Here is a 112,046-nt window from a genome sequence, read left to right on the forward strand (position 1 = left end):
GCGGACATCGTGAAGGTCGCGATGCTGAACGTGGACCGGGCGCTGGGCGAGGCCGGTCTCGCCTCCCGCATGCTGCTCCAGGTCCACGACGAAATCGTCCTCGAAGTGGCCCCGGGCGAGCGGAAGAAGGTCGAGTCCCTGGTCCGCGAGCAGATGTCCGCGGCCGCCTCGCTGCGCGCCCCGCTCGACGTCTCCGTCGGCGTGGGCGCGGACTGGGAGTCGGCGGCCCACTGACGGCCCGGATCGCTCACGGTCCCGGCGCGCCGCCGGGACCGTGAGCGGGCGCGGCGGCGCTTGCGCCAAGGGGACCAGTCCGGGGGCGCTCCCGATCGGGCCGCTCCCGAGACTGGGGGCATGACCAGGAGCCGCCGTCCCCGTCCGCGCAGCAGCCGGCTCGTCCTCGGCGCGCTGGGTGTCCCCGGCCGCGACCGCCGTCCACCAGCGGCTCGCCGACGGCGCCGCGGCGCGCGGGTCCACGCCGGAGAGCTCGATCAGCGAGATCCCGGACGGGAGCGCTCCGGCTCACGACCCGCGGCCTCATGGGGCGCCGCCGGACGCGGGCGCGCTGCGCGCAGCCGCATCCCCGCCCCGTACAGCAGCAGGCCGACGGCGAGCCCCGCGCCGCCGCCGAAGCAGGCCGTCGGAATGATGTCCAGGGGCGTCTCGATCCGCCCCCAGTACGCGTACCAGCGCAGGCAGCGGTGCACGATCCCGGCCAGGACGCACGCGCCGACGAGCCCGCCGGCCAGCCATCGGCCCCGGCGGCTCAGGACCGGGACCTCGGCGGGCGGCGTCGCCCCGCCGGGGGCGGCCCGCAGCGCCCGTACCGTGAACCACACCAGCAGCAGGAGCGCCAGGGCCGATCCCCCGTACTGGAAGTACAGATAGACCGGGAAGCCGGCGATGATCTCGCCGAGGAACGGGAGCGCGCGGGTGCCCCAGCGGTCGAGATGGGTGAAGGAGTCCCACACCACGTGCGTCGAGGCGCCGAGCGCCGCCGACAGGCAGAACCAGGTGGCCAGCGGCAGGACCGGCCGGCCGCGCCAGGAGCCGCCCCGGACGAAGCCGTACACCCGGCTCTGCCGTCGGGCGGGCAGCAGGGCCACCAGCGGCTCACGCACCATCAGCCACACGGCCACCAGCGCGGCGGTGATCAGCAGATCGACCGTCAGGATGCCGACGGGGGAGTGCGTGACGCTCCCGAAGAGCATCGCTTCCGGTACCGCGGTCGCCGCGAAATAGGTCATGTCGGGCGCGAACGACCCCGCCACGAGCGCGGAGGCGATCAGCGGTCCGCGTCCGGTGCCGTCGCGGCGGATGCCCGGCAGCACCGCGGCGGCATGGCTGAGCGTGAACGGCATCGGAACTTCCCCCTCGTGTCCGCGCCGGCCCCGGACGTCTCCCACGGCGGCGGTCGGCGGTCACGCCCAGTATGCGGGAGCGATCTCAACCGGACCGTGGGCGACCAAGAGGTGACGAAAGCGTGAAACACGGTCAGGGCGCGGTGTCCCGGGGCCGGTCGGTGACATAGGGTCGCCTGAGGTCTCGCGCGGGGAGCGCGGGTGCAGTCGAGGGGGAGGGACCATACGTATGGCAGCGCAATTCGGCCGCCGTCTGCGCAGGGGAGCCACGAGCGGTGCCGTCGTAGCGGCGGCGGTGGCGGCACTGGCCGCCTCGCAGGCGCCCGGCGTCGTGCCGCCTCCCTCGGACAGCGCGGCCGGGGACCGGCCGGTCGGTGCCGGGGACGCGACGCCGACCCCGCCCGACGGTTCGGCCACCGGCGACTCGCCGTACTACACTGACCTGCCCCCGCTGAACACGCCGAACAAGCCCGGCACTTCCATAGACCTGCCGATCATCACCGGCCCCGCGGAGGCCGGCATACCCGCGTCCGTGCTCGCCGCCTACAAGCGGGCCGAGCAGTCGATCCGCTCCAGCGACCCCACGTGCAACCTTCCGTGGCAGCTGCTCGCCGGCATAGGCAAGGTCGAGTCCGGTCAGGCGCGTGGCGGCCGGGTCGACGCCAACGGCACCACCCTCTCGCCGATCCTCGGCCCGAAGCTCGACGGTGTCGGCTTCGCGAACATCTCGGACACCGACAACGGCGCCTTCGACGGCGACACGACGCACGACCGTGCCGTCGGCCCGATGCAGTTCATCCCCTCCACCTGGGCGACCTGGGGTCAGGACGCCAACGGCGACGGCCGCAAGGACCCCAACAACATCTACGACGCCGCCCAGGCGGCCGGTATGTACCTGTGCGCCAACAACCGCGACCTCGCGGTCAAGGCGGACCTGGACCGGGCGATCCTCAGCTACAACCGCTCGACCGAGTACCTGCGCACGGTGCTCTCCTGGTTCGAGTACTACAAGCGCGGCACCCACCAGGTCCCGGACGGCACGGGCGTGCTGCCCGTCGACCGCAGCGACACCCCGAGCACCGGCCCCTCGTCGAGGCCCACGCCGACGACGCCCGTCACTCCGTCGCCCAACCCGACCACGCCGAAGCCGAACCCGTCCAAGCCCGGTACCACTCCGCCGGTTACGCCGCCCGTCACCCCGCCGGCGGCCTCGAAGGTCGCCACGCTCAAGGACGCCGGCACCGGCACCCTGACGGCCACCGTCGGCAGCGTCTTCGCCGAGCGCCCGACGGTCGAGGCGCTGGACGCCGCGGGCAAGCCCGTCGCCGGAGTGGGTGTCCGCTTCGAGATCGTCGGCTCCACCGACGCCAACCTCGGTGGCGTGGCGAAGAGCGTCACCGTCCTCACCGGCCTCAACGGCCGGGCCGTCGCGCCGAACGTCCGGGCCGGCGAGCAGACGGGCACCTTCACGGTCCGGGCCACGGCCGTGGGCCGCAACACCGCGTCCGTCTCCTTCTCGGCGACCGTCACCGAGCGGCAGGCCGACAAGCTGGTCCGCGGCGACGCCACGGAGCTGACCGCCACCACGGGCGCCCGGTTCGCCGACCGCGTCCTGGTGAAGGCCACCCTCGACGGCGCCATCGCCTCCTCGGTGGGCCTGACCGCCACCATGATCAGCTCGGCGGAGGACCCGCAGCAGAACAGCAAGGGCCCGTACTTCAAGGACGCCGACGGCAACCCCGTCCGCGCCCTCACGGGCCTGAAGACGGACGCCTTCGGACTGCTCACCCTCCCCGACATCTTCGCGGACGACCAGGCCGGCACCTTCCTGCTCCGGCTCACGGCGCCCGGCGGCGGCTCCGTGACCGTCGAGCTCAAGGTCACCGCCCCGGCCCCGGAGCCCGAGCCGACGCCGACCCCGACCCCGTCCTCCTCGCCGACGACCTGAGTCACCGCCCGGCAGGCGCCCCCGACGGGCGCCTCGCCGCACGGCCGGTCGGTCCGCCGCCCTCCCGTCCACCCGGACGAGAGGGCGGCGCTCTGCGTTCTGAGTGCAACGTGTTCTCATCTCGGGCCCGCGTTGCTACGGTGCCCCAGCCCTGACGCCGCATCAGATCGAGCACCGGGAGGCCGACCATGCGCGCCCTCGTAGCCGCCGCCATCGGGCTGGTCCCAGTCCTCCTCGTGATCCTCCTTGTCTCCGCGGTCGACCTGCCGCCCGACGGGCCCACCTCGCCCAAGCCCCTCCTCACCGCCGACCCCGGCCCCAAAAAGTAGGAGGAGCTCCGTCCATGCGCCGCCGAGCCAGCCTCGTCCTGCTCGCCTTCGCGGTCTTCTTCGCCGCGATGGCCCCCACGCTTCGCTGGTACGTCTTCCCCCGCGTGGCGAAGATCCCGCCGAACCAGTACCAGGAGATCGTCCTGGAGGCGAAGCCCGCGACCCTCGTCGACTACTCGACCCTCACGGCCAAGAAGGTCGAGAAACTCACCATCATCCAGACCCTCAAGGGCAACGTGGAGGAATCGAAGCGGATCGAACGCTCCGCCGGCCGCGACGTCGTCGTCTGGGACGCCCTCACCTACATCACCGGCCCCGACGGCACGATGGTCTCCCAGATCCCCGAGCGCTACGTCTTCGACGCCCACACCCAGGACCCGGTCAACGCCACCGGCGCCACGGTCGACGGCGACGCCGTCCGGCGGGAGGGCATCGAGTTCAAGTGGCCCTTCCTCACCGAGAAGCGGGACTACCAGTACTTCGACGCCCGCTCCCGCACCACCTCCCCCATCCACTACAAGGGCACCCGCACCTTCCGCGGCATGGAGGTCTACTACTTCGAGCAGACCATCCCCTGGACCAAGGTCCCCATGCCGAAGACGATGCCCGTCAAGGGCATCACCCCCGAGATGATCAGCCAGTCGGGCATGTCCATCTGGTACACGACCAAGCGGATGTTCTGGGTCGACCCCGTCACCGGCGCCCCGGTCAACGGCGAGGAGATCCACGAGGAGGAGCTCCGCAACGACAAGACCGACTGGAAGGTCACCGCGTTCTCCGGCCACGTGAAGATGCGGGAGGACTACATCCGCGACACCGTCGAGCTGGTCGACTCCAACCGGACCGTCATCCTGCTCGTCACCTCCTATCTGCCCTGGACCTTCCTCACCCTCTCCCTCCTTCTGCTCGCCCTCTCCCTCTGGCTGGAGGCGCGCAGCCGGCGCCCCGCCCCGGACGGCCCCGCTACCGCTCCCTCCTGAGCCGCGCGCTGGTGTGCCGGGTCGGCTCCGCCCCGGCCGGGTCCTCCGGCCACGGATGCTTCGGATAGCGCCCGCGCAGCTCCGCCCGCACCGCCCGGTAGCCGTCGCGCCAGAACGAGGCCAGGTCGGCGGTGACGGCCGCCGGCCGTCCCGCGGGGGAGAGGAGATGGACCACGACCGGCGTCCCGGCCGCCACCCTCGGTGTCTCGGCGAGACCGAACATCTCCTGCAACTTCACCGCGAGGACCGGCTGTTCGCCGCCGTAGTCCACCCGTATCCGCGACCCGCTGGGCACCTCGATCCGCTCGGGCGCCAGCTCGTCGAGCCGCCCCGCCTCGCCCGTCGCCCACGGCAGCAGCCGCGTGAGCCCCTGCCCGGCGTCGATCCGGCCGAGGTCGGCCCGCCGCCGGGCCCGGGACAGCTCGGGCTCCAGCCACTCGTCCGCGCGGTCAAGGAGCGCCTCCTCCGAGACCTCCGGCCACGGATCACCCAGCACCCGGCGGAGAAAGCCGAGCCGCTGTCTCAGCTCCTGCGCCTCACGGCTCCACCGCAACAGCCCGAGCCCCTCCCGCCCCAGCCCGTCCAGGAGCGCCGCCCGCACGAGCACCGGGTCGGCCGTCTCCCTGAGCGGGCGAGCGGCCAGCTCGACGGCGCCCAGCCGGGACACCGACCGGGCGACCACGTCTCCGTCCTCCCAATGCACCTCCTCGCCGGAAGCGAGCAGATGCCCGGCGGCCGCCCGGGCCACGTCCTCGTCCACCACGGCCGCGAGCCGCACCCGGGCGCTGGCGCTCCGCGCGGTCCGGTCCGCCACGGCGACGGCCAGCCACGGCGCCCGCCCGAGCCCCGAGCCCTCGGCGAGCTCGGCACCCGTCCCCGACACCATCAGGAACCCGCTCCCCTCCCGCGCCCGCGCCACCCGCTCCGGAAACGCGTACGCCGTCACAAGCCCGGCCGCCACGTCCTCCCCGCCCCCGGCCAGAGCACCGCCCCCGGCCGGGCTTCCGGCACCCCGCTCGTCGGCACCCCCGCCCCCGGGGCCCTCCTCGCCCGCGGCCCGTTCGAGGCGCCGCGCCTCCGCCTTCCAGCGCGCCCCGTACCCGTCGGCGCCCCGCCGCGCGGCGCGCCAGGCGGCCGCCAGGTCGTCCCCGTACTCCCGGGGCGGCTCCTCGCTCAGCAGGGCGACCACCTCGGCCGCCCGTCGCGCCCCGACCTCGGGCGCGCCGTCCAGGAGAGCCCGGGCCAGCCGGGGGTGCACCCCGAGCCGGGACATCCGCACGCCCCGCTCCGTGGCCCGGCCGTCCTCGTCGACCGCGCCGATCGCCGTCAGGACGGAACGGGCCGCCGTCAGCGCCCCGGCCGGCGGTGCGTCCAGGAGGGCGAGGCCCTCCGCCGACGGGTCGCCCCAGCACGACGCCCGCAGGGCGAACGAGGCAAGGTCGGCGATCTGGATCTCGGGGGAGGGGAAGCGGGCCCGGCGCCCGTCGTCCGCCTCCGCCCAGCAGCGGTAGACGGCACCGAAGGCCTCCCGACCGGAGCGGCCCGAGCGCTGGGTCGCGCTCGCGATCGACACCGGCACCGTCGCCAGGGAGCCGAGGCCCCGGGCGTGGTCCGTCCGCGGCTCCCTGGCAAGCCCCGAGTCCACGACGATCCGCACCCCCGGGACCGTCAGGCTCGACTCCGCCACGGAGGTCGCGAGGATCACCCGGCGCCGCCCGCCGGGCTCCGCCCCCTTCAGGACCGCGTCCTGCACCGCCGCCGGGGCCCGCCCGTGCAGCTGGAGCACCTCGGCGTCCAGGTCGGCCAGCATCCCCGCCGTCCGCGCGATCTCACCCGTACCGGGCAGGAAGCAGAGGACGTCGCCCGTGTGCCACTCGCAGGCCAGCCGGACCGTCGCCGCGACATGGCGCAGGAGGGCGGGATCCACCCAGGTGCCGTGGGAGGGCCTGATCCCGGCCGGCGGGGCGGCGAAGTGCACGTGATACCCGTGCCCCTCGCCCTTCCCCCACACGATGGGCGCGGGACCGCTGTCGTCGAGGACCGTGAGGAGCCGCGCCCAGGCCTCGGCGTCGCTCGTCGCCGACGCGGCGATCAGCTTCAGCTCCGGCCGCAGCGTCGCCCGGACGTCCACCAGGAACGCCATCGCCGTGTCCGCGTCGAGATGACGCTCGTGGCACTCGTCGAGCAGCACCACGTCCACCCCCGCCAGCTCCGGATCACGTTGCAGGCGCTGGAGGAGGATGCCCGTCGTCACGACCTCGACGCGGGTCGCGGGACCGGCCCGGCGTTCGCCGCGCACCGAGAAGCCGACGGCCTCGCCGACCTCCTGGCCCAGCAGCCAGGCCATCCGCCGGGCGGCCGCCCGCACCGCCATCCGGCGCGGCTCGGCCACCAGCACCCGCCGCCGGGGTCCGTCCCCTATGAGTCCCGCGAGCGCGAGCGGCACCAGCGTGGTCTTGCCGGTGCCGGGAGGCGCGTACAGCACCGCCGTGCCGCGCTCCTCGAGCGCGGTCAGCAGCTCGGGGACGGCATCGCGGACGGGGAGACGGTCGAGTGCGTCGTTTCGGATCACGCACTCAGTTTCGTACGTCACCGCCGACGACGGGCCCGGCTGTCCACAGGCCCCGTCCGCTCATATGACTATTCGGGTCGCCGTGGTGGCTATCCGGGTCGCCGTGGCTGGTCGTCCGGGCTATCCGTCCCGCTCGCACACGAAGATCGCCGTGCCCGGGATCAGGTTCCCCCGCAGCGGGGACCAGCCGCCCCACTCCTGGCTGTTCCACGCCGGCCACTCCGGCTCGACGAGATCGATCAGCCGGAAGCCGCCGGCCACCACGTCCCGTACCCGGTCGCCGATCGTCCGGTGGTGCTCGACATAGACCGCGTGGCCCTCCTCGTCCTGCTCTACATAAGGAGTGCGGTCGAAATAGGAGGCGGCGATCGACAGGCCCTCGGGGCCTGGCTCGTCGGGGAAGGCCCAGCGGATCGGGTGCGTCACCGAGAACACCCACCGGCCGCCCGGCCGCAGCACCCGGCGCACCTCGCGGAACACCTTCACCGGGTCCGCCACGAACGGCACCGCGCCGTACGCCGAACACGCCAGGTCGAAGGAGTCGTCGCGGAACGGCAGCGCGCCCGCGTCCGCCTCGACCAGCGGCACGTCCCCGCCGATCCGCAGCGCGTGCTGGAGCTGGCGGTGCGAGAGGTCGAGGGCCACCGGTCGCGCGCCCCGGGCGGCCAGCCAGCGTGAACACTGCGCCGCCCCCGCCCCGATCTCCAGGACGTCGAGCCCCTTCAGCCCCTCCGCCGGCCCGAGCAGGCCCGCCTCGGCCTCGTCGAGCCCCTCCGGTCCCCAGACGAACCGGTCGTCCCCGAGGAAGGCCCCGTGCTCGCTCTGGTACTCGTCGGCGTTCCGGTCCCACCAGCCCCGGCTCGCCCGGCTGCTCTCGGAGTCCCCTGCCGCGCGGCGGGTCGCCTCCGCCTCGTCGGCCCCGTCCGCCCCGGTGGCCTCTTCGGCGCTGCCCACGGGGTCGACTTCGTGTCCGTACTCTTGGTTCATCTCGCCCGTCGTTGTAGTTTGCGCACAGCCCCGCCGTGCGGCCCCCTGGGCCACGATGGCCTGGGGAGAATCGAATTGTGCCGGGTATGCGGCGATCCGCCCCGCCTGCGCGCTTCGCGCATTGACCCGTCCCGGCTGCCCCCGTATGCTAAAGGTTGCGCTGCGGGCCTGCGCGCCTCAGACGGAGCAGGCCGCGCTCGCACGGTTGTATGTCCCCTCGGTTCGCGAGGCGCCTCCCTTCATCGGGAATGGTGCTTCATAGGCTGTCCGGCTTCTTCGGTGCGATACGGGCTCTCGGCGTAGCAGTACCTACGACTTTCTGTCCGTAACCGGAGCCCTTTCCCACATGACGAGCAGCACCGAGACCACCGCCACCACCCCGCAGGTTGCGGTCAACGACATCGGTAACGAGGAAGCCTTCCTCGCCGCGATCGACGAGACGATCAAGTACTTCAACGACGGCGACATCGTCGACGGCGTCATCGTGAAGGTCGACCGGGACGAGGTCCTGCTCGACATCGGTTACAAGACCGAAGGTGTCATCCCGAGCCGCGAGCTCTCGATCAAGCACGACGTCGACCCGAACGAGGTCGTCAAGGTCGGCGACGAGATCGAGGCCCTGGTTCTCCAGAAGGAGGACAAGGAAGGCCGCCTGATCCTCTCGAAGAAGCGTGCCCAGTACGAGCGCGCCTGGGGCACCATCGAGAAGATCAAGGAAGAGGACGGCATCGTCACCGGTACCGTCATCGAGGTCGTCAAGGGTGGTCTCATCCTCGACATCGGCCTCCGCGGCTTCCTCCCGGCCTCCCTGGTCGAGATGCGTCGCGTCCGCGACCTCCAGCCCTACGTGGGCAAGGAGCTCGAGGCGAAGATCATCGAGCTGGACAAGAACCGCAACAACGTGGTCCTGTCCCGCCGTGCCTGGCTGGAGCAGACCCAGTCCGAGGTTCGCCAGACCTTCCTCACGACCCTCCAGAAGGGTCAGGTCCGCTCCGGCGTCGTCTCCTCGATCGTCAACTTCGGTGCCTTCGTGGACCTGGGTGGCGTCGACGGTCTCGTGCACGTCTCCGAGCTGTCCTGGAAGCACATCGACCACCCGTCCGAGGTTGTCGAGGTCGGCCAGGAAGTCACCGTCGAGGTTCTCGACGTGGACATGGACCGCGAGCGTGTCTCCCTGTCGCTGAAGGCGACGCAGGAGGACCCGTGGCAGCAGTTCGCCCGCACGCACCAGATCGGTCAGGTCGTCCCGGGCAAGGTCACCAAGCTGGTTCCGTTCGGTGCGTTCGTCCGCGTGGACGAGGGCATCGAGGGTCTGGTCCACATCTCCGAGCTGGCCGAGCGCCACGTGGAGATCCCGGAGCAGGTCGTCCAGGTCAACGACGAGATCTTCGTCAAGGTCATCGACATCGACCTCGAGCGTCGCCGGATCTCGCTGTCCCTGAAGCAGGCCAACGAGTCCTTCGGTGCCGACCCGGCGTCGGTCGAGTTCGACCCGACCCTGTACGGCATGGCCGCGTCCTACGACGACCAGGGCAACTACATCTACCCCGAGGGCTTCGACCCCGAGACCAACGACTGGCTCGAGGGCTACGAGACCCAGCGCGAGGCCTGGGAGACCCAGTACGCCGAGGCGCAGCAGCGCTTCGAGCAGCACCAGGCTCAGGTCATCAAGTCCCGCGAGGCCGACGAGGCCGCCGCTGCCGAGGGTGGCGCCGCCGCTCCGGCCGGTGCCCCGGCGGGCGTCTCCGGTGGTTCGTACTCCTCGGAGTCGGACGACAACTCCGGCGCCCTGGCGTCGGACGAGGCCCTGGCTGCCCTGCGCGAGAAGCTGGCCGGCGGCCAGAGCTGAATCAGCTCCGGTACTGCTAGGCACTAGCTAGCCAACGACGAGGCCCGCTCCCCTTCGGGGGGAGCGGGCCTCCGTCGTTTCCGGGGCGCCCCCGTGATCGCGCCGGGGGCGCGTGCGCGTGCTCGCGCGCTGACACTCCGCTCACGAAAACCGGGACTCGGGGAATGCTCGTGGGCCGGGGAGCGTTCTTTCCTAGGAACGCGAGGAGGAGCGGTAATCGTGCTTGATCCCCAGGATTTGTACGAATGGGACCAGAAGGGCCTGGCCGTGGTGGACGTGGCCCTGGCGCAGGAGTCGGCCGGGTTGGTCATGCTCTACCACTTCGACGGCTACATCGACGCGGGAGAGGCCGGCGAGCAGATCGTCGACCGACTGCTCGACACGCTGCCCCACCAAGTGGTGGCCCGCTTCGACCACGACCGGCTCGTGGACTACCGAGCCCGTCGGCCGCTGCTCACCTTCCGGCGCGACCGCTGGACGGCGTACGAAACGCCCGCCATCGAGGTCCGCCTCGTCCAGGACGCCACCGGCGCGCCCTTCCTGCTGCTCTCCGGCCCCGAGCCGGACGTCGAGTGGGAGCGCTTCGCCGTCGCCGTCCGCCAGATCGTCGAACGGCTCGGCGTACGGCTCTCGGTCAACTTCCACGGCATCCCCATGGGCGTCCCGCACACCCGCCCCGTCGGCCTCACCCCGCACGGCAACCGCACGGACCTCATGCCCGGCCACAAGAGCCCCTTCGACGAGGCACAGGTGCCCGGCAGCGCCGAATCGCTCATCGAGTTCCGGCTCACCGAGTCCGGCCACGACACCCTCGGCGTCGCGGCGCACGTCCCGCACTACGTCGCCCGGTCCTCGTACCCCGACGCCGCGCTGACCGCGCTGGAAGCCATCACCGGCGCCACCGGTCTCGTCCTGCCCGGGGTCGCCCACACGCTGCGCACCGAGGCCCGGCGCACCCAGACCGAGATCGAGCGCCAGATCGGCGAGGGCGACGACGAGCTGACGGCCCTGGTCCAGGGCCTTGAGCACCAGTACGACGCGGTCGCCGGCGCCGAGACCCGGGGCAGCCTGGTCGCGGAGCCCGTCGATCTGCCGTCGGCGGACGAACTGGGCCGCGAGTTCGAGCGCTTCCTCGCCGAGCGGGAGGGCGACGCGTAGCGGCCGGAGCGGGGGTCATAGGCTGCCGCTCATGCTGAAGGTGGGCCTGACCGGCGGTATCGGCGCCGGCAAGAGTGCAGTGTCGCGGCTCCTCGTCTCGTACGGGGCCGTGCTGATCGACGCCGACAAGATCGCGCGCGAGGTCGTCGAGCCCGGGACCCCCGGGCTCGCGGCCGTCGTGGCGGCGTTCGGGCCGGAGATCCTGACCGAGCAGGGCACGCTCGACCGCCCGAAGCTCGGCTCCATCGTCTTCGCCGACACCGACCGCCTGGCCACCCTGAACGGGATCGTCCACCCCCTCGTCGGCGCCCGCTCGGCCGAGCTGGAGAGCGCGGCCGGGCCGGACGACGTCGTCGTCCACGACGTCCCCCTCCTCACCGAGAACGCCCTCGCGCCCCTCTACGACCTGGTCGTGGTCGTGGACGCGTCCGCCGAGACCCAGCTCGACCGGCTGGTACGGCTGCGGGGCATGGCCGAGCCCGAGGCGCGCGCCAGGATGGCCGCCCAGGCCACGCGCGAGCAGCGCCGGGCGATCGCCGACCTCCTCATCGACAACGACGGGCCGCTGGAGGCGCTGGAACCCCAGGTGCGCGCGGTCTGGGAGCAGCTGACCCGGCGGGCGGCCGAAGGGAAGGCGTAGCCCGGTTCAAAGCGGGGGCGTCCGCGCCGATCGGCCGCGCCTCCGGCTGGGTAGGGATCGCGCAGGCGTGGAATAGCCCCGCAGCACCCGATGTTGAACCGCCGGAGCAAAGGGAAGGATGCCACCGTGGCCGAGAGGAACCCCGAGACCCACGTCATCGACTTCCGCGCAGCCGAGCACCTGCTGGCCGCGCGGGACCCCCGCGGTGCCGTGAAACTGCTCGACTCGGTGATCGCCGCCCACCCCGAGAACACCGCGGCGCGGCTGCTGCGCGCCCGCGCCTTCTTCGCCGCCGCGCAACTGCGGCCCGCGGAGCTGGAGTTCGAGCTGGTCCTGGAGCGCGAGCCGGACAACGCGTTCGCGCACTTCGCCCTGGCCCGCACGTTCCAGCGCTCGGGTCGGCCCGATCAGGCCACCCGGCACTTCCGGCTCGCGGCCGCGCTCGACCCCAAGCCCGAGTACCTCCGGGCGGCCCGCTTCGACGCGGACAGCTGACGGCTCGGCGCTCTCAGGGGGATCGGCTCGGCGGCGAGGGTTCGTCGGCCGACTCTCAGCGGCGGCCCGTGCCGCCGTGGTCGGGTTCGTACGGGGGGATGTCGCGTCCGGGCTGCCAGTGCGGCCCCTGATGCAGGTGGTGCAGCACCATCGACATGTCGACAGCGGCCACCAGGAACAGCACGCCGCAGGCCGCCGCCCACCCCGGCCTGCCGATCAGGGCGAACACCGTCGTGCCGAAGGCGGCCCAGAGCAGACCCCACAGACTCAGCCAGAACCGCAACCGCAGCGCACTGCGTGCGGTCGCCGGCTCACTGCCCGTACGCATGGCGGTCGCATCTCCTACAGAGGGTCTACCCCCGGCGCGCGTGGGCGAACATCACTCGAACGAGGGGTGTGCGGCCTCCGGAGCGCCGGGAGGGAACGGCTCTCCGAGCCCTTTCGTTCTCCCGGGCATGAGCGTACGGATGCGTGAGGGACACCAAGGGACAGGGCCCGGAGCCATCACCCCGGACGGCTGCGCCGTCGACGTGTATCTGCGTCTGGGGGTCGGGATCGAGCCCGATGTGATCGAGTCGGCCGTGCCGCCGGGCGCCTCGCTGCTCGAACTGGGTTGTGGAGCGGGGCGGGTGACGGAGCCTCTGGTCGAGCGCGGCTTCGCCGTGACGGCGGTGGACGAGTCGGAGGAGATGCTCGAAGCGGTACGGGAGCGCGTGCCGGGCGCCGAGACGGTGTGCGGCCCGATCGAATCGCTGGACCTGGCACGGCGGTTCGACGTGGTGATGCTCGCCTCGTACCTGGTGCACACGGCCGAGCACAGCGAGCGCCAGGCGTTCCTCGAGACCTGCAGGGACCATGTGCGGGACGACGGCTGCGTTCTGATCCAGCGTGAGGGCGAGGACTGGCACCGGAACGTGCCGCGCGAACGCCAGGACCCGAGCGGTTGCACGGTACGGATCCTCTCCGCGGACCCGGTCGGCGACGGCGTCAACTCGGTCGTCGCCGAGTACGTCTTCCCGGACCTGCGCTGGACCCAGACCTTCCGTTCGCGCCCCCTGAGCAAGGCGGAATTCGAACGGTGTCTGGGCGAGGCCGGGCTCGCCGTGGACGCCTATCTGACGGACGACGGCACCTGGGTCAGAGCCCGCCCCACGCCCCGCTGAGCAGGCCCGCACGCAGGGGCGCGGCTAGTGGACGAAGCTGTAGCTGCGCCACGGGAGGCTGTCCGGCGCGATCCTGTTGCTCGTGTTGGTGGGGATGTAGATGTAGTCGCCCTGGCAGGTGCCGTTCCGGTACGCCTTGACGTCGATGAGCGTGCCGTTCTCGATCGCCGTCACGCCGGACGGCGCCAGGAGGCGGTGGCAGCCCTTCACCGACGGGCTCGTCACGGAGATCACGACCTCGCGCTCGGTCTCGTAGGTGACGGGGCCCACCGCGGTGCGGCCGAGGCCGGAACAGCCCGCGACGGCGAGCGTCAGGAGCGCGGTCCCGGCAGCGGTGCCGAGACGCCGGTGTACGGACATGGCGGGTCCTCGTCTGTCGGGCGAAGGCGGCAGAAGCCCTGTTCCCGTCACCCTGCCGCCTGCCGCCCGGGCTGTCATCCGGGGCTGGGCCGCCCGGGCGAAGCGGCGCGAGGGCCCGTTGTCAGACCCCACCCGTAAGGTCGGAGATCCAGTCGGAATCCGTCGAGGAACGGGAGGTGAGCGGGACCGTGGCCCAGCACAGCGCACAGACCTGCGCCGCCGTCTTCCTCCCGGCCGCGCTGCCCCGGGAGGGGCGGGTCGCCTTCTGGTCCCCGGACGGCGGTCCGCTGCCCGTCGTCGCGGGTGCGGAGCCGACCGAGCTCACCGTCGTACGGCGATACGGCGCCGGAGTCCGCAGCCGTACGGTCCCCGCCGTCACCCTCGGCGTCGCCGAGGCCCTCCCCGAGCTGGTCGCCGCCCGCCACTGGCCGGGCGCGCACCCCGCGGCGGCCTGCTGGGGCGCCGCCGCCCTGCACGCCCTGCACCTCGCCGCCAGGGGCAGGCTGCTGCCGGGGCTCACCGCCGACGACCTCGACGCCTGGCGGGCGGGGCCGCTGGACGCCGACGACATCGCGCATCTGAGGGCCGTCGCCGCCGCCATGCCCCACGAAGCCCACGCGGTGCCCGTGCCCGGCCGCACCCCGCTCCAGCTGCCCGAGCCGGAGGCGTTGGTGCGGGCCTTCCTCGACGCGGTCGCCGACACCCTGCCCCGTACGCCCGCCGCCGCCCACGCCGCCGGGGCGCCGTTCGCCGCGCGCGCCGCCCAGCACCTGCCCCGCGCGCGTGCCTGGGCGGCCGAGGCCGCCGCCGGCATGGACGCAGGGGTCCGGGTCTCGCTCCGGCTCGACCTCTCCGGGTACGAGCTCTTCGACGTCGCCGAGGACGGCGGTGACGAGCGGCAGGCCGCCGCGGCCCTGCTCCAGGTCCACAGCCTGGCCGACCCCACCCTCGTCATCGACGCCGCTGCCCTCTGGGCGGGCGACGGCGACGAGCTCTTCGGGCCCCGTGCCCGGATCGACGCCGTCCTCGCACTGCGCCGCGCGGCCCGCGTCTGGCCACCGCTCGGCCGGCTCCTGGAGCGCGACGTCCCCGATGTCCTCGCCGTCACCGAGGACGAGCTGTACGAGCTGCTCGGCCCCGCCGCCGCCCGCCTCGCCGACGCCGGGGTGGCCGTCCACTGGCCCCGCGAACTGGCCCGCTCGCTCAGCGCCTCCGCCGTCGTCCGCCCGCCCCTGGCCGCCCCGGGCTCCGCCACCGACGGCACGGCGTTCTTCGACAGCGAGGAACTGCTCCGCTTCAACTGGCAGTTGGCGCTCGACGGCGACCCGCTCACCGAGCGCGAGATGGACGCGCTCGCCGAGTCCCACCGGCCCATCGTGCGGCTGCGCGACCAGTGGGTGGTCGTCGACCCCGACCTGGTCCGCAAGGCCCGCAAGCGCGAACTCGGCCTGCTGGAGCCCGTCGACGCCCTCGCGGTCGCCCTCAGCGGCACCGCCGAGGTGGACGGCGAGACCGTCCGCGCCGTGCCCGTCGGCGCCCTCGCGACGCTCCGGGACCGGCTCGTCGCCGGACCCGAGGAGATCGAGGCGCCCGCCGGGCTCGACGCCACCCTGCGCGACTACCAACTGCGCGGCCTGGCCTGGCTCGATCTCATGACCTCGCTCGGACTCGGCGGCTGCCTCGCCGACGACATGGGGCTCGGCAAGACCGTCACCCTCATCGCCCTCCACCTGCGCCGGGCCCGCCGCGCCCCCACCCTCGTCGTCTGCCCCGCCTCCCTGCTGGGCAACTGGCAGCGGGAGATCGAGCGCTTCGCCCCCGGAGTCCCCGTGCGCCGCTTCCACGGCGCCGACCGCTCCCTCGACGGAGTCACCCCGGACTCCGGCCCTGCGGGCTTCGTCCTCACCACCTACGGCACGCTCCGCACCAGCGCCCCCCAGCTGGCCGAACAGGAGTGGGGGATGGTCGTCGCCGACGAGGCCCAGCACGTCAAGAACCCCTTCTCCGCCACGGCCAAGGCGCTGCGGACCATCCCCACGGCCGCCCGCGTCGCCCTCACCGGCACGCCCGTGGAGAACAACCTCTCCGAGCTGTGGGCCCTGCTCGACTGGACCACCCCCGGCCTCCTCGGCCCCCTCAAGGCCTTCCGCTCCCGCCACGCGCGCGCCGTCGAGAACAACGAGGAGATCGAGCACCAGGAGGCCGTCGACCGCCTCGCCCGCATGGTCAGGCCCTTCCTGCTGCGCCGCCGCAAGTCCGACCCCGGCATCGTCCCCGAGCTGCCGCCGAAGACCGAGTCCGACCACCCCGTGGCCCTCACCCGCGAGCAGGTCTCGCTCTACGAGGCGGTGGTCCGCGAGACCATGGCGCAGATCGAGGGCGCCGAGGGCATCGCCCGCCGCGGGCTCGTCATGAAGCTGCTCACCTCGCTCAAGCAGATCTGCAACCACCCCGCGCAGTACCTCAAGGAGCAGACGGCCAAGGGCGGCGGCACGGCCAGGCTCGCCGGCCGCTCCGGCAAACTCGCCCTGCTCGACGAGCTCCTGGACACGATCCTGGCCGAGGGCGGCTCCGTGCTCGTCTTCACCCAGTACGTCACCATGGCCCGGCTGCTCGCCGACCACCTGGCCGCCCGGGCGATCCCGGCCCAACTGCTCCACGGCGGAACGCCCGTGGCCGAGCGCGAGCGCATGGTCGACCGCTTCCAATCCGGTGACGTGCCCGTCTTCCTGCTGTCGCTGAAGGCGGCGGGCACCGGCCTCAACCTCACCCGGGCCGGGCACGTCGTCCACTTCGACCGCTGGTGGAACCCGGCCGTCGAGGAGCAGGCCACCGACCGCGCCTACCGGATCGGCCAGACCCAGCCGGTGCAGGTCCACCGCCTGATCGCCGAAGGCACGGTGGAGGACACCATCGCCGAGATGCTCCGCGCCAAGCGCGCCCTGGCCGACGCCGTCCTCGGCTCCGGAGAGGCCGCCCTGACCGAGCTGACCGACCGCGAGCTGGCCGACCTCGTGTCCCTGAGGAGGCCGTCATGAACCGCCGCTCCAGCTCCTCGCCGCGCGCCGGCGTCGCCCGCCGCCCCGGAACCGGAACCGGAACCGGGTCCGGGTCCGGGGCCGGAAGGTTCGGGGGCCCGCGCCACGACGACCTGCGCCGTACGTTCCCCGCCCTCGCGCCGCGCGAGGCACCCGACGGCCGGTTCGCCGCCACCTGGTGGGGCAACGCCTGGGTGGAGGCCCTGGAGGACACCGCCCTCGACCCGGCACGGCTGGCCCGGGGCAAGGCGTACGCGGGGCGCGGCCACGTCGACGCGATCACGGTCACCCCCGGCCGGGTCGTCGCGTACGTCCACGGCTCCCGCCCCCGCCCGTACCGCACCGAGATCCGGCTGCGGACCCTCGGCGACGACGGCTGGGAGCGGTTCCTGGACGAGGTCGCCGCCCGCCCCGACCACATCGCCGCCCTGCTCGACAAGGACGTCCCGCACGCCCTGGAGGCCGTCACCGGTCTGCTGCCCGCGCCCGGCGACCTCGTCCCCGACTGCTCCTGCCCGGACGACGGTTTCCCCTGCAAGCACGCCGCCGCCCTCTGCTACCAGTCGGCCCGGCTCCTCGACGAGGACCCCTTCGTCCTCTTCCTGATGCGGGGGCGCGGCGAGCAGGAGATCCTGGCCGCCCTCACCCACCGCAACGCGGCCCGCTCGGCCGCCGAGAAGAGCGCGACCGCGCCGCCCATGGCGACCGTCCCGGCCCGCACCGCCCTCGCCCCGCTGACGGGCCACGCCCTGCCCCCGCTGCCGCCGCCGCTCCCTCTGCCCGCCCAGCCGGGCCGCCCGCCCGTCTACCCGCCGGACCCGCACGCCCCCGACCCCCTCGCCCTCGACCTGCTCGCGACGGAGGCCGCCGCCCGCGCCCACGCCTTCCTCGCCACCGGCCACGACCCCGTCGCCGAACTCACCCCCTGGCAGGACGCCGTCCGGCTGGCCGCCGCCCACCCCGGCTCCGGGCTCACCGCCTCCACCCGCGCGCTCTACCGCGACCTGGCGCACGCCCTCGACCGCACCCCCACCGACCTGGCCCGCGCCGTCGCGGCCTGGCGGCAGGGCGGAATCGCCGGACTCAGCGTCCTCGAAGAGCCCTGGGACCCGCCCGCCGGCCCCTTCGACCGGGCCCGACCCGCCCTGCTCGCCGCCGACTTCCCGGCGTTCCGCCCCTGGCGCAACCACCTGTCGACCCGGTCGCTCCAACTCCGCTTCGGCCGCGACGGACTCTGGTACGGCTACGAGTCGGACGCCGACCGCGAGGACTGGTGGCCGCGCGGCACCCCCGACGCCGACCCGGTCGGAGCCCTCACCGACCTGCTGGGCCGCTGACCACGGTCGCACCCTCCGGGCTGCGTGCCGCTTGTCGTTCGAACGGCAGCGTTTACCCCGTCCGTTCGAGGTCATTCCCACTCGATGGAGTGAAACCCGCCAACGGCCTGATCCGGCCTCGCCAGGGTCGCGTTAATTGCGGTACGGGCGAATGCCCGTGAACACCTCCAGAAGGCAGGAAGCCATGAGGCAGATTCGCCGAAGTGGTCTGGCCACATTGATGGTCACGGGTGGCGCACTCGCGCTCTCGGCGGGAGCCGCGCACGCCGACTCCGGCGCACAGGGCGCCGCGGTCGGTTCGCCGGGCGTCGGCTCCGGCAACACGATCCAGCTGCCGGTGCACGTCCCGGTCAACGTCTGCGGGAACACCGTCAACGTCGTCGGACTGCTCAACCCGGCCGCGGGCAACCGCTGCGCCAACACGAGCCCGTCCGACGGGTACGGCTCGGACGCCGACGGCGGCGGCCGCCACCACAAGGACCAGCCCGGCACCCCGCGCAGCGGCGGCCACCCCGGAGGCGGCCACCCCGGAGGCGGTTCCCACCAGGGCGGCTCGTCCAACGGCGGTGGCGCCACCGCCGAGGGGATCGCGGCGGGCTCGCCCGGCGTGCTCTCCGGCAACGGCATCCAGCTGCCGATCGACCTCCCCGTCAACGTGAGCGGCAACTCCGTCAACGTTGTCGGCATCGGCAACCCGGCCATCGGCAACACCGCCGTCAACGGCCCCGGCGAGCCCGAGGCGCCCGTCGAGGAGCCGAAGCCGCCGGTGGACGAGCCGAAGCCGCTGCCTTCCCCGGTCGACGACGAGGCCGAGGTCCCGGCCCCCGCGCCCGGCCCGCAGGGCGACTCCGTCGAGCTCGCCAGCACCGGCTCGGACCTGGTCGGCTACGCCGCCCCGGCCGCCGCGGCGATGCTGCTCGGCGGCGCGCTCCTCTACCGCCGCTCGCGCGCCCAGGTCTGAGACCTCCCGCGCGGTACCTCCCGGCTCACACGGGTCGCCAGGCCCGGAGCACCGCCTCGATGGTGGGTGCGACGTTCGTCCGGGCCTGGTGACGGGGAACCCCGCGCATGAGCAGCGTGTCGTACTCGGTGTCGACATGCCGTACGGCGGCCCGCACCGCGGCCGTGACCGCACCCCGGTCGAGCGCCCGCCCCGCCGCCGTACGCCCCACCCGGCCACTGCCCTTGCGGGAGGCGTGAGCCGCGATCTCCGCCGCCCGGTCCAGCGGACAGCGCGGGAAGAGCCGCAGGATCTCCGCCTCGAGGGCGGCCGTGACCTCCGCGTCCCGCTCCGCACGGCGGGCCGCGTCCCGTGCCCGCCGCCGCGACCGCGCCTCCGTGTCCGCGAGACAGGACGCCTCGGCCCGGGCGAGCGCCGCCTCCTCGACGAGGAGGCCCTGACGTTCGTACCGGGTACGGCGCCGGTTGTGCCGTACGACGACCGCCCACAGCGCGCTGCCCTCCCGGGCCCGCCGGGTGAGGGCGGTGTTCCCGCGCCGCAGGAACACCAGATGGCCCAGGTCGGCGCAGTCCAGGCAGACCGGAGCGTTGAACTCCACGATCATCCGCTGCAGCGGCCCCTGCGCGCACTCCGAGCAGCGGCGGCGTTTGAGCGGTTCGACGACGACGGGTGCGACCAGGTCCACGGCGGCCTCCTCGGTCTCGGTCTCGGCTTCAGCCTCAGCGAACTCCGGGCGCGGCCGCCGCGATGAACCGGTCGAGCGCCTCCTTCGCCTCCCGGGAGCGCCGCGCGCGGTCCTCCTCGTCGTGCGCCTCGTGCATGCAGTTGGTCATCTCGAAGGCGGACTCGGCGAGTTCGCGGGTGGCGGGGTCGTCACAGACCAGCTGCACGCGGAAGAGCGCCTGACGGGTGGCGGTGCGCTGACGGTACGAGGCGTAGCGCGACTCCTCCGCCCGCTCCGACTCGGGGTCCTGGGCGGCCCGGAACCAGCGGTCGTTCTGGCTGCGCCGGTAGTCGACGACCTCGCCCGCGAACGCGCTGTACGCCGAGATCCGCTCCTGGCGCAGCTGTTCGTCCCGGGCCAGCGAGGCCGTGCGCTCGTCCGCGCGACTCTGGAACCAGTGGGTGGCGATCACACCCAGCAGGGTGCCCACCACGGCGATCAGGGCCGTATCCATGGCTCCGGTTGCTCCTCGTCGATATTCGTTCGATTCCACGCCCCGTCACCCTCTAGGGTCTGTCGCGTGGCAACGAAACTCAATCAGATCATCGCAGTGGAGAAGGGCGTCAAGTCCAGGGCGCAGCAGGACCTGACGGCGGCACACCACGGGCTGCAGAAGCCCGCGTTGCTCGCCGGCATCTCCCGTACCTACCAGCCGAAGGACGAGGAGGGCGAGCAGCTTCCGCCCGAGTCCACGCTGGTGCAGGTGAAGGCCGAGGACGTGCTGCGCGACACCGCGCGGGCGCTGACGCGGCTCTTCGATGTGACCGCCACCAAGGACTGGGCCAACTGCGAGGCGCGCGCCGACGTCACCGTCGACGGACGTGTGCTGGTGAGCCAGGTGCCCGTCGCGTACCTCCTGTTCCTGGAGAAGCAGCTGACGGACATCCACACCTTCGTCCGCAAGCTGCCCGTCCTCGACGCGGCCGAGTCGTGGACGCAGGACCCGTCGACCGATGCGTGGAAGACCGAGGTCGTCCGCACGGTGCGGACGAAGAAGGTGCCGCGCAACCACGTCAAGGCGGAGGCGACCGACAAGCACCCGGCGCAGGTCGAGGTGTACTTCGAGGACGTGCCGGTCGGTTACTGGACCACGGTGAAGTTCTCCGGCGCCCTGCCGGCCCGGCGCGTGAACGAGCTCCTGGAGCGGGTGGAGAAGCTCCAGCAGGCGGTGAAGTTCGCCCGTGAGGAGGCGAACGGCGCCGAGGTCACCGACCAGCGGGTCGGGGACGCCGTCTTCGGCTACCTCTTCGGGTAGCGGGACAACCCATGAACTCCCCGGCCACAGAACACGGTCGGGGTGCGCGAGGAGCGCAAAGCTGAAGCTGAGCCTTGTCGTGAATGCGCGGCCCTTCTGAGAAGGGTCGCGTTCAAACTCAGACTATTGCTCCAGATTCAGTATGCGTCGCTCATCGCCGGATCGACCGGGCCCGGGCCCTGGTGCGTCGAAATGCCAGTTCGAATCTGGTCGGCCGAGCTCGATCGGCCGTGGTCCAACGGCAGGACGCGACGCAATGACGACTGACCCGGGTTCTCAAGTGTGCCGGCGTGTGATGTGAGCGGCATCGAACAGGGTCCGGGGGCCGGCTACGCCCTCGGACCCGCTCCGTTTTTCCCCCCGAATCTCCGCCTGATTCGCCCCGACTTCCCTTCTACTGCCGGTAGCCGCTCAGGAAGCGGCCGATGCGGCTGATCGCCGCGTCGAGATCGTCGGCGTACGGCAGGGTCAGGATGCGGAAGTGATCCGGGCGGGGCCAGTTGAAGCCGGTGCCCTGTACGACCTGGATCTTCTCGCGCAGCAGCAGGTCGAGGACGAACTTCTCGTCGTCGTGGATCCTGTGCACCTTCGGGTCGAGGCGCGGGAAGGCGTAGAGCGCGCCCTTCGGCTTCACGCAGGAGACGCCGGGGATCTCGTTGAGCTTCTCCCACGCCTTGTCGCGCTGCTCGTGGAGCCTGCCGCCCGGGGCGGTGAGCTCGTGGATCGACTGCCGGCCGCCGAGCGCGGCCTGGATGGCGTACTGGGCGGGGGCGTTCGGGCACAGCCGCATGGAGGCCAGCATGGTCAGGCCCTCCAGATAGCTCTTGGCGTGCTGCTGCGGTCCGCTGACGACCAGCCAGCCGGAACGGAAGCCGGCGACCCGGTAGGTCTTGGAGAGTCCGCCGAAGGTGAGGACGACGAGATCGGGGGCGAGGGAGGCGGCCGGGTAGTGCACGGCCTCGTCGTAGACGATCTGGTCGTAGATCTCGTCGGCGAAGACCATCAGTCCGTGGCGGCGGGCGAGGTCGAGGATGCCTTCGACGATCTCGCGCGGATACACCGCGCCTGTGGGGTTGTTGGGGTTGATGATCACGACGGCGCGGGTGCGGTCGGTGATCTTCGCGGCCATGTCGTCCAGGTCCGGGTACCAGTCGGCCGACTCGTCGCAGAGGTAGTGCACCGCCTTGCCGCCCGCGAGGGTGGTCACCGCCGTCCACAGGGGGAAGTCGGGGGCGGGGATCAGCACCTCGTCGCCGTCCTCCAGGAGCGCCTGGACGGCCATGGAGACCAGCTCGGAGACGCCGTTGCCGAGGAACACGTCGTCGACGTCGACCTCCGGCAGGCCCATCGCCTGGTAGCGCTGGGCGACCGCGCGCCGGGCGGAGAGGATGCCGCGGGAGTCCGTGTAGCCGTGGGCCTTCGGGAGCATCCGGATCATGTCCTGGACGATCTCCTCGGGCGCCTCGAACCCGAAGAGCGCGGGGTTGCCGGTGTTGAGGCGCAGGACGCTGTGGCCCGCCTCCTCCAGGGCGTTGGCGTGCTCGATGACCGGGCCCCGGATCTCGTAGCAGACCTCGCTCAGCTTGCTCGACTGCCGGAACTCCATGCGACGACCTCCCCAGACGTAATGGTGCTGCTTGGTTTTACCAAGTTCGAGCTTGGAAAGTCCAACAACTTGTCTAGACTGCGTCGCATGCCACGTCGTCGAAGCTATGACCAGTACTGCGCCGCCGCCCGTGCCCTCGACGTCGTGGGCGACCGCTGGACACTGCTGATCGTCCGTGAACTCCTCGCCGGGCCGCGCCGCTACACGGACCTGCACGCCGACCTCCCCGGAGTCAGTACGGACATGCTGGCCGGCCGCCTCAAGGACATGGAGGGCGCCGAACTCGTCACCCGCCGCCGCCTGCCCGCGCCCGTCTCCGCGTACGTGTACGAGCTCACGGCGCGCGGCCGCGAACTGCTCCCCGTCCTGCGGGCCCTGGCGCAGTGGGGCGCACCCGCCCTGGAGGAGCCCCGCCCGACCGACGCCGTACGCGCCCACTGGTTCGCCGTCCCGCTGATCGGCGCCCTGGAGGGCGTGGTGGAGGGGGTCGTCCAAGTGACCCTGGACGAGGGCACGTTCCATGTACGGGTCGGGGGCGACGGGCCGCCCGCGTACGGAGACGGACCGCCGGCCGATCCCGCCGACCTGGTGCTGCGGACGGACTCCGCGACCTGCCGGGCCCTGGCGGGCGGGGAGGCGACGCTTGCCCGGGCAGTACGGGACGGCCGGATCGAGGTGACCGGAGACGGCGTTCTCGCCGGTGAACTGCGGGATCTACTCCTGCCGGCGGCAATCGACTGATCGTCAATCCTCGTCCGGCTCATCACCCTTACGAGTAACGTAGGGCTGTTTGCGGCCATGAAGCGAGAGCCGCGCGGGGAAGCGGGAGGGGCTGCTCCATGGGGATCGACGTCCGCACCGACCGGGGGACACAGGCCGGTGAGGCCCTGGTGGTCGAGCGGGCGGGCATGCGCGAGGCCCGCTCCACGCTCGCGAAGGGAACCTCCGCCGGGACGCTCCGGATCAAGCCGCCCAAGGGCCGGACGGACGTCGTCTTCCGGACCGTCACCCTTGCCCCGGGCGACTCCACCGGCTGGCACCACCACCCCGGCCAGATCATCGCCGTCGTCCAGTCGGGCACGCTGACCCGCGTCCTGCACGACTGCTCCGTCGAGACCCTGTCCGCGGGCGAGGCGTTCGTCGAACCCGCGGGCCGCCGGAACCGGCACATCGGACACAACTTCGGCACCGAGCCCGTCGTGCTCTACATGACCTGCCTGCTGCCCCAGGGCGCACCGCTCGCGATCGAGGCGGAAGCACCGGACTGCGCGCTGCGCTAGGAGTGTGCCGCCAGGGCGGCGGCCAGCCGGTCCCGGGCCGCGGTCTGCGCCGCGATCCGGGCCTCCAGGACGGCCAGCCGCTCGCGGGCGATGTCGAGCCCGCGGGCGGACGGCGGCGCGGCCGGCATGTCGCCGTCGAGGCAGGCGCTGAACGCGGCCACGTCCTCCAAGGTCAGCCCCGCGTCCAGGAGATAGCGGATATTGGACACCCGAGCCACCACGGTCGTGTCGTAGATCCGGTATCCGTTCGCCGCACGGACCGACGTGATCAACCCGGCCTGCTCGTAGTGGCGGAGCGCCCGGGCCGTCGCCCCCGTCCTCCGGGCCAGTTCACCGATGCGCAAGGACCCACCTCCCCGCGCAGTCGTATCACGCGACCAGCGCACCCCCGTCGACGGGCAGGACCGTCCCCGTCAGGAACGCGGCCTCGGGCGAGGCGAGCCGGGTGATCGCCCAGGCCACCTCCTCCGGAAGCCCGACCCGCCCGAGCGGCGTCCGCGCGATCTGCCACGCCCGGACCGCCGCGCGCCGCTCGGGAGTCAACCCCATGTGGTCGGCGATCGGCGTCTCGATCGCGCCGGGCGCCACGGCGACCACCCGGATGCCGCGCGGGGCGAGCTCCACGGCCCAGCAGCGGGTGAGCGTCTCCAGGGCGCTCTTGGTCGCCGGATAGACGGAGTTGTTCGGCCAGCCACGCTGACCGACCGTCGTCGTCACGTTGACGACCACACCCCCGGTCGCCTCGAGTGCGGGCACGGCGGCCTGGGTCAGCAGGACCGGGGCGACGAGATTGGTCTCGACGAGCGGCCCGACGACTGACCGGTCGAGCGTCCCGAGCGGGCCGCCGGTGGCGATGCCCGCGTTGTTGACGAGGACGTCAAGGCGCCCGTGTGCGTTGAGCACCGACCGTACGATCCGCTCGGCCGCGCCCTCGGCCGTGATGTCGGCGACCAGCGGCCGGATCCCCGGCACCCCCTCGGCGGTCTCCGCCAGCGGACCCGGCCTGCGGCCCACGGCGACGACGCCGGCGCCGGCGTCGGCGAACGCCCGGGCGGTGGCCCGGCCGATGCCGGTGCCCGCTCCGGTGACGACAATGATCCTCTGCGGCTCTGCGCTGTCCATAGACTCGATGCTCGAACCCTGACGCCAATGACAAGGTCAAGCCCGTGCGATTCGAAGCGATCACCTGGGAGCGCCTTTCCGAGGCCCTTGCCGCGCACATCGACGGCGCGACGCCCGGTGACGGGAGCGCCTGGCTGAAGGTCGGCATCGACGGGGCGCCCGCGGCGCCGACCGGGGAGACCGCCGAGCGGATCGCCGAGGCGTTGCGGCTGCGCGGCCGGTCCGTGCTCGTCGTCGGCACGGGAGGGTTCCTGCGGCCCGCGTCGCTCCGTTACGAGTACGGGAAGCAGGACCCCGACTCGTACTACGGCGGCTGGTTCGACACCGGGGCGCTCTGGCGCGAGGTGTTCGGGCCGCTGGAGGCGGGCGGCACCGGGCGCGTCCTGCCCGACCTGTGGGATCCCGTCACCGACCGCGCCACCCGCAGCCCCTACACGGAACTCCCGCCGGGCGGAGTCCTCGTGGTGCACGGGCCGTTCCTCCTCGGGCACTGGTTCCCCTTCGACACGACCGCACATCTGCGGCTCTCGCCCGGCGCCCTCGCGCGCCGCACCGAGGAGCCCTGGACCCTGCCCGCCTTCGAGCGGTACGAGAACGAGGTCGGCCCGTCCGACGCCGCCGACGTGGTCGTCCGCGCCGACGACCCCCGCCACCCCGCCTGGACCGGCCTGCCCTAGGGGTGTCTCGCCGATCACGCCGGGCGCGCGTCGCCTGGCACGAGACACCTCCTAGGGCCGCGTCGACGGCGGGCGCCCGCCCACCACCGTCACGGCCTCCGCGCCCGCCCGGCAGCCCGCCTCGGCCGCCTCCAGGGCGTCCGCGCCCGCCAGCCGGGCCGCGAGGAACGCCCCGGTGAAGGCGTCGCCCGCGCCCGTGGAGTCCACCGGCCGTACGTCCGGGGCCGGAACGCGCCCCGTGACCGCGCCCGCCTCGGCGACCAGCGTGCCCCCGGCCCCGAGGGTGACCGCGACCAGCGGGAACGTACGGCTCAGGGTCTCCGCAGCCTCGGCGGGATCGGCGCATCCGGTGAGCAACAGGGCCTCGTCGGCGTTCGGGAACAGCGCCTCCGCGCCTCGCGCGCCGGCGAGGAACCGCTCCACGCCCAGCTGCTTCAGGAACCCCGCGGACGCCGGGTCCACGCTCACCGGGATCCCCGCCTGCCGCGCGCCGCTCATCGCCCGCAGCGCGGCGGCACGGCTCGAATCGGCGAAGAAGAGATACCCCGACAGATGAAGGCGCGCCGCTCCGTCGAGGAACGCGTCGGACCAGTCGGCGGGGGAGATGCGCAGCGCCGCGCCGCTGTCGGTCAGGAACGTGCGCTCGGCGCCCGCGTCGACCAGGGATATCACCGTCGCCGTACCGACCTCGCCGTCCGTGACCAGCATCGGCCGCACGCCCGCCCGGCGCAGCGCCCCCTCGTGCCACACGGCCTCGTCCGCGCCGACCCGGCCGAGCAGGGTCACCGACGCGCAGCCGGAACGCGCCGCCCAGCAGGCCGCGTTGGCCCCGGCTCCGCCCGGCAGTCGACGGATCTCGGCGGCCGTGTCGGTCGCCGGAGCGAGCGGCGTCCGGTGCCGGGCCACGATGTCGGTGACCACGTCACCGACGACGAGGAGACCGCTCATGCGCCGACGCCGGCGTACGCGGCGGCGATCCGCGCCCCGAGCCGCACATTGCCGCGCACCGCCGCCAGGTTCGCCTCCAGGGACGCCCCGTCCGTGTGCACCATCAGATACTCCAGCAGAAACGGGGTCACGGCCTGGCCGCCGATCCCCTTCTCCTTCGCCGCCGCGAGGCCCTGGGCGAGGACCCGGTCGTGCAGCGCCGGATCCAACTGCTCGGCCACCGGGACCGGGTTGGCGACGATCAGCGCCGCGTACGGCTCGCCGAGCCCGTCCTTCGCCCGTATCACCCCCGCCACCTCCTCGGGTGTCCGGAGCGTCCAGTCGACCGGCTCCCCGGAGGAGGCCAGATAGAACCCGGGGAAGTGCTCCGTCCCGTACCCGACCACCGTCACGCCCAGGGTCTCCAGGCGTTGCAGGGTCGCCGGGACGTCGAGGATCGACTTCACGCCCGCGCACACCACCGTGATCCCGACCCGGGAGAGCAGCCGCAGATCAGCCGACTCGTCCTGCGTGTCGGTCCACTCCCGGTGCACCCCGCCGAGCCCGCCGGTCGCGAAGACCCGGATGCCGGCCGCGTCCGCGAGCCACGCGGTCGCCGAGACCGTCGTCGCGCCGGTCGCCCCGGTCGCGAGCGCGGGCCCGAGATCGCGGTGGCCCAGCTTCCGGACCGTCGGGTCCTCCGCGATCCGTATCAACCCGGCCTCGTCCAGGCCGACATGGGCCACCCCGTCGATCACCGCGATCGTCGCGGGCACGGCGCCCCCGCTCCGTACCAGCGCCTCCAGCTCCCGGGCCACGGTCAGATTGCGCGGGCGCGGCAGGCCGTGGGAGATGATCGTGGACTCCAGCGCGACGACGGGCCGGCCTTCGTGGAGGGCCTCCCGCACTTCTTCGGACACCTGTGTGGACATGTCCCATTTCTGGCCGACCACACGCCCCTCAAACCTCGGTGGCGTGCTTCAGCCACAGCGCGGCAGCCCGGGCAACCGGCCCGCGTCGACCACCTGGATCACCGGTCGGGCGTCGGCGTTCTTCGCGTTGCCCACGCTGTACGCGACCGCCAGGGCGCCGCCTCTGGCCTGCGCGTAGCCGTACGCCGGAGTGATCCGCGCGTACGAGCCCGAGTTCAGGTCCAGGGCGTACGAGGTCTCGGGGGTGCGCCAGGTGACCAGACGGCCGCTGATCCGCAACTGGTCCATGCCGTCGACCGCCGGGGAGGTCGTCACGACCGCCGTCGCCCGCGCGTCCCCCGGACGCCACACCATCAGCCGGGGCGCGGACTCGCCCTCCACCCAGGCCCAGGTGCCGCCGTCGGAGACCACCGAGCGGATGTCACGGAGCGCGGCCAGCGGGCCGGGCAGCGCGGCGGTGCGGCCGTTCGTGAAGGAGACGGCGGCGAGCCGGGTGTCGGCACCCGCCGACTCCCGCCACACGAGCAGCCCGCCCGCGGCGAACGGCGTGTCCAACACGCCCGTACGCAGGGCCCTCGGGGCGCCGCCGGCCGCCGGGGCCGCGTACACCGTGGCCCTGCCGTCGCCGACGCCCTGCGCCCAGTGGACCGTGCCGTCGCGGACGACCGGCTGGGGGAGGGGGCCCGGCCGGTCGGCCCGGGCGAGCCGCCGGGACGCGCCCGTCTCGGCGTCCCACACGTACAGGCTCCACGGGCTGTCCAGGGTCCGTCCTTCCAGGACGGCGAACGCGGCCCAGCGGCGGCCGTCGAAGTCGGCCGCGAGCAGCTGGTGCTCGACCGGGTCGGCGAGGTCGAGCAGCGCGCGCGGCGCGCCGCCCGCGCGGATCAGGGCGGCCCGGCGCCGGTCGCCGCCGGTGAGCTGGACGACCGTCCAGCCCGGTCCGGTGTCGGTCAGCACCGCCCGCTGCCCCGCCGGGGTCCGCAGCTCGCCCGCGTCGAGCGCGGAGCGCCAGGCCGCGGGGAGCCCGACCTCGCACGCGGCCGCAAGCGCGCTCGGCCGGGGGACCGGTGCGGTGGACCGGTCCGGCACCGGCTCGGGGCCCGACCGCGCCGACGAGCATCCCGCGAACAGGACGCCCGTCAGCAGCAGGGCCAGGGCGCGGGCCCCGGCGGGGGAGGTCGGCCGGGGGGATTTACCAGACGTAGCCACGGCCACCCATGATGGTGGTGATGGTGTCGGACGAGATGTGCGCCGACTTGGGCACGGAGCCCGCCCACGAGATCACGCTCGTACTCACCCCGCCCACCGGGTCGAGGTAGTTGACCTGTCCGGCGGCGTTGTCGGTGTTGTAGCCGTCGATCGAGACCCAGTGGAATATCTCCACGTTCGGGTGACCGACGAGATGCGGGCCGCCCGGTACCTCCCAGGCGTTGCCCGCGATCGCGTAGTCGTTGTCGGTGTTGTGCGTGATGGCCTGCTTGAAGTTCGCCTTGTCGGTGGCGGTCGGGGTGTACGGCAGCGCCCGGGGTACGTAACCGGCGCCGGGCAGGCGGCTGTTCAGGGCGTCGGCCATCGGATAGCCGGTCGGGTTGGGCACGTTGATGTTGATTCCGTACCAGGCCGTGCCGCTGGTGTTGGTCTTGAGGAGGGTCGCCGCGTCCTGCTGCGAGCGGCCGGCGACTCCGTCGCGCGCGGACTGGGTGATGACGAGGGTGGCGGGTCCGCACCAGTACGAGGTCTTCTGCGACTGGTGGAGTCCGCCGGAGACCTTGTAGCCGGCGAGCGCGGCCCGGGTGCGGAGGCCGTCGAAGCCTCTGCTCGCCTCGGCCTCCTTGGCGGCGCTCAGTCTCCGCTGGGCCGGGGTGAGCCGCTGCGGGCCGAGGGTGTCGTGCGCGGCCTTGTAGGAGGCGCCGGGGGCCTGCGGTTGGGGGGCGCCGGGGCCGGTGGCGGCCTGGGCCGCGGGGGCGGCCGTGACGGCCGAGACGGCCGCGAGGAGCGCGGCGGCGGTGAGTGCCGCGGTGCGGCGGGCGGTGCCGGGGATGGTGCGGGGAGCGATGGATATCGCGGGCATCACACTCTCCTGTCGGAGGTGGGGGAGGAGGTCACGAGGGAGTTTGACGCGCGCACGCCAAGCAGGACAGGGGGCTCGGTGGATTCCGACCGACCAACATTGGGCGCACCAAAGGCGCCATCGGTGACCAGCGGGGACATCGGTCCGTAACCTGCCCCGCCACCCCCGGTTTCCGGCCGTGCCGCGCCGCGATGCCGCCCTCGCCGGCGTACGCGTATGAGCCATTCCGCCCCCGAGGGGGCCGAGGTGTCCATCTGTCACCTATACGACGCCGGAGCGGGCGACTTCGACCCGAGCTAGGCCAAGTGGGCGTGTACGGCACTGTGTACGAAATCAGTCGCCGGGCCGCCGTGGTGAACGGGCGGAGGGGCGGGCGGCCGTTCGGGTGCCGGTCCGAGGCCGCACTTCGGATTCCGTCGCCGGTGGGCGACCCGGTGAAGTCTCCTGGTCAGACGGGAAGTGGAGTCGATTCCTCCACCCTGTCCCGGCCGTGGGGCAGGCCGGAGATCCCGCTACAGTCACCCGCCATGACGACACACGACCAGGCTTCCTTCGCCGTCCACATCCCCGACGCGGATCTCGAGCCCGAGCCGCTCGACCCCGCCCAGATCGTCTCCGGCATGCCCGAGGTGACCGGAAAGGTCCTCTGGGAGTCCGCCGACGGCAAGCAGGTGCGCGGCATCTGGCAGATCACCCCCGGCGTGGTGACCGACACGGAGGCCAACGAGCTCTTCGTCGTCGTCAGCGGGCGCGCCACCGTCGCCGTCGAGGGCGGGGCCACGCTCGAGATCGGCCCGGGCGACGCGTGCGTGCTGCGCGAGGGCGACCGGACCACCTGGACGGTGCACGAGACGCTGCGCAAGGCGTACCACATCAGCCTCTGAGCATGACGGGCTCGGGACGACATCGGACATCGGATATCGGATCTTGGATATCGGATCCAAGATCCGATGTTCGGCTTCGCGGGGCCGTCAGGCCGTCAGGCCGTCCGGCGCATGACTCCGCGGACCGCCAGCGCCGCCATCGGCAGCAGCAGGCACGCGCCCACCAGGTTCAGCCAGCCGTAGCCCGCCTCGGCCACGATCAGCCCGGCCATCAGACCGCCGACTCCCGCGGCGGTGTTCATCATGAAGTCCGACAGGCCCTGCACCGCGGCCCGGGCGGCCTGGGGCACGGAGTCCGTGAGCAGGGCCGAGCCCGACACAAGACCCGCCGACCAGCCCAGGCCGAGGACGAAGAGGCCCGCGGCGGTCTGGCCGTGGCTCGGCCCCGCCGTGCCGGCGAGCAGCGCGGCCACGGAGAGGAGTCCGACCGCGAGCCCGATGACGGAGAGCCGGCCGAGCCGGTCCGACAGCCAGCCCATGACGGGCGAGAAGGCGTACATGCCGGCGATGTGGCCGCTGATGACGAGGCCGATCAGCTGGATCCCGGCGCCGTGGTGGCTCAGCGCCACCGGGGTCATCGACATGATCGAGACCATCGCGGTGTGCGAGGCGGCGACGGTCACCAGCGCGAGGCGGGCGCCGGAGGACTCCCGTACCGCCCGCACCCCCGCCCGCAGCGAGCGGGCGTCGGCCTCCTGGCCGTCCTCGGGGGCCGCGAGGGCGCGGGCCGTCAGGAGCGGGTCGGGGCGCAGCAGCAGCGCCACCACGAGCGCGGCGACGAGGAAGACGCCGGCCGCCCAGACGAAGGGTCCTGCCGCCGCCGGGATGCCGAGGCCGGCCACGCTCTCACCGGCGGGGGCGGCGATGTTGGGTCCGAGGACCGCGCCGATGGTCGTGGCCCAGACGACGGTGGAGATGGCCCGGGCGCGGCGGTCCGGTTCGGCCAGGTCGGCGGCGGCGAACCGGGCCGCGAGGTTCGCCGAGGACGCGGCCCCGAAGCCGACCAGACCGGCGAGGAGGAGCGGGAAGCTGTCGACGACGGCTCCGAGGACGACGACTCCGGCGCCGAGCGCCCCGATCAGATAGGCCAGGACGAGCCCGGGCCGCCGCCCGCGCGCGCCCATGAGGGCGGCCAGCGGCATGGCGAGCAGCGCGGGTCCTGCCACCGAGGCGGTCGAGGCGAGACCCGACAGGGCCTCCGAGCCGCTGACCTCCTTGGCCAGGACGGCGGCCAGTGCGATACCGGTGGCTATGCCGAGCCCGCCGAGTATCTGCCCGGCGATCAGCACGGCCTGTATGCGCCGCCGCAGCGCCGGTATGCGTCCGGCGGCGGCCGCGTCACCCGCCGTGACGGGGGACTTCTCCGTCGGAAACGCGGTGAGGGGAGAGCCGGTGGCGTCAGGGGCATCGGGGCTGTTGGTCACTGACGAGAGTGTGCCAGCCGCCCCCGCCCCTGAGAACGCCCCGTGCCTCAGAAGAGCGGCTGCGGCAGCACGCCCTCCAGGGCGAGCAGCGTCCGCTTGGTCTCCAGGCCGCCCCCGAAGCCGCCGATCCCGCCGTCGCTCTCCACCACCCGGTGGCACGGCACGACCACCGGCAGCGGATTGGCGCCCATCGCCGCTCCGACGGCCTGGGCGGCGCCCGGCTGCCCGACCCGCTTCGCCAGGTCTCCGTACCCGACGACCGCCCCGAACGGCACCCCCTCCGCCAGCTCGCGCAGCACCTGGCGGTTGAAGCCCGTCGTCAGCGTCCAGTCGAGCGGCAGGTCGAACGCGCGCCGCCCGCCCGCGAAGTACTCGGCGAGCTGCCGTATCGGCTCGGCGAGCCGGCCCGAGGTGCTCTGCACCGGCTCCGCGCCGAGCTGCCCCGCCAGCCGGCCGACCGCCGCCTCCCGCACCGCCTCGTCGGCGTGGAAGACCACGCTCACCAGGCCGCGATCGGTCGCCGCGAGCAGCAGCGGACCGATGTCGCTCGGCACGACCGCCCATTCCACCGTGGTGTCCATGGACCTCACCGTACGACCGGCCACTGACATCGCGGTCGTCACGGCCCGGTCTCGTCTCGGTCTCACCGCCGCCAATTCCCGGACCTCGTGGTCGTACGGCCCTCGGCGCGCCATAATCTCGCCCCGGTAGGACTACTCAGCGGTACCGACTGAAATCGGACGACGTGACACCACGGGGTCGGAGGGCAGACGCTCATGCAGGGCACGGTCGACGGTTTCAGTTACGGCCTCGTCACACCGGTCGCCGCCTATCTCATGGCCTGCCTCGGCGGCGCCCTGGGTCTGCGCTGCACCACGAGATCCCTGCGGCACCGCGACAGCTTCAAGGCCGGCTGGCTCGCCCTCGGCGCCACCTCGATAGGCACCGGCATCTGGACGATGCACTTCATCGCGATGATCGGCTTCTCCGTCGACCGGGCGCCGATCAGCTACGACCGCCCGATCACCTTCGCCAGCCTGGGCGTCGCCATCCTGATGGTCGGCATCGGCATCTTCATCGTCGGCTACCGCGGCGCCACCGCGCTCACCCTGGTCACCGGCGGCACCATCACCGGTCTCGGCGTCGCGACCATGCACTACCTGGGCATGGCCGGCATGCGGCTCCAGGGGACCATCGACTACGACACCCCCACCGTCGCCCTCTCCGTGGTGATCGCCGTCGTCGCGGCCACCACCGCCCTCTGGGCGGCCGTCTCGGTGCGCGGATTCCTGGCCAGCGTCGGCGCCAGCATGGTGATGGGCCTCGCCGTCAGCGGCATGCACTACACGGCCATGGCGGCCGTCAACGTCCACGTCCACGGCGTGGGCGGCGCCACCGGAGGCGGCGACTCCGCCACCTCGCTCCTCCTGCCGATGCTGATCGGCCCGGCGGTCTTCCTGCTCCTGGCCGCCGTGGTCGTCATGTTCGACCCGCTGCTCGTGATGGGCGACCCGGACTGGCAGCGCCCCACCACCCACGGCCCGTACCGCCCCGGCGTGCCCGCCCAGCGCCGCGCCCCCGCCTACGGCGAGCCCGCGAACTGGTCCGCCCGGCAGCCCTCCGGACGCGGCGCGCGCGGCACACGCGCAGGCCGCAGGAGCGCCGGCCGGACCGCGGGCCGGGGCGCGCACCGCTCCCAGGAGTGGTGAGACCGGGGTTTCCGAGCGCCCGCTGAGCCGGGGGCGGCCCGACTGTCAGTGGGGGGTCGTACGGTGGTTCCATGCGGCCCGTTTCCCAGATCGAACGTACGGTGGCGCCCTTCGAGGTCGTCAGTCCCTACCAGCCCAGCGGCGACCAGCCCGCGGCGATCGCCGAGCTCGACCGGCGCATCCGCGCGGGCGAGAAGGACGTCGTCCTCCTCGGCGCGACCGGCACCGGAAAGTCCGCGACCACCGCGTGGATGATCGAGAAGCTGCAGCGCCCCACGCTCGTGATGGCGCCGAACAAGACGCTGGCCGCCCAGCTGGCCAACGAGTTCCGCGAGCTCCTGCCGAACAACGCGGTCGAGTACTTCGTCTCGTACTACGACTACTACCAGCCGGAGGCGTACGTCCCGCAGTCGGACACCTACATCGAGAAGGACTCCTCGATCAACGAGGAGGTCGAGCGGCTCCGCCACTCCGCGACGAACTCGCTGCTGACCCGCCGGGACGTCGTCGTGGTCGCCTCCGTCTCCTGCATCTACGGTCTCGGCACGCCCCAGGAGTACGTGGACCGGATGGTCCCGCTCAAGGTCGGCGAGGAGGTCGACCGGGACCAGCTGCTGCGCCGCTTCGTCGACATCCAGTACACGCGCAACGACCTGGCGTTCACCCGGGGCACCTTCCGGGTCCGCGGCGACACTATCGAGATCTTCCCGGTCTACGAGGAGCTCGCCGTCCGCATCGAGATGTTCGGCGACGAGATCGAGGCGCTCTCCACGCTCCACCCGCTCACCGGCGAGGTCATCAGCGAGGACCACGAGCTGTACGTCTTCCCCGCCAGCCACTACGTGGCGGGCCCCGAGCGCATGGAGAAGGCGGTCAACGGCATCGAGCGCGAGCTGGAGACCCGGCTCGCCGAACTGGAGAAGCAGGGCAAGATGCTGGAGGCGCAGCGCCTGCGCATGCGCACCACGTACGACATCGAGATGATGCGCCAGATCGGCTCCTGCTCCGGCATCGAGAACTACTCGATGCACTTCGACGACCGCGAGCCCGGCTCCGCCCCCAACACGCTCCTCGACTACTTCCCCGAGGACTTCCTCCTCGTCATCGACGAGTCGCACGTCACGGTCCCGCAGATCGGCGCCATGTACGAGGGCGACGCCTCCCGCAAGCGGACCCTGGTCGACCACGGCTTCCGGCTGCCCTCCGCGCTCGACAACCGGCCGCTGAAGTGGGAGGAGTTCCAGGAGCGGATCGGCCAGACCGTCTACCTCTCGGCCACCCCCGGCACGTACGAGCTGTCGCGCGGCGACGGCTTCGTGGAGCAGATCATCCGCCCCACCGGCCTCGTCGACCCCGAGGTCGTCGTCAAGCCCACCGAGGGCCAGATCGACGACCTGGTCCACGAGATCCGGCTGCGCACCGAGAAGGACGAGCGGGTCCTCGTCACCACCCTGACCAAGAAGATGGCCGAGGACCTCACCGACTACTTCCTGGAGCTCGGCATCCAGGTCCGCTATCTCCACAGCGACGTCGACACCCTGCGCCGGATCGAGCTGCTGCGCGAGCTGCGGGCCGGCGAGTACGACGTCCTGGTCGGCATCAACCTGCTCCGTGAGGGACTCGACCTGCCCGAGGTCTCGCTCGTCGCCATCCTCGACGCCGACAAGCAGGGCTTCCTGCGCTCCGGCACCTCGCTGATCCAGACCATCGGCCGCGCGGCGCGCAACGTCTCCGGACAGGTCCACATGTACGCGGACACCGTCACGCCCGCCATGGAGAAGGCGATCGACGAGACCAACCGCCGCCGCGAGAAGCAGGTCGCGTACAACACGGCCAACGGCATCGACCCGCAGCCGCTCCGCAAGAAGATCAACGACATCGTGGCCACCATCGCCCGCGAGGAGGTCGACACCGAGCAGCTCCTCGGCACCGGCTACCGCCAGGGCAAGGACGGCAAGGGCGCCAAGGCCCCCGTGCCCTCCCTCGCCGCGCACGCCCCCAAGAGCAAGGTCAAGGGCGGCAAGGCGGGCTCCACGGTCGAGCTCGGCGACCGCCCGGCGACCGAACTCGCCGCGATCATCGAGGAGATGACCGACCGGATGCGCGCCGCCGCGGCCGAGCTGCAGTTCGAGGTGGCCGCCCGGCTGCGGGACGAAGTGGGAGAACTGAAGAAGGAGTTGCGTCAGATGAAGGAGGCGGGACTCGCCTGACACGGCAGGCGGCGGCGCCCTGTGCGGCGGGCGTGGCCCGCGGTGCGGAGGGCCGCCGTCCGGAGTGCCCGGTGTGTTGCAACACCGACACAAAACCGCGCCCTCTCTGCTGCGCTGTCAGTGCCCCTGCGTAGGGTGCTGGACAACCGGCGCGCACAGCGGAGGCGGCGGCGGGGATCGCTAGAGAGGGGACAGCGCGTGACGGTCAACATGACCAAGGGTCAGGCCATCAGCCTGGAGAAGCAGGGCGGCGGCGACCTGACGTCCGTACGGATGGGGCTCGGCTGGCGGGCGGCGCCCCGACGCGGCCTGTTCGGTTCGCGCACGCGCGAGGTCGACCTGGACGCCTCCGCGGTGCTCTTCGCCGACAAGCAGCCGGTCGACGTGGTCTTCTTCCGGCACCTGGTCAGTGACGACGGCTCGGTCCGGCACACCGGCGACAACCTGGTGGGCGGCGCGGGCTCGGGCGGCGACGACGAGTCGATCCTGGTCGACCTCCAGCGCGTCCCCGTCCACATCGACCAGATCGTCTTCACGGTGAACTCCTTCACCGGGCAGACCTTCCAGGAGGTGCAGAACGCCTTCTGCCGGATCGTCGACGAGACCAACGGCCAGGAACTCGCGCGCTTCACTCTGGACGGCGGCGGCCAGTACACCGCGCAGATCATGGCGAAGGTGCACCGGGCGGGCCCGGGATGGCAGATGACGGCCCTGGGCAACCCGGCCAACGGCCGGACGTTCCAGGACCTCATGCCCGCGATCCTGCCGCACCTGTAGTCCGGCACCGCACCACACACACCGTCAGCTCCCGGAGGCAGCAGGCCACCGGGAGCTGTCCCGCATCACCATCGGATCCGAGGGGACAGAGACGATGACGGCCGAGCTGGTCCGGGGACAGAACCACCCGCTGCCCGACGCCCGACTGGAGATCCGGGTCTCGGCCGGCCATCCGGTCGTCGCCGGAGCCACCCTCGCGGACGAAGGAGGCCGGGTCGCGGGCGTCGAATGGATCGCCCACCCCGGCTCGCCCTCGCTGCCCGGCGTCGAGGTCTCCCAGCAGGCCGCCGCCGACCACCGCCTCGCCGTCGACCTGGACGCCGTCCCGGCCGCCGTGCACCGGCTCTCGGTCCTCCTCGCGCTGCCCGTCGGCGTCGGCGGACCGACCCGCTTCGGCGCGGCCGCGGCGCCGTTCGTCGCCGTCACCGGCCTCGACGGCGCCGAGATCGCCACGTACACGATCACCGGCCTCGACCGCGAATCCGCCGTCGTCGCCCTGGAGCTGTACCGCCGCCAGGGCGCCTGGAAGGTGCGCGCCATGGGCCAGGGGTACGAGGGCGGTCTCGCGGCCATGCTCGGCGACCAGGGTCTCCAGCGCCCCGCCGACCTGGCCGCCACGATCCTGGAGGCCGTCTCAAGGGGCCTGGCCCGCTCGGTCTCCGCCCCGCCGCCGCGCGTCCCCGAGGCCGAGCGCGTACGGCAGTCGGCGTCCGCGGCGCACGAGTCGCAGGCCGCCGCCGAGCCGGCGACGCCCACCGTGCCGATGACCCCGCCGGCCTCGACGCCCCCGCCGCCCCCGCCGTCCACCCCCGTGCCCACGAGCACGGTCGGCGGCCCCATCGACTACGCCCACCCGCGGCGCCGCCAGGCGGCTCCCGAGCCGCCCCGGCCGGCCCCGCCCGTTCCCGTCGCGGGGGACGCGAGCGGCTGGTCCATGGACGAGCGGCTCTACAACCAGGTGTGGGGCATGTTCGAGGACCTCGCCCGCACCACCGCCGCGTACCGCAGCGCCTGCGAGTTCGCCGAGTCCCGTCTCGACAAGGAGCTCGACGGCCTGCTCTCCGACCCCCGGAGCCGGATCGGCGGCGCCGGGGACGCCGCCCGCGCGGCCGCCCGCGCCAAGCACGACGAGCTCACCGCCCGCGCCCAGGAGGTCCTGGACCGGGACCTGGACCAGCTCGCCGCCGAGTGCCAGGTCGTCGAGCCGGCCCTGCCGCCCGCCTACGCCGGCTGGGGCAACCCCGTCTGGCACGCCTACCGGGTCCCCATGGAGGCCCCGATGGCCGTCCGCCTCGGCGACCTCCACCTCCCCGAGCGGCCCGAGCTGCGCATCCCGATGCTCGTCCGGCTCCCGCTGGAGCGCGGGCTCTGGGTCGACATGGGGCGCGAGCACTCCGAGGCGGCGGCCCTGCTCGACGAGGCCGAGCTGCGCCGCCTAGCGATGGACACCGCCGTCGCGCACGCGGCCCGGCTGCTCGCGGTGTACCCGCCCGGCGAGTTCACGGTCCATGTCATCGACCCGGCGGGCACGGCGGCCGCGGCGCTCGCGCCCCTGGTCGAGGCGGGCGTGCTCGCGGGCCCGCCGGCCGCCGGAGCCGCCGGGGTACAGGACGTCCTCGGCCGGCTCACCGAGCGGGTGGACCTGGTGCAGATGGCGCTGCGGGCGGGCGCCCCCGACGCGCTCCCGCCCGGTCTGGACACCGCCGAGCAGCTCCTGATCGTCCATGACTTCCCGCACGGCTTCGACGACCGGGCGGTGACCCGGCTCCGGTACCTCGCGGACGAGGGCCCGGCGGTCGGGGTCCACCTCATGATGGTCGCGGACCGCGAGGACGCCTCCGCGTACGGCCCGGTGCTCGACCCGCTGTGGCGCTCGCTGCTGCGGATCACGCCGGTACCGGACGACCATCTCGCCGATCCGTGGGTCGGCCACGCCTGGACGTACGAGCCGCCGCTCTTCCCGTTCGGCAGCGGGGTGCTGTCGCAGGTCCTCGCCCGGGTCGCGGAGTCCCGTCGCCAGTGGGGCGGCTGAGCTGGAAGAGGCTGACCCAACGGGATGTCGACTTGGCGAAAGGGTGACGCGAAGCGCCGCTGACCTGGCCCTTTGGGTCGCCTTTACCCTTGCCTTTACCTTTTCTTGGTTCTTCGGGTAGTGTTCTTGGCGCGGAGGGGAGTACTCCCCTAGCGCGGCGTTCCCGTCAATACGGACGCACCCCCGACCGGGGGGCGATCCCGGGGCGTCGGCCCGGCCCGTCATGTACGGCCCGGGTGGAAGAGACCTCCGGCAGCGACGACGCTGATCAAGTAGCCGTACGACGCCGGAGGCGCAGTGGACGTTTCGACGACTCTCTGGGTGCTGACCATTCTCGGTCTGAGCGCCCTCATCGCGATCGACTTCTTCATCGGGCGCAAGCCCCATGACGTGTCGGTCAAGGAAGCCGGAATCTGGACGATCGTCTGGATCGCCCTGGCCGTGCTCTTCGGCATCGGCCTCGCGTTCTTCGGCAACAGTCAGGCGTCCGGCGAGTTCTTCGCCGGATTCATCACCGAGAAGTCGCTGAGTGTCGACAACCTCTTCGTCTTCGTCCTGATCATGGCGAAGTTCTCGGTGCCCTCCCACCTCCAGCAGCGCGTGCTGCTCATCGGTGTACTGATCGCCCTGGTCCTGCGCGCGATCTTCATCGCCGCCGGCGCCACGATCATCGCCAGCTTCTCCTGGGTCTTCTACATCTTCGGCGCGTTCCTGATCTACACCGCCTGGAAGCTCATCAAGGAGGCGCGCGCCGGAGAGGACGAGGACGAGTGGGAGGAGAACCGTCTCCTCAAGTCCGTCGAGAAGCGGTTCGGCGTCGCGGACAAGTACCACGGCACGAAGCTCTTCATCAAGGTCAACGGCAAGCGGGTGCTGACCCCGCTGATGGTCGTCATGCTGGCCATCGGCACGACCGACGTCCTCTTCGCCCTCGACTCGATCCCGGCGATCTTCGGCCTGACCCAGGACCCGTACATCGTCTTCACCGCCAACGCCTTCGCCCTGATGGGTCTGCGGCAGCTGTACTTCCTGATCGGCGGACTGCTCAAGAAGCTGGTCCACCTCAGCTACGGCCTGTCGGTGATCCTCGGCTTCATCGGCGTGAAGCTGGTGCTGCACGCACTGCACGAGTCCGGGGTCCACGTCCCCGAGATCTCCATCCCGTTCTCCCTCACCGTCATCGGTGGCGTCCTGGTCATCACCACGATCACCAGCCTCATCGCCTCCAAGAAGCAGGCGGAGCGCGAGGCGGCGGAGGCTGCCGAGGCCCCCGCGAAGGGCGAGAACCCGGCCGCCGAGGCGGGCGAGACCGAGAAGGACAGCGTCGGCGCCTGACGGCGTACGGCACCGTAGGAACGCACCGCGGCCGGTGCGGGCGGCTCACCACCGCCCGCACCGGCCGCGTCGCGTTCCGGGGGAGCCTCACGCGGTTTACGCGGACAAGCCCTGCGCCGGAACCCGCTCCGCCACCTCCGACCGGGCCGGCACGGTCTCCGGCAGCAGGGCGAAGCAGCCGAGGCTCACCAGCGCGACCACCGTCAGATACGCCGCCACGCCCCACGGCGGGCCCGCGCCCTCGGACAGCGCCGTCGCCACGATCGGCGTCAGCGCCCCGCCCAGGACGCCCGCCAGGTTGTAACCGACGGCCGCGCCCGTGCACCGCACCCTCGGCTCGTAGAGCTCGGGCAGGTACGCCGCGACCACCGCGAACATCGTGATGAAGGCCAGCAGCGCGCCCGCGAAGCCGAGGAACATCAGCGTCGGCCGTCCCGTGTGCAGCAGGGCGATCATCGGGAACATCCACACCGCCGAGGCCGCGCAGCCGAACAGGCAGAGCGGGCGACGGCCGTAGCGGTCGCCCAGCATCGCCGCCGGCGGAGTCACGATCCCCGAGAGCACCACCGCCGCCATGATGCAGACCAGCATGGTCGTACGGCTCACCCCCAGCCGCTCGGTGCCGTAGGCCAGGGCCCAGGTGGAGACCGTGTAGAAGACCGCGTACCCGACGGCGAGCGCCCCCGCCGTGAGCAGGACGAGCCGCCAGTGCTCCCGCGCCACCTCGGTGAGCGGGGCGTTCGCCCGCCGCCCGGTCTTGCTCAGCTCCTCGAACTGCGGGGTCTCGTGGAGCGAGGAGCGCAGCAGCAGCCCGCCCGCCGCGAGCACCCCGGCCGCCCAGAACGGCACGCGCCAGCCCCAGTCCCGGAACTGGGCCTCGGTGAGCGTCGCCGACAGCACCAGCATCACGCCGTTCGCGAGCAGGAAGCCCACCGGCGGCCCGACCTGCGGGAAGCTCGCCCACAGCCCCCGGCGCCGCTCCGGCGCGTGCTCGGCGGTGAGCAGCACGGCACCGCCCCATTCGCCGCCCAGGCCGAGCCCCTGCAGGAAGCGCAGGACGAGCAGCAGGACGGGGGCGGCGATGCCGAGGGTCGCGTACGTCGGGACGAGGCCGACCGCCACCGTGGCGCAGCCGGTGAGCACCAGCGAGGCGAACATGACCGGGCGCCGTCCGTACCGGTCGCCGATGTGGCCGAAGAGCACGGAGCCGAGCGGCCGGGCCACGAATCCGACGGCGAAGGTGCCGAAGGCGGCGAGGGTCCCGGCGACGGGGGAGAAGGTCGGGAAGAAGAGCGGCCCGAGGACGAGGGCGGCGGCGGTCCCGTAGACGAAGAAGTCGAAGAACTCGATGGCGGTCCCGACGAGCGAGGCGGCGGCGAGCCGCGCCATGGACGGCGGCGGCGCGGCGGGGGAGGCCGGGGATCCCTTGCCGTCCGGGGCGTCCGGGGCGTCCGGGGCGTCCGGGGCGTCCGGGCGGGTGTCCGGAGGATCGGGAGCGTGCGGATCGGGCGGCGAGTCCGGATCCGGGGACGGACGCGGAGAGTGACTGTGGCGCATGTCGCGCCAACTACCCGGCGTCCGCCGGGGTTACGGGGGCGCGCGGAAGCACACGGTGATCGACCGTGCGCCTCCGCCGGTCAGGCAGGCCCCGGGGCCGTCACCAGCCGCGCGCGTGCCACGCGGGCAGGTTCGGCCGCTCGTCACCGAGCGTGGTGTCCTTGCCGTGGCCGGGATAGACCCAGCTCTCGTCCGGCAGGACCGCGAAGAGCTTGGTCTCCACGTCCTCGATCAGGCTCGCGAAGGCCTTCGGGTCCTTCCACGTGTTCCCGACGCCGCCGGGGAACAGGCAGTCGCCGGTGAAGACGTGGGGGTGCCCGTGCGGGTCGTCGTAGACGAGCGCGATCGAGCCGGGCGTGTGCCCGACGAGACGGCGGGCGGTCAGCGTGACCCGGCCGACCGTGATCGTGTCGCCGTCCTCGACCAGGACGTCCGTCGGCACGGGGATGCCCTCCGCGTCGTACGCGCCCGCGTACGTCCGCGCCCCGGTCGCCGCGACCACCTCGGCGAGTGCCTGCCAGTGGTCGCCGTGCTGGTGGGTGGTGACGACGGACGCGATGCCGTCGTCACCGATCAGCGTGAGGAGCGTGTGGGCCTCGTTGGCCGCGTCGATCAGGAGCTGCTCGCCGGTCGCCCGACAGCGCAGCAGATACGCGTTGTTGTCCATCGGGCCGACGGCGACCTTGGAGATCATCAGGTCCGTCAACTCGTGCACATCGGCGGGCCCGCCGACCTTCACAGCTCCGCTGTACGTCATGGGCTCAGCCTATCGTCGGGCACCGACAGGCGGGGGCCCGACGGCGGGGCTACAGGGGCGGGAGCTCCGGGAGGTGGTCCCCCGTGAGGACGGCGAGGTGGGCGCCCTTCTCGCCGCGGCCGGAGAGCCAGCCGAGCAGGTCGGCGCGGGTGCCGCCGAGGACGACGGGGTCTCCCTTGTCGCCGCCGGTGTGCCAGCTGGGGCTGTTCTCCTCGTACCCGAGGCGGAGCGTCACCGGCGGGACGTCGGGGCGGCCCGACCAGCGGTCGGCGAGGAAGTCGATCTCCCGCAGGACGAACTCCTCCGGCAGGTCCGCCAGCTCGTAGCCGATGCCGAGGTCGACGTGGTGCAGGTCCACCTCCACCCAGCGGCGGAACGGGATGCGGGCGGCGCGGTCGGTGACACCGTTGCGGAGCTCCACGGTCCGCTCCCAGTCGGCGGGCTCCGCGCCCACGGCCTGGAAGCGCTCGGCGGACTCGCGGACGTCGGCGAGCTGCGCGGCCGGCGGGCGCGGGGCGTCCCGCTCGATGTCGGCGTCGCGGGTGGCGCCGTCCGCGTACATGGGCCGGCCCTGGAGAACGTTCACCAGGGCGTCGGCGTTGCGGGCGATGTGGGCCAGGACATGGCCGCGGGTCCAGCCGGGAAGCCGTGACGGCTCGGCGAGCGCCGCGTTGTCCAGGGAGGCGGCCGCGTCGAGGAGTCGTTCGGTCGCTTCGCGTACAGAGGCCAGGTCACGCACGTGGTCGATCATGAGGCCGACCCTAGCGCCGCCACTCGTTCGGGTGAAGCGGTCGCCGTGCGGCCGGAAATCGAATGTGCGTGCTATAGGCTCGGTGGAAGCATCCGGCATCCTTGGTTGTTGGGTACTCAGGCACATCCAGGTACTTCCAGGCATATCTGCGACCCGCACTTCTGTGCCTCCGCTCACTCAAGAAAGGTGCGGACCGGCGTGGCCGACCGTCTCATCGTTCGTGGCGCTCGCGAGCACAACCTCAAGAACGTCTCGCTCGACCTCCCCCGCGACTCCCTCATCGTCTTCACCGGGCTGTCGGGGTCGGGCAAGTCCTCCCTCGCGTTCGACACGATCTTCGCCGAGGGGCAGCGCCGGTACGTCGAGTCGCTCTCGTCGTACGCCCGGCAGTTCCTCGGCCAGATGGACAAGCCGGACGTCGACTTCATCGAGGGTCTCTCGCCCGCCGTCTCCATCGACCAGAAGTCGACCTCGCGCAACCCGCGCTCGACGGTCGGCACCATCACCGAGGTCTACGACTACCTCCGGCTGCTCTTCGCGCGCATCGGCAAGCCGCACTGTCCCGAGTGCCGCCGCCCGATCTCCCGCCAGTCGCCGCAGGCGATCGTGGACAAGGTCCTGGAGCTGCCCGAGGGCAGCCGCTTCCAGGTCCTCTCGCCGCTCGTGCGCGAGCGCAAGGGCGAGTTCGTCGACCTCTTCGCCGACCTCCAGACCAAGGGCTACAGCCGCGCCCGGGTGGACGGCCAGACCATCCAGCTCACCGAGCCGCCGACGCTGAAGAAGCAGGAGAAGCACACGATCGAGGTGGTCGTCGACCGCCTCACCGTGAAGGACAGCGCCAAGCGCCGGCTCACCGACTCCGTCGAGACGGCCCTCGGCCTCTCCGGCGGCATGGTCGTCCTGGACTTCGTCGACCTCGCCGAGGACGACCCCGAGCGCGAGCGGATGTACTCGGAGCACCTCTACTGCCCGTACGACGACCTCTCCTTCGAGGAGCTGGAGCCGCGCTCCTTCTCCTTCAACTCGCCCTTCGGCGCCTGCCCGGACTGCACCGGCATCGGCACCCGCATGGAGGTCGACCCCGAGTTGATCGTCCCGGACGAGGACCGGTCCCTGGACGAGGGCGCCATCCACCCCTGGTCCCACGGCCACACCAAGGAGTACTTCGGCCGGCTCATCGGCGGCCTCTCCCAGGCGCTCGGCTTCCGCACGGACCTGCCGTACGCCGCGCTCCCGGCCAGGGCCAAGAAGGCCCTGATGCAGGGCCACAAGACCCAGGTCGAGGTCCGCTACCGCAACCGGTACGGACGCGAGCGGGCGTACACCACCCCGGCCTTCGAAGGCGCCGTCTCCTTCGTCAAGCGGCGGCACAGCGAGGCCGAGAGCGACTCCAGCCGCGAGCGCTTCGAGGGCTACATGCGCGAGGTGCCCTGCCCGACCTGTGAGGGCACGCGCCTCAAGCCGATCGTCCTGGCCGTCACGGTCATGGAGCGGTCGATCGCCGAGGTCGCCGCGATGTCGATCAGCGAGTGCGCCGACTTCCTCGGCCGCCTGAAGCTGAACGCCCGCGACAAGAAGATCGCCGAGCGGGTCCTGAAGGAGGTCAACGAGCGGCTGCGGTTCCTGGTCGACGTCGGCCTCGACTACCTCTCCCTCAACCGCGCGGCCGGCACCCTCTCCGGCGGCGAAGCCCAGCGCATCCGGCTCGCCACGCAGATCGGCTCCGGACTCGTCGGCGTGCTCTACGTCCTGGACGAGCCGTCCATCGGCCTCCACCAGCGCGACAACCACCGGCTCATCGAGACCCTGGTCCGGCTCCGGGACATGGGCAACACGCTCATCGTGGTCGAGCACGACGAGGACACCATCAAGGTCGCCGACTGGGTCGTCGACATCGGCCCCGGCGCCGGCGAGCACGGCGGCAAGGTCGTCCACTCCGGCCCCTTGAAGGAGCTGCTCGCCAACAAGGAGTCGATGACCGGGCAGTACCTGTCCGGGCGCAAGGCCATCGGGACGCCGGACATCCGCCGCCCCGTGGACCCCACGCGCCGGCTCACCGTGCACGGCGCCCGGGAGAACAACCTCCGCGACATCGACGTGTCCTTCCCGCTGGGCGTCCTCACGGCCGTCACCGGCGTCTCCGGCTCCGGCAAGTCGACGCTGGTCAACGACATCCTCTACACCCACCTGGCGCGCGAGCTGAACGGCGCCAAGTCGGTGCCCGGGCGGCACACGCGCGTGGACGGCGACGACCTCGTGGACAAGGTCGTGCACGTCGACCAGTCACCGATCGGCCGCACCCCGCGGTCGAACCCGGCGACGTACACCGGCGTCTTCGACCACGTCCGCAAGCTGTTCGCCGAGACGATGGAGGCGAAGGTGCGCGGCTATCTGCCGGGCCGGTTCTCCTTCAACGTCAAGGGCGGCCGCTGCGAGAACTGCTCCGGCGACGGCACGATCAAGATCGAGATGAACTTCCTGCCGGACGTCTACGTCCCGTGCGAGGTCTGCCACGGCGCCCGGTACAACCGGGAGACCCTGGAGGTCCACTACAAGGGCAAGTCCATCGCCGAGGTCCTGGACATGCCGATCGAGGAGGCCCTGGACTTCTTCGAGGCGGTCCCGACGATCGCGCGCCACCTGCGCACGCTCAACGAGGTCGGCCTCGGATACGTCCGGCTCGGCCAGTCCGCGCCGACGCTCTCCGGCGGCGAGGCGCAGCGCGTGAAGCTCGCGTCCGAGCTCCAGAAGCGGTCGACGGGGCGCACGGTCTACGTCCTGGACGAGCCGACGACGGGTCTGCACTTCGAGGACATCTCGAAGCTGATCAAGGTCCTGTCGGGGCTGGTCGACAAGGGGAACTCGGTGATCGTCATCGAGCACAACCTCGATGTCATCAAGACCGCGGACTGGGTCGTCGACATGGGCCCGGAGGGCGGCAGCGGCGGCGGTCTGGTGATCGCCGAGGGCACGCCGGAGGAGGTCGCGTCGGTCCCGGCGAGCCACACCGGCAAGTTCCTCCGCGAGATCCTGGGCGCGGACCGCATCAGCGACGCGAGCGTGCCGGCGGCGCGGGGTGCGTCCAAGGCCGCGAAGAAGGCGCCGGCGAAGAAGGCGGCCGCGAAGAAGGTGGCCGCGCAGAAGGCGGCGCCCGCCAAGAAGACGGCGGCGCGGGCCCGCAAGGCGTGACGGGCCGGGTGGGGGTGGGCGGCGCCTGCGGCGCGCCTTCCCCCACCCCGCCCCTCCCCGAAACCGGGGGCGAGCCCCCGGACCCCCGGGCCCCTACCCCAGCTCGCTCGCGTACGGAGGTTCCGCGCCCGGGCGGGTGCAGGTGAGGGCCGCGGCCTTGGCCGCGTACGTCAGGAGGGTGGACCAGGACTCTGGGGTCAGGGTCCCTGGGGGGCGGGCGGAGAGGCCGTGGAGGAGGGCGGCGTTGACCGTGTCGCCCGCGCCGATCGTGTCCTTGATCTCGACCTGTACCGCCGATACCGACACCTCGGCGGTCGGGGTGTGCACCGTCATGCCCGCCCCGCCGCGCGTCACGACGACCGCCGACGGGCCCCGCTCCAGCCACTGCGCCGGGGTGCCGCCCAGCCACGCCGCGTCCTCCTCCGAGAGCTTCAGGAGCGAGACGTACGGCAGCCAGGAGACGAAGCGCTCGCGGTAGGCGGCCGCGTCCGGGATCAGGCCCGGCCGGATGTTGGGGTCCAGGAGCGTCAGGACGCCCCGCTCCGACTCCCGCCGCATCAGCGCCTCGTACGCGCTCGCCCCCGGTTCGAGCGCGAGCGAACAGGTGCCGAACGCGATCGCCCGCACCCCGTCCGGCAGCCGCTCCGGCAGGGCGAAGAGGCGGTCGGCCGTGCCCTCGACGTAGAAGCCGTACTCCGCGGAGCCGTCCGCGCCCACCGAGGCGACCGCGAGCGTCGTCGGCTCCGGGCCGCGCTGGACGAGCCCGGTCCCCACCCCCGCCGCCCGCAGCCCCTCCATCAGCGCCTCGCCGAACGCGTCCGTCGACACCCGTGAGCAGAAGACGACCGGGGCGCCGAGACGGCCGAGGGCCACGGCCGTGTTGTACGGCCCCCCGCCCCGCCGGGGTACCAGCGCGGGCAGCGGCCCGGCGGCCCCGTCCGGGACCAGATCGATCAAGGACTCACCGGCGACGACGATCACGCCGTGAACGTAACCCATGCCCCACCTGCCACGACAGCCCCCGCGCAGGCCCCCGAGAAGGCGCCGGTATCGTCGGTTCGGTCACCCCTTGCCCCGATCCCACCGTGGAGCGCCCATGTCCGGCCAGTCCGCCCGCCGCACCGTACTGAAAGGCGCCGCCCTCGCCGGTGCCGCCGGGCTGGGTGTCGCCGCCTGCTCCACGGAGTCCAAGCTCGGGCACGCCCAGGTCCCGACCCCGACCGCCCCGGTGACGCTCGGCGCCCCCGAGGACGTCCCCGTCGGCGGGGCGCGGCTCTACCGCGAGCAGCGGGTCCTGGTGAGCTGCCCGGCCGAGGGCCAGTACAAGGCCTTCAGCGCCCAGTGCACCCACGCCGGCTGCGTCCTCGACAAGATCGAGAACAACGAGGGCAACTGCCCCTGCCACGGCAGCCGCTTCGACGTCACCACCGGCAAGGCCCTCCAGGGCCCGGCGACCGTCCCGCTCCCCGAGGTCCCCGTCCGGGTCGAGGGCGGGAAGCTCGTCGCGGGACCGGAGGCGTAAGGCCCGGAGGCGTAGCGCACGCGCGCGTGCCTACGACCAGTCCCAGTCGACCCCCAGGATCCCCGGCCGTACCCCCTGCTCCACCACGTGCACCGTGCGGTGCCGGCCGCTCAGCGTGAGGTCCGCGCGGCCGCCGCGCGGCGCCCCCGCCGACGCCTGGGCGAAGCGCCGGCACCGTACCGGCAGCGCCGCCTCGTCGAACCGCACCTGCAGCACGTACTGTCCGCCCGCGAAGCTGAACCCCCGGACGTACTCGCCGCTCGGCCCGCCGGTCCCGTCCTCGAAGCCGTAGCCGAAGAGGTACGTCTCCCCGGCCCGCAGCCGCGCGTCGAACAGCAGCTCCGCGACGACCACCCCGGTCTCCGCGTGCCACCGCACCCGCCCCGTACGGCAGTTCTCCGTCGCCCGGACCTCCACCCGCTCAGGGTCGCAGCCCGGGTCGCCGTGGTGGATGGCCAGATAGCGGTCGATGCCGTCCCGGTGCGCCCGCACCACGTGCTGCGACTCCCGCCCCACCAGCTCCCGCCCCGCCCCGATCCGGACCCGCTCGTGGTGGCCGACCGTGTGCAGCCCGCCGTCCACCGGCGACTCCAGCTCGGCGAGCAGCGCCTCCACCGCCCCCGAGGCCTCCACCAGCGAGCGGTACGAACGGGCCGCCGGCCGCTCCACGTCACCGCGCGCCACCGTGTCCTCCGCCAGCAGCCGGATCAGCGAGTTGTCCGGCAGCTGGAGCACCTCCTCCAGCGCGCGGACGGCCTTCATCGACTCCGGCCGCTGCGGGCGACGGGCGCCCTGCTGCCAGTAACTGAGGCTGGTCACCCCGACCTTGACGCCCCGGTGCGCGAGATGGTGCTGCACCCGCTGGAGCGGAAGGCCGCGCACCGCGAGGGCCGTGCGCAGCGCCAGATGGAACGGCCCGGTGTGCAGCAACTGCACCAGATCGGCCTCGGTGTGCCCCACGGGACTCCTCAGTGAACGTTCACGACCACGCCGGTGCACCCTCACGGCGCCGGGGGCGGGCCCGCAGATGGCGCGAGGGGGTGCGTTCACACCCGGGTCACACCGTTCACAGCCCGCCGTCACCCCGCATTGAAGCGTGTTGACCGGATCCGGACAACGTTCGATGCTCCTCAGCAGCGTCCGGACGCGCTCCTCCGACTCCCCACATCCCCACCCCCCCGCCTCGGGAGGAACGCGATGCGCAGTAGAAAGCTGTCCCTGGCGGCACTCGCCGCTGCCGCCCTCTTCCTGCTCCCCATGTCGTCGGCGACCGCCGCGCCGACCACCGAAGACGTCTCCGCCCTCGGGTACAAGCGGCTGAACATCACCATGCAGGCGCAGCAGAAGACCAACTGGTGCTGGGCCGCCGCCGGCAACACGATCGCGACCTGGTTCGGCCGGAACTACAGCCAGAACCAGTTCTGCAACGCCGCCTTCAACCGCCAGCAGGGCTACGACTGCCCCAACAATCAGGCCACGCTCGGCAATGTGCAGACCGGCCTGCGCTGGGCGGGCGTGAACCCCGGCTCGTACGTGACGGGCTGGCTGCGCTACCCGACCGTGCAGACCGAGATCAACGCGGACCGCCCGATCGAGACGCGGATCCAGTGGTCGAGCGGCGGCGGGCACATGCACGTGATCTACGGCTACGACGACGCCGACAGCTGGGTCTACTGGGGCGACCCCTGGCCCTCCAGCGACCGCTACAACTGGGCCTCGCACGCCTGGTACGTGGACAACAGCTCCTTCTCGTGGACGCACTCCCTCTACCGGATAGGGGCGTGACGACGATGAACGTACGTGCCATCGGTGCCGGGTCCCTGTCCGCCGCCGCCCTCGTCGCCCTCGTCGTCCTGGGCGGCGCGGCGCCGGCCGCCGCGGCCGACGCGCCGCCGCCCGCGGCGACCCCCGAGAAGGCGGCGTCCGCGCCCGAGACCCTGGAGACGCTCTCCCGGTTCTTCGCCCGCGACGGAGCCGTCGCCCGCTCCGCGGTGCAGCCTCGTGTCGAGGGCGCCTCCGTCCCGGTGCGGGTGCTCTCCCCGGACTTCGTGGCCGGGAAGGCGGGCGCGCCGGTCGCCCGGGTCGAGTTCCACGCCAGCAAGGCGGTCGCCTCGGACGGGCAGACGGCGTCCCTGTGGACCGTGCGGCAGGCGGGCGGGGGCTGGCAGGTGGTGAACATCGCCACCGGCGACGACGAGATCCGCTACGCGGCGCAGGGCGCGAAGGCGCTGCCCGGCGGGATCGTCTTCCGCGAGCCGCAGATCGACGCGTGGTACGTCCAGAAGGGCGCGAAGGTGCTCCCGCTGGACGAGGACGCGGTGCGGGCGGTCGGGAAGAACGGGACGAGCCTGACCGCGTACCGGGACCGGGTCGCCCGGGCCTACGCGGACAAGCTGCCCGGCTCCGCGTACGCCCGCAAGGGCACTGCGGGCGGCTACGACACCCCGCCCGCTCCCCACGACGAGCCCCTCGTCACGGTCGCCTCCGGCACGGCGGGCGCGGGCGCGGCCCTGGCCCTCGCCCTCATCGCCACGCGCGCGTGGCGCCGCCACAGGCCGACGGCCTGACCCGCCGCCGCGGGCGGGGTGACCGGGCGCACCCCGGACACCCCGCCTGACACCGCCCGCAGGCCGGTACCCGGTCCCCACCCGGGTACCGGCCTGCGCCCCGCTGGGTCCCGGCCCGCTCACCGCGCCAGATACCCACCGTCCACCGGCAGCACCACCCCCGTGATGAAGGACGCCTCGTCCGAGGAGAGGAAGAGGATGGCCGCCGCCACCTCCTCCGGGGTGCCGAAGCGCCGCATCGGGTGGAGGTCCCGGATCTCCGTCAGATACTCCGGGCCGCCCGGCTCCTTCCATCCCGCCGCGACGCGTTCCGTGTCGATCGTGCCCGGAGCCACCGCGTTGACCCGGATCCCGCGGTCCGCCCACTCGACCGCCAGGTGCTTCGTCAGGCCGGAGGCCACGAACTTGGCCGGGCCGTAGACCGCCTGGCGGGCCTGGCCGGCCACGCCGGAGATCGACGAGGTGCACACGATCGCCCCGCCGCCCTCCTGCCCGGCCATCGTCTCGATCGCGTACTTGCAGGTCAGGAACGTGCCCTTGCCGTCCACGGCCATGACCCGGTCCCACTCCTCCCCGGTCGCCTCCAGGACGTCCGAGAGAGGGATCAGGCCGGCGTTCGCCACCAGGACGTCGAGGCGGCCGAACCGTTCCACCGCCGTCGTGATCATCCGCCGGGCGTCCTCCTCCCGGGAGACGTCGCCGACCACCCGCACCTCGGCCTCGTCCAGCGTCGCGAGCCGCTCCTCGTCCAGGTCGGCGGCGACCACGCGCGCCCCCTCGCGGGCGAAGAGCAGCGCCGTCGCCCGCCCGATCCCGCTGGCCGCCCCCGTGATCACGCACACCCGGCCCGCGAGCCGCCCCGCCGTGCCCGTCGCCCGCCCCGTCGTCCGTCCCCGCGCTTGCGTCGTCATGCCCGGCCAACGAGCGCACGCGGTCGGAGTGTCGGCCCCCGCCAGTAGGGTGGGGAACATGGCCGACCCCTCCAGCTACCGCCCCAAGCCGGGGCAGATCCCCGACTCGCCGGGGGTCTACAAATTCCGCGACGAGCACCGCCGGGTGATCTACGTCGGGAAGGCGAAGTCCCTGCGCCAGCGGCTGGCGAACTACTTCCAGCCGCTCGCGAGCCTGCACCCGCGCACGGCCACGATGGTCACCACCGCCGCCTCCGTCGAGTGGACCGTGGTCTCGACCGAGGTCGAGGCGCTCCAGCTGGAGTACTCCTGGATCAAGGAGTTCGACCCCCGGTTCAACGTCAAGTACCGGGACGACAAGAGCTACCCCTACCTCGCGGTGACCCTGAACGAGGAGTTCCCGCGCGTCCAGGTCATGCGCGGCCACAAGAAGAAGGGCGTGCGCTACTTCGGCCCGTACGCCCACGCGTGGGCCATCCGCGAGACCGTCGACCTGATGCTCCGCGTCTTCCCCGTACGGACCTGCTCCGCCGGGGTGTTCCGCAACGCCGCCTCCGCCGGACGTCCGTGCCTCCTCGGCTACATCGGCAAGTGCTCCGCGCCCTGCGTCGGCCGGGTCACCCCCGACGAGCACCGCGAACTGGCCGCGGAGTTCTGCGACTTCATGGCCGGCCGCACCGGCACGTACATCCGCCGCCTCGAGCAGCAGATGATGGCCGCGGCCGAGGAGATGGAGTACGAGAAGGCCGCCAGGCTCCGCGACGACATAGGGGCGCTGCGGCGCGCCATGGAGAAGAACGCGGTCGTCCTCGCCGACGCCACCGACGCCGACCTGATCGCCCTCGCCGAGGACGAGCTGGAGGCCGCCGTCCAGATCTTCCACGTCCGGGGCGGCCGGGTGCGCGGCCAGCGCGGCTGGGTCACGGACAAGGTCGAGGCCGTCTCGACGGCCGGCCTCGTCGAGCACGCGCTCCAGCAGCTGTACGGAGAGGAGAGCGGCGACGCGGTCCCCAAGGAGGTCCTCGTCCCGGCCGTGCCCGAGGACGCCGAGGCCGTCGCCCAGTGGCTGAGCGGCCGCCGCGGCTCCCAGGTCTCCCTCCGCGTCCCGCAGCGCGGGGACAAGAAGGACCTGATGGAGACGGTCGCGCGCAACGCCCAGCAGGCGCTCGTGCTGCACAAGACCAAGCGCGCCAGCGATCTGACCACCCGATCCCGGGCCCTGGAGGAGATCGCCGAGGCCCTGGACCTGGACTCGGCGCCGCTGCGGATCGAGTGCTTCGACATCTCGCACCTCCAGGGGCAGGACGTCGTGGCGTCCATGGTCGTCTTCGAGGACGGGCTGCCGCGCAAGAGCGAGTACCGCCGCTTCCAGATCAAGGGCTTCGAGGGCCAGGACGACGTCCGCTCGATGCACGAGGTGATCAGCCGCCGCTTCAAGCGCTACCTCGCCGAGAAGGAGAAGACGGGGGAGTGGGGCCAGGAAGGCGTGGCCGTCGACGCCGACGGCGACGCGGTGGACACCGCGGAACCCTCGGGTGCCGTGAACGGCTCCGGCGAGGTCCCCGTCGACGACGGCCGTCCCAAGCGCTTCGCGTACCCGCCCCAGCTCGTCGTCGTCGACGGCGGGCAGCCGCAGGTCGCCGCCGCCCGGCGGGCCCTGGACGAGCTGGGCATCGACGACATCGCCGTCTGCGGCCTCGCCAAGCGCCTGGAGGAGGTCTGGCTGCCCGGCGACGACGACCCGGTCGTCCTGCCGCGCTCCAGCGAGGGTCTCTACCTCCTCCAGCGGGTACGTGACACGGCTCACGACTTCGCCATCCGCTACCAGCGCTCGAAGCGGAACAAGCGGGTCAGGAGCAGCCCCCTGGACGCGGTGCCGGGCCTCGGCGATACCCGCAAACAGGCGTTGATCAAGCATTTCGGCTCGGTGAAGCGGCTCCGGCAGGCGACAATCGAGCAGATCTGCGAGGTGCCCGGCATGGGCAGGAAGACGGCCGAAGCCGTGGCCGTGGCTCTCGCCCAGGCGGCTCCGGCCGCACCCGCCGTGAACACGGCCACAGGAGAGATCATGGAAGACGACGGGGGCACCACCGCATGACCGAGCACGAACAGCGACACGAACAGCAAGCAGAGCAAGAAGAGCAGCGAGAAGACGGAGCAGGACACGTGAGTACGGGCACGAAGGAGGCCGGTGAGACCGCCGACGCGGCGGCCATCCCCGAGCTGGTGATCATCTCCGGCATGTCCGGCGCCGGCCGGTCCACCGCGGCGAAGTGCCTGGAGGACCTCGGCTGGTTCGTCGTCGACAATCTGCCGCCCGCGCTGATCCCCACCATGGTGGAGCTCGGCGCCCGTTCCCAGGGCAATGTGGCCCGGATCGCCGTCGTCGTCGACGTCCGCGGCCGGCAGTTCTTCGACGCCCTGCGGGAATCCCTCGCCGCCCTCGACGCCCAGCAGGTGACCCGGCGGATCGTCTTCCTGGAGTCCTCCGACGAGGCCCTGGTCAGGCGGTTCGAGTCGGTCCGCAGGCCGCACCCGCTCCAGGGCGACGGCCGTATCACCGACGGCATCGCCGCCGAGCGGGACCTGCTGCGCGAGCTGCGCGGCGACGCCGACCTGGTGATCGACACCTCCAGCCTCAACGTCCACGAGCTGCGCGCCAAGATGGACGCCCAGTTCGCCGGCGAGGAGGAGCCGGAGCTGCGGGCCACCGTCATGTCCTTCGGGTTCAAGTACGGGCTGCCCGTCGACGCCGACCTCGTCGTCGACATGCGCTTCCTGCCGAACCCGCACTGGGTCCCCGAGCTGCGCCCCTTCACCGGGCTCAACGAGGAGGTCTCGGCGTACGTCTTCAACCAGCCCGGGGCCAAGGAGTTCCTCGACCGCTACACCGAGCTGCTCCAGCTGATCGCCGCGGGCTACCGCCGCGAGGGCAAGCGGTACGTGACCATCGCCGTCGGCTGCACGGGTGGCAAGCACCGCTCCGTCGCCACGTCCGAGAAGCTCGCCGCCCGCCTCGCTTCGGAAGGGGTCGAGACCGTCGTCGTCCACCGGGACATGGGGCGCGAGTGAAGCCGTACCGCCGGCGTACGTCCACCCTTCCGGTCCGTACGCTCCGCAGGCGCGGCGCCCAGCCCAAGGTCGTCGCGCTGGGCGGGGGCATGGGCCTGTCGGCCTCCCTCGCCTCGCTGCGCCGGATCACCGGCGACCTGACCGCCGTGGTCACGGTCGCCGACGACGGTGGCTCCAGCGGCCGGCTCCGGGAGGAGCTGGGCGTGCTGCCCCCCGGCGACCTGCGCAAGGCGCTCGCCGCGCTCTGCGGGGACGACGACTGGGGCCAGACCTGGTCCCGGGTCATCCAGCACCGCTTCCAGTCCAAGGGCGACCTGCACGAGCACGCGGTCGGCAATCTGCTGATCGTCGCGCTCTGGGAGCAGCTCGGCGACCATGTGCTCGCCCTCGACCTGGTCGGCAAGCTGCTCGGGGCGCAGGGCCGGGTGCTGCCGATGTCCGCCGTCCCGCTGGAGCTCCAGGCTCTGGTCAGGGGGCACGACCCGGCGCGCCCGGACGACGTGGACACGGTCCGCGGCCAGGCCACGGTGGCGCTCACGCCCGGGGACGTGCAGTCGGTGCACCTCGTCCCGAACGACCCGCCGGCCGTGCCGGAGGCGGTCGCCGCCGTCCGGGACGCGGACTGGGTGGTGCTCGGCCCGGGCTCCTGGTTCTCCTCGGTGATCCCGCACCTGCTCGTGCCCGAGCTGCTGGACGCGCTGACCGAGACCAAGGCCCGCAAGGTCCTCTCGCTGAACCTCGCGCCGCAACCGGGAGAAACCGAGGGGTTCTCTCCGCAGCGTCATTTGGAGGTTTTGGGACGACACGCCCCTAAACTCGCCCTGGACGTGGTGCTGGCCGACGAGGCCGCCGTGCCCGATCGCGAGTCCCTCGCCGATGCCGCCAAGCGGCTCGGCGCCGCGGTCGAGCTGGCGCCGGTGGCCCGTGCCGACGGTCTCCCGAAGCATGATCCGGAGCTGTTGGCCGCCGCGTACGACCGTATTTTTCGGATGCATGGAAGGATCGGCCCATGGCGATGACGGCAGCGGTGAAGGACGAGATCTCCCGGCTTCCCGTCACCCGGACCTGCTGCAGGAAGGCAGAGGTCTCGTCGATCCTGCGGTTCGCGGGCGGTCTGCACCTGGTGAGCGGGCGGATCGTGATCGAGGCGGAGCTGGACACCGCGATGGCGGCACGGCGCCTCAAGCGGGACATCCTGGAGATCTTCGGGCACAGCTCGGAGCTGATCGTGATGGCCCCCGGCGGGCTGCGTCGAGGCTCCCGCTTCGTCGTACGGGTGGTGGCGGGCGGCGACCAGCTGGCCCGGCAGACCGGCCTGGTCGACGGCCGGGGCCGCCCGATCCGCGGGCTGCCCCCGCAGGTCGTCTCGGGCGCCACCTGTGACGCGGAGGCGGCCTGGCGCGGCGCGTTCCTGGCGCACGGCTCGCTCACCGAGCCCGGGCGCTCCTCCTCCCTGGAGGTGACCTGCCCCGGCCCGGAGGCCGCGCTCGCCCTGGTGGGCGCGGCGCGCAGGCTGAGCATCGCCGCGAAGGCCCGTGAGGTACGGGGCGTGGACCGGGTGGTCGTCCGCGACGGTGACGCGATCGGCGCCCTGCTGACCCGCCTCGGTGCGCACGAGTCGGTGCTGGCCTGGGAGGAGCGGCGGATGCGCCGCGAGGTCCGGGCCACGGCGAACCGGCTGGCCAACTTCGACGACGCCAACCTGCGCCGCTCGGCGCGCGCGGCGGTCGCCGCGGGCGCCCGGGTGCAGCGGGCCCTGGAGATCCTCGGCGAGGAGGTGCCCGAGCACCTCGCGGCCGCGGGCCGGCTGCGCATGGAGCACAAGCAGGCCTCCCTGGAGGAGCTGGGCGCGCTCGCCGAGCCGCCGCTGACCAAGGACGCGGTCGCCGGCCGGATCCGCCGTCTGCTCGCGATGGCGGACAAGCGGGCGCAGGACCTCGGCATCCCCGGGACGGAGTCGAGCCTGACGGAGGAGCTGGACGACAGCCTCGTCGGCTGACGCCGTCTCAACTCATCAACTCGTCGCTGCCGGTGCCTTTCTGAGGCACCGGCAGCACTCGTTCGGCGCGCATGGCACCCTTGACATGATCATGAATGGTGATCAGCCTGGCGTCTGTTCTCTTTCGTGGCAGACAACAGCAAGGGGGGCTTATGAGGCGCAGAGCGAGAGCGGTCCTCGCGGCGGGTTCGCTGCTGATCGCGGGGCTCGTGGCGGCACCCGTCGCCGGAGCGGAACCTCAGGACGCGGGCGGCGGCGACGCCCTCTCCGTATGGCGGGCGAAGGTCACCAAGGAACAGGTGCCGCTCCTCCTCGAAGCGGGCACCGACGGTCACGAGCTGACCGAGCAGGTGCCGGAGAAGGGCTCCGCCACCGTCGAGCTCCACCTGACGGACAAGCAGGCCGGGCAGCTGCGCGGCCAGGGTGTCGAACTCACCGAGCACACCCTCTCCGCCCAGGCCGAGAAGCGGGTCGCGGGCGCCGGGGACGGCGTCTTCCGCCCGTACAGCGGGAAGGGCGGGCTCAAGGAGGAGATCCTCGCCACCGCCCAGGCCCATCCGGACGTCACCAAGCTCGTCTCCATCGGCAAGTCCGTGAACGGCCAGGACATCCTCGCCCTGAAGGTCACCAAGGGCGCCAAGAAGGTCAGGGACGGCTCGAAGCCCGCGACCCTGTACCTGTCCAATCAGCACGCCCGTGAGTGGATCACCCCGGAGATGACCCGGCGGCTGATGCACCACTACCTCGACGGCTACGGCACGGACCCGCGGGTCACCAGGATCGTCGACTCCACCGAGCTGTGGTTCGTGCTCTCCGCCAACCCGGACGGCTACGACTTCACCCACGCCGACCCCGCCAACCGCCAGTGGCGCAAGAACCTCCGCGACAACAACGGCGACGGCCGCGTCGGCCCCGGCGACGGCGTCGACCTCAACCGTAACTTCTCCTACAAGTGGGGCTACGACAACGAGGGTTCGTCCCCCGACCCGGCCGACGAGACCTTCCGCGGCACCGGGCCGATGTCCGAGCCCGAGACCAAGGCGCTCGACGCCTTCCAGAAACGCATCGGCTTCCAGTACGGCATCAACTACCACTCCGCCGCCCAGCTGCTGCTCTACGGAGTCGGCTGGCAGGTCGCCACCGACACCCCGGACGACGTGGCCCTCAAGTCCCTCGCCGGCACCCCGGAGAAGTCCGCGGTCCCCGGCTACCGGCCGCAGGTCTCCTCCGAGCTGTACACCACGAACGGCGAGGCCGACGGACACGCGGCGAACGTCAACGGCATGCAGATGTTCACCCCGGAGATGTCGACCTGCGCCACCGTCTCCCGCATCGACCCGAACGACGCCTGGGAGCCCGCCGACTGCGCCTCCGTCTTCACCTTCCCGGACGACGAGAAACTGATCCAGGCCGAGTTCGCCAAGAACGTGCCGTTCGCGCTCGCCGTCGCCGAGACCGCCGCCCACCCGGACCGGCCCGTCTCCGTCACCGGCCTCGACGCCCCCGACTTCACCCCGGCCGCCTTCACCACCTCCTACGCCCGCGGCGGCGACCAGGAGGTCTCCGTGACCGCCCGCAAGTCGCTGCGCGGCAAGGAGCTGAAGTACCGGATCAACGGCGGCCGTACGCACACCGAACGCCTGGACGCCTGGCGGGGCGGCGAGACCTACGGCGGCGAGGACAACCTCTACTTCGACCAGTACCGCGCCGAGGTCGAGGACGCCGAACCGGGCGACACCGTCCAGGTCTGGTTCACCGCCCGCACCCGCGAGGGCCGGGCGACCGCCTCCACCCCGTTCACGTACACCGTGGCCGAGCGGCCCCGCGGGGACGTCCTCGTGCTCGCCGAGGAGGGCGGCACGGCCGCCGCGCAGCACACCGCCGCCTATGTGAAGGCGCTCGCCGACAACGGTCGCAAGGCCGCCGTCTGGGACGTCGCCACCCAGGGCGTACCCGACCCGCTGGGCGTCCTGAGCCACTTCCGTACCGTCGTCTGGTACACCGGCGCCGAAGCCCCCTCCGGGCCCGTCATGCTGGCCGTCCGCGAGTACCTCAACGAGGGCGGCAAGCTGGTCAATGCCGGTGAGAAGTCCGGCGGTCTCGTCGACATCGGCCGGGCCACCTCCAACGACTTCGCCCAGTACTACCTCGGCGCCTACCACCGGGCCGGGCTCAACGGCCCGACCTCCTTCGGCGGGTCCGGCGGCTTCGCCGGCGTCACCGCCGGTCTCGGCGGCGCGGCCGGCAACCCGCTGGACAACGCCGGCGCGTTCACCGTCACCTCGGACACCCTTGCGCCGCGCCAGTTCCCGCAGTTCGGCAGCGCTCGGTCCGCCGGCGACTACCCGGGCGTCCGCACCCCCTTCGAGCCGTACGAGGGCACGCAGTTCGCCGCCGTCCGGCACGCCGACGACACCTGGGCCCGGCTCAGCCGCACCGTCGACCTCACCGGCGTCACCGCGGCCGACAGCCCCAGCCTGCGCTTCCAGGTCAGTTACGACACCGAGCCCGGCTACGACAACCTCGTCGTCGAGGCCCACACGGTGGGCCAGGACGACTGGACCACGCTGCCCGACGCCAACGGCGGCACCTCCACCGCCGCCCCGGCCGACTGCGGCGAGGGCTACTACGTCCAGGGCCACCCCTTCCTCGCCCGCTACCTGACCGTCGGCGAGGACGGCTGCGCCACCACCGGCACCACCGGCTCCTGGAACGCCTTCACCGGCCCCTCCAACGGCTGGCGGCAGGCCTCGGTCGACCTGAGCGCCTACGCGGGCAAGCAGGTCGAGCTGTCGATCTCGTACATCTCCGACCCCGGCACCGGGGAGATGGGCGCCTTCGTCGACGACACCGCGCTCGTCGTCCGTGGCACCCCGGGCCAGAGCGAGGGCTTCGAGACCGCGCTCGGCGCGTGGTCCGTACCGGGTCCGCCGGCCGGCAGCCCGGGGAACGCGGCCGACTGGACCCGCTCCGCGGGGCTCTTCCACTCCCAGGCCGCCGTCACCACCCGTGACACCGCACTGCTCGGTTTCGGGCTCGAACACGTGCCGAGCGCGACCGACCGCAGCAGGGTGATCCGCAAGGCGCTCGCAGCCGTGCACGGCTGAGCGGCCGCCCGCACCTTTGATCACAGTCAGTGATCGGGACGAAAACCGCATCGTGGCCCGAACCCGTCGGTAATAACGGGCCACGGTGCGATCCCGGGCCTTTCCTGCCGCACACGATGTCACTCTGAGCCGATGGGAGAGGTAGGGTCGTAAGCGGTCGGGGACATCCCTAAAAAAGAATCTCGCCGGCGTCGAAACCCGGCGTACTCTCACGAGGAGATCGGTTCGTGACGATCCGCGTAGGCATCAACGGCTTTGGCCGCATCGGTCGCAACTACTTCCGCGCGCTGCTCGAGCAGGGTGCCGACATCGAGATCGTGGCTGTCAACGACCTGGGTGACACCGCGACCACCGCTCATCTGCTGAAGTACGACACGATCCTGGGACGCCTCAAGGCCGAGGTCACCCACACGGCGGACACCATCACCGTCGACGGGCACACCATCAAGGTGCTCTCCGAGCGCAACCCGGCCGACATCCCCTGGGGCGAGCTGGGCGTCGACATCGTCATCGAGTCGACCGGCATCTTCACGAAGAAGGCCGACGCCGAGAAGCACATCGCCGGTGGCGCGAAGAAGGTCCTCATCTCGGCTCCGGCCAAGGACGAGGACATCACCATCGTCATGGGTGTCAACCAGGAGAAGTACGACCCGGCGCAGCACCACGTCATCTCCAACGCCTCCTGCACCACCAACTGTGTGGCGCCGATGGCCAAGGTCCTCGACGAGAACTTCGGCATCGTCAAGGGCCTCATGACGACGGTCCACGCGTACACCAACGACCAGCGCATCCTGGACTTCCCGCACTCCGACCTGCGCCGCGCCCGCGCCGCCGCGGAGAACATCATCCCGACCACGACCGGTGCCGCGAAGGCCACCGCGTTGGTCCTGCCGCAGCTCAAGGGCAAGCTGGACGGCATCGCCATGCGCGTCCCGGTCCCCACCGGTTCGGCCACCGACCTGGTCGTGGAGCTGCAGCGCGAGGTCACCAAGGACGAGGTCAACGCCGCGTTCAAGAAGGCCTCCGAGGACGGCGACCTCAAGGGCATCCTGTACTACACCGAGGACCCGATCGTGTCCTCGGACATCGTCAGCGACCCGGCGTCCTGCACCTTCGACTCCTCCCTGACCATGGTCCAGGAGGGCAAGTCGGTCAAGATCCTCGGCTGGTACGACAACGAGTGGGGCTACTCCAACCGTCTCGTCGACCTCACCGTCTTCGTCGGAAACCAGCTCTGATATTCCAGACGTAGGCACCTCGATGTGAGCACAGGGCTCGGACAGCGCAAGGATGCGCTGTCCGAGCCCTGTGCCGTGTGCTTCACCGCGTTCCAAGGAGTCCAGTAGAAGATGAAGACGATCGACGAGCTTCTCGCCGAAGGCGTCGCCGGCAAGCGGGTATTCGTCCGCGCCGACCTCAACGTGCCGCTGGCCGGCACGGCCATCACCGACGACGGCCGGATCCGCGCCGTCCTCCCCACGGTCAAGGCGCTCGCCGAGGCCGGCGCCCGCGTCGTGGTCGCCTCGCACCTGGGCCGCCCCAAGGGCGCCCCGGACCCGGCGTTCTCCCTCGCCCCGGCCGCCGCGCGCCTCGGTGAACTCCTCGCCGCCGACGTGGCCTTCGCGACCGACACCGTCGGCGAGTCCGCCCAGGCGACCGTCGCGGGCCTCGCCGACGGCCAGGTGGCCGTGATCGAGAACCTGCGCTTCAACGCGGGCGAGACGGCCAAGGACGACGCCGAGCGCAAGGCGTTCGCCCAGCAGCTGGCCGGGCTCGCCGACCTCTACGTCGGCGACGGCTTCGGCGCCGTCCACCGCAAGCACGCCTCGGTCTTCGACCTCCCGGCCCTGCTGCCGCACGCCGCCGGCTACCTCATCGCCACCGAGGTCGGCGTCCTGAAGAAGCTGACCGCCGACGTCAAGCGCCCCTACGTGGTCGTGCTCGGCGGCGCCAAGGTCTCCGACAAGCTCGCCGTCATCGACGAGCTGCTCGGCAAGGCCGACCGCCTCCTCATCGGCGGCGGCATGGCCTACACCTTCCTCAAGGCCCAGGGCCACGAGGTCGGCATCTCCCTCCTCCAGGAGGACCAGATCCCGACCGTGACCGAGTACATGGAGCGCGCCGAGAAGAACGGCGTGGAGCTCGTGCTCCCCGTCGACGTGCTCGTCTCCACGGACTTCCCGGACCTGAAGACGAAGGCCCCGGCCGTCTTCGAGACCGTCGCCGCCGACGCGATCCCCTCCGACAAGGAGGGCCTCGACATCGGCCCGAAGACCCGTGAGCTGTACGCCTCGAAGATCGCCGACGCAGAGACCGTCTTCTGGAACGGTCCCGTGGGCGTCTTCGAGCACCCCGACTACGCCGAAGGCACCCGCGCCGTCGCGCAGGCCCTCGTCGACAGCAGCGCCTTCACCGTCGTCGGCGGTGGCGACTCGGCCGCTGCCGTCCGCACCCTGGGCTTCGACGAGAATGCCTTCGGCCACATCTCGACCGGTGGCGGCGCCTCCCTCGAATACCTCGAGGGCAAGACGCTCCCCGGCCTCGCCGCACTGGAGGACTGAACACCTTGAGCACGCGTACCCCGCTGATGGCGGGCAACTGGAAGATGAACCTCAACCACCTGGAGGCCATCGCCCACGTCCAGAAGCTCGCCTTCGCGCTGACCGACAAGGACTACGACGCCGTCGAGGTCGCGGTCCTGCCGCCCTTCACGGACCTGCGGTCCGTCCAGACCCTGGTCGACGGCGACAAGCTCAAGATCAAGTACGGCGCCCAGGACATCTCGGCGCACGACTCCGGTGCGTACACCGGTGAGATCTCGGGCGCGATGTTGTCCAAGCTGAAGTGCGCCTACGTCGCCGTGGGCCACTCCGAGCGCCGGCAGTACCACGCCGAGACGGACGAGATCTGCAACGCCAAGGTCAAGGCCGCGTACAAGCACGGGATCACCCCGATCCTCTGCGTCGGCGAGGGCCTGGACATCCGCAAGGCGGGCAACCAGGTCGCGTACACCCTCGCCCAGCTCGACGGCGGTCTGAAGGACCTGCCGGCCGAGCAGGCCGAGTCGATCGTGATCGCGTACGAGCCGGTGTGGGCCATCGGCACCGGCGAGGTCGCCACCCCCGAGGACGCGCAGGAGGTCTGCGGGGCGATCCGCGGCCGTCTCGCGGAGCTGTACTCGCAGGAGCTGGCCGACAAGGTCCGCATCCAGTACGGCGGCTCGGTCAAGGCCGGCAACGTGGCCGCGATCATGGCGCAGCCCGATGTCGACGGCGCCCTGGTGGGCGGCGCGGCGCTGGACTCCGAGGAGTTCGTCAAGATCGTCCGCTTCCGCGACCAGTGAAGCGAACGGTGAGTAGGCGGTAGCGACGATCCGTCGTACCCTTGCGGGGGTCGGGCAGGACCTGCCCGACCCCCGTCCGTATAAGTCCGAGGAAGTTGGTCCAGCCGTGGTTATGGGGTTCTCGATCGCCCTGATCGTCTTCAGCGCGCTGCTGATGCTGCTCGTGCTGATGCACAAGGGGAAGGGCGGCGGCCTCTCCGACATGTTCGGCGGTGGCATGCAGTCGTCCGTGGGTGGCTCCTCGGTCGCCGAGCGCAACCTGGACCGGATCACGGTCGTTGTCGGCCTGATGTGGTTCGCCTGCATTGTCGTGCTTGCGCTTCTGATGAAGTTGGACGTGTAACTCCAATCACTGGACGCGCGTTGGGCCTTACGTAGACTGGGGCATCTTCGAGCACCATCACGCAGGGAGTTACGACCGTGGCAAGTGGCAACGCGATCCGGGGAAGCCGGGTCGGAGCGGGGCCGATGGGGGAGGCCGAGCGGGGCGAGTCGGCACCGCGCCTCCGCATCTCCTTCTGGTGCTCGAACGGGCACGAGACGCAGCCGAGCTTCGCCAGTGACGCACAGGTTCCGGAGACGTGGGACTGCCCGCGTTGCGGCTTCCCGGCCGGTCAGGACCGGGACAACCCCCCGGACCCGCCGCGCACCGAGCCGTACAAGACGCACCTCGCGTACGTACGGGAGCGGCGCAGCGACGCGGACGGCGAGGCGATCCTCGCGGAGGCGCTCGCGAAGCTGCGCGGCGAGATCTGAGCATCTGAGCGTGGTGTGACAGTGTGACGAGACGGGCTCTGCTCGCGACTGGTTCGCGAGCGGGGCCCGTTTCGCGTGTGTGGGTCCGCTTTTGTGGGTGGTTGTCCTGCTGGCGATTGTCCTACCGGTTGTTGTTTGTCCTATCGGTGCTTGTCCTACCGGTGGTTGCCGGGAATGTGCGCGGTGAGCGCCATCGCGGCGGTCGCCCGCTCGTACGTCAGCTGCGCCACGCGCGCGTAGAGGCAGTCCAGGATCAGCAGCACCGAGTGGCGCGTCCCGAACCCGCCGCGCCGGAAGCTGGTCTCGGCCGAGGTCGACGTCAGATGGAGCGAGGCGGCGCGGGCGACGGGGGAGCGGGGGTCGCCGGTCACCGCGACCGTGCGCGCGCCCCGTTCGGCGGCGAGCCGCAGCGGGGAGAGGACCTCGCGGGTGGCGCCGGAGTGGGAGAGGGCCACGACCGCGTCCGCGGGCGTGAGCAGCGCCGCCGAGGTCTCCGCCGCGTGCACCTCCGTCCAGCCGCGGGCGTCGCAGCCGATGCTGAAGAGCCGGGCCTGGGTCTCCTGGGCGACCATGCCGGAGGCGCCGACGCCGTAGACGTCGATCCGGCGGGCCTTGGCCAGGATCCGCGCGGCCCGCTCCAGGGCGTCGAGGTCCAGCTGCTCGGCCGTCCGGCGCAGGGCGAGCAGATCGGCCTGCGCGACGGCGGCGACGACCTGGTCGAGCGGGTCTTCGGGGCCGATGTCGGGGCCGAGGGGGCGGGCCTCGCCGGTGCGTTCGCTCTCGCCCCGCTCCTCGGCGAGGGCCAGCAGGAGTTCCTGGTACGAGCCGAGGCCGAGAGCGCGGCAGAAGCGGGTCACGGTGGCCTGGGACGTACCGGTACGGCGGCCCAGCTCGGCCGCCGAGACGCCGGTCACCCGGCCCGGGTCGTCGAGGACCCAGGCGCCGACTCTGCGCAGGGAACCGGACATGCGCGGCAGTTCGGCGCGGATGAGAGCGGTGATCACGGCGGGTGTTCCCTCCTGGCCGCCCTCTCGGGCACGGGGGCTTGTCGAGCCGTGAATCTATCAACCACCATGCGGCCTGATGAACGAATCAGGGATTCAGGAGTGCGTGCTCGGGATCGACGCCGGGGGTACGCGGATCAGGGCGCGGCTCGCGGACGCGGCGACGGGCGGGGTGGTGGCGGAGGGGGCGGGCGGCCCGGGGAACGCGTTGAGCGTCCCGCCCGACGCTCTCGTACGGAACCTGGCGCGCGCCCTGCGGGACGCCGTGCCTCCGGAGCGGGCGGGCGCGGTCGTCTCCGTGGTGGCCGGCTTCGCGGGCGGCGGCCAGGGCGGCGGCCTGGAGAACGCGCGCACCGCGCTGCTGGAGGCGCTGGGCGGGGCGGGCGTTTCTTCGGGTGCGCGGGTCGAGGTCCTCGGGGACGCGGACATCGCCTTCGCGGCGGGGCCGGGCGTTCCGGCGGACGGGCTCGTGCTGATCGCGGGCACGGGGGCGACCGCCGCGCGTGTGGAGCGGCGCAGGACGGTCCGTGCCGTGGACGGCGACGGCTGGCTGCTGGGCGACGCCGGCAGCGGCTTCTGGCTGGGGCGCGAGGCGCTCCGGGCGGTCCTGCGCGCCCTGGACGGCCGCGGCGCGGCCACGACGCTCGCGGGGCCCGTGGGGGAGGTGTGCGGGGGCCTGACCAAGGAGGCCGTCGTGGGGTACGGCTTCGGCGCCCACCCGGTCCGCCTGGCGGCGCTCAGCCCCCTGGTGGTGGACGCGGCTCGGGCCGGGGACGAGGTGGCCGGCACGCTCCTGGACCGCGCGGCGGACGAACTGGCCGCGACGGTACGAGCCCTGGCGCCCCGCCCGCCCGAGCCGTTGATCGTCACAGGCGGCCTCCTGGGCCCCACCGGCCCCCTCCTACCCCGCCTCGCGACCAGGGTCGCCCCCTGGGGCCTGACCCCGGCGCCGGTCCCGGACGGCGTGACGGGCGCGGTGGCCCTGGCACGGCTGCCGGCGTAACGACGAAGCTTCCCCCACCCCATCCCTTCCCGAAACCCTGCCGGGGGCTGGGGGTTGGTTGCTGCGGGGCTGCACCCCGGCCCCCACTCCGCGGCCGCTTCGCGGCGCGGTGGTGGTGCCAGGGGCAGGCCCTGCCGCAGGGCGGCTGGTTGGTGTGGGGTTACGCGCCTGGCCTCCTCTTGGCGGCTCCTCCGTGCGCGGAGGTAGTGGGTGGGGCCTGAGGGAGGCCCTGCCGGGGGCAGGGGGTGGTGCTGCGGGGCTGCGCCCCGGCTGCGGGCCGCGGCCGCTTCGCGCCGCGGAGGGGGAGCGGGGAAACCCTGTCCGGGGCCCGGCTGGGCCCCTCCGGGGACCCGTCGCCTCGGGTCCCGGGCCGCGGGCCCTTGACCGTGGTGCCTCGGGCTGGTTCATTGAACCGACTCTTTCGTCCGATCCTCGGCTCATCGAGCCAATGGAGGTCTCGCCATGTCCCAACCCGCCCTCGGTGCCGACCTGTTCGTGGAGCATGCCCGTCACGCCTTCGAGCAGGTCGTCGAGGGCAACAAGGACTCCGTTCGGGCGGCCGCGCGGCTGTTTGCCGAGTGTGTGGCCGGGGACGGGGTGATCCATGCCTTCGGGACCGGGCACTCGCAGGCCGCGGCGCTCGAGGTCGCCGGGCGGGCCGGGGGGTTGGTGCCCACCAGTCGGATCTCGCTCGCCGATCTTGTGCTGCGGGGTGGTGAGGAGCCGGGCGTGCTCGCCGATCCTCTGCTGGAGCGGTCGCCCGGACTCGCCGAGCGGCTCTACGCCCTTGCCACGCCCCGTCCGCAGGATCTGTTCGTCATCATCTCCAACTCCGGTGTCAACAACGCCGTCGTCGAGCTGGGTCTCAAAGTGACCGGTGCCGGGCATCCGCTCGTCGCGCTCACCTCGCTCGAGCACACCCACGCCGTCCCCGCCCTCCACGCGAGCGGCAAGCGGCTCGCCGATCTCGCGGACGTCGTGCTCGACAACGGCGCCCCCACCGGTGACGCCGTGCTGCCCCTCCCGGACGGCGGTGCGCTCTGTGGGGTGTCGACCCTCACGTCCTCTCTTCTCGTGCAGATGGTTGTTGCCGAGGCCGTCGCCCTGCTCCTCGCCGAAGGGTACGAACCGCCCGTGTACGTCTCCGCCAACATTCCCGGCGGGCACGAGCGCAACGCGGTTCTGGAGGCCCGCTACGCAGGCCGGCTGCATCGCGGCGGTCACTGAGTCGCCGCGCGCCTTCCGCCCTCACGATCAACTAGGTTGGAGTCGCAGCGGGGCAAGCAGGCAGGAAGAGAAGAAGTAGGCGATGTCCGAGATGAACGCAGAAGGACGTACGAGGCTCAACCGGACGCCGGAGTGGGCCGCCCTCGGCAAGCACCGCGAGCAGTTGGGCGACACCCATCTGCGCGAGCTGTTCGCCGCCGACCCGGACCGCGGCACCGCGTACACGCTGCGCGTCGGCGATCTGTATCTGGACTACTCCAAGAACCTCGTCACCGACGAGACCCTGGCGCTCCTGCGCGAGCTGGCCGTCGCGACCGGCGTCGCCGAGCTGCGCGACGCCATGTTCCGTGGCGAGAAGATCAACACCACCGAGGACCGCGCGGTCCTGCACACCGCGCTGCGCGCGCCGCGCGACGCCGTCGTCGAGGTCGACGGCGAGAACGTCGTCCCGGCCGTCCACGCCGTCCTCGACAAGATGGGGGCCTTCGCCGAGAAGGTCCGCGCCGGCGAGTGGGTCGGTCACACCGGCAAGCCCATCAAGAACATCGTGAACATCGGCATCGGCGGCTCCGACCTCGGACCCGCCATGGCCTACGAGGTCCTGCGCTCCTACACCCAGCGCGACCTGACGCTCCGTTTCGTCTCCAACGTCGACGGCGCCGACCTCCACGAGGCCGTCCGCGACCTCGACCCGGCCGAGACGCTCTTCGTCGTCGCCTCCAAGACCTTCACCACCATCGAGACGGTCACCAACGCCACTTCTGCCCGCGACTGGCTCCTCACCGGGCTGAACGCCGGTCAGGACGCCGTCGCCAAGCACTTCGTCGCCCTGTCGACCAACGCCGAGAAGGTCCAGGACTTCGGCATCGACACCGGCAACATGTTCGAGTTCTGGGACTGGGTCGGCGGACGGTACTCGTACGACTCCGCCATCGGGCTCTCCCTGATGATCGCCATCGGCCCGGAGCGCTTCCGCGAGATGCTCGACGGCTTCCACCTCGTCGACGAGCACTTCCGTACCGCCCCGCCCGCCGAGAACGCGCCGCTGCTCCTCGGCCTCCTCGGCGTCTGGTACGGCGGCTTCTTCGACGCCCAGTCGCACGCCGTCCTGCCGTACTCGCACTACTTGTCGAAGTTCACGGCCTACCTCCAGCAGCTCGACATGGAGTCCAACGGCAAGTCCGTCGACCGCGACGGCAACCCCGTCGACTGGCAGACCGGACCGGTGGTCTGGGGCACGCCCGGCACCAACGGCCAGCACGCGTACTACCAGTTGATCCACCAGGGCACCAAGCTCATCCCGGCCGACTTCATCGGCTTCGCCGAGCCCGTCGCCGACCTGCTCCCCGGCCTGGTCGCCCAGCACGACCTGCTGATGGCCAACTTCTTCGCCCAGACCCAGGCCCTCGCCTTCGGCAAGACCGCCGAGGAGGTACGGGCCGAGGGCGTCGCCGAGGAGCTCGTCCCGCACAAGACCTTCCAGGGCAACCACCCCACGACGACGATCCTCTCCAAGGAACTCACCCCCTTCGTCCTCGGCCAGCTCGTCGCGCTCTACGAGCACAAGGTGTTCGTCCAGGGCGCGATCTGGAACATCGACTCCTTCGACCAGTGGGGCGTCGAGCTGGGCAAGGTCCTCGCCAAGAGGATCGAGCCCGTTCTCACCGACGGCGTGGTCGAGAGCGGGGAGCATCTCGACCCGTCCACCGCCGGGCTCGTCGCCCACTACCGGTCGCTGCGCGGGAGGTAGAAGCTGTGAGGGGGGAGAACGCGGTGCGGGGCGAGGTGCGGCTGCGGCCGCCGAGCAACACGCTGAACGAACGGGCCGTCGGCTGGTGGCGCACCCAGTGGCTGGTCACCACCGCCGTCCCGGTGGTGCCCTTGGCCGTCCTGGGGGCGCTGATCGAGCCGGCCCGGTTCTGGCTGTGGCTGCCCGCCGTCGTCCTCGGGGTCGCGGGCCTCGCCTGCGCCGCGTTCTTCCCCTCCTGGTGGTTCCGGGTCCACCGCTGGGAGGTCACCGAGGACGCCGTCTACGTCCGTACCGGGGTCTTCTGGCAGGAGTGGCGGATCGCGCCCATGTCCCGGATCCAGACCGTCGACACCGTCCGCGGTCCGCTGGAGCAGCTGTACCGGCTCGCCACCGTCACCGTGACCACGGCCTCCTCCAAGGGCGCGCTCCGGATCGAGGGCCTCGACCACGAACTGGCCGCGGAGCTCGCCGAGAAGCTCACCCGCATCACCCAGGCCACCCCCGGGGACGCCACATGACCGGCGCGGAGGGCGGCGAGCAGGGCGACGCCCCTGACGGCTGGCTCCGCCTCGACCGCCGTACGGTCCTGGTCACCGCGGTCGTCCTCGCGGGCGTCGCCGGCGGCGCCGCCCTGCCCACGTACTTCGGCCTGACCAACGGCATGTCCGCCGGGCGGGCCATCGCCTGGATCCTCGCCGGGGCCGCCCTTCTCATCGGCCTCGGCTCGGCCGGCGACTACGTCCGCTGGCGCCGCACCCGCTACCGCATCGGCGTCGAGCGGGCCGAACTCCACACCGGGCTCCTGCTGGTCAAGCGCCGCTCGCTGGCCCGCGAGCGGATCCGCAGCGTCGACCTGACCGCCAACCCGCTGCAGCGCGTCCTCGGCCTGGTCGAGGTCCGCATCGGGACCGGCGAGCACCACGGCGGCGGCGAGTCCACCCTCGAACTCGACCCCGTGGCCCGGGCCGAGGGCGAACGGCTCCGCCGCGAACTGCTCGACCGCACGGTCCCCGCCACCGTGGACACCCGCCACGACGGCGCCCTCGCCGAGTTCGACCCGCGCTGGATCCGCTACGCCCCGGTCTCCTTCGTCGCCGTGCTCCTCGGCGGCGCGGCGGCCGGTGCCGTGATGCAGGTCAGCGAGTGGTTCGGCGCCCAGGAGGAGGTCATCGACTGGATAGGGGACCGCTTCCAGGACACCTCGATCGTCTCGATGATCCTCGTCCTGATCCTCCTCGCCGTCCTCGCAGGGACCGTCGGCGCGCTCGGCCTCTGGGTCGAGATGTGGTGGAACTACCGCCTGGACCGCGAGCCCGGCGGCACCCTGCGGGTCCGCCGCGGTCTCTTCACCGCCCGCTCGATCTCCATCGAGGAACGCCGCCTCCGGGGCGTCGAACTGGTCGAGCCGCTGGGCGTCCGGATGTGCCGGGCCGCCCGTGTCGACGCCGTCGCCACCGGACTCACCGAGCGCGACGAGGACGAGCACACCGAGAACAGGACCCTGCTGCCCGCGGCGCCCCGCGCGGTCGCCGACCGGGTCGCCGCGCAGGTCCTGCGCGAGTCCGAGCCCCCGACGGGCGCGCCGCTCACCGCCCACCCCCGCGCCGCCCGCACCCGGCGGCTGCGCTGGGCCCTGTGGAGCGTGTTCGCCCCGGTCGCGGTCCTCGTCGTCCTGGGGCTGCTCCTCACCCCCGTCCTGCTGTACGTGGCCGCGGGCTGCGGCCTCGTCCTCGGCGTCCTCGCCGTGGTCGCCGCCCTCGACGCGTACCGCAACCTCGGACACGCCGTCAGCGGCGACTACCTGGTGACCCGTTCCGGCACGATCCGCCGGTCCACGGTCGCCCTGGAGCGCGGCGGGGTCATCGGCTGGACGGTCAAGCAGTCGTACTTCCAGCGCCGCGCGGGGCTGCTGACCCTGACCGCGACGACGGCGGCCGGCACGGGCGGGTACGACGTGTACGACGCCGGGCAGGACGAGGGCCTGACCTTCGCCGCCGAGGCGGTGCCCGACCTGCTCGCGCCCTTCCTGGAGCCCGTACGGGAAACGCCGGAGGCCCGGTCCACCGTGCGGTGAACCGGGCCTCCGTGAACGTCCGTCAGGCCGAGGCCGGCGGGTACAGGTCGCGCGGCAGCTCCGACGCGGCCGCCGCGTCGAGCAGCCAGAGCGTCCGCGAGCGGCCGTAGGCGCCCGCCGCCGGGGCCTGGATCTCGCCCGCGCCGGACAGCGCGATGGCCGCCGCCTTCGCCTTGTCCTCGCCCGCCGCGAGCAGCCAGACCTCACGCGCGGCCCGGATCGCCGGCAGCGTCAGCGAGATCCGGACCGGCGGCGGCTTGGGCGCGCCGTGCACGCCCACCACCGTGCGCTCCGTCTCGCGGACCGCCGGAAGCTCCGGGAAGAGCGAGGCCACGTGCGTGTCCGGGCCGACGCCCAGCATCAGCACGTCGAACGACGGCACCGAGGCGTGGTCCTCGGGCCCCGCGGCCGCGGCCAGTTCGGCCGCGTACGCCGCGGCCGCGGCCTCGACGTCGTTGCCGTACGGGCCGTCCGAGGCCGGCATCGCGTGCACGCGCGGCGGGTCCAGCGGGACGCTGTCGAGCAGCGCCGCGCGGGCCTGGGTGACGTTCCGCTCCGGGTCGCCCTCGGGCAGGAACCGCTCGTCGCCCCACCACAGATCGAGCCGCGACCAGTCGATCGCGTCCCGCGCGGGGGCCGAACTGAGCGCCGCGAGCAGCCCGTTGCCGTTCCGGCCGCCCGTGAGGACCACGGACGCCGAGCCGCGGGCGGCCTGGGCGTCCACGATCCGGGTGATCAGCCGGGCCGCCGCGGCCTGCGCCATCAGCTCCTTGTCGCGGTGGACGACGAGCTGCGGAGTGCTCACTTGGCCGCCGCCTTCTTGGCCGGGGCCTTCTTCGGAGCGGGAGCGGGTGCCGCCTTCTCCTCGGAAGCGGCGGGGGCCGGCTCCTTGGGGGCCGTCACCTTCGCCTCCTCGTCCAGCCGGTCGAGCCCGTACCGCAGCGCCGAGGCGTACGTGTCGTCCGGGTCGAGCCGTCGCAGCTCCTCCGCGATCAGCTCGGCCGTCTCACGGCGCTTGAGCGCCACGCCGCGGTCCGGCTGCCCCTGGATGGAGAGCGTCGCCAGCGAGCCGTCGGGCCGGTCGAGGACGATCGGCCCGCTGGAGGACTCCATCCGCACGGAGGTGAGTCCGGGACCGGCCGACACGGACCGGCGCACCGGCACCTTCAGCCGGTCCGCCAGCCACATGGCGAGCAGCTCGACGCTGGGGTTGAACTCCTCGCCCTCCACCTCGGCCGAGGTGACCTCGCACACGACCTGGTCGAGCGCGGCGGCCAGCATCGAACGCCACGGGGTGATCCGGGTCCAGGCCAGATCCGTGTCGCCCGGGGTGTAGTTGTCCGCCCGGCCGGTCAGCTCGTGTATCGGCTGCTCGGCCGAGTACGTGTCGGTCACCCGGCGCTGGGCGAGCGCGCCCAGCGGGTCGTTCGCCGGGTCGGCCGGGGCGTTGACCGGCCACCAGACGACGACGGGCGCGTCCGGCAGGAGGAGCGGAAGGACCACCGACTGGGCGTGCTCGGCGACCTCGCCGTACAGCCGGAGGACAACCGTTTCGCCGGTGCTGGCGTCGGCGCCGAGGCGGACCTCGGCGTCGAGCCGGGCCTTCGCGCGGTCCCGCGGCGAGCGCGAGGCCCGCTTGATGACCACCAGGGTGCGCGAGGGGTGTTCACGGGACGCGTCGTTGGCCGCCTTCAGCGCGTCGTAGGCGTTCTCCTCGTCGGTGACGATGACGAGGGTGAGCACCATGCCGACGGCGGGCGTGCCGATGGCACGCCGCCCGAGCACCAGCGCCTTGTTGATCTTGCTGGACGTGGTGTCCGTGAGGTCGGTCTTCATGGCCGGCGCCAGCTCCGTCCGTCTCGTGCGAGCATTTCGTCCGCCTCGACCGGACCCCAGGTCCCGGACGGGTACTGCGCCGGCTTGCCGTGCGCGTCCCAGTACTGCTCGATCGGGTCGAGGATCTTCCAGGAGAGCTCGACCTCCTCGACGCGCGGGAAGAGGTTCGAGTCGCCGAGGAGCACATCGAGGATGAGCCGCTCGTACGCCTCGGGGCTGGACTCCGTGAAGGACTCGCCGTAGGCGAAGTCCATCGACACGTCCCGGACCTCCATCGAGGTGCCCGGCACCTTGGAGCCGAACCGCATGGTCACGCCCTCGTCCGGCTGGACGCGGATGACCAGGGCGTTCTGGCCCAGCTCCTCCGTCGCCGTCTTGTCGAACGGGGAGTGCGGCGCACGCTGGAAGACGACCGCGATCTCGGTGACGCGGCGGCCGAGCCGCTTGCCGGTACGGAGGTAGAACGGGACGCCCGCCCAGCGGCGGTTGTCGATCTCCACCTTGATGGCCGCGAAGGTGTCGGTCTTCGACTTGGGGTCGATGCCGTCCTCCTGCAGATAGCCGACGGCCTTCGCGCCGCCCTGCCAGCCCGGCGCGTACTGGCCGCGCACGGTCGAGGCGCCCAGGTCCTTCGGCAGCTTCACCGCGCCGAGCACCTTGGTCTTCTCGGCCGCGAGCGCGTCCGCGTCGAAGGAGGCGGGCTCCTCCATCGCGGTGAGCGCGAGCAGCTGGAGGAGGTGGTTCTGGATGACGTCACGGGCGGCGCCGATGCCGTCGTAGTAGCCGGCGCGGCCGCCGATGCCGATGTCCTCGGCCATGGTGATCTGCACGTGGTCGACGTACGACCGGTTCCAGATCGGCTCGAAGAGGGTGTTGGCGAAGCGGAGCGCCAGGATGTTCTGGACGGTCTCCTTGCCGAGGTAGTGGTCGATCCGGAAGACCGCCTCGGGCGGGAAGACCTCGTGGACGACCTCGTTGAGCTCCTTGGCGGAGACCAGGTTGTGGCCGAAGGGCTTCTCGATGACGGCGCGGCGCCAGGAGCCGTCCGTCTGGTCGGCCAGGCCGTGCTTCTTCAGCTGCTGGACGACGAGCTCGAAGAACTTCGGCGGCACGGAGAGGTAGAAGGCGAAGTTGCCGCCCGTGCCCTGCGCCTTGTCCAGCTCGTCGATGGTGGTCTTCAGCTGCTCGAAGGCGTTGTCGTCGTCGAAGTCGCCCTGGACGAACCGCATCCCCTGGATCAGCTGCTGCCACACCTCCTCGCGGAAGGGCGTGCGGGCGTGCTGCTTGACGGCCTCGTACACCTCCTGCGCGAAGTCCTCGTCCTGCCACTCGCGACGGGCGAAGCCGATCAGCGAGAAGCCCGGCGGCAGCAGGCCGCGGTTGGCGAGGTCATAGACGGCAGGCATCAGCTTCTTACGGGACAAATCGCCCGTGACACCGAAGATCACCAGACCCGACGGCCCCGCGATACGCGGGAGCCGTCGGTCTGCGGCGTCACGGAGCGGGTTGGCTCCGTGGACTGCGCTCAAAGTGCTTACGCCTCCGAAGGTGCGAGGCGCTCAAGCTCCGCCTCGGTCGACTTGAGAAGGTCGTTCCAGGACGCGTCGAACTTCTCCACGCCCTCGTCCTCAAGCAGCTGTACCACGTCGTCGTAGCTGATGCCGAGCTTCTCGACGGCATCCAGCTCCGCGCGCGCCTGCGCGTAGGTGCCGCGCACGGTGTCGCCGGTGACCTCGCCGTGGTCGGCGGTGGCCTCCAGGGTCGCCTCCGGCATGGTGTTCACCGTGCCGGGCGCGACCAGGTCCACGACGTACAGCGTGTCCTTGTACGCCGGGTCCTTGACGCCCGTCGAGGCCCACAGCGGACGCTGCTTGTTGCCCTGCGCCTTGTCCAGCGCGGCCCAGCGCTCCGAGGAGAACACCTCTTCGTAGGCCTCGTAGGCCAGACGGGCGTTGGCGAGCGCCGCCTTGCCCTTGAGGGCGAGGGCCTCGTCCGTGCCGATCGCCGTCAGGCGCTTGTCGATCTCCGAGTCCACGCGGGAGACGAAGAAGGACGCCACCGAGTGGATCTTGGAGATGTCGAGGCCGCGCTCGCGGGCCTTCTCCAGGCCGGCGAGGTAGGCGTCCATGACCGCGCGGTAGCGCTCCAGCGAGAAGATCAGCGTCACGTTGACGCTGATGCCGAGGCCGATGACCTCGGTGATCGCCGGCAGGCCCGCCTTGGTGGCCGGGATCTTGATGAGCGTGTTGGGACGGTCGACCAGCCAGGCCAGCTGCTTGGCCTCGGCGATGGTCGCCGCGGTGTTGTGCGCCAGGCGCGGGTCGACCTCGATGGAGACCCGGCCGTCCTGGCCGTCCGTGGAGTCGAAGACCGGGCGCAGGATGTCGGCGGCGTCCCTCACGTCAGCCGTCGTGATCATGCGGATGGCCTCGTCCACGGTCACCTTGCGCGCGGCGAGGTCGGCGAGCTGCTGGTCGTAACCGTGGCCCTCCGAGATCGCCTTCTGGAAGATGGACGGGTTGGTGGTGACACCCACCACGTGCTGCTGGTCGATGAGCTCGGCCAGGTTTCCGGACGTGATCCGCTGGCGCGAGAGGTCGTCCAGCCAGATCGCGACGCCTTCGTCGGAGAGGCGCTTGAGAGCGTCTGTCATGAGAGGTTCTCCAAAAACTCGTGTCTAGTGGCGTCAGCGCGCCGCGGCGGCGAGAGATTCCCGGGCGGCGGCCGCGACGGCCTCCGGCGTGAAGCCGAACTCGCGGAAGAGGACCTTCGCGTCGGCCGAGGCACCGAAGTGCTCGAGCGAGACGATCCGGCCGGCGTCGCCGACGTACTTGTGCCAGGTGAGACCGATACCGGCCTCGACGGCCACGCGCGCCTTCACCGACGGCGGCAGGACGGAGTCCTTGTACGCCTGGTCCTGCTCCTCGAACCACTCGACGGACGGCATCGAGACCACGCGGGTCGGGACGCCGGCGGCCTGGAGCTGCTCGCGGGCCTCGACGGCCACGTGCACCTCGGAGCCGGTGCCGATCAGCACGACCTGGGCCTCGCCACCCTCGGCGTCGAACAGCACGTAGCCACCCTTGGCCGCGTCCTCGTTCCAGTCGTACGTCGGAACGCCCTGGCGGGTCAGCGCGAGGCCGTGCGGGGCGCCCTTGCCGAACACGCGGGTGTGCCGCTTGACGATCTCGCGCCAGGCGATGGCGGTCTCGTTGGCGTCCGCCGGGCGGACGACGTTCAGACCGGGGATCGCGCGCAGCGAGGCCAGGTGCTCCACCGGCTGGTGCGTCGGGCCGTCCTCGCCCAGACCGATCGAGTCGTGGGTCCAGACGTACGTCACCGGCAGGTGCATCAGCGCGGAGAGCCGCACCGCGTTGCGCATGTAGTCGGAGAACACCAGGAAGGTGCCGCCGTAGACGCGGGTGTTGCCGTGCAGCGCGATGCCGTTCATCTCCGCGGCCATGGAGTGCTCGCGGATGCCGAAGTGGATCGTGCGGCCGTACGGGTCCGCCTCGGGGAGCGGGTTGCCCTCGGGCAGGAACGACGAGGTCTTGTCGATCGTCGTGTTGTTCGAGCCGGCCAGGTCGGCCGAGCCGCCCCACAGCTCCGGGATGACCGCGCCGAGCGACTGCAGGACCTTGCCGGACGCGGCACGGGTCGCGATGCCCTTGCCCGCCTCGAACACGGGCAGCCGGGACTCCCAGCCCTCGGGCAGCTCGTTGGCCTGGACGCGGTCGAACAGGGCCGCCTGCTCCGGGTTGGCCGTACGCCACTCGGCGAGCGACTTCTCCCACGCGGCGCGGGCCTCACGGCCGCGGTCGCCGAGCGAGCGGGTGTGGCCGATGACCTCGTCGGCGACCTCGAAGGTCTGCTCCGGGTCGAAGCCGAGGATCCGCTTGGTGGCCGCGATCTCCTCGTCGCCGAGCGCCGAGCCGTGCGCGGCCTCGGTGTTCTGGGCGTTCGGGGCGGGCCAGGCGATGATCGAGCGCATCGCGATGAACGACGGACGCTCGGTCTCGGCCTCGGCGGCCTTGATCGCCGCGAAGAGCGCGGCCGGGTCGAGGTCGCCGTTGGCCTTCGCCTCGACACGCTGGACGTGCCAGCCGTACGCCTCGTACCGCTTCATCGTGTCCTCGGACACGGCCGTCTCGGTGTCGCCCTCGATCGAGATGTGGTTGTCGTCCCACAGCAGGATCAGGTTGCCGAGCTTCTGGTGACCGGCCATCGAGGACGCCTCGGCGGAGATGCCCTCCTGGAGGCAGCCGTCACCGGCGATCGCGTAGATCCGGTGGTCGAACGGGGAGGTGCCGGGGGCCGCCTCCGGGTCGAACAGACCGCGCTCGTAGCGGGCGGCCATCGCCATGCCCACGGCGTTGGCGACACCCTGGCCCAGCGGGCCCGTCGTCGTCTCGACGCCCGCGGTGTGCCCGTACTCCGGGTGGCCCGGGGTCTTCGAACCCCACGTGCGGAACGCCTTCAGGTCGTCCAGCTCGAGCCCGAAGCCCCCCAGGTACAGCTGGGTGTAGAGGGTCAGGGACGAGTGGCCGGCCGAGAGCACGAAGCGGTCGCGCCCGACCCACTCGGGGTCGGCCGGGTCGTGCCGCATCACCTTCTGGAAGAGGGTGTACGCGGCGGGCGCCAGGCTCATGGCCGTACCGGGATGGCCGTTGCCGACCTTCTGTACGGCGTCCGCGGCCAGGATGCGGGCGGTGTCCACGGCCCGCTGATCCAGTTCGGTCCAGTCGAGCTCTGCGGTGGTCGGCTGAGTGCTCACCCTGCGTCAGGGCTCCTCTCCACATGTACGGGAAGCCGGTGACTGAGGGTGTACCGGCGCTGTCGAGCCTACCCCCGACATCAGGCCATCATTTCGGCTCAGGGGCCCTCACATGAGCGGACACGTCAAGACTGGGGGCGACTCCGTCACTTCGCCTCCCGAGCGCCCGACGGAGCCCTGTCCACCCCTTGGGACAAGCGCCCTCAACACGACCCCACCCCCGCGAAGATCGGCGTATGGGCAACGTCTAGAGTGGCGTGGTACGCGCAAGTCTTCACCCCGTCTTCATCCGGGGAGCTTGCTGGGAATTCTCTGTCAGGGGTGTGCGTGACGGCCGTCGAGTCCCGACCCGCAGGGGTCGTCTTGACTCCCAGCCCGGGGGGCCATCGGCCGTTCGGGGCCCGCGTCAAGGCATTCGTGGCGCTGACCAAGCCGCGGATCATCGAGCTGCTGCTCATCACGACCGTTCCGGTCATGTTCCTCGCCGAACAGGGCGTGCCGAACCTGTGGCTGGTGCTCGCCACCTGCTTCGGCGGCTACCTGTCGGCGGGCGGCGCCAACGCGCTGAACATGTACATCGACCGCGACATCGACGCCCTGATGGACCGCACCTCCCAGCGACCGCTGGTCACCGGCGTCCTCACCCCGCGTGAAGGCCTCGTCTTCGGCCTGACCCTCGCCGTGGTCTCCACGCTCTGGTTCGGCCTCCTGGTCAACTGGCTCTCCGCCGCCCTCTCGCTCGGCGCGCTCCTCTTCTACGTCGTGGTCTACACGATGATCCTCAAGCGGCGCACCGCCCAGAACATCGTCTGGGGCGGCATCGCCGGCTGTCTGCCGGTGCTCATCGGCTGGTCGGCCGTGACCAACTCGATGTCGTGGGCCGCGATCATCCTCTTCCTCGTCATCTTCTTCTGGACGCCGCCGCACTACTGGCCGCTGTCGATGAAGGTGAAGGACGACTACGCGCGGGCCGGCGTGCCGATGCTCCCGGTCCTCGCCTCCAACAAGGTCGTGGCCCGGCAGATCGTCGCGTACAGCTGGGTCATGGTCGCGGTCTCGCTGCTGCTCACCCCGCTGGGCTACACCGGCTGGTTCTACACGGCCGTGGCGCTGCTCACCGGCGGCTGGTGGCTCTGGGAGGCGCACGCGCTGCTGAACCGCGCGAAGAACGGCGCGACCGGGGCGAAGCTCAAGGAGATGCGCCTCTTCCACTGGTCGATCACCTATGTCTCGCTGCTCTTCGTGGCGGTCGCGGTCGACCCCTTCCTGAGGTAGCGCCTCAGGCCTCATCAACGGCCGGTGCACGTGGGCAAGACCACGTGCACCGGCCGTCGCCAATTGATCTACCCGTCGGTAGCATCTGTGCCATGGCAGACACCAAGCAGGCTGAGCGCAGGGCGGCCCGGCTCGCCAAGCAGATCCGGACGTTCTCCAAGGAGCACGGCGGCGCCGAGGGCCAGCTCGCCCACATCGGCCAGGCCGGCACCCGGATCGTCCTCGTCGGCGAGGACGGCGGCTGGGGCGACCTGGTGGCCCCGACGTACGCGATCGCCGAGCAGGCGGCCGAGAAGGCCGGGCTCACCCTCCACGACGAGTTCGACGGCGAGTTCGCCGCGAAGGTCGTCACCGGCCCGTACGAGTGGTCCCGGATGGCCGGGATCCAGCTGGGCGGCCCGTCGAACGCCTGACCCGCCGACCGCCTGATCCGCCTCCCCGCGTAACCGTTCGACGCGGGAGGCGACAACCTCGGGTGGGGCTCACCCGTTAGGACGTGTGGAAGAACGCCCACGGTCCACACAGGGAGCCCCCCGAATGATCGAGACCCCGAGCCTGGTGGACCAGTACTGCCACGGGGTGCTCCGTACGGAGCTCGGCCTCGGCACCTTCGAGACCCACCTGGGCAGGACCGGCGGTCCCGCCGCGCCCGGCACCACCTTCTTCGACACCCAGACCGGTTTCGCCGTACGCCGCTGGTGCCCGCCGCTGCTCGGCCTGGAGCCGCACTGCCCGCCGGCCCGCTATCTCGCCCGCCGCCGCGAGCTGGGCGTCCTGGAGTCCGGACGCAGGCTGCTGCGCGCCTCCGGGATCTCCACCTATCTCGTGGACACAGGGCTGCCCGGCGATCTGACCGGGCCCGCCGAGATCGCCTCGGCCGCCTCCGCCGACGCGCACGAGATCGTCCGGCTCGAACTCCTCGCCGAACAGGTCGCCGACACCTCGGGATCCGTCGAGTCGCTCCTCGCCAACCTCGCGGAGGCCGTCCACGGCGCCGCGACGACCGCCGTCGCCTTCACTTCGGTGGCGGGCGTGAGCCGGGGGCTCGGCCAGGCCGCAGAGCCGCCGGGGCCCGGCGAGGTACGAGGGGCCGCGGGGCGCTGGCTGGCCGGACGCGCGGTCGGCGGCCGGATCGACGACCCGGTGCTGCTGCGCCATCTGCTCTGGGTCGCGGTCGGCTCCGGGCGGCCGCTCCAGCTGCACGTGGGGAACGAGGACCCGGCCGGGCTCGCCCAGTTCGCGGCGGCCACGAGCGGCCTGGGCGCGGACCTCGTGCTGCTGCACGGATACCCGTACCACCGCCAGGCGGCCCAACTGACCGCCCTCTTCCCGCACGTCTACGCGGACCTGGGCTCCGTCCTCGCCAGGACGGGGGCCAGGGCGGCGGCCGTCCTCGCCGAACTCCTGGAGCAGGCGCCCTTCGGCAAGCTGCTCTTCTCCAGCGGCGCCCACGCGCTGCCGGAGCTGCACGTGGTCGCCGCGAGCGTCTTCCGGGGCGCGCTCGGCCGGGTCCTCGGCGAATGGGTCGCCGACGGTTCCTGGTCCCTCACCGACGCGCAGCGGGTGGCCACGATGATCGCCTCGGGCAACGCGCGCAGGATCTACGGCCTGCGCTGACGGGCCCGGTCTATCGGGGCCTACGCCTTGGTCAGGACCGCGTCCGGCTGGGTCGGGATCTCCGGCGCGGACAGCGGGCGCTCGCGCATGCTCAGGGCCAGGCGCACGACCGCGATCCACATCAGCGCGGAGCCGAGCATGTGGGCGCCGACCAGGACCTCGGGGACGCCGGTGAAGTACTGCACGTACCCGATCCCGCCCTGGGCGAGGAGCACGATCAGCAGGTCACGGGCGCGCGCCCGGGTGTCGTCCGGGGCGTCGACCACGCGCAGGACCAGCCACATCGCGAGCGCGAGCGCGCACACGACCCAGGCGGCGATGGCGTGCAGATGGGCGGCGGCGGTCCAGTCCCACGGCATGCGCGGGACGTCGCTGCTGTCGCCGGCGTGCTTGCCCGAGCCGGTGACGCCGGTGCCGAGGACGATCAGGAGGACCGAGGCCGCGACGATCGCCCAGGAGAGCTTGCGGACCGGTCCCGGCACCCGGCGCCGGGGGGTCGTGTCGCCCTCGCCGGTGCGGTGCCAGGTGATCACGGCGACGGTCAGGAGCGTGTTCGCGGCGAGGAAGTGACCGGCGACGGTCCACGGGTTGAGGCCCATCCAGACCGTGATGCCGCCCAGGACCGCGTTGCTCGCGACGATCCAGAACTGCGCCCAGCCGAGCCGGGAGAGCCCGCGCCGCCACGGCTTGGTGGAGCGCGCGGCGATGATCGTCCAGCCGACGGCGGCGGACAGGACGTACGTCAGCATCCGGTTGCCGAACTCGATCATGCCGCGGTAGCCCTGCTCGGGCGTGACGATCAGGCTGTCGTCCGTGCACTTGGGCCAGGTGTCGCAGCCGAGACCGGAGCCGGTCAGCCGGACCGCGCCTCCCGTGACGATGATGAGGACGCTCATCACGACGGCGGAGAGCGCGGCGCGCCGGAGCGTCGTGGGGGACGGGGTCCAGCGCTTGGCGATGTAGGCGAGGGGGGTCAGCACGGGCCCTATCGTAGGACGGGGCTTGTGCGTGTTTTCACGAGGGGGTCGGGGGGAGTCGTCTCCCCCCGGAAATTGAGAGGGGTACGAGGGGTGCGTTACGGGTGAAGTCGCCTCGGAACGTCACCCCTCCGCTACTCCCGGATGCCTACTCCCAGCGGAAGAACTTCGCCGCCGCCCCGAGGCCGAGGACCGCCCAGACGGCCAGGATCAGCGCCTGCCCCCAGGGGAGCGCGGCGCCGCTCTGGAGCACGTCCCGCAGCCCTTCCGAGAGCGCCGAGATCGGCAGCAGCTCCAGGACCGAGCGCGCGGCGTCGGGGAACCTGTCGAGCGGCACGATCACCCCGCCGCCCACCAGGAGCAGCAGGAAGACCAGGTTCGCGGCGGCCAGCGTCGCCTCGGCGCGCAGCGTGCCGGCCATCAGCAGCCCGAGGCCGGAGAAGGCGGCCGTGCCGAGGACGAGCAGGACCAGGACCGAGAACGGATCGCCCTGCGGCGACCAGCCGAGCCCGAGCGCGATCGCCGTCAGGAGCGCCACCTGGAGGATCTCGGTGACCAGGACCGAGAGCGTCTTGGCGGTCATCAGTGCCCAGCGGGGGAGCGGCGAGGCGCCCAGCCGCTTGAGGACCCCGTAACGGCGCTCGAAGCCGGTGGCGATGGCCTGGCCGGTGAAGGCGGTGGACATCACGGCGAGCGCGAGGACGCCCGGGGCGAGGAAGTCGACGGCCTTGTCGGTGCCGGTGTCGACGATGTCGACGGTCGAGAAGAGCACGAGCAGCAGGGACGGGATGATCACCGTGAGGAGCAGCTGCTCGCCGTTGCGCAGCAGCATCTTCGTCTCCAGGACCGTCTGCGCCGCGATCATGCGCCCGACGGGCGCCGCCCCGGGCTTCGGGGAGTACGTGCCCGTGGTGGTCGTACCGCCGCTCATGAGCGCAGCTCCTTGCCGGTCAGCTCGAGGAAGACGTCTTCGAGGGTGTGCCGTTCGACCGAGATGCCGTCCGGCATCACGCCGTGCTGGGCGCACCAGGTGGTGACGGTGGCGAGCAGCTGGGGGCCCACCTCGCCGGTGATGCGGTACGTCCCCGGCGTCGGCTCGGCGGCCTGGGTGCCGTCGGGCAGCGCCTTGAGCAGCGAGCCGAGGTCGAGCCCGGGGCGGCCGGTGAAGCGGAGGGTGTTCTCGGCGCCGCCGCGGCAGAGCGCCTCGGGGCTGCCCTGGGCGGCGACCCGGCCGGCGTCGACGATGGCGACGTCGTCGGCCAGCTCCTCGGCCTCGTGCATGAAGTGCGTGGTGAGGACGACGGTGGCGCCGTCGGTCCGCAGCTCGCGGACGAGGTCCCAGGTGGCGTGGCGGGCCTGCGGGTCGAGTCCGGCGGTCGGCTCGTCGAGGAAGACCAGCTCGGGGCGGCCGACGACGGCCATCGCGAGCGCGAGGCGCTGCTGCTGGCCGCCGGAGAGCCTGCGGTAGGTGGTCCGGCCGCAGGAGCCGAGGCCGAGGCGCTCGATCAGGGCGTCCACGTCCAGCGGGTGGGCGTGGAGCTTCGCCATGTGGCGGAGCATCTCGTCGGCGCGGGCGCCGGAGTAGACGCCGCCGGACTGGAGCATCACGCCGATCCGCGGGCGCAGCCGGGCCGCGTCGGCGACCGGGTCGAGGCCGAGGACGCGGACGGTGCCGGCGTCGGCCCTCCGGTAGCCCTCGCAGGTCTCGATCGTGGTGGTCTTCCCGGCCCCGTTCGGACCGAGCACGGCGGTCACGGTGCCCGCCCGGACGTCGAGGTCGAGGCCGTCGACGGCGGTCTTGGTTCCGTACCGCTTGACCAGGCCTCGTACCCGGACGGCGGCACTGTCGCCGGACTCTTTTCGCATGCCGGGAAGTCTAGAGAGGGTTTCGGGGGGCCTCCGGCGCGGGGCCCCGATCCCGCTGGAATTCGTCCTATGAATGATCATCTTCGCAGGTCAGGTAAGCCTTACCTGAGTGATGCACGGCACCGTGCCCTCGTTCGGACGTCGCTTGTCACTCCCCGAGGAATTACGCAACAATGGCGTTGTGAAAAACGTTGGCGAGGCTCCCGTGGAGGAACTCGCGACCGGTGAGCGCTCCACGCGCAACCGCGTCGCGCGCTCCATCCTGGACCACGGCCCGTCGACGGTCGCCGATCTGGCGACGCGGCTCGGCCTCACCCAGGCCGCCGTCCGCCGGCATCTGGACTCGCTCGTTGCCGACAATGTCGTCGAAGCCCGCGAGAAGCGCGTGTACGGGGCTCGTACGCGCGGACGCCCCGCCAAGGTCTTCGCGCTGACCGACTGCGGCCGGGACGCCTTCGACCAGTCGTACGACTCGCTCGCCGTGGACGCCCTGCGTTGGATCGAGCGGACCGCCGGTGGAGGGTCTGCAGGAGAAGCCGCCGTCGCGGCCTTCGCCCGCGACCGGCTCGAGCACCAGGCCGAGGCCTACCGGGAAGCCGTCGAGTCGGCGGAGCCGGACCGGCGCACGGAGGCGCTCGCGAGGGCGCTCAGCAAGGACGGGTACGCTGCCACTGCGCGGAACGCGCCGGTCGGCGAGCAGCTCTGCCAGCACCACTGCCCGGTCGCCCATGTCGCCGAGCAGTACCCCCAGCTGTGCGAGGCGGAGACGGAGATCTTCTCCCGCCTCCTGGGGACGCACGTCCAGCGTCTCGCCACCATCGCCCACGGTGACGGCGTCTGTACGACGTTCATCCCGCACAGCGCCCCACAGACCACCGAATCAGAAGCATCCGCAAGCACGGCCGGGAGGAACCCCGCATGACCACCGAGATCAGCCACCCCGAGCTCGAGGGCCTGGGTCGGTACGAGTACGGCTGGGCCGACTCCGACGCCGCCGGTGCCACCGCGAAGCGCGGTCTGGGCGAGGACGTCGTCCGCGACATCTCCTCGAAGAAGAACGAGCCCGAGTGGATGCTGAAGCTGCGGCTCAAGGGTCTGCGCCTCTTCGACAAGAAGCCCATGCCGAGCTGGGGCTCCGACCTGTCGGGCATCGACTTCGACAACATCAAGTACTTCGTCCGGTCCACCGAGAAGCAGGCCGAGTCCTGGGAGGACCTGCCCGAGGACATCAAGAACACGTACGACAAGCTCGGCATCCCGGAGGCGGAGAAGCAGCGCCTCGTCGCCGGTGTCGCGGCCCAGTACGAGTCCGAGGTCGTCTACCACCAGATCCGTGAGGACCTGGAGGAGCAGGGTGTCATCTTCGTCGACACCGACACCGCGCTGAAGGAGCACGAGGAGCTCTTCCGCGAGTACTTCGGCACGGTCATCCCGGTCGGCGACAACAAGTTCGCCTCGCTGAACACGGCCGTCTGGTCCGGCGGATCGTTCATCTACGTGCCGAAGGGCGTGCACGTCGAGATCCCGCTGCAGGCCTACTTCCGTATCAACACGGAGAACATGGGCCAGTTCGAGCGGACGCTGATCATCGTCGACGAGGACGCCTACGTCCACTACGTCGAGGGCTGCACCGCCCCGATCTACTCCTCCGACTCGCTGCACTCCGCGGTCGTCGAGATCATCGTGAAGAAGGGCGGCCGCTGCCGCTACACGACGATCCAGAACTGGTCGAACAACGTCTACAACCTGGTCACCAAGCGCGCCGTGGCCTACGAGGGCGCGACCATGGAGTGGGTCGACGGCAACATCGGCTCCAAGGTCACCATGAAGTACCCGGCCGTCTACCTGATGGGCGAGCACGCCAGGGGCGAGACCCTGTCCATCGCCTTCGCGGGCGAGGGCCAGCACCAGGACGCCGGCGCCAAGATGGTCCACATGGCCCCGAACACCTCCTCCAACATCGTCTCCAAGTCGGTGGCGCGAGGCGGCGGCCGCACCTCCTACCGCGGTCTCATCGAGATCGGCGAGGGTGCCCCGGGCGCCAAGTCGAACGTGCTCTGCGACGCGCTGCTCGTCGACACGATCTCCCGCTCGGACACCTACCCCTACGTCGACGTCCGCGAGGACGACGTCTCCATGGGCCACGAGGCCACGGTCTCCAAGGTCTCCGAGGACCAGCTCTTCTACCTGATGAGCCGCGGCATGACCGAGTTCGAGGCCATGGCGATGATCGTGCGCGGCTTCGTCGAGCCGATCGCCAAGGAGCTCCCCATGGAGTACGCCCTTGAGCTCAACCGGCTGATCGAGCTGCAGATGGAAGGCTCGGTCGGTTAAGACCCCGCCTCCGTCCGTACCGTCTTTGCGTAGTAACGAGGAAGAGAGCAACACGACAGCCATGGCTGAGGCTCAGAACATCCCGGCGGGCTCCACCACCGCCGGCTCGATCGCGGTGGCCGCAGAGTCCACCGTCGCCACGCGCATGAGCGCCCCCCCGTCCTTCGACGTCGCGGACTTCCCGGTCCCGCACGGTCGCGAGGAGGAGTGGCGGTTCACCCCGCTGGAGCGCCTGCGCGGCCTGCACGACGGCACCGCCGTCGCGGCCGGCGAGGGCGTGAAGGTCGTGATCGAGGCGCCCGAGGGCGTCACGGTGGAGACCGTCGGCCGTGACGACGAGCGGCTCGGCAAGGCCGGTACGCCCGTCGACCGCGTCGCCGCCCAGGCGTACTCCTCCTTCGAGAAGGCCTCGGTCGTGACCGTCGCCAAGGAGGCCGTCCTCGACGAGCCGATCCGGATCGCCGTGCACGGCGAGGGCGGTGTCGCCTACGGCCACCAGGTCATCGAGCTCGGCGCCTTCGCCGAGGCCGTCGTGGTCATCGACCACACCGGTGACGCGGTGCTCGCGGCCAACGTCGAGTACGTGCTCGGCGACGGTGCCAAGCTGACCGTCGTCTCCGTCCAGGACTGGGACGAGAAGGCCGTCCACGTCGCGCAGCACAACGCGCTCGTGGGCCGCGACGCCTCCTTCAAGTCGGTCGTGGTGACCTTCGGCGGCGACGTCGTCCGGATCCACCCGCGCGTCCAGTACGCGGCCACCGGCGGCGAGGCCGAGCTCTTCGGCCTGTACTTCACCGACGCCGGTCAGCACCAGGAGCACCGCCTCCTGGTCGACCACAACACCCCGCACTGCAAGTCGAACGTGGCCTACAAGGGCGCGCTGCAGGGCCAGGACGCGCACGCCGTCTGGATCGGTGACGTCCTCATCCAGGCCGCCGCCGAGGGCACCGACACCTACGAGCTCAACCGGAACCTGGTCCTGACGGACGGTGCCCGGGTCGACTCCGTGCCGAACCTGGAGATCGAGACCGGCGAGATCGCCGGCGCCGGTCACGCCTCGGCCACCGGCCGCTTCGACGACGAGCAGCTCTTCTACCTGATGGCCCGCGGCATCCCGGAGTCCGAGGCCCGCCGCCTCGTCGTCCGCGGCTTCTTCGCCGAGCTGGTCCAGCAGATCGGTCTGCCGGACGTCGAGGCCCGCCTCATCGCCAAGATCGAGGCCGAGCTGGAGGCGTCCGTCTGATGGCCTTCGTACGCGCCTGTGCGCTGAGCGAGCTGGAGGAGGACACCCCGAAGCGGGTGGAACTCGACGGCACGCCGGTGTCCCTCGTCCACACGGACGGCGAGGTGTTCGCGATCCACGACATCTGCTCGCACGCGAACGTCTCCCTGTCCGAGGGCGAGGTGGAGGACTGCCAGATCGAGTGCTGGCTGCACGGCTCCGCGTTCGACCTCCGCACCGGCAAGCCGTCCGGCCTTCCCGCGACGCGCCCCGTCCCCGTATACCCCGTAAAGATCGAAGGGGACGATGTGCTCGTCTCCGTCACCCAGGAGTCCTGAGTCACCCATGGCAACGCTTGAAATCCGCGACCTGCACGTCTCCGTCGAGGCCGAGAACGGCCCCCGTGAGATCCTCAAGGGCGTCGACCTGACCGTGAAGCAGGGCGAGACCCACGCCATCATGGGCCCCAACGGCTCCGGCAAGTCGACCCTGGCGTACTCCCTCGCGGGCCACCCGAAGTACACGATCACCGGTGGCACCGTGACCCTGGACGGCGAGGACGTCCTGGAGATGTCGGTGGACGAGCGCGCCCGCGCCGGCGTCTTCCTGGCCATGCAGTACCCGGTCGAGGTCCCCGGTGTCTCGGTCTCCAACTTCCTCCGTACCTCCGCCACCGCCATCCGCGGCGAGGCGCCCAAGCTGCGTACCTGGGTGAAGGAGGTCAAGGAGGCCATGGAGAAGCTCCAGATGGACCCGGCCTTCGCCGAGCGCAACGTCAACGAGGGCTTCTCCGGCGGTGAGAAGAAGCGCCACGAGATCCTCCAGCTCGAGCTGCTCAAGCCGAAGATCGCGATCCTCGACGAGACCGACTCCGGCCTCGACGTCGACGCTCTGCGCATCGTCTCCGAGGGCGTCAACCGCGTCCGCGAGACCGGCGAGGTCGGCACCCTGCTGATCACGCACTACACGCGGATCCTCCGCTACATCAAGCCCGACTTCGTGCACGTCTTCGCGAACGGCCGCATCGCCGAGTCCGGCGGCGCCGAGCTCGCCGACCAGCTCGAGAACGAGGGCTACGACAAGTACGTGAAGGGTGGCGCATCCGCGTGACATCTGCCCATCAGGGGCTCTCCGGCCTCCTCGACACCGAGGCGATCCGCAAGGACTTCCCGCTCCTGGATCGCGTGGTCCACGACGGCAAGAAGATCGTGTACCTGGACTCCGCGGCGACCTCGCAGAAGCCGCGCCAGGTGCTCGACGCGCTCAACACCTACTACGAGCGCCACAACGCCAATGTCCACCGCGGCGTCTACACGGTCGCCGAGGAGGCGACGGCGCTGTACGAGGGCGCCCGTGACAAGGTCGCGGCGTTCATCAACGCGCCGAGCCGCGACGAGGTGATCTTCACCAAGAACGCCTCGGAGTCGCTCAACCTCGTGGCCAACATGCTGGGCTGGGCCGACGAGCCCTACCGCGTGGACCACGAGACCGAGATCGCCATCACGGAGATGGAGCACCACTCCAACATCGTGCCGTGGCAGCTGCTCTCGCAGCGCACCGGCGCGAAGCTGAAGTGGTTCGGCCTCACCGACGACGGCCGTCTCGACCTCTCGAACATCGAAGAGGTCATCACCGAGAAGACCAAGATCGTCTCGTTCACGCTGGTCTCGAACCTGCTGGGCACGATCAACCCGGTGGAGACGATCGTCCGGCGTGCGCAGGAGGTCGGTGCGCTGGTCTGCATCGACGCCTCGCAGGCGGCCCCGCACATGGTGCTCGACGTGCAGGCGCTGCAGGCCGACTTCGTGGCCTTCACCGGTCACAAGATGGTCGGCCCGACCGGCATCGGCGTGCTGTGGGGACGGCAGGAGCTCCTGGAGGACCTTCCTCCGTTCCTCGGTGGCGGCGAGATGATCGAGACCGTCTCGATGCACTCCTCCACCTACGCGCCGGCCCCGCACAAGTTCGAGGCGGGTACGCCCCCGATCGCCCAGGCCGTCGGCCTCGGCGCGGCCGTGGACTACCTGTCGGCGATCGGCATGGAGAACATCGCGCGCCACGAGCACGCGATCACCGAGTACGCCGTCCGCCGCCTCCAGGAGGTGCCGGACCTGCGGATCATCGGCCCGACCACGGCCGAGGACCGCGGCGCGGCGATCTCCTTCACGCTGGGCGACATCCACCCGCACGACGTGGGCCAGGTCCTGGACGAGCAGGGCATCGCCGTCCGCGTCGGCCACCACTGCGCGCGGCCCGTCTGCCTGCGGTACGGAATTCCCGCGACCACGCGAGCGTCGTTCTATCTGTACTCCACCCCCGGCGAGGTCGACGCGCTGGTCGAGGGTCTGGAGCACGTACGGAACTTCTTCGGCTAGGGGAACCTCGTGAAGCTGGATTCGATGTACCAGGACGTCATCCTGGACCACTACAAGCACCCGCACGGGCGCGGTCTTCGGGACGGCGACGCCGAGGTGCACCACGTCAACCCGACGTGCGGCGACGAGATCACGCTCCGTGTGAAGTACGACGGCTCGCGGATCGAGGACGTCTCGTACGAGGGTCAGGGCTGCTCGATCAGCCAGGCCTCGGCCTCGGTCCTGAACGAGCTGCTCGTCGGCAAGGAGCTGGCCGAGGCGCAGAAGATCCAGGGCACGTTCCTGGAGCTCATGCAGTCCAAGGGCCAGATCGAGCCCGACGACGCGATGGAGGAGATCCTGGAGGACGCGGTCGCGTTCGCCGGTGTCTCGAAGTACCCGGCCCGGGTGAAGTGCGCGCTGCTCAGCTGGATGGCGTGGAAAGACGCGACGGCCCAGGCGCTGGGCGACGCGGAAGGGAAGTCGGCATGACCGAGAACGTCGAGGCCACCATGAAGCCGGCCTCCGAGGAAGAGATCCGCGAGGCGCTGTACGACGTCGTCGACCCCGAGCTGGGTATCGACGTCGTCAACCTCGGCCTGATCTACGGCATCCACATCGACGACTCCAACGTCGTCACGCTGGACATGACCCTGACGTCGGCGGCCTGTCCGCTGACCGATGTGATCGAGGACCAGGCGAAGGCCGCGACCGACGGCATCGCCAGCGAGCTGAAGATCAACTGGGTCTGGATGCCGCCGTGGGGTCCGGACAAGATCACGGACGACGGCCGCGAGCAGCTGCGCGCGCTCGGCTTCAACGTCTGATCACAGGCTTTCCCCCGAACGGCCATGATCGCCAGGCATACTGGCGATCATGGCCGTTCGCATGTACCACATCGTCGTCGACTCCCACGACCTCCAGGCCCAGGCCCGCTTCTGGGCCCAGGTCCTGGACTGGAAGATCGTCTACGAGGACGAGCACGAGGTCGTCATCGGAGCCGACGAGCACGCCCTGCCCGGGATGTGCTTCCTGCCGGTGTCCGAGTCCAAGACCGTCAAGAACCGGCTCCACATCGACCTGACGCCCGACGACCGGGACGCCGAGGTCGAGCGGATCATCGCCCTCGGCGCCCGCCGGATCGACGTCGGGCAGGGCGAGGACGCGACCTGGGTCGTCCTCGCCGACCCCGAGGGGAACGAGTTCTGCGTCCTGCGGCCGAAGCGGTCGCTCACGGACTGAGCGAATCGCTCACCCGGTGAACGGGTGCGCCACCCCGGCCGTCTGGGCGAGGGCCGGGGCCAGGTTCTCCTTGCGGATGCGCTGGTCGACGTAGACCAGGGCGGCGACCAGGGGTGGGAAGACCGAGCAGAGGGCCTGCGCCACCATCGAGCCGATGACGGCGATCACCAGGAGCGGTACGAAGGCGATCAGCACCTCGCCCGCGGTGTCCGCGCCGGCCGGGTCCGTGAACGAGGCGGGGAACGAGAGCAGCAGGCTGAGGACCTGCTGGATCATCCAGTTCGCCGTCGCGGCCATGAGGCCCGCGACGAGCAGCGCACCGAAGACCCGCCACCACGAGCCCTGGACCAGTCGGCTGGAGCGGCGCATCGAGGCCACGGCCCCCTGGCCCTCGAACACCGCCGCCGGCGCGGCCAGGCTGAACTTCACCCAGAGCCAGGCCGCGAGCGGGGCGGTCAGCAGCGTGGCCAGCATGGCGCCACCGAACGACAGAAACACCCAAGCCACCGGTCCCGACCCCTCGAGGGCCACGAACAGGCCGGCGAACGTCGCCACGAAGACGATGAGCGGGACCGGTACGGTCAGCAGCATCGTCAGGAGGGCGGTGCCCAGGACCGAGGGCATCCGCGACCAGGAACGGCGCCAGATCGCCCCGAAGGACGTCCGCCGGCCGACCACCGCCTCCTGGAGGACGGCAGGGCACGCCGCGTACACCACCGCGCTCGCGAGCAGCATCCCGACCAGGGCCACCACCCACACGGCGCCGAAGGCGAACAGCAGCGGGCGGCCGTCGTCCCAGCTCGGCTCCTGCCCGCGCGGCAGGTCGAAGACCCTGGGGACATGGTCGGCGACCACGGCGTACGCGATGCCGACGGCCCCCGCAACCAGCAGCAGGGCCGCGCCGTAGGCGGCCGTGGCGACGCCGAGCAGCTGCTTCCAGTGCCGGCCGAGGGTGGCGAAGGCGCCGGTCAGGATCTGGCTCAGACCCAGCGGCGCCAGGGGTATCACGCCGGGCTTCGGCGGTGGGGGCGGAGGCGGGTAGCCGTAACCGTAGGGCCCCGTGGGGATTGTCATGAGCCTTACCGTATCGGGCGTCGTTGTGTACGGTCGTACACATCGTTGTGTACGCTGGTACACATGGGATACGGACTGCTGGCAGGCGCCATCACGGCCGAGATCGTCGCGACGGTCTCCATGAAGTACAGCGAGGGCTTCTCCAAGCTCTGGCCCTCGATCGTCACGGGCCTGGGGTACGTGATCGCCTTCGCGCTGCTCGCCCAGGCGCTGAAGACCCTCCAGGTGGGGACCGCGTACGCGATATGGTCCGGCGTCGGCACCGCCGCGGTCGCCGTGATCGGAATCCTCTTCATGAACGAGACCCTCAACGCCGCCAAGATCGCCGGGGTGGTCCTCATCATCGCGGGCGTCCTCGTGCTCAACCTGGGGGGAGCCCACTGATGGCCGCCGCGCGCGCCCGCCGCCACGACCCCGAGCGGCGGCAGCGGATCGTCGACGCCGCGCTGCGCGTGGTCGGCGCCCGGGGCATCGCCGGCCTGAGCCACCGTACGGTCGCCGCCGAGGCGGACGTGCCGCTCGGCTCCACGACCTACCACTTCGCCTCGCTCGACGAACTCCTCGTCGCGGCCCTGCGCCAGGCCAACGAGGGCTTCGGCGGCGAGCTGCGCAGGCGCGCCGCGCGCGCCGACATGGAGACCGACCTCGCCGGCGCCCTCGCCCGGCTGATGGGGGAGTGGGTCGGCGGCGAGCGGACCGCGGTGGAGCTGGAGTACGAGCTCTATCTCGCCGCCCTGCGCCGGCCCGCCCTGCGACCGGTGGCGGCGGAGTGGACCGAGGCCGTCACCGAGGCCCTCTCCCGCCACACCGACCTCGTCACCGCCCGCGCGCTCGTCGCGCTGATGGACGGCATCTGTCTGCAGGTGCTGCTGACCGGCGTGGAGTACGACGAGGGGTACGCCCGCTCCATGCTCGCCCGGCTCCTGACGCCGGCCTCCTGACACCCGGCTCCTGACGGCCCGACCGGGCCCCGGGGGATCCCACGAGCGGGGAGGCTCCGGTGTCGTCGGAAACGCCGGGGCCGTCGACCGACACCTGAGACCGGTTGGCCGGGGCGCCGCCCGGACCGTTAGGTTTTCCGCATGACCACTGCTCCTCGCACCACCGGCGCCGTCGCCGCCGGCCTCGCCACCATCGCCGGTGACGGCACCGTTCTCGACACCTGGTTCCCCGCCCCCGAGCTGACCGACAGCCCCGGGCCCGCCGGAACCGAGCGGCTCACGCCCGACGCCGCCGTCAACGCCCTCGGTGAGGGCGCCGCCAAGGCCCTCGGCGTGGACGCCCGCCGTGGCGTCGAGGTGGTCGCCGTCCGCACCGTCATCTCCTCGCTCGACGACAAGCCGCTCGACGCGCACGACGCGTACCTGCGCCTGCACCTGCTCAGCCACCGCCTGGTACGGCCGCACGGCCAGAACCTGGACGGCGTCTTCGGCCTGCTCGCCAACGTCGCCTGGACCTCGCTCGGCCCGGTCGCCGTCGACGACATCGCGAAGGTCCGCCTCAATGCCCGCGCCGAGGGCCTGCACCTCGCCGTGACGAGCGTCGACAAGTTCCCGCGGATGACCGACTACGTCGCCCCCGCGGGCGTCCGGATCGCCGACGCCGACCGGGTCCGCCTCGGCGCGCACCTCGCCGCCGGCACCACCGTCATGCACGAGGGCTTCGTCAACTTCAACGCCGGCACGCTCGGCACCTCCATGGTCGAGGGCCGGATCTCCGCCGGTGTCGTCGTCGGCGACGGCTCCGACATCGGCGGCGGCGCGTCCACCATGGGCACGCTCTCCGGCGGCGGCAACGTCGTCATCTCCATCGGCGAGCGCTGCCTCATCGGCGCCGAGGCGGGCGTCGGCATCGCGCTCGGCGACGAGTGCGTCGTCGAGGCCGGTCTGTACGTCACCGCCGGGACGCGCGTCACGATGCCCGACGGCCAGGTCGTCAAGGCCCGCGAGCTCTCGGGCGGCGACAACATCCTCTTCCGCCGCAACTCGGTGACCGGCGCCGTCGAGGCCCGCCCGAACAACGCGGTGTGGGGCGGGCTCAACGAGATCCTGCACAGCCACAACTGACGATGCCCCGCACGTGACCTGGGCGTGTGACTCTGCGTTAACGGAACGACGCGGAGTCACACGAACAGACAAGGCGAGGAGTCGACATGAGGACGAGGCCCACCGTTGTCGGGGCCCTGGCGGTGGCGGCCGCCGTACTGCTGCCCGTAGGGGCGGCGTCGGCGGACGAGACGCACACCCGCACGCACAACGGGCCGACGATCCAGAACGGCCCGAGCCTCACCCTCCACACCGGTCAGATCGACGACCCGCTGGAGGACGTCCTCGAACACGCGGCGCTCTTCGGGACCACCTACGTGTTCGACTGAACCAGATCCTCGTACGCCGCCCGCAGCCCGTCGACCGCCTCCCGGTCGGCGGGCTGCAGCGGTTCCCGGAGGTAGTCGCCGAGGAGCGCCTTCGCCGTCACCGTGCCCGGAAGCCCGGCGGCCATCATCAGCTCGGCCAGCGGCAGCGTGAGCGCGTTCAGCCGGGCCGCCTCCGCGGTGTCGCCCCGGTCGAACGCGTCCAGCACGGCCCGCAGCTGACGCGGCGCCACATTGGCCACCGTACTGACGTATCCGGCACCGCCCACCGCGTACAGCGGCAGGTTCAGCTCCTCGCAGCCCGAGTAGTACGCGAGCGAGGTGCGGGCGATCACCTTCGACGAGCCGAGCAGGTCGTAGGCGCAGTCCTTGACGGCGACGATGTTCGGGTGGGCGGCCAGCCGCAGCATCGTCGCGGGCTCGATCCGGGTGCCGGTGCGGCCGGGGATGTCGTACAGCATCACCGGCAGGTCCGTCGCCTCCGCGACCTTGACGAAGTGCGCCTCGACGGCGGCCTGCGGGGGCCGGCTGTAGTACGGGGTGACGACCAGGAGACCGTCCGCGCCCGCCTTCTCGGCCTGGCGCGCCAGCTCGGCGGTGTGGCGGGTGTCGGAGGTGCCGACGCCCGCGAGGACCGAGGGGCCGGGGCCGACGGCCTCGCGGACCGCCTCGATGAGGGCGGCCTTCTCGGCGTCCGTGGTGGTCGGGGACTCGCCGGTGGTGCCGTTGAGGACCAGGCCGTCGCAGCCCTCGGCGACCAGGTGCGCGGCGTGCACGCGGGCGGCGTCGAGATCCAGCTCCCCCGAGGCGGTGAAGGGCGTGATCATCGCGCAGAGGGCCCGGCCGAAGGGGTGTTCAGTGCTCATTCGAGAAGTCTGCGGGCCTCGAAGGTGAAGGTCCACTTAGTTCTGCTTGGGGTGAGGGGTAAGCAGGGCTGAAGTGTGAGGTCTGGCATGATCGGGGCGGGACGCGACAGGGGGACCAGGAGCACACATCATGAGCGAACAGCGCGTCGCACTCGTCACCGGTTCGTCCTCGGGCATAGGGGCCGCCGTCGCCCGCCGCCTGGCCGACGCCGGGATCCGGGTCGTCGTCAACTCGGCGCGTTCGGTCGAGGCGGGCAAGGCCCTCGCCGCCGAACTGCCGGACGCCGTCTACGTCCAGGCCGACGTCTCCGACGAGACGCAGGCCGCGGCCCTCGTCGCCGCGGCGGTCGAGGCGTACGGCCGTCTCGACATCCTCGTCAACTGCGCGGGCACCACCCGGTTCATCCCGCACGACGACCTGGCGGCGGCCTCGCCCGAGGTCTGGCGCCATCTGTACGACGTCAACGTCATCGGGGTCTGGCAGACCATCACCGCGGCCGTCCCGCATCTGAAGGCCCATGGCGCGGGCTGTGTCGTGAACATCTCCTCGCAGGCCGGCGTCCGCCCCGGCGGCAGCTCCATCCCGTACGCCGTCTCCAAGGCGGCCGTCAACCACATGACGAAGCTGCTCGCGAAGACCCTCGGCCCGGACGTCCGGGTCAACGCGGTCGCGCCGGGGTTCGTCGACACCCCCTGGTTCGACGGCGTGGCGGGCGCCGACGAGGCGAAGGCCCATGTGGCGGGGGCGGTTCCGATGCGCAGGGTCGGGCGGCCCGAGGACATCGCCGGCGCCGTGTACGACCTCACCAACGCCTCGTACATCACCGGCGAGGTGCTCCTCGTCGACGGCGGCGGGCACCTGCTGGGTTAGCGGTCCTTCACAGCGTCAGCTTGAAGCCGTCGTGGCTGCGGGCGAAGCCCAGGGAGGCGTAGAAGCGGTGGGCCTCCGTCCGCCGCTTGTCGCTGGTCAACTGGACGAGCCCGCAGCCACGCCCGCGCGCCCGCTCGACCGCGCGGCGCATCAGCTCCCGGCCGAGTCCGCCGCCCCGCCGGTCGGCCCTGATCCGGACCGCCTCGATCAGCGCCCGCTCGGCGCCGCCCCTGCCGAGGCCGGGGATGTACGTCGCCTGGAGGCAGCCGACGACCCGGCCGTCGTCCACGAGGACCAGGATCTCGTTGCGCGGATCCCCCTCGATGGCCGCGAAGGCCCGCTCGTACGTCTCCGTGACGACGATCGACGTGGGGTCCACGACCCGCTCCTCGTCGGCGAGGAGGGCGAGGACGGCGGGCAGTTCGGCGCGGGTGGCGGGGCGCAGGAGCATGGGTGGAGTCTCGCACGGGGACCGGACTTGACCTCAACCAAGGTTGAGGGAGGAGGCTCGGGTCATCGACGACAGGAGGCCACCCCATGAACGCCGTTGCCCGCCCCGACGCCCGCCCCGACCTGCACCGTCCCGGTGTCGGGTTCGTCCTCGTCACCACGTGGCGGGTCGGTACGCCCGAGCGGCAGCGGGCCGCCGTCGACGCCATCGCCAAGACCTGGCAGAGCCGGGAGTGGCCGGACCTCGATCTGCTCTCGTACTCGGTGTACACCGGCGCCGACGGCGACACGCTGCTCCACTACTCGCAGTGGGCGGAGGAGGAGGCGTACCAGCGGTTCGTCCGTACCCACCGCGACGGCCGGAACGCCGAGATCGACGCGGCCGTGCCCGGCATCGAGCGCGTCGCACTCCACCGTTACGCGCCGCCGTACCGCTCCCTCGCGGCGGCCGACGCCCGCATCCCCGGCTGCGTCGTGATCGTGGACGTGGAGTTCGACGCCCCGGACGCCGCCCGCCAGCGGGACTGGGTGGACGGGGTCTTCGAGGCGATGGAGACCGACCCGGCGGGCGCCGCGTCCGGCGGGATCTCGGGCCACTTCCACCTCTCGACCGACGGGACCCGGATCCTCAACTACGCGGAGTGGGAGAGCGAGCGGGCCCACGCCGAGGCGCTCGCCCGGCCCGGAGACGGCATCGGATCGGCGACCCAGCAGTGGGCGAGGGTGCAGGCGTACCCGGGAGTGGTCGGCGGCGGTGTGCGGCGCTACGCGCCCGCGCTGAGTCTGCACGCGGGCGCGTAGCGCCGTCCTGCGGGCGCCTACGGGCGGAAGCGCAGGACCTGCGGGTCGTGGTCGCTGTTCTGGTCCGCGAACTCCGCGTTGATGTGGACGCTGTCGTACTCGAAGCGGCCGACGCCCGGGCTGGTCAGGATCTGGTCGAGGACCTGGCTGTTGCCCTGGTAGACGTACGAGTACCGCTCGCTGCGCGGCAGCGACTTCACCGCCGGGTAGAGCGCCCCGCCGTCCGTCAGCGCCTTCGTCGTCCCGGAGAACTCGAAGTCGTTGATGTCACCGACGACGAGGACGTCGGCGTCCTTGCGGATCGCGAGGACGTCCTTGACGAAGGCGTTCACGGACTGCGCCTGGAGCAGGCGCTTCGCCTCGGAGGAGCGGACCGGCGGCTGGTGGTGCGAGACGAGGGACTCGTCGCCGCCCTTGGAACCGAAGTGGTTGGCGACCACGAAGACCGTACGGCCGCGGAAGGTGAACTCGCCGGCCAGCGGCTTGCGGCTGTTCTCCCAGGCCGTGTTCGCCGGGTCGATGCGGCCGGGGGAGAGCGTCAGCTCGGGGCGCCCGCCCTCGCCGCGCACCACGTCCGTCGCGGCGCCGGCGTTCGTGCCCGCGCGGTCGGTGAAGGAGACCCGCTCCGGGTTGAAGAGGAAGACCTGGCGGATGTTGCCGCCGGGCTCGCCGCCGTCCTTGTTGTTCTCCGGGTCGATCGAGCGCCACTCGTACGCCGGGCCGCCCGCCGCCACGATCGCGTCGGTGAACTTCTTCACCGTCTGGTCGGCGGCGACCGTTCCGTCGTTCTTCGCGCCGTTGTTGTCCTGGATCTCCTCCAGGGCCAGGATGTCGGGCGAGGCCAGGTTGTCGACGACCGCCGCGGCCAGCGCGTCGAACTTCTCCTGCGGGTCGGACGGGTCGAGGTTCTCGACGTTGTACGTCGCGACCGCCAGCTCGTTCCGGCGCTGCTTCTCGGTGGCCTCGCGCTCCAGGCCGCGGTCCACGACCGTGCCGAGGGTGCGGGCCGTCAGGGTGTAGCCGCCGAACTGGTTGAAGTCCAGCGGGCCCTCGGTCGTCCCGGAGAGCACGTCACCGACGTTCGCCTTGGGGAAGGGCTGCTGGGCGATCGGCGTCAGCGACTGGATCTGGAGCCGGCCGGTGTTCTGCGAGGTGTACGAGCCGTAGACCGTGCCGCCGCGCCAGGTGCGGTTCTCCCAGGGCTTCACCGTCACCCAGAGCTCGGAGTACGGGTCGGTGGCGCCCACCACGCGCGAGGTGCCGACGCGGACGTTGGTGCCCTCCAGGGACTCGTAGTAGTCCAGGGCGTACTTCTTCGGGTTGAGCGTGAGGCCGTTGATGGAGCCGGCGGCCGCCGGGTCGCCCTCGGGGGCGTACGCGCTCGGGACCGACCAGGCGGAGATCGTCACGGGGGCCGGGAGCGGGTTCCCGGAGGAGACCACGGTGACGGTCGGCTTGGAGATCTGGGTCAGCGACTGGTTGCCGGAGGCCAGGCCGCCGGGGACGTACTCGCCGACGGTGCCGTTCACGGTGACGGCGTCGCCGACCGCGACGGTCGGCACGGAGCTGGTGAAGACGAACAGGCCCTCGCTGGTGGCCGGGTTGTCGTCGGCCTGCGGGTCCTGGATCCAGAAGCCGCGCGAGCCGTAGGTCCGGACGCCGGTCACGATCCCCGTGACGCCCGTGACCTGGGTGCCGACGAGGGGCGAGACACGGGTGGTGCCCTGGATGTCGTGGATGCGGACCGCGGCGGTGTCCTCGGCCGCGGCGCTGCCGGAGGCGGCGAGCAGCCCGGCGGCGAGCGCGGCGGACACGACGGCGGCGACGGCCGCGGATCTCGGTATGGAGGAAGGCATCAGGGTGCTCCGGAGACGCTTGGATAATCGGTCGATGGATCTACGCGCGTCAATCTCTTGGCTGGGTGGGGGACTTGTCAAGGCTCGACGGGTGTACGAAGGCTGACGGGACCGTGAACCGGGAGGTGGGGCGGGAAAAGCGTCTACGCTGAAGCGCGTTCGGCGCGCGCCGCGCGTCCGGACCGCCGCACCGCCACCCAGGCTCACACGCCCTTCGAGGAGAAGACCGCAGATGGCACCGGACCACCCCTCCCTGCCCCCCGTTCAGCTGCACTCGGACGCGGAGCTGGCGCGGGAAGCCCTGGCCACGCCCCTTCTGTCCCGCGCGGCGCGGCTCGCCCGCTGGGCCGGCCCGGAGACCCGGGTAAGTGCGGGCGGCGAGCTCGTCGAGGACCAACTGCCCGCCGCCGCCGAGGCGTTGGGCCTCACGGCGGACGAGGACGGCGAGGCGTACGCGAGCGAGGCGTGGCGCCTCGCGGTCGACACCGGGCTCGTGGAGGTCGAGGACGGCGACGACGACACCCCGGGCGGGGTGACCGTGGGCGACAACCTCGCGGTCCTCACGGGTGGGGCGCCGCTCGACGTCCTCGGGATCTGGCTCGACGGCCTCGACGTGGTGTTCGCCGACGCCACCGCGCCCGTCCTGGACGACATCACGGACGTCATCGGCGAGGACGGCGAGATCGACTTCGAGCTGCTCGACTGGAACCCGGAGGAGGAGGCCGAGTTCCTGGAGGGCGTGCTGGGCAACCTGTACCTGCTCACGGTCGGCGACGGCGGGCCGGGCGAGGGTCCGGTGCCGCTGCCGGCGCTCGCCGCGTCGATGATCGTCCCGGACGACATGGGCGAGCCGACGGACGACGTCCTGGAGCAGGTCTCGGAGGCGATGATGCGCCTCGACGACCAGTTCCGGCTCCTCGAGCCCATCGGGCTCGTCGAGTACCAGCCGGTCGACGAGGCGCTGATGGTGGAGGAGGGCGAGGAGCCGGCGGCGCAGTTCGACGAGACGGACGAGGTCGACGACGAGGACGTCAGCCGCTACGGCATGGTCCGGCTGACTCCGCTCGGGCTGTACGGCGTCCGGGCCCGGATGCTGGAGGCGGGCGTGGACGCGCCGGCCGTCGGCGAACTGGCGGACAAGGGCGCGGACGTGCTCCTCGACGGGCTCGCGACCTACCCCGAGACGGCGGCGCGCGCCGAGACGGTGGGCTGGCTGGAGGGCCGGGACGCGGTGGCGGCCGCACGGGATCTCCTTGCCGCGGCGCGGGGCGCCGACGAGGCCTCCCCGCTGCGCCGCCTCCACTGCCAGCAGGCACTCTCGCTCGTGGGCGCGGAGGCGGAACCGGCGGTACGGGAGGTGCTCGACGACCCTGAGCTGGGCGGGCTCGCCCGGGTCTGGCTGGCGGAGCTCGGGGCGGCGGACGTGCCGGCGCCGTCGGAGGCGATGATCTTCTGGCTGGCGATCGACACGATCGCGGCGCAGCTGGACGCGCGCGGCGAACTGGACGAACTGCGCGACCTGATCGAGGGCCTGACGGGCCGCCACAGCGGCTTCTTCGAGGCGGCGTGGCGCGTGGAACACCCGGCGACGGCGGAGGTCCTGGAGGCGATGGGCCGCCTCCACCCGGACAAGACGGCGGCGAAGGAGGCCCGCAAGGCGGCCTTCAAGGCGAGGTCGCGCGCCGGCGCGTGAGGGGTTTCCCGGGGGCTCTGCCCCGGGCCCCGTCGCGTGCGCTTCGTGGCGCGGCGGGCCGGTGCCGGACGGGCGCGCCGGGTGGGCGGGGGTTGGATCCCCCGATCCCCCACCCCGCCCCTTCCCGAAACCCTGACGGGACCGGGGGCTCCGCCCCCGAACCCCCGCCGCGCCGGCTTCGCGGCGCGGGGAGGGTGTGGCCCGGGGGCAGGGGGGTGGGGCTCCGCCCCGAGCCCCAGGGCGCCGGGTTCGCGGCGCGCGGCTGGAGTGCCGGCCGGCGGCCGGGAGGCAGAGGGGCGGGGCTTCGCCCCGAACCCCTTCGCGCCCACTTCGTGGCGCGGGTCGTGTGCCCGGCGGCGGGCTTCGCGCCGCGAACTCTCGTGGCGCGCTTCGCGGCGCGGATGGTGGGGCGCCAAGGGGGTTGGCGGGTGGGGCCGGGGGCTGTGCGCTGAACTCGGGTTACGCCCGCTTCTGGGTGCCGGCGGTGTCCTGCCTTGGGGCGTGGCCCGGGTGGGGCCGGGGCTCCGCCCCGGGCCCCAGTCCGCCCCGGCTACGTCCGCAGGTGGGACGCGCCGTTGAGGTCCAGGATGGTGCCTGAGGACCATTCGGCGGCGGGGGAGGACAGCCAGAGGACCGCTGCGGCGATCTCCTCCGGGGTTCCTACGCGGCCGAAGGGGCTCTGGGTGCGGATGGCTTCGCCCTCCGCGCCCGTGAGGCGGGGGGCTACGCGTTCCGTCGTGAAGAAGCCGGGGGCTACCGAGGCGACCGCGATGCCGTGGGGGGCCAGGGAGACCGCCAGGGACTGGCCCAGGGCGTGGACGGCGGCCTTGGTCGCGGCGTAGGCCGGGTGGTCGGGTTCGCCGCGGAACGCGCCCCGGGAGCCGATGTTGACGATCCGGCCGCCCCCGCCCTGGTGGATCATGCGGCGGGCCGCCAGATGGCTGAGGTTCGCCGTGGCCAGGAGGTTCACCGCCACGTGGTCTCGCCAGGTCGCCACCCACTCCTCGTAAGGGGTTTCCGGTAGCGGGTGGCGTTGCATGATCGCCGCGTTGTTCACCAGGACGTCGATCCCGCCGAGCGCGTCCGCCGCCGCGTTCGCCACCTCCTCCGCGCCCGTCGCGTCCGCCAGGTCGCCCTGGACCAGGGCGTGGCCGGATCCCGACAACGACGCGAAGGTCGCCCTCGCCTCGTCCGCGCGCGAGCCGTAGTGGACGGCCACCCGGTCGCCGTTCTCGGCGAACGCCCGGGCCACCGCGCGCCCTAGGCCCCGGGAGGCTCCGCTGACAAGGACACGCCGACCTGTGGCAGGCAGGTTCATGGAAGGCAGCCTCTCTGTTCAACTGTCGTTTATACGCGGGCGGGACCGTGTGCCCCGACACCGGGTGACGACAGGGAGACGACCACGCCATGCCCCTCAACCGCCGAGAGTTCGCCAAGCAGTCCACCGCCGCCGGAGCGGGCCTCGTCCTGACCGGCACCGTCGCGGCGCTCGCGACCGCGCCCGAGGCGCTCGCCACCCCCGACGACCGGCTCGAGGCCGAGACCGAGGGGCAGGGGGCCCACGGGGACCGGCACCACCGGCTCGGCTACGGGCCCCTCGTCGAGGACCCCAAGGGCGTCCTCGCGCTGCCCGCCGGGTTCTCGTACCGCGTCATCACGCACAGCGGCGTCACCAAGCTGGAGTCCGGCGAGTTCACCCCGTCCAACCACGACGGCACCGCCACCTTCGCCGGGCCGCGCGGTACGACCCTGCTCGTCAACAACCACGAGCTCAAGGGCGCCCGCTCCAAGTGGAAGTACCCCGTCCCGCTCACCGAGGGCCTCGTCTACGACCCCGCCGCGTCCGGCGGCTGCACGGTCGTCGAGGTGCACCGGGACGGCACCGTCGCCGAGTGGGTCGGCATCGCCGGCACCTCCACCAACTGCGCCGGCGGCCGTACCTCCTGGGGCACCTGGCTCACCTGCGAGGAGAACTCCGACCGGGCCGGCGAGAACGGCATGACCAAGGACCACGGATACGTCTTCGAGGTCGACCCGCGCGACCGCCGCGCCAACCGCGCCCCCAAGCCCATCAAGGCCTTCGGCCGGTACGACCACGAGGCGGTCGTCATCGACCCCAAGCGCGGTCACGCCTACCTCACCGAGGACGCCGACGAACCCAACGGCCTCTTCTTCCGCTGGGTCCCGCCGCGCGGCTTCGAGCACGGCCGGGGCAAGCTCCGTACCCTCGCCGACGACGCCGGTGTCCTCCAGGCGCCCCGCTGCATCGACTCCGGCGGCCGCTTCGTCGACGACCTCTCCCGCGCCACCCGGATCGGCACGGTCTACGGCGTCGACTGGCTGGACGTCCCCGACCGCGACGGCCGCGAGGTCGAGGTCCGCGAGCAGTTCGGCCCCGACGAGGTGACCCGTGCCCGCAAGCTGGAGGGCATGTGGTGGGCCGACGGCGGCGCCTACATCGTCTCCTCCTACGCCCGTGACGAGAGCCCCGGCGCCGCGCACGACGGCCAGGTCTGGTTCTACGACCCCAAGCGGCGCACCCTGACCCTCCAGGTCCTCCTGGGCGTCAACTCCGACCCGGACAAGGACGGCGCCTACGACGGCCCGGACAACATCACCGTCTCCCCCTACGGCGGGCTCGTCATCGCCGAGGACGGCGAGGGCGTCCAGCACCTCTTCGGCGCCACCGAGCGCGGGCGCACCTACCCGATCGCGCGCAACGACCTGAACGACAGCGAGTTCACCGGCGTCGTCTTCTCGCCCGACGGCGACACCCTCTTCGCCAACATCCAGGACCCGGGCATCATGATCGCCATCACCGGGCCCTGGCGCCGTCAGCCCCGCCGCTGACCGCTCATCAGGTAGCGGAGAAAAACCCTTGGCGGGTGCGCGTGCCGCCCGCCTAGGGTCATACCCATGCACCTCCCGGTGCGCCGGCTGCGGCTCCTTCTTCCACGAAATCACGCCGCCGCCCCTTTTGATCTCGGGAGGCACAGCATGGACACGAGGGTGCCCGGTGCGCAGGCGACGGATACTTCTTGGATCAGCGGGTTGCGGGTTCGAGTCCCGTCGCACCCCTGGGGTGCGTAGCTCAATCGGATAGAGCAGCCGACTTGTCACCGCCGCCGAATCCTGATCTCGGGCGCCCTCGTCGTCCCTGTAACCCTGTGCCTTCCCCGCACGCTCGAATTCGGGGGAATTCACATGGCACGGTTCAACACACGCACCGTCGGCGCCCGCACGACCTCACCCGTCGTCTCCACCCACCGCGCCCCGACCCATCAGGGCGGCATCGGAGTCCTGCGTGAGCCGAGGTCCGAACTCTTTCTGCTCGCGGTCGCCAACTTCGTGACGCAGCGGACCTTCTACGAGAGCGGTGAGGAGCGCGACGACCGCTTCGCCGGCCTCGTGCGGAAGCTCGCCGTCGAGGACCCCGAGTGGACCGCCGGACTGCTCCGCTGGCTGCGGAGCGAGGCCCACATGCGCACCGCCTCCCTCGTCGGCGCCGCCGAGTACGTCCGCGCGCGCCTCGACGCGGGCGTCGAAACCGGCCCCACCAATCGGCAGGTCGTCGACTCCGTGCTGCTCCGCGCCGACGAGCCCGGCGAACTGCTCGGCTACTGGACCTCGACGTACGGACGGAACATCCCGAAGCCCGTCAAGCGGGGCGTCGCCGACGCCGTGCAGCGGCTGTACTCCGCGAAGTCCCTGCTCAAGTACGACACCGACTCCAAGGGCTACCGCTTCGGTGACGTCCTCAACCTGACGCATGCCGCGCCCGATCCCGAGAAGCCGTGGCAGGGCGAGCTGTTCCGGTACGCGCTCGACCGGCGCCACCGGCCCGAGACCGCGGCGCCTCCGGCCTCCAGCCCGGTCCTCGCCGCCCATCGCGCCCTGATGGACCTCCCGGTGGAGGAACGGCGCGCCGTGGTCACCGGCCCCGGAGGGGCGGAGCGCCTGGCCGGGGCCGGGATGACCTGGGAGGCGCTGGCGGGCTGGCTGCAGGGTCCGATGGACGCGGCGGCCTGGGAGGCCGTCATCCCGTCCATGGGGGCCATGGCGCTGGTGCGGAACCTGCGCAACTTCGACGGGGCCGGAGTCTCCGACGAGGTCGCGGCGCGGGTGGCGGCCCGGATCTCGGACCCGAAGGCGGTCGCGGCGTCGCGGCAGTTCCCGTTCCGCTACCTCGCGGCGTACCGGCACGCGCCCTCGCTGCGCTGGGCGTATCCGCTGGAGCAGGCGCTCGGCCACTCGCTGGCCAACGTGCCCGCGCTGCCCGGCCGGACGCTGGTCCTCGTCGACCGCTCGGGTTCGATGTGGTCGCGGCTCTCCGACCGCTCCGAGCTCAACCGGGCCGACGCGGCGGCCGTGTTCGGTACGGCCGTGGCGATGCGGGCCGCCGACGCGGACCTGGTGGAGTTCGGCACGAGCAGCGCGCCGGTGCCGTACCAGGCCGGTGAGTCCGTGCTGAAGGTCCTCGACCGTTTCGGCAACCTCGGTGGCACCAACACCACCGAGGCGGTGCGCAGGCACTACAAGGGGCACGACAGGGTCCTGATCGTCACCGACGAGCAGGCCGCCCACAGCCGTCTGGGAGACCCGACCGCGCAGGTGCCGGACCACGTCCCCGTGTACACGTGGAACCTGGCGGGCCACCGGGTCGGCCACGCGCCCTCGGGGACCGGCCGGCGTCACACCTTCGCCGGGCTGACCGACGCAGCGTTCCGGATGGTTCCGCTGCTCGAAGCCGGCCGGCGGGCTGACTGGCCCTGGATGTGAGGACGAGCGAGTGAGGAAGGGCCCGCCGGTCGGTGACCGGCGGGCCCTTCCCCGTACAGCGATCAGAGCGCCTGGGCCGCCGGCTTCACCATGCCGCGGACCGTGCGGGACTTCACGAACTCGCCCATCGCCGTCATCTCCCACTCGCCGGAGAACTGCTTGATGAGCTTGGCCATCATCACGCCCGTCTGCGGCTCGGCCGTCGTCAGGTCGAAGCGGACCAGCTCCTCGCCGGTCGCCGCGTCGATCAGCCGGCAGTAGGCCTTGGCGACCTCGGTGAACTTCTGGCCGGTGAACGAGTTCACCGTGAAGACCAGGCCCGTGGCGTCGGCGGGGAGCCGGCCGAGGTCGACGACGATGACCTCGTCGTCGCCCGCGCCCTCGCCCGTCAGGTTGTCGCCGGAGTGCTTGATCGAGCCGTTCAGGATGGAGAGCTTGCCGAAGTAGCAGCTGTCCAGGTGGTTGCGCTGGGGGCCGTACGCGATGACGGAGGCGTCGAGGTCGATGTCCTTGCCGCGGTACGCGGGCTCCCAGCCGAGGCCCATCTTGACCTGGGTGAGGAGCGGGCGGCCGCCCTTGACCAGGGAGACCGTCTGGTTCTTCTGGAGGTTGACCCGGCCCTTGTCCAGGTTGATCTTGCCCGTGGAGACCGGGGCGGCGGGCGCTGCCGGGGCCGCCGGGGGCGCGGGCGGCGGGGGAGGCGTCGGGGCGGAGATCCGCGGGTCGACGGGGGCGGTCGGCGGGGCCGCGACCGGGGGCGCCACGGGCGTGGCGGCGGCCGGCTCCTCGTCCACCGAGACGCCGAAGTCGGTGGCGATGCCCGCGAGGCCGTTGGCGTATCCCTGGCCCACGGCGCGCGCCTTCCAGGCGCCGTTGCGCAGGTAGATCTCCACGACCACCAGCGCCGTCTCGGCACCCAGCTGCGGCGGGGTGAAGGAGGCGAGGACGCTGCCGTCGTCCGCGTTGCGGATCGTCGCGGTGGGCTCGACGCCCTGGAAGGTCTGGCCCGCGGCGTCCGGGCTCGCGGTGACGACGATCTTCTCGATGCCCGGCGGCACCGCGCCGGTGTCCACGACGATCGCGTCCGGGGCCGTGCCGCCGCCGGAGCGGTAGGTCACGCCGGGGCCGGTCGGCTGGTTGTAGAAGATGAAGTCGTCGTCCGAGCGCACCTTGCCGTTGGCGCTGAGCAGCAGGCCCGAGACGTCGAGCCGAACCGGAGCGGCGACGTCCACCGCCACGCGCGCGGCGGAGAGCGGGATGTTCGAGCCGGGGGTCATAGCGGTCATGCCAGGGGTAACGAGCGAGGCGGCTTTGCCGTTCCCTTACCTGGAGTCCCTTCGGCCACTTCGGTTACGGGGGTGGTTCCGGGCCGCGCGCTCGTTGCCGAACTTGTACGCGCCCGTCCAGCGGGCCATGACCAGCTGGGCGTCCCCCGATCCCACCTCCGCCAGGAACTTCTCGGCCCGCCCGCCGCGCAGGGTGCCCGCCGCGCGTCCCTGGTGCGTGATCACGACGGTGCCGTCCGCGCGCTGCGCGTAGCTGAATCCATGAGGCTGAGGCATGGCGCCCATCGTGCCGTTCACGGGCACGCGCGTCCCAACGAATTTCGCGATGATCGTATTCTTGCGGCTCGTGGGTGGGAGCTCTTTCAGAACGCGGGACGTGGACGAGGCGCGCCAGGAGATCGACGCGCGCTACTACGCCAACTTCATGGACGTCATCGAGCGGCGGGAACGTCCCTTCGCCGCCACGTTCGACACGGTGCGGCTCGGACCGCTGGTCATCGGCGACCTGTCCTGCGGGGCCGACGTCCGGATGCGCTTCGGCGAGCTCGGGGCCTTCCACGTCAACGCGCCGCTCGGCGGGACGATGGAGCTGCGCCAGGGCAGGGCCGCGCCGGTGGTCGCGACGGCCGGCGAGGCCGTGGTGCTCGACCCCTACGGCGACACGGTCCTGGAGCGCTGGAGCGGGGACTGCCGCACGCTCTCCGTCAAGATCGACGCGGCCGCGCTGAGCGAACGCCTCGAACGGCTCATCGGCCGCTCGCCGCGCGGCCGGCTCGCCTTCGCGCCGTACGTGGACCTCACCCGCGGCCCCGGCCGGGCCTGGGCGCGCTTCGCGCTCCAGGTGGCGCGCGACGCGCTCGCCGGGGACGGCCTGGCGCAGCACGCGCTGGTCGCAGGTCCCCTCCAGGAGGCCCTGCTCAACGGATTGCTGCTGGCGGCCGACCACCCGTGGCGGGACGAGCTGGCCCACCCGGACGGGCAGTTGCGGCCGGTGTCCGTGAAGCGCGCGATGGACGCCGTACGGGCCCGTCCCGAGCACCCCTTCACCACGACCGAACTCGCCGAGCTCGCCGGGGTGGGCGTGCGCCGGCTCCAGGAGTCGTTCCGGGAGTGCGTGGGCATGTCTCCGATGGCGTACGTCCGTGACGTCCGGCTCGAACGGGTCCACGAGGAGCTGCGGGGCGCGGGCCCGGGGGAGCTGAGCGTGAGCGAGGTCGCCTGGCGCTGGGGCTTCACGCACCACGGGCGGTTCGCGGCGCAGTACCGGACCCGGTTCGGGGAGACGCCGTCGCAGACGCTGCGGGAGTCCGCGCGATGAACCGGTGGACCCGCCGCGTTTCGCGGATGGTCGCCGCGCTGAGCGGATCGCGAGGTTCCACCCCACCGCCGTAACGTTCCCTCTGTCGCCTGTGCCACCGCATGGTGTGACCCGGGCCCGGCCGGCGCCCCCGCATAAGTCCGGCCGGGCCATGTGTAGTTCTTCCGCGCCCCTCAGTGCGGCCAGCGCGGCGGCTCCGTGCAGAAGTGGCCGCCGAGGTGCGCGTCCGCCGGGTCGTCCGCCTTCGGCAGGCCCTGCGCGGCGATGATCGCCTCCGCGTACGGCTCCGAGTCGTCCCGCGGCTCGTAGCCGAGCGCCCGCGCCGAGGAGAGGTCCCACCACAGCCGGGTGTTGGCGGAGGAGCCGTACACCACGGTGTGTCCCACGCCCTCGGCGGTGAGCGCCGCGTGCAGGAGCCGGGCGCAGTCGGCCGGGCTCAGCCACATCGACAGCATCCGCACCGAGGTCGGCTCGGGGAAGCAGGAGCCGATCCGTACGGAGACGGTCTCCAGGCCGTGCTTGTCCCAGTAGAACTGCGCCAGGTCCTCCCCGAAGCACTTGGACAGGCCGTAGAAGGTGTCCGGGCGGTGCGGGGTGTCGACCGGGATCACCGGGTCGTCCCCGCGCGGGCGCGGGGTGAAGCCGACGGCGTGGTTGCTGGAGGCGAAGACGATCCGGCCCACCCCCTCCTCGCGGGCGGCCTCGTAGACGTGGTGCAGGCCGGTGATGTTGGCGGCCACGATCTTCTCGAAGGTCGACTCCAGGGAGATCCCGGCGAGATGCACGATCGCGTCGACGCCCCGGACGGCCTCGCGCAGCGTCTCGCGGTCGGATAGGTCGGCGACGATCGCGTCCGGCGCGCCCTCGACCGGCGCCATGTCGAGCAGCCGGAGCTCGTAGCCGTACGCGGGCAGCAGCGCGCGCATCAGCGTGCCGACGCCACCGGCGGCGCCGGTGAGCAGGACGGTACGGGGTGTGGGCATCGGGAGTCTCCGTCCGTGGATCACATTCACAACCGTGGACACGGTAGGGAGGCTGATCGCCGAGCGTCAAGAGCGCGCACGGACCGCCAAGACCGCACAGGCGGGCCGGGTTTGCGCCTTGACCGGCGCTTCACGGCTGCTCTAGCGTGGAGGTGTTCAAGAATGTGGACAGTAATCATAATTGTGCACGACGGTGCACGACGGACTTCCCTGGGAGCGCCCGTGACCACAGCCCCGCTCGCCGAACGGCTCGACGGCCTGCTGTTCTTCCCCGTCACCGCCTTCGCCCCGGACGGCACCGTCGACCTCGACCTCTTCCGCGCCCATGTCCGCGGCGGGATCGAGGCGGGCGCCGCCGCGGTCTTCGCCTGCTGCGGAACGGGCGAGTTCCACGCCCTGACCCCCGAGGAGTTCCGCGACTGCGTCGCCGCCGCCGTCGAGGAGTCGGCCGGCCGCGTCCCCGTCGTCGCCGGCGCCGGCTACGGCACGGCCCTCGCGATCCGGTACGCCCGGCTCGCCGAGGAGGCCGGCGCGGACGGGCTCCTCGCCATGCCGCCGTACCTCGTCGTCGCCGACCAGGCCGGACTCCTGCGGCACTACACCGAACTGGCCGCCGCCACCTCGCTCGACGTCGTCGTCTACCAGCGCGACAACGCTGTCCTCACCCCCGAGACCGCCGTCGCCCTCGCCCGCGCCGAGGGGATCATCGGCCTCAAGGACGGCCTCGGCGACCTCGACCTCATGCAGCGGATCGTCAGCGCCGTCCGCGCCGAGGGCCTCGACCTGCTCTACTTCAACGGCCTGCCGACCGCCGAACTCACCGGACTCGCCTACCGGGGCATCGGCGTCACCCTCTACTCCTCCGCCGTCTTCTGCTTCGCCCCCGACATCGCCCTCGCCTTCCACCGCGCCCTCACGACCGGCGACGACGCGACCGTCGAGAAGCTCATCGACGGCTTCTACCGGCCCCTCGTCGAACTGCGCGCCAAGGGACGGGGCTACGCGGTCTCGCTCGTCAAAGCGGCGGTACGGATGGGTGGCCTGGATGTCGGCGAGGTCCGCCCGCCGCTCAGCGAGCCCGCCCCCGAGCACCTGAAGGATCTCGCCACGATCATCGAGCGCGGCCGCGCGCTGCTGGGCGGTGACGCGTGAGGGCCGGGGCGTTCGTCTACCCGTGGGACGTCGTCGGTGACCCGGCGGCGCCCGGTCGGCTCGCGGAGCTCGGTCTCGCGAGCGTCACCCTCGCCTCCGCGTACCACTCCACGCGCGCGTTGACGCCCCGGCACCCCGCGCACCGGATCGTCACCGCCGAGCACGCGGCCGTGCTCTACCCGCCGGACCCGGCCCGCTGGTCGGGCCGGGCGCTGCGGCCGTACGAGGCCGGCGAGTGGGCGCCGGGCGACGCGTACGGCGAGGCGGGCCGTGCGCTCGCGGACGCGGGCCTCGAGGTCCACACCTGGGTCGTCCTCGCCCACAACTCCCGCCTGGGCGCGGAGCGTCCGGAGACCTCGGTCCTCAACGCCTACGGCGACCGCTACCCCTGGGCCCCCTGCATCGCCCAGCCCGACGCCCGCGCCTACCTCGTGGACCTCGCGGCCGAAGCGGCGGTACGGCCCGGGGCGGCCGGCACCGAGCTGGAGTCCTGCGGCTGGTACGGCCTCGCCCACCTGCACGCCCACGACAAGACCGCCGGAGTCCCGCTCGGCGATCGCGCGCAGTACCTGATGTCCCTCTGCTTCTGCCCCTCCTGCCGGCAGGGGTACGAGGACGGGGGCGTCGACCCCGACGCCCTTGCGGCGGCCGTGCGCGGGGCGCTGGAGCCGGTCTGGGCGGGCGGGGACGGGGCCGGGGTCGGCCTGGGGCTCGGGTCCTTCGAGGAGCCCGTGCTCGCCTGGCGCACCCGGACCGCCCGCGCGCTCCAGGAGGCCGCCGTCGGCGCCGTCCGCGCGGCCGCCCCGGCGGGCTTCCGCGTCCTGCTCCACGCCGACCCGGTGCCGTACCGCTGCGGCGCCAACGTGGGGACGGAGCCGGGGCACGTGCTCGCGGTCGCGGACGGAGTCGTCACCCCGGCGGCCACCGTGGGCCCCTTCGGCGTCGCGGCCCGTCCGGGGAGCGTCCTCGCGGCCAACTTCGGTGTGGTGTCGGGGATGGGCGGTTCCCCCGGCGCGCTCGCCGAGGACGCCGAGCGCGCGGTCGCGGAGGGCGCCACCGAACTGCGCCTGTACCACGCGGGGTTGGCCTCGGACGCCGACTTGGCCGCGGTCGCGGAGGCGCTGCGGGCGCTGGGCTAGGGAACGCGGGACTGAGGAAGGCCGCTCACCGCGGGGGCGGCCTTCCGAGTCGCCACGACCGCCGCCCCCGCCACGCCCGTCGCCGCGAGCAGCGGCAGCAGCACCCGGATGTCGACGAGGGCGACCAGTCCCGCGCCGACCGCCAGGGCGACCGCGTTCGGGACGAAGAGGAGGGTGTGCGCCGTTGCGGCCGTGCGGCCCACCGCGTCCGCCGGGGCCTCCCGCTGGACCGCCGTCATCGCGGCGACCAGGACGAGCGGCAGGCCGACCCCGATCAGGCCGCTCGCCACCAGCGCCACGCCGTCGTGCGGGACGGCGCGGGCGCCCACCGCCAGGGCGAAGAGGGCGAGACCGGCGGCGGCGAGCGTCCGTCCCGTCACCCGGCGCAGCAGGGGCCCCGCCGCGAGCCCCGCGACGACCGAGCCCGCGCCCTGGACGGCGTACAACACGCCCGCGTACGTGGGGGAGTGGCCGAGGCCCCGGTCGACGACCGCGTAGATCGCCGCGCCGTTGACCCCGGCGAGCAGCATCGTGAACGACCCGGTAAGCATCAGCGGGCGCAGGACCGGCGAGGCGCGGATCGTCCGCAGGCCCTCCCCGATGTCCCGGGCCCAGCGCGCCGAGGCCGGCCGGGCGGCCGGCTTCTCCTCCCGTACCCGCATCAGCGCGAACACCCCGGCCGCGAGCGCGAACGTCGCCGCGTCGAGCAGGGCCACGGGCGCGGCGCCGTACCGTGCGAAGAGCCCGGCCGCGAGGAGCGGGGCGACGAGCTTCACGCCCTCGTTGACCGTCGTCCGCAGCCCGTTGAAGTCCCCGAGCAGCCGCTTGTCGAGCGCGCTCGCCGCGAGGGCGACCTCCGCCGCGTCGTGGACGGTGCCCTGGACCCCGTACAGCACGAGCACCGCGAAGAGCAGCCACACCCGGTCCGCCGAGTCGACCCAGAGCAGTGTCGGAAGCAGCGCCGCCATCGCCACGTTCGACCAGACCATCAGCGGTCGCCGTCGCACCCGGTCGGCGGCCGTGCCGAGCAGCGGACCGACGAGCGCGGGCGCCCACAGGGCGAAGACGGTCAGCGCCGCCAGACTGTCCGAGCCCGTCAGGGACTTGACCCAGATCCCGGACGCCAGCCACATCGCCGTCGAGCCGAAGCCCGACACCAGTACCCCGGTCAGATACAG

105 protein-coding genes (2 of these 105 cut by a window edge) are annotated in these 112,046 nt (G+C 72.1%); 65 read left to right on the forward strand and 40 right to left on the reverse strand.

The genetic code is table 11. The features are described from left to right. Positions 1-234 carry the 3' end of a DNA polymerase I gene (polA, locus tag AB0F56_RS26735; protein ID WP_362013986.1) on the forward strand. It extends 2,478 nt beyond the left edge of the window, so the window shows 234 of its 2,712 coding nt (coding positions 2,479-2,712); the start codon falls outside the window, past its left edge; its stop codon occupies positions 232-234. Between the two features lie 257 nt (positions 235-491). Here the strand turns inward: polA and AB0F56_RS26740 are convergent, their stop codons facing one another. Further along, positions 492-1,361, reverse strand: a complete 870-nt coding sequence (locus AB0F56_RS26740) for a DUF4184 family protein (RefSeq protein ID WP_362013988.1) — start codon at positions 1,359-1,361, stop codon at positions 492-494. 229 nt (positions 1,362-1,590) lie between these two features. Here AB0F56_RS26740 and AB0F56_RS26745 point away from each other — a divergent pair, with 229 nt between their 5' ends. From AB0F56_RS26745 to AB0F56_RS26755, 3 genes are all read left to right on the forward strand, one after another. Further along, positions 1,591-3,309, forward strand: coding sequence for a lytic murein transglycosylase (locus AB0F56_RS26745; protein ID WP_362013989.1), 1,719 nt, complete (start codon positions 1,591-1,593; stop codon positions 3,307-3,309). Between the two features lie 188 nt (positions 3,310-3,497). Further along, positions 3,498-3,638 carry an SPW_0924 family protein gene (locus tag AB0F56_RS26750; RefSeq protein WP_362013991.1) on the forward strand — a complete coding sequence of 47 codons (141 nt, stop codon included), beginning with the start codon at positions 3,498-3,500 and terminating at the stop codon, positions 3,636-3,638. 14 nt (positions 3,639-3,652) lie between these two features. Continuing rightward, positions 3,653-4,618: a DUF3068 domain-containing protein gene (locus AB0F56_RS26755; protein WP_362013992.1), complete on the forward strand. Its 966-nt coding sequence runs from the start codon at positions 3,653-3,655 to the stop codon at positions 4,616-4,618. Here AB0F56_RS26755 and hrpB read toward each other — a convergent pair. Together hrpB and AB0F56_RS26765 are read right to left on the reverse strand one after the other, a co-directional pair. After that, complete coding sequence (gene hrpB, locus AB0F56_RS26760; RefSeq protein ID WP_362013994.1) at positions 4,602-7,190, reverse strand: ATP-dependent helicase HrpB; 2,589 nt, start codon at positions 7,188-7,190, stop codon at positions 4,602-4,604. The two genes, AB0F56_RS26755 and hrpB, sit on opposite strands and share 17 nt — an antisense overlap. A gap of 120 nt (positions 7,191-7,310) precedes the next feature. Continuing rightward, positions 7,311-8,177 carry a class I SAM-dependent methyltransferase gene (locus tag AB0F56_RS26765; protein WP_362013995.1) on the reverse strand — a complete coding sequence of 289 codons (867 nt, stop codon included), beginning with the start codon at positions 8,175-8,177 and terminating at the stop codon, positions 7,311-7,313. A gap of 346 nt (positions 8,178-8,523) precedes the next feature. Between AB0F56_RS26765 and rpsA the strand changes: the two genes are divergently transcribed. The 4 genes from rpsA (at position 8,524) to AB0F56_RS26785 (ending at position 12,319) form a co-directional block, all read left to right on the forward strand. Continuing rightward, entirely contained in the window at positions 8,524-10,026 is a 1,503-nt protein-coding gene (gene rpsA, locus AB0F56_RS26770; RefSeq protein WP_019885395.1) for a 30S ribosomal protein S1, read from the forward strand. A 219-nt stretch (positions 10,027-10,245) separates the two neighbouring features. Beyond that, positions 10,246-11,184, forward strand: coding sequence for a PAC2 family protein (locus AB0F56_RS26775; protein WP_362013997.1), 939 nt, complete (start codon positions 10,246-10,248; stop codon positions 11,182-11,184). Between the two features lie 31 nt (positions 11,185-11,215). Then, entirely contained in the window at positions 11,216-11,824 is a 609-nt protein-coding gene (coaE, locus tag AB0F56_RS26780) for a dephospho-CoA kinase (protein WP_362013999.1), read from the forward strand. Between the two features lie 126 nt (positions 11,825-11,950). Beyond that, a complete protein-coding gene (locus AB0F56_RS26785) occupies positions 11,951-12,319 on the forward strand; it encodes a tetratricopeptide repeat protein (protein WP_362014001.1) in 369 nt (122 codons plus the stop codon). A gap of 55 nt (positions 12,320-12,374) precedes the next feature. On the opposite strand, the gene AB0F56_RS26790 is transcribed toward AB0F56_RS26785, so the two are convergent. Further along, a complete protein-coding gene (locus tag AB0F56_RS26790; RefSeq protein ID WP_362014002.1) occupies positions 12,375-12,647 on the reverse strand; it encodes a DUF6343 family protein in 273 nt (90 codons plus the stop codon). Positions 12,648-12,774: 127 nt separating this feature from the next. On the opposite strand from AB0F56_RS26790, the gene AB0F56_RS26795 reads away from it, so the two are divergent. Next, complete coding sequence (locus AB0F56_RS26795) at positions 12,775-13,482, forward strand: class I SAM-dependent methyltransferase (RefSeq protein ID WP_362014004.1); 708 nt, start codon at positions 12,775-12,777, stop codon at positions 13,480-13,482. 24 nt (positions 13,483-13,506) lie between these two features. On the opposite strand, the gene AB0F56_RS26800 is transcribed toward AB0F56_RS26795, so the two are convergent. Continuing rightward, positions 13,507-13,842: a hypothetical protein gene (locus AB0F56_RS26800; RefSeq protein ID WP_362014005.1), complete on the reverse strand. Its 336-nt coding sequence runs from the start codon at positions 13,840-13,842 to the stop codon at positions 13,507-13,509. Positions 13,843-14,018: 176 nt separating this feature from the next. Between AB0F56_RS26800 and AB0F56_RS26805 the strand changes: the two genes are divergently transcribed. The 3 genes from AB0F56_RS26805 to AB0F56_RS26815 all read left to right on the forward strand — a co-directional run bounded on the left by AB0F56_RS26805 (position 14,019) and on the right by AB0F56_RS26815 (position 19,178). Further along, complete coding sequence (locus AB0F56_RS26805) at positions 14,019-16,880, forward strand: DEAD/DEAH box helicase (protein ID WP_362014007.1); 2,862 nt, start codon at positions 14,019-14,021, stop codon at positions 16,878-16,880. Then, complete coding sequence (locus AB0F56_RS26810; RefSeq protein ID WP_362014009.1) at positions 16,877-18,217, forward strand: SWIM zinc finger family protein; 1,341 nt, start codon at positions 16,877-16,879, stop codon at positions 18,215-18,217. Before AB0F56_RS26805 ends, AB0F56_RS26810 begins: the two co-directional genes overlap by 4 nt. Positions 18,218-18,401: 184 nt before the next feature. Then, positions 18,402-19,178: a chaplin gene (locus AB0F56_RS26815; protein WP_362014011.1), complete on the forward strand. Its 777-nt coding sequence runs from the start codon at positions 18,402-18,404 to the stop codon at positions 19,176-19,178. Positions 19,179-19,203: 25 nt separating this feature from the next. On the opposite strand, the gene AB0F56_RS26820 is transcribed toward AB0F56_RS26815, so the two are convergent. Then, positions 19,204-19,863: a DUF2293 domain-containing protein gene (locus AB0F56_RS26820; protein WP_362014013.1), complete on the reverse strand. Its 660-nt coding sequence runs from the start codon at positions 19,861-19,863 to the stop codon at positions 19,204-19,206. Between the two features lie 34 nt (positions 19,864-19,897). Next, positions 19,898-20,356: a hypothetical protein gene (locus AB0F56_RS26825; RefSeq protein WP_362014015.1), complete on the reverse strand. Its 459-nt coding sequence runs from the start codon at positions 20,354-20,356 to the stop codon at positions 19,898-19,900. Between the two features lie 66 nt (positions 20,357-20,422). On the opposite strand from AB0F56_RS26825, the gene AB0F56_RS26830 reads away from it, so the two are divergent. Continuing rightward, positions 20,423-21,157, forward strand: a complete 735-nt coding sequence (locus tag AB0F56_RS26830) for a hypothetical protein (protein ID WP_362014017.1) — start codon at positions 20,423-20,425, stop codon at positions 21,155-21,157. A gap of 394 nt (positions 21,158-21,551) precedes the next feature. Here the strand turns inward: AB0F56_RS26830 and AB0F56_RS26835 are convergent, their stop codons facing one another. After that, a complete protein-coding gene (locus AB0F56_RS26835) occupies positions 21,552-22,763 on the reverse strand; it encodes a pyridoxal phosphate-dependent aminotransferase (RefSeq protein ID WP_352186317.1) in 1,212 nt (403 codons plus the stop codon). Between the two features lie 87 nt (positions 22,764-22,850). Between AB0F56_RS26835 and AB0F56_RS26840 the strand changes: the two genes are divergently transcribed. Next, on the forward strand, positions 22,851-23,504 hold the full coding sequence (locus AB0F56_RS26840; RefSeq protein WP_362014019.1) for a winged helix-turn-helix transcriptional regulator: 654 nt from the start codon (positions 22,851-22,853) through the stop codon (positions 23,502-23,504). Between the two features lie 167 nt (positions 23,505-23,671). Then, entirely contained in the window at positions 23,672-24,043 is a 372-nt protein-coding gene (locus AB0F56_RS26845; protein WP_362014157.1) for a cupin domain-containing protein, read from the forward strand. Here AB0F56_RS26845 and AB0F56_RS26850 read toward each other — a convergent pair. After that, on the reverse strand, positions 24,040-24,387 hold the full coding sequence (locus AB0F56_RS26850; RefSeq protein ID WP_362014021.1) for a MerR family transcriptional regulator: 348 nt from the start codon (positions 24,385-24,387) through the stop codon (positions 24,040-24,042). The genes AB0F56_RS26845 and AB0F56_RS26850 overlap by 4 nt on opposite strands. 25 nt (positions 24,388-24,412) lie before the next feature. Then, a complete protein-coding gene (locus AB0F56_RS26855; RefSeq protein WP_362014022.1) occupies positions 24,413-25,165 on the reverse strand; it encodes an SDR family oxidoreductase in 753 nt (250 codons plus the stop codon). Between the two features lie 44 nt (positions 25,166-25,209). Here AB0F56_RS26855 and AB0F56_RS26860 point away from each other — a divergent pair, with 44 nt between their 5' ends. Continuing rightward, complete coding sequence (locus AB0F56_RS26860; protein ID WP_362014024.1) at positions 25,210-25,842, forward strand: uridine kinase; 633 nt, start codon at positions 25,210-25,212, stop codon at positions 25,840-25,842. 51 nt (positions 25,843-25,893) lie between these two features. Here the strand turns inward: AB0F56_RS26860 and AB0F56_RS26865 are convergent, their stop codons facing one another. The 4 genes from AB0F56_RS26865 to AB0F56_RS26880 are packed head-to-tail and all read right to left on the reverse strand — an operon-like array spanning position 25,894 to position 29,772. Then, entirely contained in the window at positions 25,894-26,790 is an 897-nt protein-coding gene (locus tag AB0F56_RS26865) for a PfkB family carbohydrate kinase (protein WP_362014025.1), read from the reverse strand. Further along, positions 26,787-27,701 (reverse strand): pseudouridine-5'-phosphate glycosidase, encoded by a 915-nt coding sequence (locus tag AB0F56_RS26870; RefSeq protein WP_362014027.1) that lies wholly within the window; start codon positions 27,699-27,701, stop codon positions 26,787-26,789. Before AB0F56_RS26870 ends, AB0F56_RS26865 begins: the two co-directional genes overlap by 4 nt. 48 nt (positions 27,702-27,749) lie before the next feature. Further along, the gene (locus tag AB0F56_RS26875; RefSeq protein WP_362014029.1) at positions 27,750-28,910 is read right to left on the reverse strand and encodes a hypothetical protein; all 1,161 of its coding nucleotides are present in this window, start codon (positions 28,908-28,910) and stop codon (positions 27,750-27,752) included. Next, a complete protein-coding gene (locus AB0F56_RS26880) occupies positions 28,894-29,772 on the reverse strand; it encodes a hypothetical protein (protein ID WP_362014030.1) in 879 nt (292 codons plus the stop codon). Before AB0F56_RS26880 ends, AB0F56_RS26875 begins: the two co-directional genes overlap by 17 nt. A 527-nt stretch (positions 29,773-30,299) precedes the next feature. Between AB0F56_RS26880 and AB0F56_RS26885 the strand changes: the two genes are divergently transcribed. Continuing rightward, positions 30,300-30,656 (forward strand): cupin domain-containing protein, encoded by a 357-nt coding sequence (locus AB0F56_RS26885; protein WP_362014032.1) that lies wholly within the window; start codon positions 30,300-30,302, stop codon positions 30,654-30,656. A gap of 95 nt (positions 30,657-30,751) precedes the next feature. Here the strand turns inward: AB0F56_RS26885 and AB0F56_RS26890 are convergent, their stop codons facing one another. Next, positions 30,752-31,975 carry an MFS transporter gene (locus tag AB0F56_RS26890; RefSeq protein WP_362014158.1) on the reverse strand — a complete coding sequence of 408 codons (1,224 nt, stop codon included), beginning with the start codon at positions 31,973-31,975 and terminating at the stop codon, positions 30,752-30,754. A 152-nt stretch (positions 31,976-32,127) separates the two neighbouring features. Beyond that, the gene (locus tag AB0F56_RS26895; protein WP_362014033.1) at positions 32,128-32,661 is read right to left on the reverse strand and encodes a methylated-DNA--[protein]-cysteine S-methyltransferase; all 534 of its coding nucleotides are present in this window, start codon (positions 32,659-32,661) and stop codon (positions 32,128-32,130) included. Between the two features lie 195 nt (positions 32,662-32,856). Between AB0F56_RS26895 and AB0F56_RS26900 the strand changes: the two genes are divergently transcribed. From AB0F56_RS26900 to AB0F56_RS26920, 5 genes are all read left to right on the forward strand, one after another. Further along, positions 32,857-33,789, forward strand: a complete 933-nt coding sequence (locus AB0F56_RS26900; protein ID WP_362014036.1) for an MHYT domain-containing protein — start codon at positions 32,857-32,859, stop codon at positions 33,787-33,789. Positions 33,790-33,860: 71 nt separating this feature from the next. After that, complete coding sequence (gene uvrB / locus AB0F56_RS26905; protein ID WP_362014038.1) at positions 33,861-35,999, forward strand: excinuclease ABC subunit UvrB; 2,139 nt, start codon at positions 33,861-33,863, stop codon at positions 35,997-35,999. A 198-nt stretch (positions 36,000-36,197) separates the two neighbouring features. Next, positions 36,198-36,776 carry a TerD family protein gene (locus AB0F56_RS26910; RefSeq protein WP_362014040.1) on the forward strand — a complete coding sequence of 193 codons (579 nt, stop codon included), beginning with the start codon at positions 36,198-36,200 and terminating at the stop codon, positions 36,774-36,776. 94 nt (positions 36,777-36,870) lie between these two features. Further along, positions 36,871-38,808 carry a TerD family protein gene (locus tag AB0F56_RS26915; RefSeq protein WP_362014041.1) on the forward strand — a complete coding sequence of 646 codons (1,938 nt, stop codon included), beginning with the start codon at positions 36,871-36,873 and terminating at the stop codon, positions 38,806-38,808. Between the two features lie 297 nt (positions 38,809-39,105). Beyond that, positions 39,106-40,143 (forward strand): TerC family protein, encoded by a 1,038-nt coding sequence (locus tag AB0F56_RS26920; protein WP_362014043.1) that lies wholly within the window; start codon positions 39,106-39,108, stop codon positions 40,141-40,143. A gap of 96 nt (positions 40,144-40,239) precedes the next feature. Here the strand turns inward: AB0F56_RS26920 and AB0F56_RS26925 are convergent, their stop codons facing one another. The 3 genes from AB0F56_RS26925 to AB0F56_RS26935 all read right to left on the reverse strand — a co-directional run bounded on the left by AB0F56_RS26925 (position 40,240) and on the right by AB0F56_RS26935 (position 43,208). Then, complete coding sequence (locus AB0F56_RS26925) at positions 40,240-41,532, reverse strand: MFS transporter (protein ID WP_362014160.1); 1,293 nt, start codon at positions 41,530-41,532, stop codon at positions 40,240-40,242. A 268-nt stretch (positions 41,533-41,800) separates the two neighbouring features. Next, positions 41,801-42,457, reverse strand: coding sequence for an MBL fold metallo-hydrolase (locus tag AB0F56_RS26930; protein WP_362014045.1), 657 nt, complete (start codon positions 42,455-42,457; stop codon positions 41,801-41,803). A gap of 49 nt (positions 42,458-42,506) precedes the next feature. Beyond that, positions 42,507-43,208, reverse strand: a complete 702-nt coding sequence (locus tag AB0F56_RS26935) for a maleylpyruvate isomerase family mycothiol-dependent enzyme (RefSeq protein ID WP_362014047.1) — start codon at positions 43,206-43,208, stop codon at positions 42,507-42,509. A 198-nt stretch (positions 43,209-43,406) separates the two neighbouring features. Here AB0F56_RS26935 and uvrA point away from each other — a divergent pair, with 198 nt between their 5' ends. After that, a complete protein-coding gene (uvrA, locus tag AB0F56_RS26940) occupies positions 43,407-46,397 on the forward strand; it encodes an excinuclease ABC subunit UvrA (protein WP_362014049.1) in 2,991 nt (996 codons plus the stop codon). A 93-nt stretch (positions 46,398-46,490) separates the two neighbouring features. On the opposite strand, the gene AB0F56_RS26945 is transcribed toward uvrA, so the two are convergent. Beyond that, a complete protein-coding gene (locus AB0F56_RS26945; protein ID WP_362014162.1) occupies positions 46,491-47,378 on the reverse strand; it encodes a carbohydrate kinase in 888 nt (295 codons plus the stop codon). Positions 47,379-47,493: 115 nt separating this feature from the next. Here AB0F56_RS26945 and AB0F56_RS26950 point away from each other — a divergent pair, with 115 nt between their 5' ends. Next, on the forward strand, positions 47,494-47,919 hold the full coding sequence (locus AB0F56_RS26950; protein ID WP_362014050.1) for a Rieske (2Fe-2S) protein: 426 nt from the start codon (positions 47,494-47,496) through the stop codon (positions 47,917-47,919). Between the two features lie 30 nt (positions 47,920-47,949). Here the strand turns inward: AB0F56_RS26950 and AB0F56_RS26955 are convergent, their stop codons facing one another. Then, the gene (locus AB0F56_RS26955; RefSeq protein WP_362014052.1) at positions 47,950-48,879 is read right to left on the reverse strand and encodes a hypothetical protein; all 930 of its coding nucleotides are present in this window, start codon (positions 48,877-48,879) and stop codon (positions 47,950-47,952) included. A 237-nt stretch (positions 48,880-49,116) separates the two neighbouring features. Here AB0F56_RS26955 and AB0F56_RS26960 point away from each other — a divergent pair, with 237 nt between their 5' ends. After that, the gene (locus AB0F56_RS26960) at positions 49,117-49,704 is read left to right on the forward strand and encodes a papain-like cysteine protease family protein (protein ID WP_362014054.1); all 588 of its coding nucleotides are present in this window, start codon (positions 49,117-49,119) and stop codon (positions 49,702-49,704) included. A 5-nt stretch (positions 49,705-49,709) separates the two neighbouring features. Continuing rightward, a complete protein-coding gene (locus AB0F56_RS26965) occupies positions 49,710-50,486 on the forward strand; it encodes a hypothetical protein (RefSeq protein WP_362014164.1) in 777 nt (258 codons plus the stop codon). A 119-nt stretch (positions 50,487-50,605) separates the two neighbouring features. On the opposite strand, the gene AB0F56_RS26970 is transcribed toward AB0F56_RS26965, so the two are convergent. Then, positions 50,606-51,397, reverse strand: coding sequence for an SDR family NAD(P)-dependent oxidoreductase (locus AB0F56_RS26970; protein ID WP_362014056.1), 792 nt, complete (start codon positions 51,395-51,397; stop codon positions 50,606-50,608). 58 nt (positions 51,398-51,455) lie between these two features. Here AB0F56_RS26970 and uvrC point away from each other — a divergent pair, with 58 nt between their 5' ends. The 10 genes from uvrC to AB0F56_RS27020 all read left to right on the forward strand — a co-directional run bounded on the left by uvrC (position 51,456) and on the right by AB0F56_RS27020 (position 63,674). Next, entirely contained in the window at positions 51,456-53,495 is a 2,040-nt protein-coding gene (uvrC, locus tag AB0F56_RS26975) for an excinuclease ABC subunit UvrC (protein ID WP_362014057.1), read from the forward strand. After that, positions 53,492-54,469 carry an RNase adapter RapZ gene (rapZ, locus tag AB0F56_RS26980; protein ID WP_362014059.1) on the forward strand — a complete coding sequence of 326 codons (978 nt, stop codon included), beginning with the start codon at positions 53,492-53,494 and terminating at the stop codon, positions 54,467-54,469. Before uvrC ends, rapZ begins: the two co-directional genes overlap by 4 nt. Continuing rightward, positions 54,466-55,488, forward strand: a complete 1,023-nt coding sequence (gene yvcK / locus AB0F56_RS26985; protein ID WP_362014060.1) for a uridine diphosphate-N-acetylglucosamine-binding protein YvcK — start codon at positions 54,466-54,468, stop codon at positions 55,486-55,488. Before rapZ ends, yvcK begins: the two co-directional genes overlap by 4 nt. Next, the gene (gene whiA, locus AB0F56_RS26990) at positions 55,479-56,468 is read left to right on the forward strand and encodes a DNA-binding protein WhiA (protein ID WP_352186290.1); all 990 of its coding nucleotides are present in this window, start codon (positions 55,479-55,481) and stop codon (positions 56,466-56,468) included. The genes yvcK and whiA overlap by 10 nt, the downstream gene beginning before the upstream one ends. Positions 56,469-56,620: 152 nt before the next feature. After that, on the forward strand, positions 56,621-59,575 hold the full coding sequence (locus tag AB0F56_RS26995; RefSeq protein WP_362014061.1) for a M14 family zinc carboxypeptidase: 2,955 nt from the start codon (positions 56,621-56,623) through the stop codon (positions 59,573-59,575). A gap of 227 nt (positions 59,576-59,802) precedes the next feature. Then, positions 59,803-60,813 carry a type I glyceraldehyde-3-phosphate dehydrogenase gene (gap, locus tag AB0F56_RS27000; RefSeq protein WP_362014063.1) on the forward strand — a complete coding sequence of 337 codons (1,011 nt, stop codon included), beginning with the start codon at positions 59,803-59,805 and terminating at the stop codon, positions 60,811-60,813. A gap of 111 nt (positions 60,814-60,924) precedes the next feature. Beyond that, a complete protein-coding gene (locus AB0F56_RS27005; protein WP_362014065.1) occupies positions 60,925-62,136 on the forward strand; it encodes a phosphoglycerate kinase in 1,212 nt (403 codons plus the stop codon). A 5-nt stretch (positions 62,137-62,141) separates the two neighbouring features. Then, positions 62,142-62,918 (forward strand): triose-phosphate isomerase, encoded by a 777-nt coding sequence (gene tpiA, locus AB0F56_RS27010; RefSeq protein WP_362014067.1) that lies wholly within the window; start codon positions 62,142-62,144, stop codon positions 62,916-62,918. Positions 62,919-63,030: 112 nt separating this feature from the next. Continuing rightward, positions 63,031-63,261, forward strand: a complete 231-nt coding sequence (secG, locus tag AB0F56_RS27015) for a preprotein translocase subunit SecG (protein WP_361958470.1) — start codon at positions 63,031-63,033, stop codon at positions 63,259-63,261. Positions 63,262-63,338: 77 nt separating this feature from the next. Then, positions 63,339-63,674 carry an RNA polymerase-binding protein RbpA gene (locus tag AB0F56_RS27020; protein WP_003976875.1) on the forward strand — a complete coding sequence of 112 codons (336 nt, stop codon included), beginning with the start codon at positions 63,339-63,341 and terminating at the stop codon, positions 63,672-63,674. A gap of 155 nt (positions 63,675-63,829) precedes the next feature. Here AB0F56_RS27020 and AB0F56_RS27025 read toward each other — a convergent pair whose 3' ends face one another. Further along, positions 63,830-64,678, reverse strand: coding sequence for a MurR/RpiR family transcriptional regulator (locus AB0F56_RS27025; protein WP_362014069.1), 849 nt, complete (start codon positions 64,676-64,678; stop codon positions 63,830-63,832). Positions 64,679-64,757: 79 nt separating this feature from the next. Here AB0F56_RS27025 and AB0F56_RS27030 point away from each other — a divergent pair, with 79 nt between their 5' ends. From AB0F56_RS27030 to AB0F56_RS27050, 5 genes are all read left to right on the forward strand, one after another. Beyond that, entirely contained in the window at positions 64,758-65,681 is a 924-nt protein-coding gene (locus AB0F56_RS27030; RefSeq protein WP_362014070.1) for a BadF/BadG/BcrA/BcrD ATPase family protein, read from the forward strand. A 462-nt stretch (positions 65,682-66,143) separates the two neighbouring features. Continuing rightward, entirely contained in the window at positions 66,144-66,908 is a 765-nt protein-coding gene (locus AB0F56_RS27035; protein ID WP_362014072.1) for an SIS domain-containing protein, read from the forward strand. 91 nt (positions 66,909-66,999) lie between these two features. Continuing rightward, positions 67,000-68,658, forward strand: a complete 1,659-nt coding sequence (gene pgi / locus AB0F56_RS27040; protein ID WP_362014166.1) for a glucose-6-phosphate isomerase — start codon at positions 67,000-67,002, stop codon at positions 68,656-68,658. Between the two features lie 5 nt (positions 68,659-68,663). Next, positions 68,664-69,176, forward strand: a complete 513-nt coding sequence (locus AB0F56_RS27045; protein ID WP_362014074.1) for a PH domain-containing protein — start codon at positions 68,664-68,666, stop codon at positions 69,174-69,176. Then, on the forward strand, positions 69,173-70,732 hold the full coding sequence (locus AB0F56_RS27050; RefSeq protein WP_362014076.1) for a PH domain-containing protein: 1,560 nt from the start codon (positions 69,173-69,175) through the stop codon (positions 70,730-70,732). The genes AB0F56_RS27045 and AB0F56_RS27050 overlap by 4 nt, the downstream gene beginning before the upstream one ends. 22 nt (positions 70,733-70,754) lie before the next feature. Here the strand turns inward: AB0F56_RS27050 and pgl are convergent, their stop codons facing one another. The 5 genes from pgl to tkt are packed head-to-tail and all read right to left on the reverse strand — an operon-like array spanning position 70,755 to position 77,342. Further along, on the reverse strand, positions 70,755-71,537 hold the full coding sequence (gene pgl, locus AB0F56_RS27055; RefSeq protein ID WP_362014077.1) for a 6-phosphogluconolactonase: 783 nt from the start codon (positions 71,535-71,537) through the stop codon (positions 70,755-70,757). Beyond that, on the reverse strand, positions 71,534-72,568 hold the full coding sequence (gene opcA, locus AB0F56_RS27060) for a glucose-6-phosphate dehydrogenase assembly protein OpcA (RefSeq protein ID WP_362014079.1): 1,035 nt from the start codon (positions 72,566-72,568) through the stop codon (positions 71,534-71,536). Before opcA ends, pgl begins: the two co-directional genes overlap by 4 nt. Then, positions 72,565-74,097, reverse strand: a complete 1,533-nt coding sequence (zwf, locus tag AB0F56_RS27065) for a glucose-6-phosphate dehydrogenase (protein WP_362014081.1) — start codon at positions 74,095-74,097, stop codon at positions 72,565-72,567. Before zwf ends, opcA begins: the two co-directional genes overlap by 4 nt. Before the next feature lie 5 nt (positions 74,098-74,102). After that, positions 74,103-75,221, reverse strand: coding sequence for a transaldolase (gene tal / locus AB0F56_RS27070; protein WP_362014083.1), 1,119 nt, complete (start codon positions 75,219-75,221; stop codon positions 74,103-74,105). Positions 75,222-75,254: 33 nt separating this feature from the next. Then, positions 75,255-77,342 carry a transketolase gene (gene tkt / locus AB0F56_RS27075; RefSeq protein WP_362014084.1) on the reverse strand — a complete coding sequence of 696 codons (2,088 nt, stop codon included), beginning with the start codon at positions 77,340-77,342 and terminating at the stop codon, positions 75,255-75,257. A gap of 327 nt (positions 77,343-77,669) precedes the next feature. Here tkt and AB0F56_RS27080 point away from each other — a divergent pair, with 327 nt between their 5' ends. The 3 genes from AB0F56_RS27080 to AB0F56_RS27090 all read left to right on the forward strand — a co-directional run bounded on the left by AB0F56_RS27080 (position 77,670) and on the right by AB0F56_RS27090 (position 80,234). Beyond that, positions 77,670-78,617 carry a heme o synthase gene (locus AB0F56_RS27080; RefSeq protein WP_355111365.1) on the forward strand — a complete coding sequence of 316 codons (948 nt, stop codon included), beginning with the start codon at positions 77,670-77,672 and terminating at the stop codon, positions 78,615-78,617. 92 nt (positions 78,618-78,709) lie between these two features. After that, positions 78,710-79,030 (forward strand): hypothetical protein, encoded by a 321-nt coding sequence (locus tag AB0F56_RS27085; RefSeq protein ID WP_362014086.1) that lies wholly within the window; start codon positions 78,710-78,712, stop codon positions 79,028-79,030. 124 nt (positions 79,031-79,154) lie between these two features. Beyond that, positions 79,155-80,234, forward strand: a complete 1,080-nt coding sequence (locus AB0F56_RS27090; protein WP_362014088.1) for an amidohydrolase family protein — start codon at positions 79,155-79,157, stop codon at positions 80,232-80,234. 20 nt (positions 80,235-80,254) lie between these two features. On the opposite strand, the gene AB0F56_RS27095 is transcribed toward AB0F56_RS27090, so the two are convergent. The 3 genes from AB0F56_RS27095 to AB0F56_RS27105 form a co-directional block, all read right to left on the reverse strand. Next, a complete protein-coding gene (locus tag AB0F56_RS27095) occupies positions 80,255-81,214 on the reverse strand; it encodes a COX15/CtaA family protein (RefSeq protein WP_362014090.1) in 960 nt (319 codons plus the stop codon). 145 nt (positions 81,215-81,359) lie between these two features. Next, positions 81,360-82,142, reverse strand: coding sequence for an ABC transporter permease (locus tag AB0F56_RS27100; RefSeq protein ID WP_362014092.1), 783 nt, complete (start codon positions 82,140-82,142; stop codon positions 81,360-81,362). Beyond that, complete coding sequence (locus AB0F56_RS27105; RefSeq protein WP_362014093.1) at positions 82,139-83,077, reverse strand: ABC transporter ATP-binding protein; 939 nt, start codon at positions 83,075-83,077, stop codon at positions 82,139-82,141. The genes AB0F56_RS27100 and AB0F56_RS27105 overlap by 4 nt, the downstream gene beginning before the upstream one ends. A 181-nt stretch (positions 83,078-83,258) precedes the next feature. Here AB0F56_RS27105 and AB0F56_RS27110 point away from each other — a divergent pair, with 181 nt between their 5' ends. From AB0F56_RS27110 to AB0F56_RS27150, 9 genes are all read left to right on the forward strand, one after another. Beyond that, positions 83,259-83,999: a MarR family transcriptional regulator gene (locus AB0F56_RS27110; RefSeq protein ID WP_362014095.1), complete on the forward strand. Its 741-nt coding sequence runs from the start codon at positions 83,259-83,261 to the stop codon at positions 83,997-83,999. After that, positions 83,996-85,411: a Fe-S cluster assembly protein SufB gene (gene sufB, locus AB0F56_RS27115; protein WP_362014096.1), complete on the forward strand. Its 1,416-nt coding sequence runs from the start codon at positions 83,996-83,998 to the stop codon at positions 85,409-85,411. The genes AB0F56_RS27110 and sufB overlap by 4 nt, the downstream gene beginning before the upstream one ends. Before the next feature lie 61 nt (positions 85,412-85,472). Continuing rightward, positions 85,473-86,654 carry a Fe-S cluster assembly protein SufD gene (gene sufD, locus AB0F56_RS27120; protein WP_362014098.1) on the forward strand — a complete coding sequence of 394 codons (1,182 nt, stop codon included), beginning with the start codon at positions 85,473-85,475 and terminating at the stop codon, positions 86,652-86,654. Next, positions 86,654-86,971: a bifunctional 3-phenylpropionate/cinnamic acid dioxygenase ferredoxin subunit gene (locus AB0F56_RS27125; RefSeq protein ID WP_362014099.1), complete on the forward strand. Its 318-nt coding sequence runs from the start codon at positions 86,654-86,656 to the stop codon at positions 86,969-86,971. Before sufD ends, AB0F56_RS27125 begins: the two co-directional genes overlap by 1 nt. Positions 86,972-86,978: 7 nt before the next feature. Further along, positions 86,979-87,743: a Fe-S cluster assembly ATPase SufC gene (gene sufC, locus AB0F56_RS27130; protein WP_362014101.1), complete on the forward strand. Its 765-nt coding sequence runs from the start codon at positions 86,979-86,981 to the stop codon at positions 87,741-87,743. Then, positions 87,740-89,008 carry a cysteine desulfurase gene (locus AB0F56_RS27135; RefSeq protein ID WP_362014102.1) on the forward strand — a complete coding sequence of 423 codons (1,269 nt, stop codon included), beginning with the start codon at positions 87,740-87,742 and terminating at the stop codon, positions 89,006-89,008. Before sufC ends, AB0F56_RS27135 begins: the two co-directional genes overlap by 4 nt. 9 nt (positions 89,009-89,017) lie before the next feature. Further along, positions 89,018-89,479, forward strand: coding sequence for a Fe-S cluster assembly sulfur transfer protein SufU (gene sufU, locus AB0F56_RS27140; RefSeq protein ID WP_362014103.1), 462 nt, complete (start codon positions 89,018-89,020; stop codon positions 89,477-89,479). After that, positions 89,476-89,814: a metal-sulfur cluster assembly factor gene (locus AB0F56_RS27145; RefSeq protein WP_362014105.1), complete on the forward strand. Its 339-nt coding sequence runs from the start codon at positions 89,476-89,478 to the stop codon at positions 89,812-89,814. The genes sufU and AB0F56_RS27145 overlap by 4 nt, the downstream gene beginning before the upstream one ends. 49 nt (positions 89,815-89,863) lie before the next feature. Then, on the forward strand, positions 89,864-90,229 hold the full coding sequence (locus AB0F56_RS27150) for a VOC family protein (protein WP_362014107.1): 366 nt from the start codon (positions 89,864-89,866) through the stop codon (positions 90,227-90,229). Positions 90,230-90,238: 9 nt separating this feature from the next. Here the strand turns inward: AB0F56_RS27150 and AB0F56_RS27155 are convergent, their stop codons facing one another. Beyond that, positions 90,239-91,303, reverse strand: coding sequence for an oxidoreductase (locus AB0F56_RS27155; RefSeq protein WP_362014109.1), 1,065 nt, complete (start codon positions 91,301-91,303; stop codon positions 90,239-90,241). 63 nt (positions 91,304-91,366) lie between these two features. Between AB0F56_RS27155 and AB0F56_RS27160 the strand changes: the two genes are divergently transcribed. The 4 genes from AB0F56_RS27160 (at position 91,367) to AB0F56_RS27175 (ending at position 93,677) form a co-directional block, all read left to right on the forward strand. Further along, a complete protein-coding gene (locus AB0F56_RS27160; protein ID WP_362014111.1) occupies positions 91,367-91,687 on the forward strand; it encodes a multidrug efflux SMR transporter in 321 nt (106 codons plus the stop codon). Further along, positions 91,687-92,244 (forward strand): TetR family transcriptional regulator, encoded by a 558-nt coding sequence (locus AB0F56_RS27165; RefSeq protein ID WP_362014112.1) that lies wholly within the window; start codon positions 91,687-91,689, stop codon positions 92,242-92,244. Before AB0F56_RS27160 ends, AB0F56_RS27165 begins: the two co-directional genes overlap by 1 nt. A 141-nt stretch (positions 92,245-92,385) precedes the next feature. Next, positions 92,386-93,369: a 2,3,4,5-tetrahydropyridine-2,6-dicarboxylate N-succinyltransferase gene (dapD, locus tag AB0F56_RS27170; protein ID WP_362014114.1), complete on the forward strand. Its 984-nt coding sequence runs from the start codon at positions 92,386-92,388 to the stop codon at positions 93,367-93,369. A gap of 86 nt (positions 93,370-93,455) precedes the next feature. Continuing rightward, positions 93,456-93,677 carry a hypothetical protein gene (locus AB0F56_RS27175; RefSeq protein WP_362014115.1) on the forward strand — a complete coding sequence of 74 codons (222 nt, stop codon included), beginning with the start codon at positions 93,456-93,458 and terminating at the stop codon, positions 93,675-93,677. On the opposite strand, the gene dapA is transcribed toward AB0F56_RS27175, so the two are convergent. Then, the gene (dapA, locus tag AB0F56_RS27180) at positions 93,662-94,540 is read right to left on the reverse strand and encodes a 4-hydroxy-tetrahydrodipicolinate synthase (RefSeq protein WP_362014117.1); all 879 of its coding nucleotides are present in this window, start codon (positions 94,538-94,540) and stop codon (positions 93,662-93,664) included. The genes AB0F56_RS27175 and dapA overlap by 16 nt on opposite strands. 130 nt (positions 94,541-94,670) lie before the next feature. Here dapA and AB0F56_RS27185 point away from each other — a divergent pair, with 130 nt between their 5' ends. Beyond that, positions 94,671-95,411 carry a glucose 1-dehydrogenase gene (locus AB0F56_RS27185; RefSeq protein WP_362014119.1) on the forward strand — a complete coding sequence of 247 codons (741 nt, stop codon included), beginning with the start codon at positions 94,671-94,673 and terminating at the stop codon, positions 95,409-95,411. Positions 95,412-95,418: 7 nt separating this feature from the next. Here AB0F56_RS27185 and AB0F56_RS27190 read toward each other — a convergent pair whose 3' ends face one another. Further along, a complete protein-coding gene (locus AB0F56_RS27190) occupies positions 95,419-95,862 on the reverse strand; it encodes a GNAT family N-acetyltransferase (RefSeq protein WP_362014121.1) in 444 nt (147 codons plus the stop codon). A gap of 86 nt (positions 95,863-95,948) precedes the next feature. On the opposite strand from AB0F56_RS27190, the gene AB0F56_RS27195 reads away from it, so the two are divergent. Continuing rightward, entirely contained in the window at positions 95,949-96,662 is a 714-nt protein-coding gene (locus AB0F56_RS27195; protein ID WP_362014122.1) for an antibiotic biosynthesis monooxygenase, read from the forward strand. A gap of 17 nt (positions 96,663-96,679) precedes the next feature. On the opposite strand, the gene AB0F56_RS27200 is transcribed toward AB0F56_RS27195, so the two are convergent. Continuing rightward, positions 96,680-98,518, reverse strand: coding sequence for an endonuclease/exonuclease/phosphatase family protein (locus tag AB0F56_RS27200; RefSeq protein ID WP_362014124.1), 1,839 nt, complete (start codon positions 98,516-98,518; stop codon positions 96,680-96,682). Between the two features lie 232 nt (positions 98,519-98,750). Here AB0F56_RS27200 and AB0F56_RS27205 point away from each other — a divergent pair, with 232 nt between their 5' ends. Next, positions 98,751-100,211, forward strand: a complete 1,461-nt coding sequence (locus AB0F56_RS27205; RefSeq protein ID WP_362014126.1) for a hypothetical protein — start codon at positions 98,751-98,753, stop codon at positions 100,209-100,211. Positions 100,212-100,761: 550 nt separating this feature from the next. Here the strand turns inward: AB0F56_RS27205 and AB0F56_RS27210 are convergent. After that, on the reverse strand, positions 100,762-101,529 hold the full coding sequence (locus AB0F56_RS27210) for an SDR family oxidoreductase (RefSeq protein WP_362014128.1): 768 nt from the start codon (positions 101,527-101,529) through the stop codon (positions 100,762-100,764). 89 nt (positions 101,530-101,618) lie between these two features. Here AB0F56_RS27210 and AB0F56_RS27215 point away from each other — a divergent pair, with 89 nt between their 5' ends. Both AB0F56_RS27215 and AB0F56_RS27220 read left to right on the forward strand, forming a co-directional pair. Continuing rightward, the gene (locus tag AB0F56_RS27215; protein ID WP_362014129.1) at positions 101,619-103,061 is read left to right on the forward strand and encodes an alkaline phosphatase PhoX; all 1,443 of its coding nucleotides are present in this window, start codon (positions 101,619-101,621) and stop codon (positions 103,059-103,061) included. A gap of 354 nt (positions 103,062-103,415) precedes the next feature. Beyond that, positions 103,416-104,990 carry a TROVE domain-containing protein gene (locus tag AB0F56_RS27220; protein ID WP_362014130.1) on the forward strand — a complete coding sequence of 525 codons (1,575 nt, stop codon included), beginning with the start codon at positions 103,416-103,418 and terminating at the stop codon, positions 104,988-104,990. 62 nt (positions 104,991-105,052) lie between these two features. Here AB0F56_RS27220 and AB0F56_RS27225 read toward each other — a convergent pair whose 3' ends face one another. Both AB0F56_RS27225 and AB0F56_RS27230 read right to left on the reverse strand, forming a co-directional pair. Then, the gene (locus AB0F56_RS27225) at positions 105,053-106,276 is read right to left on the reverse strand and encodes a TerD family protein (RefSeq protein ID WP_362014131.1); all 1,224 of its coding nucleotides are present in this window, start codon (positions 106,274-106,276) and stop codon (positions 105,053-105,055) included. 36 nt (positions 106,277-106,312) lie between these two features. Beyond that, complete coding sequence (locus tag AB0F56_RS27230; protein ID WP_362014132.1) at positions 106,313-106,552, reverse strand: hypothetical protein; 240 nt, start codon at positions 106,550-106,552, stop codon at positions 106,313-106,315. Positions 106,553-106,652: 100 nt separating this feature from the next. Between AB0F56_RS27230 and AB0F56_RS27235 the strand changes: the two genes are divergently transcribed. Then, positions 106,653-107,594, forward strand: coding sequence for an AraC family transcriptional regulator (locus AB0F56_RS27235; protein WP_362014133.1), 942 nt, complete (start codon positions 106,653-106,655; stop codon positions 107,592-107,594). Between the two features lie 173 nt (positions 107,595-107,767). On the opposite strand, the gene AB0F56_RS27240 is transcribed toward AB0F56_RS27235, so the two are convergent. Next, positions 107,768-108,577 carry an NAD(P)-dependent oxidoreductase gene (locus tag AB0F56_RS27240; protein ID WP_362014135.1) on the reverse strand — a complete coding sequence of 270 codons (810 nt, stop codon included), beginning with the start codon at positions 108,575-108,577 and terminating at the stop codon, positions 107,768-107,770. Positions 108,578-108,799: 222 nt separating this feature from the next. Between AB0F56_RS27240 and AB0F56_RS27245 the strand changes: the two genes are divergently transcribed. Together AB0F56_RS27245 and AB0F56_RS27250 are read left to right on the forward strand one after the other, a co-directional pair. Continuing rightward, positions 108,800-109,729, forward strand: a complete 930-nt coding sequence (locus AB0F56_RS27245) for a 5-dehydro-4-deoxyglucarate dehydratase (protein ID WP_362014136.1) — start codon at positions 108,800-108,802, stop codon at positions 109,727-109,729. Next, the gene (locus AB0F56_RS27250; RefSeq protein ID WP_362014138.1) at positions 109,726-110,868 is read left to right on the forward strand and encodes a hypothetical protein; all 1,143 of its coding nucleotides are present in this window, start codon (positions 109,726-109,728) and stop codon (positions 110,866-110,868) included. The genes AB0F56_RS27245 and AB0F56_RS27250 overlap by 4 nt, the downstream gene beginning before the upstream one ends. Here AB0F56_RS27250 and AB0F56_RS27255 read toward each other — a convergent pair. Then, on the reverse strand, positions 110,865-112,046 hold the 3' portion of the coding sequence (locus AB0F56_RS27255; RefSeq protein WP_362014139.1) for an MFS transporter. Its footprint extends 30 nt past the window's final position; only the last 1,182 of its 1,212 coding nucleotides appear in the window; the start codon falls outside the window, past its right edge — the gene reads right to left on this strand; it ends in the stop codon at positions 110,865-110,867. The genes AB0F56_RS27250 and AB0F56_RS27255 overlap by 4 nt on opposite strands.

It is taken from the genome of Streptomyces sp. NPDC026092, from assembly GCF_040638605.1.
Taxonomy (GTDB): Bacteria; Actinomycetota; Actinomycetes; order Streptomycetales; family Streptomycetaceae; genus Streptomyces.

What these genes read in the sequence shown, in the direction of transcription:
- AB0F56_RS26740 (WP_362013988.1), bottom strand. Translation starts at nt 1,361, where the DNA reads ATGCCGTTCACGCTCAGCCATGCCGCCGCGGTGCTGCCGGGCATCCGC.
- AB0F56_RS26745 (WP_362013989.1), top strand. Translation starts at nt 1,591, where the DNA reads ATGGCAGCGCAATTCGGCCGCCGTCTGCGCAGGGGAGCCACGAGCGGT.
- AB0F56_RS26750 (WP_362013991.1), top strand. Translation starts at nt 3,498, where the DNA reads ATGCGCGCCCTCGTAGCCGCCGCCATCGGGCTGGTCCCAGTCCTCCTC.
- AB0F56_RS26755 (WP_362013992.1), top strand. Translation starts at nt 3,653, where the DNA reads ATGCGCCGCCGAGCCAGCCTCGTCCTGCTCGCCTTCGCGGTCTTCTTC.
- AB0F56_RS26765 (WP_362013995.1), bottom strand. Translation starts at nt 8,177, where the DNA reads ATGAACCAAGAGTACGGACACGAAGTCGACCCCGTGGGCAGCGCCGAA.
- rpsA (WP_019885395.1), top strand. Translation starts at nt 8,524, where the DNA reads ATGACGAGCAGCACCGAGACCACCGCCACCACCCCGCAGGTTGCGGTC.
- coaE (WP_362013999.1), top strand. Translation starts at nt 11,216, where the DNA reads ATGCTGAAGGTGGGCCTGACCGGCGGTATCGGCGCCGGCAAGAGTGCA.
- AB0F56_RS26790 (WP_362014002.1), bottom strand. Translation starts at nt 12,647, where the DNA reads ATGCGTACGGGCAGTGAGCCGGCGACCGCACGCAGTGCGCTGCGGTTG.
- AB0F56_RS26795 (WP_362014004.1), top strand. Translation starts at nt 12,775, where the DNA reads ATGAGCGTACGGATGCGTGAGGGACACCAAGGGACAGGGCCCGGAGCC.
- AB0F56_RS26800 (WP_362014005.1), bottom strand. Translation starts at nt 13,842, where the DNA reads ATGTCCGTACACCGGCGTCTCGGCACCGCTGCCGGGACCGCGCTCCTG.
- AB0F56_RS26810 (WP_362014009.1), top strand. Translation starts at nt 16,877, where the DNA reads ATGAACCGCCGCTCCAGCTCCTCGCCGCGCGCCGGCGTCGCCCGCCGC.
- AB0F56_RS26815 (WP_362014011.1), top strand. Translation starts at nt 18,402, where the DNA reads ATGAGGCAGATTCGCCGAAGTGGTCTGGCCACATTGATGGTCACGGGT.
- AB0F56_RS26825 (WP_362014015.1), bottom strand. Translation starts at nt 20,356, where the DNA reads ATGGATACGGCCCTGATCGCCGTGGTGGGCACCCTGCTGGGTGTGATC.
- AB0F56_RS26835 (WP_352186317.1), bottom strand. Translation starts at nt 22,763, where the DNA reads ATGGAGTTCCGGCAGTCGAGCAAGCTGAGCGAGGTCTGCTACGAGATC.
- AB0F56_RS26840 (WP_362014019.1), top strand. Translation starts at nt 22,851, where the DNA reads ATGCCACGTCGTCGAAGCTATGACCAGTACTGCGCCGCCGCCCGTGCC.
- AB0F56_RS26845 (WP_362014157.1), top strand. Translation starts at nt 23,672, where the DNA reads ATGCGCGAGGCCCGCTCCACGCTCGCGAAGGGAACCTCCGCCGGGACG.
- AB0F56_RS26855 (WP_362014022.1), bottom strand. Translation starts at nt 25,165, where the DNA reads ATGGACAGCGCAGAGCCGCAGAGGATCATTGTCGTCACCGGAGCGGGC.
- AB0F56_RS26865 (WP_362014025.1), bottom strand. Translation starts at nt 26,790, where the DNA reads ATGAGCGGTCTCCTCGTCGTCGGTGACGTGGTCACCGACATCGTGGCC.
- AB0F56_RS26870 (WP_362014027.1), bottom strand. Translation starts at nt 27,701, where the DNA reads ATGTCCACACAGGTGTCCGAAGAAGTGCGGGAGGCCCTCCACGAAGGC.
- AB0F56_RS26880 (WP_362014030.1), bottom strand. Translation starts at nt 29,772, where the DNA reads ATGCCCGCGATATCCATCGCTCCCCGCACCATCCCCGGCACCGCCCGC.
- AB0F56_RS26885 (WP_362014032.1), top strand. Translation starts at nt 30,300, where the DNA reads ATGACGACACACGACCAGGCTTCCTTCGCCGTCCACATCCCCGACGCG.
- AB0F56_RS26895 (WP_362014033.1), bottom strand. Translation starts at nt 32,661, where the DNA reads ATGGACACCACGGTGGAATGGGCGGTCGTGCCGAGCGACATCGGTCCG.
- AB0F56_RS26900 (WP_362014036.1), top strand. Translation starts at nt 32,857, where the DNA reads ATGCAGGGCACGGTCGACGGTTTCAGTTACGGCCTCGTCACACCGGTC.
- uvrB (WP_362014038.1), top strand. Translation starts at nt 33,861, where the DNA reads ATGCGGCCCGTTTCCCAGATCGAACGTACGGTGGCGCCCTTCGAGGTC.
- AB0F56_RS26915 (WP_362014041.1), top strand. Translation starts at nt 36,871, where the DNA reads ATGACGGCCGAGCTGGTCCGGGGACAGAACCACCCGCTGCCCGACGCC.
- AB0F56_RS26925 (WP_362014160.1), bottom strand. Translation starts at nt 41,532, where the DNA reads ATGGCGCGGCTCGCCGCCGCCTCGCTCGTCGGGACCGCCATCGAGTTC.
- AB0F56_RS26930 (WP_362014045.1), bottom strand. Translation starts at nt 42,457, where the DNA reads ATGACGTACAGCGGAGCTGTGAAGGTCGGCGGGCCCGCCGATGTGCAC.
- AB0F56_RS26935 (WP_362014047.1), bottom strand. Translation starts at nt 43,208, where the DNA reads ATGATCGACCACGTGCGTGACCTGGCCTCTGTACGCGAAGCGACCGAA.
- AB0F56_RS26950 (WP_362014050.1), top strand. Translation starts at nt 47,494, where the DNA reads ATGTCCGGCCAGTCCGCCCGCCGCACCGTACTGAAAGGCGCCGCCCTC.
- AB0F56_RS26960 (WP_362014054.1), top strand. Translation starts at nt 49,117, where the DNA reads ATGCGCAGTAGAAAGCTGTCCCTGGCGGCACTCGCCGCTGCCGCCCTC.
- AB0F56_RS26965 (WP_362014164.1), top strand. Translation starts at nt 49,710, where the DNA reads ATGAACGTACGTGCCATCGGTGCCGGGTCCCTGTCCGCCGCCGCCCTC.
- AB0F56_RS26970 (WP_362014056.1), bottom strand. Translation starts at nt 51,397, where the DNA reads ATGACGACGCAAGCGCGGGGACGGACGACGGGGCGGGCGACGGGCACG.
- uvrC (WP_362014057.1), top strand. Translation starts at nt 51,456, where the DNA reads ATGGCCGACCCCTCCAGCTACCGCCCCAAGCCGGGGCAGATCCCCGAC.
- rapZ (WP_362014059.1), top strand. Translation starts at nt 53,492, where the DNA reads ATGACCGAGCACGAACAGCGACACGAACAGCAAGCAGAGCAAGAAGAG.
- whiA (WP_352186290.1), top strand. Translation starts at nt 55,479, where the DNA reads ATGGCGATGACGGCAGCGGTGAAGGACGAGATCTCCCGGCTTCCCGTC.
- AB0F56_RS26995 (WP_362014061.1), top strand. Translation starts at nt 56,621, where the DNA reads ATGAGGCGCAGAGCGAGAGCGGTCCTCGCGGCGGGTTCGCTGCTGATC.
- AB0F56_RS27005 (WP_362014065.1), top strand. Translation starts at nt 60,925, where the DNA reads ATGAAGACGATCGACGAGCTTCTCGCCGAAGGCGTCGCCGGCAAGCGG.
- secG (WP_361958470.1), top strand. Translation starts at nt 63,031, where the DNA reads ATGGGGTTCTCGATCGCCCTGATCGTCTTCAGCGCGCTGCTGATGCTG.
- AB0F56_RS27030 (WP_362014070.1), top strand. Translation starts at nt 64,758, where the DNA reads ATGAACGAATCAGGGATTCAGGAGTGCGTGCTCGGGATCGACGCCGGG.
- AB0F56_RS27035 (WP_362014072.1), top strand. Translation starts at nt 66,144, where the DNA reads ATGTCCCAACCCGCCCTCGGTGCCGACCTGTTCGTGGAGCATGCCCGT.
- pgi (WP_362014166.1), top strand. Translation starts at nt 67,000, where the DNA reads ATGAACGCAGAAGGACGTACGAGGCTCAACCGGACGCCGGAGTGGGCC.
- AB0F56_RS27050 (WP_362014076.1), top strand. Translation starts at nt 69,173, where the DNA reads ATGACCGGCGCGGAGGGCGGCGAGCAGGGCGACGCCCCTGACGGCTGG.
- opcA (WP_362014079.1), bottom strand. Translation starts at nt 72,568, where the DNA reads ATGAAGACCGACCTCACGGACACCACGTCCAGCAAGATCAACAAGGCG.
- tal (WP_362014083.1), bottom strand. Translation starts at nt 75,221, where the DNA reads ATGACAGACGCTCTCAAGCGCCTCTCCGACGAAGGCGTCGCGATCTGG.
- AB0F56_RS27085 (WP_362014086.1), top strand. Translation starts at nt 78,710, where the DNA reads ATGGCAGACACCAAGCAGGCTGAGCGCAGGGCGGCCCGGCTCGCCAAG.
- AB0F56_RS27090 (WP_362014088.1), top strand. Translation starts at nt 79,155, where the DNA reads ATGATCGAGACCCCGAGCCTGGTGGACCAGTACTGCCACGGGGTGCTC.
- AB0F56_RS27100 (WP_362014092.1), bottom strand. Translation starts at nt 82,142, where the DNA reads ATGAGCGGCGGTACGACCACCACGGGCACGTACTCCCCGAAGCCCGGG.
- AB0F56_RS27105 (WP_362014093.1), bottom strand. Translation starts at nt 83,077, where the DNA reads ATGCGAAAAGAGTCCGGCGACAGTGCCGCCGTCCGGGTACGAGGCCTG.
- sufB (WP_362014096.1), top strand. Translation starts at nt 83,996, where the DNA reads ATGACCACCGAGATCAGCCACCCCGAGCTCGAGGGCCTGGGTCGGTAC.
- sufD (WP_362014098.1), top strand. Translation starts at nt 85,473, where the DNA reads ATGGCTGAGGCTCAGAACATCCCGGCGGGCTCCACCACCGCCGGCTCG.
- AB0F56_RS27125 (WP_362014099.1), top strand. Translation starts at nt 86,654, where the DNA reads ATGGCCTTCGTACGCGCCTGTGCGCTGAGCGAGCTGGAGGAGGACACC.
- sufC (WP_362014101.1), top strand. Translation starts at nt 86,979, where the DNA reads ATGGCAACGCTTGAAATCCGCGACCTGCACGTCTCCGTCGAGGCCGAG.
- AB0F56_RS27145 (WP_362014105.1), top strand. Translation starts at nt 89,476, where the DNA reads ATGACCGAGAACGTCGAGGCCACCATGAAGCCGGCCTCCGAGGAAGAG.
- AB0F56_RS27150 (WP_362014107.1), top strand. Translation starts at nt 89,864, where the DNA reads ATGGCCGTTCGCATGTACCACATCGTCGTCGACTCCCACGACCTCCAG.
- AB0F56_RS27155 (WP_362014109.1), bottom strand. Translation starts at nt 91,303, where the DNA reads ATGACAATCCCCACGGGGCCCTACGGTTACGGCTACCCGCCTCCGCCC.
- AB0F56_RS27160 (WP_362014111.1), top strand. Translation starts at nt 91,367, where the DNA reads ATGGGATACGGACTGCTGGCAGGCGCCATCACGGCCGAGATCGTCGCG.
- AB0F56_RS27165 (WP_362014112.1), top strand. Translation starts at nt 91,687, where the DNA reads ATGGCCGCCGCGCGCGCCCGCCGCCACGACCCCGAGCGGCGGCAGCGG.
- dapD (WP_362014114.1), top strand. Translation starts at nt 92,386, where the DNA reads ATGACCACTGCTCCTCGCACCACCGGCGCCGTCGCCGCCGGCCTCGCC.
- AB0F56_RS27175 (WP_362014115.1), top strand. Translation starts at nt 93,456, where the DNA reads ATGAGGACGAGGCCCACCGTTGTCGGGGCCCTGGCGGTGGCGGCCGCC.
- dapA (WP_362014117.1), bottom strand. Translation starts at nt 94,540, where the DNA reads ATGAGCACTGAACACCCCTTCGGCCGGGCCCTCTGCGCGATGATCACG.
- AB0F56_RS27185 (WP_362014119.1), top strand. Translation starts at nt 94,671, where the DNA reads ATGAGCGAACAGCGCGTCGCACTCGTCACCGGTTCGTCCTCGGGCATA.
- AB0F56_RS27190 (WP_362014121.1), bottom strand. Translation starts at nt 95,862, where the DNA reads ATGCTCCTGCGCCCCGCCACCCGCGCCGAACTGCCCGCCGTCCTCGCC.
- AB0F56_RS27195 (WP_362014122.1), top strand. Translation starts at nt 95,949, where the DNA reads ATGAACGCCGTTGCCCGCCCCGACGCCCGCCCCGACCTGCACCGTCCC.
- AB0F56_RS27200 (WP_362014124.1), bottom strand. Translation starts at nt 98,518, where the DNA reads ATGCCTTCCTCCATACCGAGATCCGCGGCCGTCGCCGCCGTCGTGTCC.
- AB0F56_RS27205 (WP_362014126.1), top strand. Translation starts at nt 98,751, where the DNA reads ATGGCACCGGACCACCCCTCCCTGCCCCCCGTTCAGCTGCACTCGGAC.
- AB0F56_RS27210 (WP_362014128.1), bottom strand. Translation starts at nt 101,529, where the DNA reads ATGAACCTGCCTGCCACAGGTCGGCGTGTCCTTGTCAGCGGAGCCTCC.
- AB0F56_RS27215 (WP_362014129.1), top strand. Translation starts at nt 101,619, where the DNA reads ATGCCCCTCAACCGCCGAGAGTTCGCCAAGCAGTCCACCGCCGCCGGA.
- AB0F56_RS27220 (WP_362014130.1), top strand. Translation starts at nt 103,416, where the DNA reads ATGGCACGGTTCAACACACGCACCGTCGGCGCCCGCACGACCTCACCC.
- AB0F56_RS27225 (WP_362014131.1), bottom strand. Translation starts at nt 106,276, where the DNA reads ATGACCGCTATGACCCCCGGCTCGAACATCCCGCTCTCCGCCGCGCGC.
- AB0F56_RS27230 (WP_362014132.1), bottom strand. Translation starts at nt 106,552, where the DNA reads ATGCCTCAGCCTCATGGATTCAGCTACGCGCAGCGCGCGGACGGCACC.
- AB0F56_RS27240 (WP_362014135.1), bottom strand. Translation starts at nt 108,577, where the DNA reads ATGCCCACACCCCGTACCGTCCTGCTCACCGGCGCCGCCGGTGGCGTC.